The sequence below is a fragment of the Meridianimaribacter sp. CL38 genome, from assembly GCF_004328055.1.
GTDB classification, from domain to species: domain Bacteria; phylum Bacteroidota; class Bacteroidia; order Flavobacteriales; family Flavobacteriaceae; genus Gaetbulibacter_B; species Gaetbulibacter_B jejuensis.
Genome location: NZ_QKWS01000002.1, coordinates 1 through 115,343, shown reverse-complemented (window position 1 = coordinate 115,343; position 115,343 = coordinate 1). Strand labels below are relative to the sequence as shown.

Genomic DNA, 115,343 nt, shown 5'->3' with positions numbered 1-115,343 from the left:
CTGAACATTTTGTAGAGTTTGTAAAACGCACCAGAGACCAATATCCTGATAAAGTTATTATTGCTGGTAACGTGGTTACTGGTGAAATGGTTGAAGAACTGTTGCTCTCTGGAGCTGATGTTGTAAAAGTTGGTATTGGACCAGGAAGCGTTTGTACCACAAGAGTAAAAACAGGTGTTGGTTATCCACAGTTATCTGCAATTATTGAATGTGCTGATGCTGCTCATGGTTTAGGTGGACAAATTATTAGTGATGGTGGTTGTACCATTCCTGGTGATATAGCTAAAGCTTTTGGTGCTGCTGCAGATTTTGTGATGCTTGGAGGTATGCTTGCAGGACACAATGAAAGTGGTGGCGAACTTATAGAACGCAATGGTAAACCTTATAAACAGTTTTACGGAATGAGTTCTTCTACTGCTATGGAAAAACATGTTGGTGGTGTTGCCGAATACAGAGCTAGTGAAGGTAAAACTGTTGAAGTTCCTTACAGAGGTAATGTAGAAAACACGCTACAAGATATTTTAGGAGGTTTACGAAGCACATGTACTTATGTTGGTGCTGAACGCTTAAAGGAACTTACTAAACGTACTACATTTATTAGAGTTGCCGAACAGGAAAATCAAGTCTATAATCCTTAATTTCTATACATAAAAAAGCACTTTATTAATTTAAAGTGCTTTCATTAAAAGTTCTGCTGTTGCTGGATTGGTTGCTAATGGTACATCATGTACATCGCATAAACGCATTAACATAAGCACATCAGGTTCGTGAGGATGTTTTTCAAGAGGATCTCTAAAAAATAATACCATATTACATTGTCCTTCTGCTACTCTAGCAGCAATTTGAGCATCTCCACCTAAAGGACCAGATAGCAGTCTTGTAACTTCAAAACCTGCTTTTTTTACTTTTTTTCCAGTGGTTCCTGTAGAGATTAAATTTATTTTCTTGCTTAATAATATGTCTTTATGCTGATTTAAAAACTGAACCATTTCAGCTTTCTTACCATCATGAGCAATTATTGCTATTTCCATTGTATTACTAAATTATGAAGCGTTTGTGTGAAAGTTAACTAAACCTTCAATAGGTCTTCTTTCAAAATTTCCTACTTTAAAGTTTAACTCTTCAGCAACTTCTTTAATTTCATCTTGACAGAAAAATGCTATTGAACCTGCAAAATGTACAGGTGCAGTTTTCAACTCTTCTTTAAACTGAAGAATCATGTTTTTTGCAAATCTCCTAACACCTTTTTTTATTAGTTCTTTTATGTATTCAGAATCTTTATTAAGAATCATAAACTCAGCAAAATTAGCTAAGTACGCGTTAGGGTTTGGTTGCTTATATAAATTGTATTTGATATAATCGGCTTCTAAATTATACTTGTCTCCAAAAGCCACTTTTATTTGCTCTGGCATATGATTATAATAATAATCTCGTATTAATTCTTTACCATAATAATTACCAGAAGCATCATCCATTAAGGTGTAACCTAATGATTTAACACGTTGATGTAATTCTTTACCATCGTAATAACTACAATTAGAACCAGTACCCATAATGCAAACAACGGCAGCTTCATCTGGAGTATTAATAGTAGCTCTTACAGCAGCCATGGTATCTTCTTTTACCTCTACATTTGCCTTTAAAAACAAAGAGCGTAATACTTGGGTAAGTAGTAATCTTGGGTTTTCTGTACCACAACCAGCTCCATAAAAATAAATGTCTGTTACTTGATCTTTAACAGTCATTAATTCTTCGCTAGCTTTAATAATCTTAAAAAGCTTTTTTTCTTTTAATATTGCTGGGTTGAGCCCTTTGGTTCTTATCTTTTCGAGTAATTGGTTACCATTGTTATCTACTGCTATCCAATCACATTTGGTAGAACCACTATCAACAATTAATATCATAAATTTTATGTAAAAAAAATTCCGTAAAGCACTATAAACTCTACGGAATTAAATTATTATTATAACGAGTGTACTTTTTGAGCTAAGTCAACAAGTTTGTTGGAATACCCAAATTCGTTATCATACCAAGATACAACTTTAAAGAATTTTGAATTTAATTCAATAGCTGCATCAGCATCAAATATACTTGTACGAGCATCACTTACAAAGTCTTGAGATACTACTAATTCATCAGTGTAACCTAACACACCTTTCATGTCTCCTTCAGATGCTTTTTTGAAAACAGCTTTAATTTCTTCTAAAGAGGTTTCTTTTTGAGTACGAACAGTTAAGTCTACTACTGAAACATCTGCAGTAGGTACTCTAAATGCCATACCTGTAAGTTTTCCGTTTAGTTTAGGAATTACTTTACCAACAGCTTTAGCTGCTCCAGTAGATGCAGGAATAATGTTTAATAAAGCACTTCTTCCGCCTCTATAATCCTTACGTGAAGGTCCATCAACAGTTAATTGAGTTGCTGTTGTTGCATGAACAGTTGTCATTAAAGCTTCTTCAATACCAAAGTTGTCGTCTAATACTTTAGCTAAAGGTGCTAAACAGTTTGTAGTACAAGATGCATTTGAAACAATCTTGTGGTCAGCAGTTAATTCGTTATCATTAACTCCCATTACAAACATTGGAGCGTCTTTACTTGGTGCAGAAATTACTACTTTTTTAGCTCCAGCTTCAATGTGATAGTTAGCTGTTTCTAAAGTTGTGAAAATACCTGTACACTCAGCAACGATATCTACTCCTGCTTCGTCCCATTTTAAGCTTTTAGGGTCTCTTTCAGCAGTAATTCTTACTGTTTTTCCATCTACAACTAAGTTTCCATCTTTAACTTCAATTGTACCATCAAATCTACCATGAACAGAGTCATACTCCAATAAGTATGCTAAGTGTTCTACGTCTAGTAAATCGTTGATTGCTACAACATCTACATCTGGTCTTTTAATAGTTGCTCTAAAAACTATTCTTCCTATTCTTCCGAATCCGTTGATTCCTAATTTTAAATTTGACATATTCTTATTTTAAGGTTTAAGTGGTCATGATATCTGACACACGTAGTAATTCTAAATTAATTTTTGATTGTCCTTTTATAGCTTGGTCTAATGGTGTAAGCGCCATTTTATCATTGAGTAAACCAACCATGTAGTTTGATTTTCCTTCTAAAAGGCTTTCTACAGCTTTTACTCCCATTCTACTTGCTAATACTCTATCAAAGCAAGAAGGCGAACCACCTCTTTGCATATGACCTAAAACAGATACACGCACTTCATATTCGGCTAAGTTTTCATCAACGTAGTCTTTAAGCTCAAATACGTTTTTACCTATTTTATCACCTTCGGCAACCACAACGATACTTGAAGATTTTCCTGAGCGCTTACTACGACGTAAAGACTCTAGTAAACGTTCTAACCCTAAATCTTCTTCAGGTATTAAAATTTCTTCTGCTCCTGCACCAACTCCAGCGTTTAGTGCTATATGTCCAACATCGCGTCCCATTACTTCAATAAAGAATAAACGGTTGTGCGAACTTGCAGTATCTCTAATTTTATCAATGACATCTACTACAGTGTTTAAAGCAGTGTCATAGCCTAAAGTGTGTGAAGTACCAAAGATATCGTTATCAATAGTTCCTGGAATTCCCATTACTGGAAAATCATATTCACTACTAAAAATCATTGCTCCTGTAAACGTTCCGTCACCTCCAACAGCAACTAGCGCATCAACATTAGCTTCTTTAAGTTTTTCGTAAGCTTTTTTACGACCTTCTACAGTTCTAAATTCGTTTGATCTTGCAGATTTTAATATGGTACCTCCTTTGTTAATAATGCCTTTTACACTACGAGCATCCATTTCTTTAAAATCGCCTTCAATCATACCTTGATATCCTCTATAAATTCCTACACAATTTATATTATGATATGCACAAGTTCTAACTACAGATCGAATTGCTGCATTCATTCCTGGAGAGTCTCCACCTGATGTTAAAACAGCAATTTTTTTTATGTTTTTATTCATTAAATTCGACATTATAAAAAGTAAACTTAACAAAGATATAGCAATAAAAATAAGGTTTCTGCAAATTTTTATCGGTATGTTAAAATTCAAACGATTTCGTTAACAAAAAAATTAAAAATGTGAAAAAGTGAGTTGAAAAATCAGTCGTTATTTTGCGAATCTGACTTCAAATTGATGTAATCTGGGAAGTTGTCATCTTTCTTTTTTGGGCCATTATCAGATGTCTTTTTTGCATTCTTTTTCTTTTTATTCTTTCCAGAAAAAATAATGTTGATTAACTCTTTAAATGTATCAAATTCGACATTGTATGATAAACCTGCTCCTTGTGTGTATCCAATTTCTTCTCCAAAGTTTCTAATGCTATTTTCTCTATTGAAAAACGTTGCCGAAAGCGTACCATCATCATTTAATAGTACTTCTATCTCAGCATCACCAGCAATTACTGTTTGGTTAACACCTCCTATTGGCACACCAACCTTACCATTAAAGAATACTTTATCATTAATTTTAGTGCTTAATGTAAAGCCTAATCTATCATCAGTTTGATAATCTGGAGTTTGCTCTCCAGGTTGAAGATTGACACCTATTTGTAATTTGCCATCTTCGTCTTCAAATAAACTATTGAATAAACTGTTTACTCTATCTGCAATGGTACCATAGGCTTGCTGACCTAAACTTATTTCACTAGCAAATGCACCAAAAGACAATAAATTTAACGCTTGAAATTCTCTACTTTCTCTTGTTTCTAATCTATATTCTAACTCTGATTTAATTGTAGAGTCTACATTAGGAAAACTAAATGCAAAATTAGGTTCAGGTTGTTCCAATTGTCCTGTTAGGCTTATTTCGACATTTACATCAATACTTCTGTTAATTGGGTTGTCTAATAATACTGAAGGATTAGCAGATGTACTATAAATTGCTTTTAGGTCTATTTGCGCTTTCATTGGGTCGCCTTCCCAACGAATACTTCCGTTTGGTTCAACAACAAGTTCTTTTTGTATTAAACCACCATAAGCAAAATTGTAAACCCCTTTGTTTACTACAAAGTCTCCCCACATATTAAACTTACCATTGGTGTTTATTTCAAAAAGTAAGTTTCCGTTTCCTGAACCTTGAATGGTACTACCAGAATTACGGTCTATAACAATTTCAATATCAGCATCAGGAGTTACAAAAAGGTCAAAATTAAGTTCCAGTCCTTTTATTTCGGTTTCAACATACTCCTCTCCTTTTCTGCGTGCTTCCTTTTCTTCAGGACTTAAAAAGTGAATGTATGAGTTGTCTCCATAAGTTTCTAGGTCGTTAAGTGGTACTTTAAAGACGGTTCCTTTTTCGGTACTTCCATCAAAGTCAATTACCAATTGGTCTGTTGGCCCAGAAATGCTTGCAACACCTCTTGCAAATGCTGTTCCATAGTAAAGTGCTTCTTCGTCATCATCAGTATTTAAAACTAAGAAACGATTGGTTTCTAAATCTAACCCTAGAGTCCAATCAGAAAAACTATTATGACCAATAAATCCATTAAGTGTTGCTTTAGAGAAATATTCAGAATCAGTTAAAACCACATCATTGAATATAAACTTTTGCTCTTTGAGCTCCACTTCAGAGTCAAAATCAAAACTGTAATCTACATTTAAATAAGGAATACTCAATCCTGCATTATCTAATAATAAACGTCCATTTATATCTGGATTTTTGAGATTACCAGTTACAGTTGCTCGTCCTGTAGCTAAACCACGAATATTAGTAATAACACCTTCTCCAAAAGGATCTAGTGGATTAAGTAAAAACTCATCAAAACTTAAGTTTAAATCTATATATGATGAGTCGCCAACATCAATATTACCATTAGCCAAAAAGGATTTTACATTATCATTAATAAGTTTTACATCAACCTTGTAATTGGTTAGAGATTGATTTCCTGTAATGTTAGCACTTAAAGACCCTAAATCATAATCATTTGCCTTGAGGTTAGTGATATCGAGGTTTGATGTTGGTAAGTACACACCATCTTCTTGTAGAATATTTACCTTTCCATTTACTAAACCTTCAAGGTTTAAACTATCAATTCTTGGTGTTATTTTTAAAAGGTCAACATCAGTAAATCCTAGGTTTATATTTTTGTAGGTAGAATCTCTAACCACACCTGACAACTCAATTTGCTCATTGTAATTATTCATTACTAGCTTTTCAATATCAAACTCTTTAAAGTCTCTATCAAAAACTATTTTATGCAGATTATCTTTTTCGTCATTAATATTCCAAGTATTGCCTTTAAAAACGACATCTGATTTTCTAAATCCTATAACCGATTTGTTATTCTCATCAACAGTATAATACATATTAAGGTCAAACTCATCTGTATTATCCTTACCTCCTTTAAATTCAGATTTTACAAAAAGCGTATCACGTTGTGTAACGTTAATTAAACTGAATTTAGACACATTATAGTACTTTGTGTTGAGTGAATCTATTTCTACATAAGTATTGAATAAAGGATTGCTATTATCAATACTTAACGATATGTCGTTAGCAAAATAATCAAACAAACGTATTTGAGGCGACTTGAATGTTAGCTTAAAGCCTTTTTCATCACTCTCTACTCTACCTTTTACAAAAGTGTTTTTACCAAGTTCTAAATCGTGATAAAAGGCTTCAACTACTTTATTGTATATTTTAAAATTAAAGTCCATATACTGGTTACCTTCAATTTTATTAGGAACGTAGTTGGTATAAATACTTCCCACTGAATTTTCAACTAGCTTACCAATATCCTTAAACTTGAAATCTCCACTGATAGTACCTTCAATAATATCAGGAGAATTTATAGCTATTGTTCGTTTTTTATTTTGAAATGTAGATGAGATGTCAAAATCTTCAAAATAGTATTCGTCATTTTGATTGATGTAGGTGGTGTTTTTAAAATTTAAACTACCATAAGCATCATCAATCCCTGAACCTTTCATTGACATTTCAACATTTCCTTTAAATACTGAAATACTGTCGGACTTAATAAAGTTTAATGCATTAAGGTTTGCATATTCAACATTAGCCTTAAAATCTAAAGCTTTAATCTCATTAGATAAATCGGCTAAACCATCAAACGTGAATTTGAAATTTTTGTCGGTTGACTTTAAAAGACCATTATAAATATTATTACCCAACTCTCCTGAAACGGTTATGTGTTGGTAATTGTAGTCGTTAAAATCCAATTCGTAAATCTGACCTTCAATGTTGGTATATAAGTTTTTTAATGTAAACCCTTTTCCGTCCACATCAAGGTTAAATGAGGTGGTTTTTATTTCAGGATTATCTAATAATTTACCCAAATCAAAATCATTAAACACTACATTACCTTTATAACTCGCGTTGTCAATATCATTAACACGAGTCATTTCTAGATTGGAACTTATTTCACCCAAATCTGTATAAATATCTAAATCGGCATCAATAGTTGTAGATGTTATGTGAGATGTACCATTGATATTAAAATCTCCAAGCTTAGAAAATATTGAAGGAATAGACTCACCTAGTATATTTGGTAATAATGCTCTTAAATCGTAGTAATTTGATGAAAGGTTATCAAACTTTCCGTCCATTGAAAAGTTATCATCTTCGCTATTAAACAAGTTTTTAAAATTGATGTTTCCGTAAATTCTAGTACGTGAACTTGTATTAAGCTTTAGCTCTTCAGCATAAAGATCATTAAGTGTTCCTGACAAATCAACAGTAAAATTCGCTTTTTGAGAAACACCAAACTCATTATAAAATGTATTAAGGTCGTTTAAGAAAATATCAGAATCTTCAAAATTTGCAGTAACATTAACCTTATCGGTAAACTCCTTAAAATCTTCACGCTTATAATCAAATCGTACATTTCCTTTAAGGTTTGAGTTTTCAGTTTTTATACTCAAATCGTTAAACGACATATGGTCTAATGTGTACTCAAAATTTGTAACCATATTTTGAATTGACAATCCTCTACTATCTCTAAACGACAAAGTATTGATTCGAGCACTTACATCACTAGCATCAATTAAAAAATCAGTTGCATTAATGTTAAGGTTATCGAATTCAAGTATTTTTTGGTTTTCCTTGTTTTCATCTAGCATTCTAAACGTACTATTGTAAATAGATACATCACTGGATGAAAGTAAAAATCCACTTTTCTCATTACTTGGGTTTTCTTCGTCAAACCTTGCAACAAACACATCTAAATTAGTTTGGTCTTCGCCTTTGTAAGTTTTTATATTGAAGGTAAGGTCAATAATATCAATATCTCCAAAAGCAAGTTTGCCATTGTAAAGATTTCTAAAATTAATGATTGATGTGTTTAATTCGGCAATATTAATAAGCGTATCTTTTTTGTAGTCTTCAACATAAATATGCTTTAACTCTACATCTCCATTAAACTGTAATCCTACTTTTTCAATATTGATATTTGTACCAAATTCTTCATTAACCAGTTTTGTTGCATGTTTCCCTAAACGCGTTTGTACAGCAGGAATAGAAAGTATCAACACCAAAATGATGAACAATAGCAAAAGAATTGCCAAGAGCTTTGATACTATTTTTAAAAATTTTTTGATACGTTTTAAAGTTATAACTTTGAAGCCAAAATTAACAATTATTGTGCCTAATTTATATTAATGGCTTCACAAAATATTTACATACTAGCAATTGAGTCATCTTGTGATGATACAGCAGCTTCGGTTATGCTTAACGGAAGGATTTTAAGCAATGTTGTTGCAAACCAAAAAATTCATGAAGAATATGGAGGTGTTGTACCAGAATTAGCCTCGAGAGCACATCAACAAAATATAGTTCCTGTTGTACAACAAGCACTAAAAAAAGCAGGTGTTGAAAAATCTCAACTTAATGCCATTGCTTTTACTCGTGGTCCTGGTTTAATGGGTTCGTTACTTGTAGGAACCTCTTTTGCAAAGTCATTGGCTTATGGTTTAAACATTCCTTTAATAGATGTTAACCACATGCAAGCACATATTTTAGCTCATTTTATTGATGAAGAAGATTTTAATAAACCTGAATTTCCGTTTTTAGCAATGACCATTTCTGGTGGACATACACAAATTGTAAAAGTGTCTGACTACTTTGACATGGAAGTTATTGGAGAAACTATTGATGATGCAGTTGGTGAAGCTTATGATAAAAGCGGAAAAATATTAGGCTTGGGCTATCCTGCTGGTCCTGAAATTGACAAAAGAGCACAACAAGGAAACCCAAAAGCCTTTAAGTTTACCAAACCTAAAGTTGACGGATTAAACTTTAGTTTTTCTGGTCTTAAAACTGCAATTCTTTATTTTATTCAAAAAGAAACAAAAGCAAACCCAAATTTTATTGAAGAAAATCTCAATGATATTTGTGCGTCTATACAATATACTATTATTGGTATTTTAATTGATAAACTGAAATTAGCCACTAAAGAAACTGGTATCAAACACATTGCTATTGGTGGTGGTGTGTCTGCAAATTCTGGCATACGAAAAGCACTAAAAGATGGTGAGAAGAAATTTGGTTGGACTACCTATATTCCAAAATTTGAATATACAACAGACAATGCTGCAATGATTGCTATTGTTGGGCATTTAAAGTTTTTAGAGGGTGAATTTTCACAAAACAATGTTGTTGCCTCTGCTCGATTGAAACTATAAATCATGCAAGCTACTTTTAGGATTATTGAGCTTTTTAGTTTTGATTAGTTTAAAATAAAAAGTGGCTCAAAATCAAGTTATAAACAATCAATTCTTAAAAACTTAAAACCTAAGACCTTTTATGTTTCAACAATAGGCTTAATTTTGAACTGAAACCTTAAAATCCTACATTATGACAAAAAACTTACTGTGTATTGCATTTGGCTTTTTTACAATGATTGCTGTTGGGCAAAATAGCATCGAAAAGAAATTAGATTCTATTGAAGATGAAACGCTTGCTACCAAATTTATTGAAAGCAATAAAGCGCTTAAAGGAAAAATTATAACCTTCAATAAAGAAAAACATAATACTAGGTTAGCCAAAGATCTTTTTAAACTAAAAAAAGGAGGAAAAAAAGTCTATAAAAACGAAATGGATAAAACCCATTATAAGGTTATTGAAAAACAAGAAATTCCGTATTATAGAGTGAGTTATATTTTTCTTGATGGCAATAAAAAATCGATGGAAGATATTGATGATTTGAGAGCTGATATTATCTCAAAATACAATGAAGGCTACCGTTTTAAAGACCTTGCAAAACACTACTCAATGGATGATAGTGCAAAACGTGGAGGTGATTTAGGGTGGTTTACACAAGGTGATATGTTTCCAGAATTTGAAGATCAAGTTATCAATGGAAAGCATAGTGTAAATGATATTTTTTCAGTTGATGTGCCAACTCAAAACGCTTATTACGTAGTCGTAAAAACGCATGACACTAAGCTTATTGAAGAAATTAAAGTGCTTAAAATTACCGAACCAACATACTAATAATGCAGTTATTTTATAATCCTGAATTAACTGAAGACGCTGTTCAAATTACGTTTCCAAAAGATGAAAGTCGCCATATTATAAAGGTATTGCGAAAATCGGTTGGAGATGAACTGCATATTACCAACGGAAACGGTTATATATTCACTGCCAAAATACAGGTTGCAGATATAAAAAACTGTATGGCAGAAATTACATCTAAAACCCTACAGCTAAAGCGCAACTACAATTTACATTTAGCGGTTGCTCCAACAAAAATGAATGATAGGTACGAGTGGTTTTTAGAAAAAGCCACCGAAATAGGAATAGACACCATCACTCCTATTATTTGCGACCATAGCGAACGTAAAGTCATAAAATCAGAGCGTTTTGAAAAGATTATTCAATCTGCTACAAAACAGTCGTTAAGTGCTTTTATGCCAAAATTAAATGACGCTATATCGTTTAAAAGCTTCATTTCTCAAGAGTTTAACGGACAAAAATTTATTGCACATTGTGAGGAGCTTGATAAAAAATCTTTAAAAGACCTTTTAAAACCAACTCAAGACATCATTATACTTATTGGGCCAGAAGGTGATTTTAGTGTTAAAGAAATTGAAATGGCACTTCAAAATAATTTTATTCCTGTAACTTTGGGAGACACAAGATTGCGTACAGAAACCGCTGCAATTGTAGCTTGCCATTCTGTAGCTTTTGTAAATCAATAATATGAAGCACCTAATTTTAATCATCGCTTTTCTATACTCTACTTTGGGTTTATCTCAGGAATTAGCTGTTTTAAAATATAAAGGTGGTGGCGATTGGTATAGTAACCCAACAGCATTACCTAATCTTATTAACTTTTGCAATAACAACATTAATACTAGAATAAATCCAAATCCGCAAACTGTTGAAGTCGGTAGCATTGATATTTTTCAATATCCATTACTGCACATGACAGGACATGGAAATGTGTTTTTTAGTGATGAAGATGCCGAAAACCTTAGAAACTATCTTATTTCTGGAGGTTTTTTACATATTGATGATAACTACGGAATGCGACCTTATGTTACTGAAGAACTTAAAAAGGTGTTTCCTAATGCAGAATTGATTGAATTGCCAAAAACGCACGATATATTCAATATTGCTTATAAATTTCCTGACGGTTTACCAAAAATTCATGAACACGATGGTAAACGTCCGCAAGCTTTTGGTATTTTTTATGAAAGCAGATTGGTTTTACTGTTCACTTTTGAAAGCGATTTAGGCGATGGTTGGGAAGACCCAGAAGTTCATAACGACCCACCAGAGGTAAGAGAAAAATCTTTAAAAATGGGAGCAAACATTGTAAAGTATGCTTTTGAAAACTAATTTAATTTAATTTATGAATGATATTCTGAAAATAATATTTTCAATATTTGATTTTTATTCAGAATATTCTTTAAATAAAGATTCGCATAGTAAATTAACAAAGAAGCAAAAGAAGATTGCTTATTTAGTTGCTACATTATGCATTGTAATACCTATAATTATTATATTTATTATTGAAATTAATTAGTATTTTTGATATTATGCATTTTAATTCGCAAAATCCATTTAATTTTGAAATACCTGAAGAAAAATCTACATCACTAATTTTAAGATTTACTTTTTTTCTATTAGGAATCTTTTTTATCATCCTTCCTCTTTATTCTATAAATAATCATGTTTTTAAAACAAATGAAGTAACCATAATTTTAGATTGTGATCATGATTTTTGTAAAACGGATTCAGGTTGCTTACTAATTTCGTATTAATTTTTATCCATTGCAATTAGATTATTACTCAAGCAACTTTGCAAAACGTACGTTCCCAATAACAATTGTTTGCGATAACATTAACAATGCACCAAATATTGGCAGCTTGTTTAGAACAGCTGATGCTTTTGGAATAGAAAATATTGTGTTTTGTGGTGAAGGCATTACCATTGGCAGAAAAGTCACTAAAACTTCACGCTCAACCGAAAAGTTTGTAAACTACGAGTTTGCAAAAAACACGCTTGAGGTAATAACTTCCTTAAAAGCCAAAGGTTACCAAATAATTGCTTTAGAGATTACATCTAGTAGTAAACCAATACATAACCATCAATTTGTGCAAAATCAACCTATCGCTCTAATCATTGGAGATGAAAATTTTGGTGTTTCAGAGTCACTTTTAAAACAATGTGACCACGTATTGCATATTAATATGTTTGGACAAAACAGCAGTATGAATGTGGTACAAGCAACAACAATTGCTTTATATGAAATCACCAAGCAATTAATGTAGTAGATTTTATATCTTTACTTTATGAATTCAAAAACTATTTCCAACGGAATTTTACGCGCATTAGCTATTGTTTTAGGCATAGCGCTAACATTGTTTTTTTTGTATAAAATTCAAGCCGTAATAGTTTACATTGCTATTGCAGCTGTTATTTCATTAATCGGTAGACCTATAGTATTATTTTTAAGAAAGAAATTAAAATTCAATAATACTGTAGCTGTTATTACTACAATGGCTATTTTTTTAGGACTTTTAATTGGACTCATAGGATTGTTTATTCCTTTAATTACTAAGCAAAGTCATAATTTGTCATTATTAGATATTGATCAGTTACAGAGTAACATTCAAGATTTATACCATCAGGCACTCACCTATTTTGAAATTAATAATATTGATGTTGAAAAATCTATAAAAGAATCTAATCTTTTAAATAAGATTGATTACGCACTAATTCCTAATTTTTTAAACTCGCTAGCTAGCGGATTAGGTAGTTTTGGCATTGGACTGTTTTCGGTTTTATTCATTTCGTTTTTCTTCTTAAAGGATAGTCGTCTTTTTGAAAACGGAATTATGACCTTTATTCCTGACGATAAGGAAACCAGATGGAGCAATTCTTCAACCAAAATTAAAGACTTGCTTTCGCGTTATTTTGTTGGACTTATATTTCAAATTTTAATTCTGTTTATAATTTATACCATTGGATTATTAATAATTGGTGTTGAAAACGCTGTAGTTATTGCGTTTTTATGTGCATTACTTAACCTTATCCCTTATGTTGGTCCTTTAGTTGGAGCTGCTTTAATGGTTACGCTAACAATGACAAGTAATCTTGGAGCAAGCTTTAGCGAAGTGATTATGCCAAAAACGTTTTGGGTACTTCTAGTTTTTATTATAGGACAACTGATTGATAACTTTGGAAGTCAGCCAATAATTTTCTCAAAAAGTGTAAAATCACATCCGTTGGAAATTTTCTTGGTTATTCTAATAGCTGGAATCCTTTTTGGTGTTGTGGGTCTTATCATTGCAGTACCTGCTTACACTGCTATAAAAGTGATTTTAAAAGAGTTTCTTTCAGAAAATAAAGTCGTAAAAAAACTTACTAAAGACTTATAGTTTTACTTTGAATAAAAATATTTTAAATACTATAAATCAAGAATTTATAAATGAAAACATAAATTCTAACACTGCCGATTTATTATTAAAAAAGAATCATCATTCTGATGTTGACATAAAACTACTAGTAGAGCAAATAGAAGCAAAAAAACGCTGTAAAACAAAGCTTCCAACATGGTTTAATACCGAAAAAATATACTATCCAAACAAGCTGAATATTGAGCAAACTTCTTCTGAAGTGACTGCTAAATATAAATCGAGTTTAATAACTGGTAATTCAATCATAGACCTTACAGGAGGTTTTGGAATTGACTGTTATTATTTTTCAAAAAAATTCAAAGAAGTTACTCACTGCGAAATTAACAGTGAGCTTTCTGAAATTGTCTCGCATAACTATAAAGAACTAGGAGTTAATACTATTGAAACCATAACTAATGATGGAGTTTCTCAATTATTAAACAATAATAAACAATACGACTGGGTTTATATTGATCCGTCCAGAAGACACGACACAAAGGGTAAGGTGTTTTTTTTAAAAGATTGCCTACCTGATGTACCAAAGCAACTTAACACTATTTTCAACCATACTAATAATGTAATGATAAAAACCTCTCCATTATTAGATATATCAGTTGGAATTAGTGAACTCAATTACGTGAAAACCATACATGTTATTACTGTTAACAACGAGGTTAAAGAGCTACTTTGGATTTTAGAAAAAGGGGTTGAAGCAGAAACCTCTATTAAAACAGTAAACATTAATAAAACTGTTGAAGAAACATTTGATTTTAAATTAAATGAAGAACAAGCAATAACAACCAACTTTAGTGAGCCACTAACCTATTTGTACGAGCCCAATGCAGCAGTATTAAAATCTGGTGGTTTCAAATCTGTTTCAAAACAATTAAATGTTTTAAAGCTTCATCAACATACTCATTTATACACTTTACAAGACTTGGTTGAATTTCCAGGAAGACGCTTTAAAATTGAACGTGTATTACCATATAACAAGCAGCTCCTAAAAAAGGAGCTGCATGAAAAAGCTAATATCAGTACTCGAAACTTTCCTGAAGCGGTTCAGCAAATTCGAAAAAAATTCAAAATTAAAGATGGAGGCGATACTTATGTCTTTTTTACAACAAACCTTCACAATGAAAAAATTGTGATTATTTGTAAAAAAGTATCTTAAAGTGATTCAGGTGTTGCTGTTGTTAGCAAGTTATCTGGTCCAATCTCCATATCAAATTCCATACAAGCGCTCATGTTATAAGCAACTTTTAAATCGTTTATGTTTGGGTCTTCATTGGTAATTGAAAAAATAATATCTCCTTGATCAAAAGTTTTCCATGAAGAACTTTCTCCTGGAGCTAAACTATACTCACTGTCCAATAATGTTCCATCAATTGTAAGTATTTCAAAATCGACAATAACAGTTCCATTATTTGTTATTCTAGCTGTTGGATTAGAACCACTACATGTAGTAGATTCTGTTGCAGTTTGAATCTCTTCTTGAACTATCAATGATTCTGATTGTGAATTGTCTATAGATTCTATAGAACAATTAAAAAATGTAGTACATACTATTGCAAAAGCAATAGCTTTGTTGGTTAAGTTAGGTTTCATTCGATTTGGGGTTTAAATGAAAATATTTGCAGCAAATATATGTTAAAAAAGTTTTCATTTGATCAAAATATTCGATAAAGTGTTTAATTTATTCGATAAATAACCATTTTTTAAGCATTTGATTACCATTTTTTAACATAAATAAGTAGTTTAGCGTTCTCTTTTTCAATTAATTATAAGTCATAATTAACACAAGAACTTAGATTAAATGAGTTTGATTGATGACTAAAGCTATAATCATCATTATATTCGCACAAAAATTGACAACATGTTAAAAGCTGTATTATTTGATATGGATGGTGTAATTGTAGACACCGAACCTTTACACCATAAAGCTTACCATTCTATGTTTTCAGACTTTGGTTTAAATGTTACCACTGAACACTACGAATCTTTCACAGGACAATCCACAAAAAATGTATGTAAAGCTTTATGTACTCATTTTGGTTTAGATGAAGACCCTGTTGACTTAGAACTTACTAAACGTAAACATTTTAACAGCTTATTTGACACTGACAATAGCTTACAATTGTTAGATGGCGTTTATGAGCTTATTAAGGATTATCATGACAATGAGATCACTTTAGTTTTAGCCTCTTCAGCATCTAGAAGCACTATAAACAAGGTATTTGATAAATTTGACCTTGATAAATATTTTAAAGCAAAAATTAGTGGTGCAGAACTAAAAGCTTCCAAACCACATCCTGAAATATTTTTGAGAGCCGCAGAACTTTCTGGTCATGATAAAAAGAACTGTATTGTTATTGAAGATTCGACAAACGGTATTTTAGCAGCAAATGCAGCTGATATTTTTTGTGTTGGATACGATAGCAAACATTCAAAAAATCAGGACTACTCTAAAGCTAATAAAGTGATTAGCAGTTTTAATGAGATAAACTATGAGGTTTCGAAATATTTTTTTGAATAAAAAGTTTAAAAAATAGTTGCGTTCTTTATAATGAAAAGTTACATTTGCATCCGCATTTAAGGAACGTTCTTTATATAATGCATTGGAGAGGTGCCAGAGTGGTAATGGAGCAGATTGCTAATCTGTCAACGCGTAAGTGTTGCCGGGGTTCGAATCCCCGTCTCTCCGCAATTTTCGGGGTGTAGCGTAGCCCGGTTATCGCGCCGCGTTTGGGACGCGGAGGTCGCAGGTTCGAATCCTGCCACCCCGACTTTATTCAGAATCGATTAGATTCTTGAAGGGTCGCGTAGCTCAGCTGGATAGAGCATCTGCCTTCTAAGCAGACGGTCACAGGTTCGAATCCTGTCGCGATCACAAAATAACCTTCTGATTTTCAGGAGGTTATTTTTGTTTTAGCTCGTTTCTATTTTTCCAGAGAACAACAAATTTTGACTACTTTCTGACGCTAAACGTGCACAAAACAGCGCACACTTTGACCATAATACTTCCAAATTATGGCAACAGTAAAAATTAAGCTCGATACACGAAGAGCTAAGTCTAATGGTACTTACAGCATTATTTACAAAATCAGACATCTTAAAAAAGTCTACACCATCAATGCTGGAGTTTCTGTATTAAAGGAGCACTGGAATAGCTCTACTTCTAATGTGAATAATTCCAATTCAAATGCAAAAAGTATTAATCTAAAGCTACTTAATGATTACTTAGCAATAGAAAGAGCAATTTTGGCCTTAGATGATAAGGTAACTATCGAAAAGTTAAGGCTACTTATAAAAGGCAAAACCGAAGCTAAAACATGCTCATTTAAAGTATTCACTCAACAGCTAGTTGACGAAATGTTTAAAACAAAAAATACTGGAAATGCCATTGTTTATAGAACAGCTATGAACAGATTTCTAGATTTTTGTAAAAGAGATATTATGTTCTCTGAAATTGATTATGTACTACTGCAAAAGTTCGAACTTCATCTAAAACTTAAAGGTCTCAAACAAAATAGTATTTCTAACTATTTTAGAACAATAAGAGCTATCTACAATAAAGCTATAAAACATCAACTTGTAGATAGATCTAATTATCCATTTTATGACATTACTATTAAGTCTGAACAAACAGCTAAAAGAGCTATTTCCAGAGAAGAGATAAAACGGTTACTGTCTATTAAACTAGATGAAAATTCTACAGCGAGTAAATCATTAAATTTCTTTATGTTAAGCTTTTATTTACGTGGAATTTCATTTACAGATATGGCTTATTTAAAGAAGTCTAATTTAATTGATGGTAGAATATTTTATAAACGTAGAAAAACACATAAAAACTATAGTATAAAACTTTTTAAGCCTGCAGAAGACATTATTAAAAGCTTAAAGTATGAAAATAGTAGCTATTTGCTACCAATAATTAATGAAACTATGCAAGAAGACAGTTTAGAAGCTAAGAAAGTAATTAAACAATGGATAAAAACTACTAACAAATATTTAAAGCGACTTTCTCTGGAATTAAAAATTGATAGTAAAATTACTACTTACACTTCTAGACACAGTTTTGCTACTATAGCAAAGCGTTTAGGGTATTCTAATGAATTAATTGCAGAAGCTTTAGGTCATGAATACGGTAATAGAACCACAGCTATTTATTTAGATGCTTTTGATGACAATAAAGTTGATGACATGCATTATAAAGTAATTACATATAATAAGAGTTAATTTATGCTATTGTTAAATCTTGTTATGTCATCTCTGGAATATTAATGTAAAGTGATAAATAATTATGATTACGAGAAAAAAAAAGACATAAAAATCCCCTTCCCAATTTCCTCTTGGGCTACAAAAACAGTAAGTTTTTAGCTTACTTTTCTGTTTTCAAAATTAACTTATACAATACTGTACGTCATAGATTTTTAAATCTATTTACACCCACCTTGGATACCGACAACTTCTGTTAATTCAGAACACTTATTACTTTTGTGTTATGTCCCAAGCTATTGCTTTCGTTAATTCTTTGTGTACCTATCGGAGAAAATCTCATCGCTATGTTATACCTATTATTCCAAGGTGGCAATTACCAATCCAACTTCTAAACTGCTTGTTATCCTTTTTCTTCAGATTCTTTCCACAGCTGGTCTCTTTAAGTTTAAAGAGGGTACATACCAAATGTATAACTAATAGTTCTTTTTTACAAGTAAAAAATGCTTCAAACATCAGTTTTTATAAGGTTTAATCGAATTTTAACATTTTAGTTTTTATTACTATTAAATAGATAAAAATAGAGTGCTTATTTATCGTATTTCAGTTGTTTTTTTGACAAAAACGTCAAATTTCTAAAAATTACATCCAAACTTTGTTATTTTTAGAGCAACTTAAACCAAACCTTAACTACATAATTTTTAATGATTACTGGAGAACTCAAATCACAAGTAGATAAAATATGGGATACATTCTGGTCAGGAGGTATTTCCAACCCACTTACAGTTATTGAGCAATTTACATACTTACTCTTTATCAGACGTTTAGATGAACGTCAGCTATTAGAAGAAAAGAAAGCAAATACCGTTGGTATTCCACTAACAAATACACTGTTCACACCAGAACAAAAGGAACTTCGCTGGAGCTCATTCAAAAATAAAGATCCAGAGAGCATGTTTGAGTTGTTTACAACAGTTACAGAAGATAGGACTTTGACTGTTTTCGATCATATGAAACAAGTTGGTAACAAAGGAGGCATTTTTGCAGACTTTATGAAGAATGCCAACTTTATTATAGCAACACCAAAGCTTTTAGATCAGGTTGTTCAGCTAATAGATGGTATTGATATGAAAGATAGAGACACTAAAGGCGATCTCTATGAGTATATGCTTTCTAAAATTGCTTCTGCTGGTACTAACGGACAGTTTAGAACACCAAGACACATCATTAGAATGATGGTAGATATAGTACAACCTAAAAAAGACGATATTATCTGTGATCCATCTGCTGGAAGTGCTGGGTTTCTAGTAACTGCAAGTGAATATTACAGAGACAACCATAAAGATTGGTTCTTAGATAAAGATTTTAGAGACCATTTTAACACTAAAATGTTTAATGGTATTGAGATAGATGATACTATGGTACGTATTGGTGCTATGAATTTACAGTTACATGGTATTGATAGACCAAATCTTGTTAAAGGTAACGCTCTTGGTGAAAGTATGGCAGATATTAGAGAGCAATACACACTCATATTGGCTAATCCGCCATTTAAAGGAGCTTTAGACTATGATGAGGTAGAAAGTTCTGTACTTAAAACAGTAAAGTCTAAAAAGACAGAACTACTGTTCTTAGCACTAATGCTAAGAATGTTAAAAAAAGGCGGTAGATGTGCTGTAATTGTACCAGATGGTGTGTTATTTGGTAGCTCTAAGGCACATAAGCAGATACGACAAGAAATTATTGAAAACCATAAGCTAGATGCAGTAGTCTCTATGCCTAGTGGAGTATTTAAACCTTATGCTGGTGTAAGTACCGCAATACTGTTTTTTACCAAAACAGGTACAGGTGGCACAGACAAAGTGTGGTTTTATGATATGCAAGCAGATGGTTACAGTTTAGATGATAAGCGTACACAGATTAAGGACAATGATATTCCAGAGATACTATCTAGATACCATTCCATGGAGAATGAACTTGAACGAGCTAGAACTGAAAAAAGCTTTTTAGTTCCATTTGATGAGATTAAGGATAACGACTGGGACTTATCTATAAATCGCTATAAAGAGATCGTTTATGAGGAAATTGAGTATGATGCACCTGCAACTATCATCAGTGATATTGAAACGTTAGGCAAACAGCGTAATGAAGCTCTAACTGCCTTAAAAGAAATGCTGAAATGAGTTGGGAAATTGTCAAAATAGAGGAAATATTTGATGTAGCGAGAGGTGGTTCACCTCGTCCGATAAATGATTTTTTAACTGATGAACAGGATGGAGTTAATTGGATAATGATCGGAGATACTAAAGATGGTGGTAAATACATAAAACAAACGGCTAAAAAGATTAAACCCGAAGGTGTCATGAAATCTAGAATAGTAAATGAAGGAGATTTTCTATTAACTAATTCAATGAGTTTTGGACGACCTTATATTTTGAAAACATCAGGTTGTATCCATGATGGTTGGCTAGTTCTAAGCCCAATTAATGAAAATATTCATACCGATTACTTTTATTACTATTTAGGTTCAGAAGAAATTAAGATAAAGTTGGCTTTAAAGGCTTCAGGTGCAGTTGTAAAGAATTTAAATAAAGATATAGTTAAAAAGCTAAAAATCCCACTTCCACCACTAGACCAACAAAAACAAATAGCCCACGTCTTAGATACAGCAGATGCATACAGGCAAAAAACAAAAGCACTTATAGAAAAATACGATGAGCTTACACAATCGTTGTTTTTGGATATGTTTGGGGATCCTGTTACTAATCCAAAGGGTTGGAGCACCAAAACCATAGTTGATATAGCTAGTAGCGATAAGTACGCTATTAAAAGAGGTCCATTTGGAGGAGCACTTAAAAAAGAAATATTTGTAGAGGATGGTTATCTCGTTTATGAGCAATATCATGCTTTGAACAATGATTTCACATTTGCCAGATACTTCATAGATGAATCAAAATTTCAAGAGCTTAAAGGGTTTGAGGTTAAACCTGATGACATAATAATTAGCTGTTCTGGAGTTTATTTAGGTAAACTTGCAATTGTGCCAAAAGAAGCAAGACCTGGTATAATAAATCAAGCATTACTTAAAGTGACTGTCAACCAAAATGTTATGACCAATAGATTCTTTACATTTCATTTTCGACAAAAGAATTTTAGAGACACGTTTTTTGGGGCAAATCGTGGTGCAGGTATTCCAAACTTCCCACCAATGAAGGATTTCAAAAAGTTTCCATTTATAGTACCGCCTCTTAATTTGCAGAAACAATTTGAAGAACGTATTCAAGCAATAGAAGCTCAAAAAGCGCTAGCACAACAAGAGCTAGATAAAGCTAATTATTTGTTTAACAGCTTATTACGAAAGGCGTTTAAAGGAGAATTAGTAAGTTAATATGGAGACTGGTCTTACACATACCGTAACGGAAGAAGACTTAGCAATAATAAGAAAGGCTAAGCATGATATGGTAAATTTAAGTTGGGCTATTAAAGGCGTTAACAAACTAGGTGGTGCTATAGAATCTGGTTCAAAGTTAATACCAGATAAGATGATATCACTTATTCAAAGGTCTACTGAAAACATACTACTGAAAATTTTAAAAACAAATCTTCTTACTCTCAAAAAAAATAAGGAGTTTAAAAAACCTTCAAAAAGAACATACAAAGCAATAGTAACTGCTTCTGGTGCTGGTGCTGGTTTCTTTGGTTCAACAACAGGAGTAGGAACCGCTATTTTCATATCTGAAATGACGGTTACTACAAAGTTCTTAATGCGAACAATTCTTGATATAGCAAGGAGCCAAGGTGAAAATATTTACACAGCTGAAGCACAAATGGAATGTTTAAAGGTGTTTGCATTAGGAGGGAGTTCTGAAAGTGATGATGGTCTAGAGACTAGCTATTATTTAACCAGAGCAGGATTAACATCTGCTTTAGGTAATGTTTCAGCTTCAAGCATTAAAGCCATCATTAACTCTACTGTTGCTGGTGCAAGTGCGATGGGATCGAATGTAATTACCAAATTCATTACCCAAATTGCATCTAGACTTAGTATTTTAATAACTGAAAAGGCAATAGCACAAGCTGTACCTATTGCAGGTGCAGTTGGTGGTGGTAGTATCAATTTTATCTTTATTAACCATTTTCAAAAAATGGCCACAGCACATTTTAGTATAAGACGTCTGGAGCGTAAATATGGTGAAGAATTGGTGCGTAAAGCATACGAAAAAACTAGTATCTGAATATTATGGAAATAATTAAAGTAATACGTATTACCTATCTTTTAAATAAGAAAAAAGAGGAGTCTCTGGTCGCACATTTTGTTTATGGTCGAGAAGTCAATCAAACTTATGATGTTAAATCAGGCGATATTTTTGATAGGAAGTTACTGGAATTTTTAAGTGAAAATCCAACACTTGAAATAACAACAGGGCCGGAAATTGTCTATGAACAAGAATTTGATGAAGATGATTTTATTCAAAGGTTTGATAAATTGATTCGACGCACTACCACAATATTCGTTGTACCAAGAATTTTTACCTCGGATGCTCAAACAAATTTAATGTTCAATCAAGTTGATACTAGTAGGAGAACGTTTACAGCGTATTGGTTGTTGAGTAAAAATCAGGTGGATTCATATTTTAGTTTCTTACCACGAATTGATTTCGATATGGAGTTTAGAGAGCTTCAAAGAATACAAGAAACCATTATTCCAATTCTTTCAAATTAATGTCAAACTTCCAGTTTCTACATAACGAATGGCCAGCAATTTGCAAGGAAGCTAAAGAAGCAGAACTGTTGACTTTAACGTCACCTAAGGCAAGTGTGCTTATTGCTCGTAGTGCTTTAGAGAAAACAATGCACTGGCTCTATGATAATGATGTAGATCTGGAATGGCCTTATGACACAAAACTAACTAGTTTAATACACACACAATGCTTTAGGGACATCATAAAACCTTCAATGTTTAGGGAAATAAACCTTATTCGTTTAACAGGTAATGCTGGTGCTCATGGTAAATCCATAACACACGATCAGTCTATAGCTAGTATTAAAAATCTATTTCGCTTTTTAAGTTTTCTAGGATTGTATTACAGTGAGGAAAATGTTGAGATTCCAATCTTTAATATGGGCTTGATACCAGATGGTAAAGAGCATAAAGCAACGCTAAAGGAGTTACAAAGCTTAGAGCAACAGTTATACCAGAGAAGAGAAAATGAGCTATTAGAGCGTAAAAAACTAGAAGAACAGGCTAATGAAATAGAACTACTTAAAAAGCAGTTAGAAGCTCAGCAAATAGCTAACAAAGAACGTAGAGTTAAACGTGAAAAGGTCAAAGACCCTGAAAAGGTAATACCTATTTTAATTCCAGAGTCTGTAACACGTAAACTTTACATTGATGTTTTATTAAAAGAAGCTGGTTGGGAAAACTTAAAAGATGGCAAGGATTTAGAATATGAAGTTTCAGGCATGCCTATTAGTACCAATCCATCAGGTATTGGTTTTGTGGATTATGTACTATGGGGAAAAGATGGTAAGCCTTTAGCAGTTGTAGAAGCTAAAAAAACTATGGCGGATGCTAGAAAAGGGAGACATCAAGCTGAACTTTATGCAGATTGCTTAGAGAAATTGCATACTCAAAGACCTGTAATATTTTACACTAATGGGTTTGAGACCTTTCTCTGGGATGATACGTTCTACACTGATAGAGAATTACAGGGCTTTTACACACAAGATGAGTTACAATTACTAGTTGATAGAAGAACCACACGTAAAGACCCTCGTAAATTTAAAGTAAACACAAATATTGCAGGGCGTGATTATCAGCTTGAAGCAATTCAAAGAGTAGCAGAAAATTTAGTTGTAGATACTACTGATGGTAAGCTAAGAGGTGCAAGAAGAGAAAGCTTATTAGTTATGGCTACTGGTTCTGGTAAAACGAGAACCGCTACAGCTATTGTTGATATGCTTACCAAAAGTAATTGGGCTAAACGCATACTATTCTTAGCAGACAGAAATGCATTGGTTACACAAGCTAAAAACGCTTTTAAAGAACACCTGCCAGAGCTTTCTACTATTGATTTAACTAAAGAAAAAGAAGATAGTAAGACACGATTAGTGTTTTCAACATATCCAACAATCATCAATAAAATTGATAAAGTAAAAACAGACGACCAACGTTTTTATGGTGTAGGTCATTTCGATTTAATAATCATAGATGAAGCACACCGTTCTGTTTATAAGAAATACGGTGCAATATTTGATTATTTTGATGCTATGTTATTAGGTTTAACTGCCACACCTAAAAAAGACATAGATCGTAATACATACGGATTATTTGGTATTGAGGATGATAACCCAACCTTTGCCTATGAATTAGACAGAGCTGTAAATGACGGCTACTTAGTGCCACCAAAATCTATCAGTGTACCATTAAAATTCCAGAGAGAAGGCATTAAATACCATGAGTTATCAGAAGCTGAAAAGCAAGAATATGAAGAAAAGTTTGGTGATCCAACAAATGATGAAGCACCAGACACTATTAGTAGCAGTGCACTAAACAAGTGGTTATTTAACACAGATACAGTTGATAAAGTATTAGACCACTTAATGACAAATGGTATTAAAGTAAATGGTGGTGATAAGCTTGGTAAGACTATCATTTTTGCAAAAAACCATCCACATGCTGTTTTTATCGAAGAACGCTTTAATAAAAACTATCCAGAATATGGTGGTAAGTTTTTAAGAGTCATAGATAACTACGAAACCAAAGCACAAGATTTATTAGAAAAATTTGCTGACCCTTACCAAGAGCAAGATCCACAAATAGCTGTGTCTGTTGATATGATGGATACAGGTGTAGATGCACCTAGAGTAGTTAATTTGGTATTCTTTAAGCTTGTAAGAAGCGCTTCTAAATTTTGGCAAATGATTGGTCGTGGTACAAGATTGTGTCCAGATCTATTTGCACCAAATGAAGATAAACAAGAGTTTTTAATTTTTGATTATTGTCAAAACTTCGAGTTTTTTGATGAGTTTCCAGATGGTGCTAATGCTACCAACACAAAACCATTACTACAACAGATTTTTGAATCTAAACTAAAGGTTTCACAGCTTATTTCAGATATTCCAGAGAAAACAGATGAACAGATTGAAATAAGAGATAAGTATTTAGATGAGTTACATGCTACAATTAAAAATTTAGATCATAACAGGTTTGTTGTTCGCAAGCAATTAAGGTATGTTACAGAATATAGCAATAAATCAAAATGGCAAAACTTATCTAAAGGTGATGTGCAAGAGATAAATGACCATTTATCTCACTTACAACCAGCAAATAGAGATGATGATGAGTTAGCAAGGCGATTTGATATGTTAGTACTCATCTATCAGATTTTATTGCTTAGTGAATCTGGAAATACAGGAAAGTACATGAGCAAAATTTTTAGGACTGCTACAGCACTTCAAAAAAAGGACAACATACCACAAATAGCTCTGCATTTACATTTAATTAAAGCAGTTCAGACAGAACAATATTGGGAAACCATAAATATTAAAAAGTTAGAAGAACTAAGAGTTTCACTGAGAGACCTTATAAAATATCTAGAAGTAGAAAAGCAAGATCCTGTTTACACGCATTTTGAAGATGAAATAGATTTAGAAAATATTACTTCCAGAGAACCAGTAAATACTTATGTGAGTCTACAATCTTATAAGGACAGAGTTGAAAAGTATGTTAGACAGAACAAAAACCATCTTACAATCCATAAACTTTGTAATAACATACAAATAACAAAACCTGAACTCGAAGAGCTAGAGAAAATAATGTTCACAGAGAGTGTTGCTGGTACAAAAGATGAGTTTATTAAGCAATATGGCGAAAAACCATTAGGAGCTTTTATAAGAAGTATTACAGGTCTAAACGAGCAATCAGTTAACGAAGCTTTTGCAGAGTTTCTACAAATAGGTAATCTGAGAGCAGATCAGATAACATTTGTTAGAACTATAATGTCTTATCTTACTAAAAATGGCACAATAAACAAGCAAATGCTATTTGAGCCACCATTTACAGATCTTAACGATCAAGGTTTAATCGGTGTTTTTGAAGATGAAGCAGATGTAGTTAAGATTGTTAAAATCATAGACTTAATCAATGGTAATGCAACTGTAGCCTAGAAAATAACTTATTATGTTATTAACACACGCATCCCTGACCTTTGTAATTAGGTCGGATGCTTGTTAAGGTTAGAGTTAATTTTAAAAATTAACAACTAGTTTAAAACTTAATTTTAAAAGTTATTTTCTGGCTGCTTACATTTGTTGTAAAAATAAGATGTAGTCTAAAAAGGCTAAATTTTAGTATTTAGTTCAACAACTAACATTAAGGGTTAGAGTATTAATATAGCTTTAATTAAAAATTTAAAACAATATGAATATAGAAAAGACTGAGCAAGAAGCTCTCAAGTTACAAGAGCATCTTAACACAAAATATCCTGACTTAGTAGCACATATAGATACTGTAGAGGGAACAGATGATATAGTTATTTCTTTTTTCTGGAATAGAATTAGTACTGTAAAATGGAATGATGCTAAAACATTTAAATGTAAATCGAGTGATTTTCATAAAGTTGTCAACTCTGAAATTCTTCCATTTTTTGAAGAATAGACATTAGGCTACTACCAACTTATACCCCGCCTGTTGAAAACAACATTCGGGCTACCCCACCTACTTACTATTTTAAAATACCAAAGCTAAGTTACATAACGCATAGTTATAGTAGCATTCATTTAATTTCTGTACTATAACTGCATTATGTAAAATATCCGCTACCCTACGCACAAATAGCACTTTACAATTTTCATAAAAATCATAAAGAGCTATTTTATTAGCCAGCATGAGTAACTTAATCATAAGCTTTACACTGTAAAACATTATAATTAAGCTACACATGCTCTTTCGCTTGCCTAGCTTTTACTCATCAATACAAGAAAATTACTAACTTTATAATAATAATAATCAGGTTAAAGTGATGCACAAAACGGAGCACATTGCTTCACTAGGAGTCACAAAGGCTAGAAAAAATCGTAGCTCAGCTGGATAGAGCATCTGCCTTCTAAGCAGACGGTCACAGGTTCGAATCCTGTCGCGATCACAAAAAAGCCATATCAAACGATATGGCTTTTTTTTATTCAGGATATTCTATTCTTAAATGATATATGTTAGCGAGTTTACTTTTAAGGATTTTTTTGATAGATTGAATTTCCTTGAAAGTAATGTTAGCATTTAAAAACTGACCACTTTCCATTTGCTTACTTATAATGTTTTCAACAAACTTATCTATTTTAGTAGATGTAGGTTCTTTTAAGCTCTTTGAAGCAGCTTCAACACTATCACACATCATAAGTATAGCTGTTTCTTTGCTGAATGGTTTTGGTCCAGGGTATCTAAAATCATCTTTTTCTAAATCTTCATTTAACTCTCTTTCTTTTAAATAAAAATAGTACACTAAGCTTGAACCATGATGTGTTCTAATAAAATCAATAACTCTATCAGGAAGATTATTTTTTTTAGCAATTTCTATTCCATCAATTACATGGTCAATGATAATTTTAGCACTTTCTTTAGGCGATAATTCGTCATGAGGATTAATTCCTGTTGATTGGTTTTCTGTAAAGTAAGTAGGATTTTTCATTTTTCCTATATCGTGATATAATGCACCTACCCTTACCAACATTGCGTTGGCTCCTATCTCGTTTGCACACGCTTCGGCTAGATTTGCAACGTTTAAGGAATGATGAAACGTTCCTGGTGCTTTATTTGAAAGCTCTTTCAGTAATTTTGTATTTGTATCAGATAATTCCAATAGCGATACGTCAGAAACTAAACCAAATACTTTTTCATAAATATATATTAACGGTTGCACAAACAAGGTTGCTAGTCCGCATAAAATGAATAAACCAAATGTTTCTGGTTGAATATTGGTTATACTTCCTTCATGAATTACAAAAAACGCAAAATATGCAATAATATATATGAGTGTAATTTGACCAACAGATATGAATAGATTTGCTCTTTTATACAATTCAGAAACTGTAAGTATAGTTACAATTCCTGCAATAATTTGCAAAAACATATATTCATAACTATTAGGAACTATAAAACCTAATAATAAAACTGTTAGTACATGTGCAAATAAACCTAGACGTGCATCAAAAAATGCTTTTAAAACCAGTGGTAAAACACATAACGGAACTACATAAACATATTTAGCATTGTAATTAATTATCAATGTTGTAAGCAATACCATTAAAATAATATTGAAGAAAATAAATGTCACCTTAGTGTTATCTAAAAACACCTTCATTCTATATTTTCTTAAAAACAGTAACAGCATCAATAACGCTAAAGCAACTAGTAAAGCATAGGCAAAAACTACCCAATTATAGTTAGACTCACTCCAAACTTGAGATTCATATTCGGACTCTAAAGATTTTAAAACATCGTATTTTTTACCTTCAACAAGTTCTCCTTTTGATATTAACAGAGTTCCTTTTTCAACACTTCCTCTTGTTGGTGATATTCTATTTAGTTCTTCTTGAAGCGCATTATCAGTTATAGAACTATTTAAAGTTAAATTTGGCTTTACGATATCAAAAAACAAGGACACAAAATTTGTTGTATAACTTGCGTTATTAGAGTTTTGTAAAGCCTTTTCTAATATAGACCTAAATGCATCAGTTTTTGTGAGTTCAGAATAAAAAGTGGTAGCAACTTGTTTTTGATTATTAAGTAAAACTACTTTTTTATTAGAGTCATAATTATATTCTTCATCTAAAACACCAAATGAGTAAATTTGATTTAAAACAGACTCTCCTATTGAGTATAATGAAGTATTTGCCATAGAAATACTGTCGGAAAAAACCTTGTCAAACTCTTCATTATAAGCTTTATAAACATCTTTTTTAGTAGTTTCATTTATATTAAAATAAACAGTACTATTATTTTCAATTGTAGCTTTTTCTTCATTTAATTCTTCTGCAGTTTTTTTAATTGCAAAATTGAAAGGAGCGTATAAATTTTCTGACTGCCAAGGTTTTCCTTTATCAAAATTGTATTTAAACTTTCCACTTTTAGGAAACAAATACACTATTAAAAATGTAGTACTTAAAAATAAAAGCACCTTATAGATAAGTGCGTGATTTCTATACCATTTGTTTATCAATTCCTTCATAAAGCCTTTTTACTATGCTACCAAATGTAATAAAATTTGAAAGTAATATTAGTTTTATAATAGTGTTTTCATTCTTAACTCTACAAAAAAATGATTAATTTTACACCTATAAAAAACAAACGTATATAATAATGAGTAAAGAGGTAGTAATTGTATCTGCAGCAAGAACTCCAATAGGTAGTTTCTTAGGTAGTTTATCTACAATACCAGCTCCAAAATTAGGAGCTGTAGCAATAAAAGGCGCACTAGATAAAATAAATTTAAAACCTGAATTAGTTGATGAAGTTTTAATGGGAAATGTTGTACAGGCAGGAACTGGTCAAGCACCAGCAAGACAAGCCGCAATTTTTGCTGGAATTCCTGATTCTGTTCCATGTACTACCGTAAACAAAGTTTGTGCTTCAGGTATGAAAGCTGTTATGCAAGCTGCTCAATCTATAGCTCTAGGTGATGCCGATATTGTTGTTGCTGGTGGAATGGAGAACATGAGCTTAATACCTCACTATTTACATGCAAGAACTGGTACTAAATTTGGACCTACCTCATTAGTAGATGGTATGCAAAAAGATGGTTTAGTAGATGCATACGACCAAAATGCAATGGGAGTTTGTGCTGATGCATGTGCTACTGAATACGGTTTCTCACGTGAAGACCAAGATGCTTATGCAATTCAATCTTACACACGTTCTGCTGCTGCTTGGGAAGCAGGAAAATTTGATAATGAAGTTGTTCCTGTTGAAGTGCCTCAACGTCGTGGAGATGCAATAGTTATTAGTAAAGATGAAGAATTTACTAATGTAAAAATGGAAAAAATACCTGCATTACGTCCTGCTTTTACAAAAGATGGAACTGTAACAGCTGCTAACGCATCAACCATTAATGATGGTGCTGGAGCAATGGTATTAATGAGTAAAGAAAAAGCTGATGCTTTAGGTATAAAACCTTTAGCGATTATTAAAGGTTACGCTGATGCTGCGCAAGAACCAAAATGGTTTACTACAGCTCCTGCAAAAGCTTTACCAAAAGCTTTAGATAAAGCTGGTATTGCTATTGACGATGTTGACTTTTTTGAATTTAACGAAGCATTTTCGGTTGTTGGTTTAGCTAACATTAAACTGCTTGGATTGAATGATAGTAACGTAAATGTAAATGGTGGAGCTGTTTCTTTAGGTCATCCATTAGGATGCTCTGGTGTTAGAATTATAATTACACTTTTAAACGTATTAGAACAAAACAATGCAAAAATTGGTGCTGCAGCTATATGTAATGGTGGTGGTGGTGCATCGGCAATTGTAGTTGAACGCAACTAAATACATTTAATGCAATACGGAATTTGTAATTTAAGCATTATCCCTCTTAGACTTGAGCCATCAGATAGAAGTGAGTTGGTCTCTCAAGTGTTGTATGGAGAATTCTTTAAAGTTTTAGAACAACGTAAGTTTTGGAGTAGAATTCGTCTAGCTCATGATAAATATGAAGGATGGATTGACAATAAACAATATGTTGAGATTGATAGTGAATCTTACTCAACATTAGAAAGTCAAATCCCTATCCTTTCTTCTGATTTAGTTGAATTCGTAGAAGATGATGCTAAAAACCTTTTTACTATTCCTATAGGTTCTTGCTTAAACGGACTATCCATTCTTAATCATTCGCATGACGGAAATGTTATTGACAAAGTAATTCCTAAGGAAAATTTAATTTCAACAGCATTTACATATTTAAACTCTCCTTATTTATGGGGAGGAAAAACACCCTTTGGTATTGATTGTTCTGGATTTACTCAAATGGTTTATAAGCTAAATGGTTATAAACTATTAAGAGACGCTTCTCAACAGGCAACACAAGGTCAAGCTTTAAGCTTCATTGAAGAAAGTGAACCAGGAGATTTAGCTTTTTTTGATAATGATGAAGGCAACATTGTACACGTAGGTATTATTATGGAAAACAACTACATTATCCATGCTCATGGAAAAGTAAGAATTGACAGGTTAGACCATAGTGGTATTTATAATACTGATAGACGCATTCACACACATAAACTAAGAGTTATTAAAAAGATTATATAAAAAAAGCCGCTAATTAATTAGCGGCTTTTTTATGTTTATTACTGATGTTTAGTTTCCACTTTCAAGTTTTTCAACTAAAGCTTTCATTTCTTTAAACTTCACAGTATTATCAATTGCGCTGTAAATTTGCATTAATGTTTTAGCAGCATCAATATTTTTTGGTTTAAGTTTTAAAGTAGCCTCTAAATAAGGAACAGCTTCTTTGTAAATGCTTAAACGTGCTTCTTTAAGCTCATCATATCTTTTATTATCAGCAGCAGAACTACCTAAAGAGTTCATCTCTTCAATAATTGATTGCTCCTCACCTAATATTGCCACAGCCATGTTATTATTAGCGTCAACATAACCTGGATTTAATGCTAAAGCTTTAGAGTAATATTTTTTAGCAGCATCTATATCTCCAGCATCAGCAGCGATAACCCCTAAATTATACTGTAACTCAGCATTATCAGGATCTTTTAAAGTTGCTTCTTCTATCAGTTTTTTAAATTCTTCCTTGTTTCCCATTTTTAACTGAACGTTTGCTGCAGTTAACAAAAGACTTAAATCATCTGGGTTTTCTTTTCTTGCATCTTTTATTGCAGTAGCAGCTTTTTCATTATCACCATTGTTTACATAAATTAATGCAATGTTTTTAATGATCTCAGCAGATTTTGATTCAGTTTTTTTAACTCCAGGCTTAATATGAGAACCTGCTCTTACAGAAATATCTCTTAACGTAGCTGTGTCAAAAGTTTCTTCTTCATTGGTCTCTTTGTTAACTGCAACATATCTTGTTTCAACACCAGAATACCCTAAATCTCTTAGCTCTTCATAATACTTTAAAGATGTTTCATAATCGTTTGCAGTTACAGCTGTAGATGCAGCGTAATACAAATAAAGCGTGTCTTTTGGAGACATTTTGTATGCTTTTTCAAAACCTTTAGATGAGCTGATATAATCTTTCTTTTCTAAGGCACTGTTAGCTGCACTTAAAAATTTTGATAACATAGATTGCTTAATTTCATCTACATCGCCTGAGTATTTTGATTTTCCAGATTGTTCTTCAATGGTTTTAACCATATCAAAACTCTCAATTGCAGCATCCATATCAGCATCTGAACTATTACCATTAGCATACAATGCTTGACCTTTTATAAAGTAAAATTTAGCCTTGGTCTTATCATCTGCATTTGCTATTAAAGCTTCTGCAGAATTAATAGCCGATTTAGCATCAGCATAATTACCAGATTTAATTGCCTTTTCAGCTGCTTTTATTTCATCCTTTTGTGCATATGTAAAAGAACCTAGTAAAAGTGCTAAAGCAACTACTATTTGTTTTTTCATTTTTAGTTAATGTTTAGTGTTATTAATTGTTTTCGTCTTGTGAATTATCAAGAGTTGTGCCATCTTCAGTTTGAGCTTCTGAATTCTCAACTTCAGAGTCAATTTCTTCTTCGTTTTCATCTTTCATTACTTTGGCAACAGCAGCAATAGAATCGTTTCCTTTTAAGTTAATTAACCTAACACCTTGAGTTGCTCTACCCATAGTTCTTAAGTTAGAAACACTTAACCTAATTGCTATTCCTGACTTGTTGATAATCATTAAGTCATCATCGTCAGTAACTGTTTTAATTGCTACTAAATGACCTGTCTTTTCAGTAATAGAAATTGTTTTAACCCCTTTACCTCCTCTATTGGTGATTCGGTAAACTGCTTCTCCATCTTCAGGATCATCAATGTAAGTACGTTTTCCGTAACCGTTTTCAGAAACAACTAGAACTGTTTCTTCCATAGGGTTTTCAATAGCAACCATACCTATTACTTCATCTTTATCGTTAGCCAAAGTAATACCACGAACTCCAGATGCATTTCTACCCATTGGTCTTGTTTTAGCTTCTTCAAAACGAATTGCTTTACCAGATTTTAAGGCTAGCATAACTTGACTGTTTCCTGTAGTTAATTTTGCTTCTAGCAATTCATCATCCTCTTTAATAGTAATGGCATTGATACCATTAGTACGAGGTCTAGAATATTGTTCTAAAGCTGTCTTTTTAACCTGACCATTTTTAGTCGCCATTATTACATAATGACTATTGATGTAATCTTCATCTTTTAAATCTTGAGTACAAATGAAAGCCATTACTTTATCATCTTGCTCAATATTTATTAGGTTTTGAATTGCTCTACCTTTAGATGTTTTACTGCCTTCTGGAATTTCGTAAACGCGCATCCAGAAACATTTTCCTTTTTGGGTAAAGAACAACATGTATTGGTGGTTAGTACCAACAAAAAGGTGTTCTAAGAAATCTTCATTACGAGTGGTTGAAGCTTTTTGACCAACTCCTCCTCTATTTTGAGTTTTGTATTCAGTAAGCGATGTACGCTTAATGTAACCAGCATGAGAAATAGTTATTACTACTTGCTCATCAGGAATCATATCTTCGATACTTAAATCTCCTCCTGCATATTCAATTATTGAACGACGTTCATCACCATACTTTTCTTTAACAACAAGAAGCTCTTCTTTAATGATATCCATACGACGCTCTTTTTTGTCAAGAATATCTTTTAAATCTTCAATGGTTTTCATCAATTCATCATACTCAGAGCGTAACTTGTCTTGCTCCAGTCCTGTTAATTGACGTAAACGCATTTCTACGATTGCTTTAGCTTGTATTTCAGAAAGCTTAAAGCGTTCAATTAACTTTTCACGAGCTTCATCAGCATTTGAAGATGCACGAATTAATGCAATAACTTCATCAATATTATCAGAAGCTATAATTAACCCTTCTAAGATATGAGCACGCTCTTCTGCCTTACGCAATTCATAAGTAGTACGACGTACAACTACATCGTGTCTGTGCTCCACAAAATGATGGATTAACTCTTTTAAGTTTAGTAATTGCGGTCTACCATTTACTAGTGCAATATTATTTACACTGAAAGAAGACTGCAACGCAGTGTATTTATAAAGCTTATTTAATACAATGTTAGGAATAGCGTCACGCTTAAGTACATAAACGATACGCATACCATTTCTGTCGGACTCATCACGAATGGTTGAAATACCATCAAGCTTTTTATCATTTACAAGATCAGCAGTTTTTTTTATCATATCTGCTTTATTCACTTGATAAGGAATTTCAGATACAATGATACATTCTCTACCTTGAACTTCTTCAATATTGGCTTTACCACGCATTACTATACGCCCACGACCAGTTTTAAAAGCTTCACGAACACCATCATAACCATAAATAGTTCCTCCTGTAGGGAAATCTGGTGCTTTAATATGAGTAATTAGTTCATCAATTTCTATATCATTATTATCTATATAAGCTACAGTACCATCTACAACTTCACTTAAGTTGTGTGGAGGCATGTTTGTAGCCATACCAACTGCAATACCAGATGCTCCATTAACTAAAAGTCCTGGTATTCTTGTTGGAAGAACCGTTGGTTCTTGTAGAGTATCATCAAAATTTAATTTATGATCTACAGTTTCTTTGTCAATATCTGCCAACATGTCCTCAGATATTTTACGCATACGTGCTTCAGTATAACGCATTGCTGCAGGACTATCTCCATCTATAGAACCAAAGTTTCCTTGACCATCAACAAGCATATAACGCAAACTCCACTCTTGAGCCATACGTACCATAGTGTCATAAACAGAGGTATCACCATGAGGATGGTACTTACCTAAAACTTCACCAACTATTCTTGCCGATTTTTTATGTGCGGTATTAGATCTAACACCTAGTTCATGCATTCCATATAAAACACGTCTGTGTACAGGCTTTAAACCATCTCTTACATCAGGTAATGCACGTGACACAATGACTGACATTGAATAATCAATGTAAGCCGACTTCATTTCATCTTCAATATTAATTGGAATGAGTTTTTCTCCTTCTGCCATATATAAAAATTATTAGAATTTTGTAGGTTTTCAAATCGTGCTAATATAAGTATTTTGATAGTGTTTGAGCCACCTTTAAGCACCTTTTTTGACATTTTTTATTAACAATATTACCTACTATTTTAGTTAATAAGTATGCTGTTAAATGTTTTGAACTTTTGAAGTTTTTTCACTCTATTAGCTACTATAAAAACATTTAAGGTATAGTTTTTGACATTATCTATTTGTTTTTATTATTTTTAATGCAGAAAGGATTTTAAACATGGATGATAATTTTTCCCCAAGAGTCAAAGATGTAATTGCTTACAGCAAAGAAGAAGCATTACGCCTTGGCCATGATTTTATAGGTACCGAACATTTAATGTTGGGACTACTTCGTGATGGTAACGGAAAAGCGATAGATATACTTGGAGCTTTAGAAATTGATTTAAATCATCTAAGGCGCAAGGTAGAAATATTAAGCCCTGCAAATTCAAATATATCATCTGCTTCTAACGAAAAGAAAAACCTACACTTAACTAGGCAAGCTGAACGTGCCTTAAAGACTACTTTTTTAGAAGCTAAACTATTTCAAAGTACATCAATTAATACTGCACATTTATTATTGTGCATTTTAAGAAACGAAAATGACCCTACTACTAAGCTTTTAAATAAGCTTAAAGTAGATTATGATAACGTAAAAGAACAATTTAAATTTATGATTACAAACGAGGATGATTTTATAGAATCGCCAAAAGCTGAGTCTTTTTCAGACGATGATATTAACGACGAGGATGATTCTAAACAAAACCCTTTTGGACAATCTTCATCAAAAACAACAAAAAAATCTAAGACACCTGTTTTAGATAATTTTGGAAGAGACCTTACTGAACTTGCTGAAGATGGTAAACTTGACCCTGTTGTTGGAAGAGAAAAAGAAATACAACGTGTATCTCAAATATTAAGCAGACGTAAAAAGAACAACCCGCTTTTAATAGGAGAACCAGGAGTTGGTAAATCCGCAATTGCTGAAGGGTTAGCTTTACGTATTGTAAAACGTAAAGTGTCTCGCATACTTTTTAACAAACGTGTTGTAACGCTTGACTTAGCTAGCTTAGTTGCTGGCACGAAATACCGTGGGCAATTTGAAGAGCGTATGAAAGCTGTGATGAATGAGTTGGAAAAAAACGACGACATCATACTTTTTATTGACGAGATTCATACCATAGTTGGAGCTGGAGGAGCTACTGGAAGTTTAGATGCTTCAAATATGTTTAAACCTGCTTTAGCAAGAGGTGAAATTCAATGTATTGGTGCTACAACACTAGATGAGTACAGACAATACATCGAGAAAGATGGTGCCTTAGAGCGTCGTTTTCAAAAGGTAATTGTTGAGCCTACTAGCGTTGAAGAAACCATTGAGATTTTAAACAATATTAAAGAAAAATACGAAGACCATCATAATGTTGATTATACACCAGAAGCTATTGAAGCTTGTGTAAAATTAACTAATAGATATATGACTGAACGCTTCCTTCCAGATAAAGCTATAGATGCTTTAGATGAAGCTGGTTCTAGAGTTCATATTACCAATATTGATGTACCTAAGCAAATTCTTGAATTAGAAAAAAAGCTAGAAGAAGTTAAAGCTACTAAAAATTCTGTGGTTAAAAAGCAGAAATATGAAGAAGCTGCAAAACTTAGAGATGACGAGAAGCGTTTGGAAAAAGACCTTGCCATTGCACAAGAAAAATGGGAAGAAGAAACCAAACAGCATAGAGAAATTGTAACTGAAGATAACGTTGCAGATGTAATATCTATGATGACAGGAATTCCTGTTAATAGAATTGCTCAAACTGAAAGTAACAAATTAGCTAAACTGCCTGAACTTATAAAAGGTAAGGTTATTGGTCAGGATGAAGCTGTTTCAAAAGTTGTTAAAGCTATTCAGCGTAATCGTGCTGGACTTAAAGATCCTAACAAGCCTATTGGGTCATTTATATTTTTAGGTCAAACAGGTGTAGGAAAAACGCAGTTAGCTAAAGTATTGGCTAGAGAGTTATTTGATAGCGAAGAAGCACTTGTAAGAATTGACATGAGTGAATACATGGAAAAATTCGCTATTTCTAGATTAATTGGAGCACCTCCTGGTTATGTTGGATACGAAGAAGGTGGACAACTAACTGAAAAAGTAAGACGCAAACCTTATGCTGTAGTGCTTCTTGATGAAATTGAAAAAGCGCATCCAGATGTATTTAATATGTTGCTACAAGTATTGGATGATGGCTATTTAACTGATAGTCTGGGTAGAAAAATCGATTTTAGAAATACCATTATTATAATGACTTCTAACATTGGTGCTCGTAAACTTAAAGACTTTGGTCAAGGTGTAGGTTTTGGTACATCAGCAAAGGAATCTCAAGCTAAAGATAACTCTAGAAGCATTATAGAAAATGCACTTAAAAAAGCTTTTGCTCCTGAATTCTTAAATAGAATTGATGATGTAATGGTATTTAATGTTCTTGAAAAAGAAGATATAGATAAGATTATTGATATTGAGCTAGTAAAACTAATAGCTAGAATTAAAGATCTTGGTTACGATCTTAAATTAAGTAATAAAGCTAAAGACTATATTGCTGAAAAAGGTTTTGATAAAGATTATGGCGCAAGACCATTAAAGCGTGCCATTCAAAAATACATTGAAGATGCATTAGCTGAAGAAATTATCAATTCTCAATTACATGAAGGCGACACAATTTTAATGGATTTAGACTCTAAAACAAATGAACTAACCATAACTATTGAAAAGTCCGAACAACACTCTGAGGAATCTTAATTCTTTAATATATAAAACTAAAAGCTCATTATAATAAATGAGCTTTTTTTATGTCTTATAGTGAAACTATCTTAAAGCAATAAACCTTAAATAGGTTTATGTACAGACATCTATTAGTACATACTTTAATAATCATTAATACACTATTGCTTTGAAAGGGCATTTAAATAAAGTGTAACTACCAATACAGCTACCATACAGTTTAATATATTGAATATACACAAATAAAAAAGGCAGCTATTTCTAGCTGCCTTTTTCTATCAACATTTATTTGGCTATTGCCTAATAATTAGTGTCTCTTAACTGATGAAGATACAATCTTCTTAGTTACTGAACCTTGACTAGTTGTTAACTTAACATAGAACATTTGGTTAGACGTTCTAGATAAATCAAATCTAGTATTTCCTTTTGAACCAGCAACGTATCTGTTATTAGTATCACTTAAGATTAGTAATCCTTTAGTGTCAAATAACTCAATAGTTACATTAGTTTCAAAGTCAAATGTGTATGAAATATTAACTTCTTTGTCAAATGGTACTGGATAAGCTGTAAAGTCTAGAGCTTCACTTACCCTTTCCTCTGATACTTCACCTGCATAGATTTGTGCACCATTAGATGTAGTAGAGTAAGTTGTCTCATTACTTTGTCTGTTTTCAGCTTCTGTACCTTCAACCCAAGTATAGGTTACTGAACATTCTCCTTCATTTCCACATGAATCCGTTTGAGTGAAAGTTCTAGTTAATGTATACTCTGTATAGTCAAGATAGTAGTAACCGCAATCAACATAAATTCCGTCACATACACTACCATCAATATCCCAGTCTGATGGATTACATGAAGGAGCAGTATCTTCAGTAACATTATACCAAACTAGACCTAAAAGATAACCATTATCATATTCATATACTTCCCATCTATTAGTTGAATGATTGTAGTATAAATCATAAGTATATTGTGGATAATCTTCTCTATAACCATCAGCATATATTGCGTAACCATCTTCAGCATATCCAGTTCTTTCGAAATGAACAAGCGCAAACAGTGAACCATTTTGTATACATGAGATATCAAAATTAGTAGACTCTCCATAGTACTCTTCAGATGATAATTCATCAGTATATGTAGTAGTTACTCCATCTTCATCCATGTTATCAGTATAGTTAGCTGTTGTAGCTACACCATAAGGAACACCATTATTATCTAAATCTGGATTTTCACCAAAGTTAGCATCGTCTGGACACTCAATAACAGGAGCTTCTTCATCACAACCTACTTCAATTGTCCATGTGTAAGTTACACTACACTCATCTTCGTTACCACAATCATCTGCAGCAGTAAATGTACGAGTAAATGTGTAAGTTACAGAACTTGAATATACTGGGCACTCTAAAGTAAATGCTTTGTTATGTCCAGTGTTAGATGTAAACGACCAAGCTGTAGCATCGCATCCGTCAAATGCATCTGCATCTGCACTTCCTGCTGGCTGAATATCATTTCCTCCAAAGTCTTGAAGAATGTCATACTCACCACTATTTGAATTGTATACTACTAAGATAGTTCCATAATTAGGTAATACATCTCCGTTTAGGCTTGTAATAACACCTGAGTAATATGGCTGACCATCAGAAGTAGTTCCTGCAGGAGCATTTCCTAAGTTAAGCATATATCCTTCTTCAAAAGTGAAGATATACTCACCTTCTACTGAAGAACTATTAACTGTTTCAGTTATCTCACTATCAGTGTAATCATGAGTTGCACCATCAGCTATACAGTTGTCTGTATAGAATGCTTTATCAGCAAACCCTGTTGGAGTTTCAGTTACTACACCAAAATCAACATCTTCAGGACACTCTAATACTGGAGCAGTAACATCATTCACTGTAATAACATGAGTAGTTACAGAAACATTTCCACATCCATCATCATATGTCCATGTACGAGTGATTGTTTCAGGACAAGTTTGCCCATCACTAGTTTCACTAAACACACCTTCTATTTCACCTTGACAAGTATCGATAGCTTTTAAGTCAATAGCTTCTGGTACATCATCTGTACACTCATAAGTAAATTCTTCATCTGCAGGTGCTTCAGGAGCTTCATCATCAATTACTTTGTAAGTACAAGTAAATGGCTCAGAAATTTTACCACAAGCATCCTCAGCTTCAAATGAAATTGATAACATATTGATACAATTGTCATCTGTAGAAGTTTTACCTATAACACGTATAATTATATCTCCAAGATCAGTACAGTTATCACTTACACAGCTTCCAATAGGTAATATTTCAACACCACCAACAGTCCATGATGTGAATGCATCTATTTCATCTCCAATATTAAGAGATATTCCAGCTTCAGCAGGACAATCAGCTCCATTAGATGTAAATATTTCGAAACTTTCTAATTGACATTCTAAGTCAAATACTGGAGGTGACTGATCACCACCTTGATAGTTAACTTTGATGATATCAGACTCATTTCCGCATTCATCCATAGCTATGTACTCAAATACTCTAATCCACTCACAGTCTGTACCGTAAACTTTTTCTATTTTGTTTACAGTGATTACCTCTGAACAGTTATCAGAATATAACGCAGCGATATCTTCCTCAGAAGGCTCTCCTAAATCAGAATCTATACATAAGTCTAATGAATTTTGACCCATTGGAACATCTCCTTCAAGTACTGGTGGTGTAGTATCACCTCCTTGGTAGTAAATTACAATGTTCTCAGCTTTATTTCCACAAGCATCTTCTACTGTGTAAGTATAAGTTGCTGTCCAGTAGCAATTATCTCCAGTAATAACTGGCTCTAATTCAGTTACGATAACTTCACTACAGTTTTCAGTATATAACTCAGCTAAGTTGCTTGATTTTGGTGCTTCTGGAATTTCATCAAAACATAATTCCATTCCTGTTTCACCAGTTGGTAACGTTCCTGTTAACTCAGGAGCAGTTTTGTCTCCTCCGTTATAGTAAACTTTAACTGGAGCTGCAAAATTACCACAATCATCTTGAACTTCGTATCTGAACATAACTGCCCAATCACAATCATCACCAAGACTTACAACTGTTTTAGTAACATTTACATTACCACAATTGTCTTCAAATAATGCAGCAATCTCTTCTTCAGTTGGTTCAGTTGGGTGATCAGCATAACATGCATCAATATTAGAAATACCTTCAGGTAATTCACCTACTAATACTGGAGCTGTTTCATCGATAACTGTTACAGTACGATTAGCTGTAATCGTTCTTCCACATTCATCAGTGAATGACCAATTAACTTCAAACATTCCACAGCTTCCATCAAAAGGCTCTGCAACACCTTGAACTTCACCACTAATTTCACAAGAAACAGTACCTCCATTTGAGTATGATAAATAAGCTGGCTCATATGTTGCTAAATCTTCACAAGCAATAGTTATGTCATCTACTTGATCAAACTCAGCTACTGGAGCTGGTAATACAGTTACTGTTTTGCTAGTTGTGATTTCACGCTCACAATCATCTTTATAGAACCATGTTACTGTTAATGTTCCTCCACACTCAGAGTAAGTTCCTGTAATTTCTCCTAAAACTTCACCTTCAATTAAACAAGCTTCAGTTCCAGCATCATTAGTGTAAGATAAATATGTAGCTTCGTATACATTTGCTTCTTCACATGTAATCTCTTCATCCTCTACTGGTGCAAACTCTGCTGCTGGTGCTGGTAATACAGTTACTGTTTTGGTAGCTGTAATCTCTCTTTGACAATCATCCATAAATGTCCAAGTTACCATTAACTCTCCACCACACTCTGTGTAAGTTCCACTTAATTCTCCTTCAACCTCTCCTGCTATTAAACAAGCGTCAGTCTCAGCATTATTACTATATGATAAGTAACCTGCAACATAAGATGCTGCTTCATCACATGTAATCTCTTCATCCTCTACTGGTGCAAATTCTGCAGCTGGTGCTGGTAATACAGTTACTGTTTTGGTAGCTGTAATTTCACGCTCACAATCATCTTTGTAGAACCATGTTACTGTTAATGTTCCTCCACACTCAGAGTAAGTTCCTGTAATTTCTCCTTCAACTTCTCCTGAAATAGAACAAGCTTTAGTTTCTGCATTGTTGTTGTATGATAAATACCCAGCTGTATAAGTTGCAGCTTCATCACAAGTGATTTCTTCATCTGTTACTGACTCGAAAGATGCCATTGGTGCTGGCTCAACTGTTACTGTTTTACTAGTTGTTATCTCTCTTTGACAGTCATCAACATATGTCCAAGTTACTTCTAACTCTCCACCACACTCTGTGTAGCTTCCTGTAATTACTCCTTCTACTTTTCCTGAAATGTAGCATGACTTTGTTTCTGCTCCATTATTATAGGTTAAGAATCCTGCTGAGTAAGATCCTGCTTCATCACAAGAAATTACTTCATCTTCTACTGGTGCAAATTCTGCAACTGGTGCTGGTAATACTGTTATTGTTTTACTAGCTGTGATTTGACGATTACAATCATCAGTATATGTCCAAGTTGCTATTAACTCTCCACCACATTCTGTGTAGCTTCCACTTAATGATCCTTTTACTTTTCCTGAAATATAGCAAGCGTCTGTTTCTGCTCCATTGTTATATGTTAAGAATCCAGCTGAATAAGTTGCTGCTTCATCACAAGTGATTTCTTCGTCCTCTACTGGTGCAAATTCTGCAACTGGTGCTGGAGAAATAGTAACAATTTTTGTAGCTGTAATTTCTCTCTGACAATCGTCAATAAACGTCCAAGTTACCACAAACTCTCCACCACATTCTGTATAGCTTCCTGTAATTTCTCCTTCTACTTCACCTGCTATTAAACAAGCGTCAGTCTCAGCATTATTTGTGTACTCTAAGTTAGCCGATTGATAAACAGCAGCCTGATCACAAGTAATAGTAATGTTTTGAGGAACATTTACAAATTCAGCTTTAGGTGCAGGTAATACAGTTACTATTTTTGTAGCCGTAATCTCTCTTTGACAATCATCCATAAATGTCCAAGTTACTTGCAACTCTCCACCACATTCAGTATAGCTTCCACTTAATTCTCCTTCTACTTGTCCTTCAATTAAACAAGACTCAGTCTCAGCATTATTACTATATGATAAGTAGCCTGCAACATAAGATGCAGCTTCATCACATGTAATCTCTTCATTTTCCACTGGAGCAAACTCTGCAGCTGGTGCTGGATTTACTTTAATTTGTTGAGTTTGAGTTATAGTTCTCTCACACTCATCAGTAAAAGTCCAATTAGCAAATAAAAGCCCTCCACATTCAGTGTAACTTCCAGTAATTTCTCCTTCAACTTCACCTGCTATTAAACAAGCATCAGTTCCAGCTCCATTACTATATGCTAAGTAACCTGCCTCATAAGATGCAGCTTCATCACAATCAATTACAATAACCTCAACTGAATCAAATTCTGCAACAGGAGCTGGTAATACAGTTACTGTTTTACTAGCTGTAATCTCACGCTCACAGTTATCTTTGTAGAACCATGTTACTGTTAATGTTCCACCACACTCAGAGTATTCACCAGAGATTTCTCCTTCAACTTCTCCTTCTATTAAACAAGCATCAGTCTCAGCATTATTACTATATGATAAGTAGCCCGCAACATAAGATGCTGCTTCATCACATGTAATCTCTTCATCTTCTACTGGTGCAAATTCTGCAGCTGGTGCTGGTAATACAGTTACTGTTTTTGTAGCTGTAATTTCTCTTTGACAATCGTCAACATATGTCCAAGTTACTTCTAACTCTCCACCACATTCTGTATAGCTTCCACTTAACTCACCTTCTACTTCTCCTGAAATAGAACACGCTTTAGTTTCTGCATTGTTGTTGTATGATAAATATCCTGCTGTATAAGTTGCAGCTTCATCACATGTAATTTCTTCATCTGTTACTGACTCGAAAGATGCCATTGGTGCTGGCTCAACTGTTACTGTTTTAGTAGCTGTAATCTCTCTTTGACAGTCGTCAACATATGTCCAAGTTACTTCTAACTCTCCACCACACTCTGTGTAGCTTCCTGTAATTACTCCTTCTACTTTTCCTGAAATGTAGCATGACTTTGTTTCTGCGCCATTATTATAGGTTAAGAATCCTGCTGAGTAAGATCCTGCTTCATCACAAGAAATTACTTCATCTTCTACTGGTGCAAATTCTGCAACTGGTGCTGGTAATACTGTTATTGTTTTACTAGCTGTGATTTGACGATTACAATCATCAGTATATGTCCAAGTTGCTATTAACTCTCCACCACATTCTGTGTAGCTTCCTGTAATTACTCCTTTTACTTTTCCTGAAATGTAGCAAGCGTCTGTTTCTGCTCCATTGTTATATGTTAAAAATCCAGCTGAATAAGTTGCTGCTTCATCACAAGTGATTTCTTCGTCCTCTACTGGTGCAAATTCTGCAACTGGTGCTGGTAATACTGTTATTGTTTTTGTAGCTGTAATTTCTCTTTGGCAATCGTCCATAAACGTCCAAGTTACCAATAACTCTCCACCACATTCTGTATAGCTTCCACTTAATTCTCCTGCAACTTCACCTGCTATTAAGCATGCTTCAGTCTCAGCATCATTAGTATAAGCTAAGTATCCTGCTTCATAAGATGCCGCTTCATCACAAGTAATTTCTTCATCTGACACTGACTCAAAAGCTGCCATTGGTGCAGGCTCAACAGTGATATCTTGAACATAGGTAATCTCTCTTTCACATTCATCTGTATATGACCAAGTTACTTTAAGGTATCCACCACACTCTGTATAGTTTCCACTTAATTCTCCTGCAACTTCACCATTTATAGCACAAGCTCCTGAGTCAACACCATTTGTATAAGCTAAACTTGAAGGTTGGTAACTACCAGCCTCATCACAACTTATACTTATGTTATCAGGAGTGTTTAAGAAATATGTTTCAGGTGTTGGCTCAACAGTTATTGTTTGAGACATACTTACAGTATGATCACACTCATCTGTTACAGTCCAAGTTCTAACTAATGTTCCACCATCACAAAAAGTTCCAAGGTTTGAATCGTCTTCCTCTAATGTTACTACCAAGTTGTCTGCACAATTATCTGTAGCAGTTACTTGTGGAGCATCCGGAATTTCATCAATACAACTTACAGTTTCATCTTCAGGAACTCCAACTAACACAGGGTCTTCTGTGTCGCCTCCACTATATGAAATATCAATAGGGCTAGCAGTATTTCCACATTCATCAGTGATTTCGTACTTATAAGTTACACTCCAAGCACAATCACTACCTGTTGGCTCTCCAGACTTTACAACAATTACATCTCCACAGTTATCAGAAAAAAGATCTCTAATATCTGACTCAGATGGTCCTTCTGGAATTTCGTCAAAACAAACGTTTAAGTCTGATCCACCTGAAGGAATAACAGCATCTTCATTTAAAGTTGGAGCTGTTTGATCTCCTCCTGTGTAGTGAATTTTAAACTGCTCTTCAAAATCTCCACAAACAATATCATAAGTGTGGATGATTTCCCAATCACAGTCTGTTGACGGTTGAACCCAAGCTGAAGATTTAGTTACAGTTGGCGTAATTCCGTCACATATTTCGACGTACATTCCACCTACTTCTGCAGCGGTTGGTCCTACAGGAGCTTCATCCATACATCTATTTAAGTATGTACTTCGCTCCATCAGTTCGTTAGATTGCCCTAACATTGAGCCTGAACTAAACACAAAAAGCATGATAAAAGCCAAAGCCTTCATGCTCTTAAAATGCCTAGTAAAAAAGTCAATGCTACAACACCATAAATTTGTAGTAGGTCGCCATTTTATAGCTGAACCTCTACTACGGGTAAAATTGCTCATAAACATAACATTTGGTATTAAAATTAAAATTATCTATACATTTATTTCTTGGCAAAATTGCCAACATAACATAGATGGAGGTTAATACTTAAAATGTTAGGTTTGGGACCTAAATGATTAAGCTATTCAGTATTGCATAAATGAAATACAGAGTAACTTTTCCTTGAATGTAAACATTCAAAAAATCAATAAATGTGCTAATAATCAATTGTTCTGCTATTAAACAATTTTAGGTAAGATGCGTAAAAATTTTCTTGTAAAAAGGGCTTTTATTACGCTAAATAAACGATATGAAATACCATCTATTTACTTTCAAAAGTATATTTTATAATAGTGACTCACAAATAAAATTTGTTTTTTTTTAACAAATAAACAGTTAAACATTTCTTTTTTGCAGTTAATCGAAAAGCAGTTCATTTTCAATGCAAAAATCATCGATAAAATGCACAGACTTTTTTATCATTTCATGAAAAATTTGATCATGATCAACAAAATCCACTTCCTTTCTATAGGCTTTTAGGAATGCCTCAATTAAGCTAGATGATTTTTTAGGTTTTCTAAAAAACAGTGCTTGTGAAGCGTTGAAAAGTTCAATTGCCAAAATCCTTCCTACATTATCAACCAATGTATATGCTTGAGTTGCTGCGTTTGCTCCCATGCTTACATGATCTTCTTGACCATTACTAGAAACTATACTATCAATACTAGCTGGTGTTGCTAATTGCTTGTTTGCACTAACAATACTAGCTGCTGTATATTGTGGAATCATAAAACCAGAATTTAATCCAGGATTGTCAACTAAAAATGTTGGTAAACCTCTTAAACCAGATACAAGTTGAAATGTTCTTCGCTCTGAGATATTTCCTAACTCTGACATTGCTATTTTTAGGTTATCAAAAGCTAATGCTAGTGGTTGACCATGAAAATTTCCTCCTGATATAATTTGATCTTCACCAATAAAAATATTTGGGTTATCTGTTACTGAGTTTATTTCAGTCTTAAATACTTTATGTACATACTCCAATGCATCTTTAGTTGCACCATGAACTTGCGGTATACACCTAAATGAATATGGATCTTGTACATGTTGCTTCTTTTGTTTTATCAGCTCACTATCCTCAAGAAATTCTCTAACTCTCTCAGCAGTTTTTAACTGTCCATTATGAGGTCTTATTAAATGAACCAATTCGCTAAATGGTTCTATTCTACCATCAAAAGCGTCAATTGAGATACTACCTATTAAATCGGCTAAATATGAAATTTTATAGGATTTAATAAGGACATGTATTCCATAAGCACTCATAAATTGTGTGCCATTTAAAAGCGCTAAACCTTCCTTTGATTGTAATTGAATTGGTTTCCAATTAAAATCTGCAAGCACTTTTTCAGAAGCTACTATGGTACCTTTATAATAAACCTCACCTTTTCCAAGTAAAGGCAATGCCAAATGTGCTAAAGGTGCTAAATCGCCCGAAGCTCCTAACGAGCCTTGAGTATATACTATTGGTAAAATATCATTATTATAAAAGTCTACCAATCGGTTTACAGTTTCCAATTGCACACCACTAAAACCGTAACTTAAAGATTGAATTTTCAAAAAGAGCATAAGTTTTACAACTTCATTTGGTACTTGTTCTCCAATACCACAAGCATGAGACATCACAAGGTTTTCTTGTAATTGCGTTAACTTATCTTTAGAAATTTTTACATTATATAGAGAACCAAATCCTGTATTAATACCATAAATAGGTTCGTCTTGTAAAGACATTCTATCATTTAAGTAGGTTCTGCATTTAGAAATTTTATCGATTGCTTCTTTAGAGAGTTCAATCTTTTTATGTAATTGTATTATATCATTAATATCTGATAATTGTAAAATATCAGAAGATATATAATGAATGGAGTCCATAATGAAATTTTAGTGCCTCAAAATTCAACATTCCTTAAATATTATGCAACTAATGTTAATAATTAATAAAATATCATGAATTGTAGCTATATTCTGTTATTTTTGAGTAAACTAAAACAAACTCCCATGAAAAAAACACTAATTTTATTAAGTTCTGTTACTTTGCTTATGGCTTGTAATGAAGAACCTAAAGTTGACTATGCTCTGTTTTCTGGAAAAATTGAAAACAAGAATAGCGACAAACTAATTGTGCGTAGTGGAGATTTCACTAAAACTATTGCCGTTGCTGAAGATGGAACTTTTGCCGACACATTACGTGTAGATACAGGCGTATATATGTTTAATGACGGTAAAGAAATCTCTAACGTTTATTTAGCTCCTGGTTATGATTTAAATCTAACACTAAACACTAAAGAATTTGATGAAACGATAGCCTATACAGGTGTTGGTGCCGAAGTCAATAACTACTTAGCAAGCAAATCGTTACATGACGAAAAACTATCAGGCGAAATAGGAACACCAGAATTATATGCTTTAGAAGAAGAAGAATTTTTAAACAAAATCAATGAGTTCAATACTTCTAAAACTGAATTACTTAAAAACTCTGGAGTGTTAGATGAAGATTTTATTGCTATGGAAACTAAAAACCTGAAGTACGATCATTTATCTAACATACAAAGATATCCAACATACCACGAGTATTTTGCTAAGAAAGAAGGTTTCAAAGCTTCTGACGACTTTATGAAACCATTAGAAGGTATAGTCTTTACTAATGAAGAAGATTATAACAACATAGCAGCATACAAAGCTATGGTTCAAAACCACTATAGCACTAAATTAAATAGTGGTGAAAATGTTGAAGCTACTTTTAAAGAGCTAAGCGCTTTAAACGCACCTTCAATAAAAAAAGACCTTGCTAAAATGTTAGCTTATGAAGTTTCTCCTGGTAACGAAAATCTTGAAGCTTACTACAATGGAGTTTCTTCATTATCTGAAGACCAAGAGTTTAAAGACAAGCTTACAGAAAAGTACAACAAAGTTAAGCTATTAGCAAAAGGAAACCCTTCTCCAGAATTTACTAAATATGAAAACCATAAAGGAGGTACGACATCTTTATCTGACTTAAAAGGAAAGTATGTATACATTGACGTTTGGGCTACATGGTGTGGACCTTGCAAACGCGAAATTCCTTTCTTAAAAGAAGTTGAAGCACAATTTCATGGTAAAAATATTGAATTTGTGAGCACATCAATTGACGTTGCAAAAGACCATGATGCTTGGGTTGAAATGGTTAAAGAAAAAGAGTTAGGTGGTATTCAGTTATTTGCTGATAACGATTGGAAATCTCAATTCGTACAAGATTATGCTATTGAAGGAATTCCAAGATTTATTCTTGTTGATCCTGATGGCAACATTGTAAGTGCAGATGCTCCAAGACCATCTAGTCCTAAACTAGTTGAGTTATTTGAAGAATTAAGTATTTAATACTATTATATAAAATGAAAAAGCCACTGTATCAGTGGCTTTTTTTTTATGCGTTTTGGTCTTCTTCATTTTCTGCTTGTTGTGGTTGTTCAGGCTGCTTAAACAAATCAATATAAGCTTCACCTAAACCTTCAATGACATGACTTGCAATTAAACTTTGATAGCCATAATCCTGCAGAATAATATCAGCAGATTTACCGTGTAAATACACTCCAAAAATAGAAGCAACCAACGGTTGATACCCTTGAGTTATTAATCCTGTTATAACACCTGTAAGCACATCTCCTGTTCCTGCTGTAGCTAACCCAGGATTTCCAGTAGTATTTACATAGTATTTATCCTGAAAAACGGTTATTGTATTTGCTCCTTTTATGATTATAATTACGTTGTACTTTTTAGAGAATGCTTTGGTTTTTTCTAGTTTGTCAAAATCGTCTTTCCAAGTTCCTACAAGTCTTTCTAATTCTTTTGGATGTGGTGTTAAAACGGTTTGCTCTGGCAGTAATTTCAATAAAGCTTTCTTCTTTGAAAGTATGTTTAATCCATCAGCATCAATAACCAATGGTTTTGTATTTGCTTTTAAAAATGCCTCAAAAGCAGTAACAGTTTTATCATGTGCTCCTATGCCTACTCCTATTCCAATTGCTGTTGGCTCAATTTCAAAAGAGATATCAGAAATAAACTCTTCCTCTTTATCAGTAATCACCATAGCTTCAGGAAACGAAGACTGTAATGGCACATAACCACATTTAGGTACAAAAGCAGTTACTAAACCAACACCAGAAGACAAGGCAGCTCTACTTGCCAAATTTACAGCTCCAATTTTACCATAACTTCCACCAATAATCAAAGCGTGACCAAAACTTCCCTTATGAGAAAATTTCTCTCTAGGTTGATAAAGTGGTAAAACTTCTTGTTTACCTATAAGCTCAGTTTCTGTATTTAAATTATAAATGTATTCTAAATCAATACCTATATCTAATACTTCCCATTGTACTGTATATTTTGAAGTTTGCGGTAAGAAGAAAACCAGTTTTGGTGTTTGAAAACTCAAGGTAAAACCAGCCCAAACCACATCGTTTTCATTTTCAGGAACTTTATCTGTAAGTAATCCTGACGGAATGTCTATAGACAAGGTAAACGCTTTTGACGCTCTAAAATGCTGAAACAAGTGTTTAACCCAGTCATCAATTGGTCTGTTTAAACCAATACCAAAAACAGCATCAACTATAATAGCTTCTGGAGTTATTGATGGAAAGTCTTTTTCAGAAGTTAATAATGTAGGCCACTCTTTAGTGGTTTGTTTTATTCTGTCATAGTTAATCAAAAAGTCTTTTGAACGCTTATCACTATAGTTTACAACATAAGTATAAACATTATAACCATGATTTATTAAATGTCTTGCCAATACCAAACCATCTCCACCATTATTCCCTATACCGCAAAATACATGAATAGGAACAGGAGCTCCTTGCATACGCATGTGTATCCAGTTAAAAATTTGGGTTCCAGCACGCTCCATCAACTCGGTTGAGGATATGTTTTGACGTTGTGCTGTTAGTTTATCTCCTTCGTATATCTGTTCTTTGGATAATATTTTCATTATTTGTTAAAAAGTCTTTATGTTTTTTGTTAATTCCGTAAAAAGAATTAATTAGTTTTTTTATTAGAGTAAAAATAATACATTTGAAAGCTATATGAACACTAAGACAGTATTAAATACCAACTTTATATCATCAGCAATTTTTGTTGCTGGCACTTCTGTGTTCACATCTATTATTACAACCCGTTTGGGTTGCTATTAATATATTCTCTCCGGTCCAATGTGTTTTTTTAAACACAACAAATAAACAATATTATTTTTACTAAAGTCATTATAAAATGCACGTATTAAAATTTGGAGGAACTTCTGTAGGTTCTGTTGAAAATATAACAAAGGTTATTCAAATATTAGAAGACTATAAAAAAAGTCAACCTGTAATTTGTGTTGTATCAGCTGTTGGCGGAATAACTGATAAATTACTAAAAGCTGGTCACTTAGCTCAAACAAAAGATGAAAGTTATTTGTCTGAATATAAAACCATTAAAGATATTCATTTAAATATATTATCTAGATTAATTCGAAATGTTGACAAAGCGGTTTCAGATAAACTAAACACTAAATTAGACAACCTAAAAAGCTTACTAGATGGTATTTATTTGATAAATGAGTTGTCACCAAAAACGTCTGATAAACTAGTAAGTTTTGGAGAATTATTGTCATCTTACATCATCACTGAAACCATGAAATCTAAAGGTATTGATGTTGTTAGAAAAAATACACAAGAGTTGATTGTAACTAACGATAACTTTACTAAAGCCGAAGTTAATTATAATACAACTTATAAGAATATTCAGGAGTATTTTAGTAACGCAACACAAGGTGTAACGATACTTCCTGGTTTTGTGTCAAAATCTCAACAAGGTGAAATCACAACCTTGGGTCGTGGAGGTTCCGATTTTACTGCTGCTTTGGTAGCTTCAGCTTTAGAAGCTGATACTTTAGAAATATGGACTGATGTAAGCGGTATGTATACTGCAAACCCTAAACTTGTAAAGCAAGCCTACCCTATCAAAAAGCTGTCCTACCAAGAGGCTATGGAACTTTCCCATTTTGGTGCAAAAGTACTTTATCCTCCAACTGTTCAGCCTGTGTTGGATAAAAACATCCCAATAGTGATTAAAAATACAATGAAACCTGATGCTGATGGTACTTACATTGCCCATGAACAAACCAATAATCTTACTGTAAGAGGAATAAGTAATATCAACGACATCTCATTATTAACTCTTGAAGGTAGCGGAATGGTAGGTATTCCTGGGTTTTCAAAACGCTTGTTTGAAGTGTTGGCTAATCATAAAATAAATGTGGTTTTTATTACGCAAGCGTCATCAGAACATTCTATTTGTTTTGGTGTAAATAAAGCCGATGCTAATCAAGCTAAAGAAAAGATTGACCAAGCTTTTGAGTACGAAATCACTCAGCATAAAATTAACCCAATTGTTATTGAAACTGACCTTTCTATAGTTGCACTTATTGGTGATAATATGAAAAGTCATCAAGGTATTAGTGGTAAAATGTTTAGTACTTTGGGTAAAAACAACATCAATGTTAGAGCAATAGCGCAAGGTGCTTCAGAAAAAAACATCTCTGCAGTAATTTCTGAGCATGATGTTAAAAAAGCTCTGAATACATTACACGAAGTGTTTTTTGAAGTAAAAACCAAACAGCTTAATGTATTTATTACAGGAGTTGGTAATGTTGGAGAACGTTTGGTGGAGCAGATCAAACAACAGAAAAAATACCTTAAAGACAATTTGAAAATCAATTTAAGAGTTATTGGATTATCAAACTCAAGACAAATGGTTTTTGACGAAGATGGTATTTCCCTTAAAAACTGGAAAGCGGTTTTAAACACTGGCGAAACAGCCTCTTTAGAAGGCTTTTTCAAAACTGCAAAAGCATTAAATTTGCGCAACAGCATTTTTGTAGATGTTACTGCAAACAAAGACGTTGCAAATTTATACGCTAACTATTTAAAAGAAAGTATTGCTGTTGTAGCTTGTAATAAAATTGCCTGTTCGGATACTTTTGACAAATACAATCAGCTTAAATATCTATCAAGAAAATACAACGCACCATTTTTATTTGAAACTAATGTTGGTGCAGGTTTACCAGTTATTGACACACTCAATAATCTTATCGCTTCTGGTGATAAAGTCACATCTATTCAAGCTGTATTATCTGGAAGTTTAAACTTCGTTTTTAATAATTTTAATGATACAACCAAGTTTCATGATGTGGTTAAACAAGCACAAGCTGAAGGTTATACCGAACCTGATCCTAGAATTGACTTAAGTGGTGTTGATGTTGCTAGAAAAATATTGATTTTAGCCAGAGAAAGTGGAACGGTTATGGAATTTGAAGACATTACAAACGATTCTTTTTTAACTAAAGCCAATTTAGAAAGCGATTCTGTTGATGACTTTTATAAGACTTTAATTGATGACGAAGCACATTTTCAAAAGCTATTTGCGCAAGCCAATGAAAAAGGTTCTAAATTGAAATATGTAGCCGAATTTAATGAAGGTAAAGCCAAAGTTGGTTTAAAGGAAATTCCGCAAGGTCATCCCTTTTATAACCTAGAAGGAAAAGATAATATTGTAATGTTTTACACCCAACGTTACAAAGAGCAACCAATGATTATCAAAGGTGCTGGAGCTGGAGCAGATGTAACTGCTTCTGGTTTATTTGCTGATATTATAAGAATCGGAAATGACTAATATGGATTCAATAAAGATATTTTCACCAGCAACTGTTGCTAACGTGTCTTGCGGATTTGATGTTCTTGGGTTTTGCCTCGACAGTGTTGGTGATGAAATGGTAATTAAAAAAACAAGTTCCAAAGGAATAACCATTAGTAAAATTGAAGGTTATGATTTGCCTTTAGAAACCAAAAAAAATGTTGCTGGTGTTGCTGGTTTAGCCATTTTAGAAGCAGCCAATGTAAACTTTGGCTTCGATGTTGAAATTTACAAACATATAAAACCAGGAAGTGGTGTTGGTAGCAGTTCAGCAAGTGCTTCTGGAGTTGTGTATGCTATAAATGAATTACTAGGAAAACCTTTCAATAAAACGCAATTAACAGCATTTGCCATGAAAGGTGAAGCTGTAGCTAGTGGCAATGAACATGCTGATAATATTGCTCCAGGATTATTTGGCGGATTTACTTTGGTAAAAAGTTTAGAGCCTCTAGAAATTTTAGAACTCCCTACTCCTACTGATTTATATGCAACCATTGTGCATCCTCAAATTGAAGTAAAAACTTCTGAAGCAAGGGCTATTTTACCTAAACACATTCAATTTAAAGACGGAATTACACAATGGGCAAATGTTGGTAGTTTGGTCCATGGACTGCATACTTCAGATTACGGTTTAATCAGTCGTTCATTGCAAGATGTTATTGTAGAGCCTCACAGAAAACAGCTTATACCACAGTTTGATGTTGCTAAAACTACTGCAATGCAATCTGGTGCATTAGGTGTTGGTATTTCTGGTTCTGGTCCTTCAATATTTGCTTTAAACAAAGGAGAAACAACAGCAAACCAAGTTGCCGAAGCCTTTGAAAATGTGTATAAAAACACAACAATAGATTTTAAAGTTTACGTTTCAAAAATTAATCCTAACGGAATAAAAACACTATCATGAACTACTTTTCACTAAATAAAAAAGCACCAAACACTACTTTTAAGGATGCAGTAATTAAAGGGCTAGCTCCAGACAAAGGTTTGTACTTTCCAGAGAGCATCACTCCTTTACCAGACTCTTTTTTTAAGTCTATTGATTCGCTTTCATATTCTGAAATTGCCTTTGAAGCCATCAAACAGTTTGTGACTCCTGATATTCCTGAAGCAATTTTAAAAGACATTATAGAAGATACATTGTCGTTTGATTTTCCTGTTGAAAAAATAACCGATTCTATTTCAACTTTAGAATTATTTCATGGTCCAACAATGGCTTTTAAAGACGTTGGTGCGCGTTTTATGGCTAGATGTTTGGGTTATTTCAATCAGAATAACACCAACGAGGTTACAGTTTTGGTAGCGACATCAGGAGATACTGGAGGTGCTGTAGCTAATGGTTTTTTAGGTGTTGAAGGTGTAAATGTGGTGATTTTATATCCTAGCGGAAAAGTGAGCGATATCCAAGAAAAACAATTAACTACGCTTAAAAAAAACATTAAAGCATTAGAAGTTCATGGTACGTTTGACGATTGTCAAGCTATGGTAAAACGAGCGTTTTTAGACGACACTTTAACCAGTAAAATGCAACTCACGTCAGCCAACTCTATTAATGTAGCACGATGGTTACCGCAGTTATTTTACTTTATGTTTGCTTACAAACAACTTCACAAGAATTATGACAATATTGTGTTTTCAGTACCAAGTGGCAACTTCGGAAATATTTGTGCTGGTATGATGGCACAACGTTTAGGCTTACCAGTTAAACATTTTATTGCTGCAAACAACGCTAATGCCATTGTATATAACTATTTACAAACGCAGCAGTACGAGCCAAAACCTTCAGTACAAACCATAAGCAACGCTATGGATGTTGGTGACCCAAGTAATTTTGTACGTATTCAGGAATTACATAATAACGATTTTGAAACCTTATCAAAGCAATTAAGCGGTTATAGTTTTACTGATAAAGAAACCATTAAAGCCATTGAAGAGTTATACAATGAGTATAATTACATTGCAGATCCTCACGGAGCTGTTGGATATTTAGCATGTAAATCGCATTTAAAAAACAATCCAAATGACCACTGCGTGTTTTTAGAAACTGCTCATCCTACTAAGTTTTTAGATGTTGTAGAAGATACTATAAAAGAAAATATAGATTTACCTGAGCAAATCTTAAAAGTGATGAAAAAGAAAAAACGTTCAGTAGAAATTTCAACTTACGAAGATTTAAAGACGTTTTTATTGTAGAAGTTAACTACCTCAATGCAAGCACAGAAAGCTTTAATAGAAAACTGTTTTGATTTCTAAGCAAGCCTTGGCGCATTTAAATCTCGATTATCGAGTAAATAGTGCTATCTTTAAATCATGAAAGAACAGCTTGCACTAAAAACAACTGACACTCTTGCGCTTGAACGCACTAGATTAGCAAATGAACGTACATTTTTAGCCTATTTTAGAACCTTTGTCGTTTTTGTGAGCTCTGGTGTTGCTATATTAAAGCTTACCATTTTACAAGAAATTACTCCTATTGGATATTCCTTGTTGATTATTGCTCCTGTGTTATTACTCATTGGAGCGTTACGTTTCTTTTATGTAAAGCGGAAACTAAAAAAAATACTTTTACAAAGCTTAATCTAGTTTAGGTAATTGTAAACCAGATAATACACTTTCTTCTTTCATCAAAGCTTCAATTTCATCAGATTTTCTTGGAGCTTCAGCTGATAAGTTGATTGGACCATTTTCAGTAATTATAATATCATCTTCAATACGAACAGCAATTCCCCACCATTTTTCATCGCAATCACTACCTTCGGGAATATAAATACCTGGTTCTACAGTAATCACCATATTTGGTACAAAAGCACCTCTCAAATTAGTATCATGAACATCAAGTCCAATATGATGTGAAGTCCCATGCGGAAAATATTGTCTCGCATCAGCTTCATTTTTAGCGATACCTAATTTCACCAAACCTTTATTAATTATCTCTCTAGAAGCAGCATCAGTATCTCTCATTGAGTTTCCTACTATAGTAGCATTAATTCCAGCTTCTTGAGCTTCGTATACTAAATCGTAAATTTGTTTTTGTTCTTTAGAAAACTTACCGTTTGCAGGTATGGTTCTGGTAACATCTGCAGTATAACCATGATACTCTGCACCAAGATCCATAAGCACTAAATCATTACCGAGTTTCGTCTTATTGTTTTCAATATAATGCAGTACACAACCGTTATGACCAGCACCAACAATACTAGGATAACCTTCATACTCGCTACCATACTTTTTATACACATATTCATGCACACCTTGTACTTCAGTCTCAGACATATTAGGATGCATTGCTTTCATAACCTCACGCTGTCCCATTGCCGAAATTCGCACAGCTTTCTTTAACAACACCATTTCTTCGTCAGTTTTAACTTCTCGCAAACCTGCCATTAATCTTCCTAAGGTTCGTGTATCTGTTTTTACTTTAGATTGCACTACTTGCGTGTCTTGCTCCTCTTCGATTTGATCTTTCTTGTTATCAATATCAAAAGCTTCTAGCACATGAATTTGCTGTTTAAACGACTGTATTAAACTGTACAAATCTGCTGTGTTTCGTTTAGAATCTCTATAATCATCTTTAAAATCGAAATACAACACCGAATTAAAACTAGTAAAATCAATTCCTGACTCTAAAAACTCCTTTCCATTAAAAGCCATTTCAAACCCTAACTGCTCTTTTGCACCTTCTACTCCTAGCCTATAACCAGTCCATTGTTCTGCTCTAGCATTACGCTCTTGAACATATAGTATTTCGTTGTAGCGTTTGCCTTCGGAATTGGTTTGATACTCTGAGAATACCACCAAAACTGCATGAGGCTCTTTGTAACCTGTGAGGTAGTAAAAATTAGGATCCTGATGGTATACATAATCTACATCGTTAGCTCTGTTTCTAACAGGATTTGAAAAGAAAACAGCCACACTATTCTCTGGCATTTGTGTGCGTAAAGCTTCTCTTCTATTTTTATGAAATTCTGAACTTAAAAAATCTTCAGGCAACCCTTTTTGTGCTGTTACAGTTAAGGTTAACAACATCATACATACGGAAAATAAAATTCTCATGAGTTTGTTTAATTAGTCTTTAAAACTAAAAATAAATAATAATGTATTGCTAATATAATTATCGCTTTACATTAACATTTTTTTGTAAAACTTTTTAAGTGTTAAGGCGTTTAAATAAACAGATAATTTTATATACTTTTGCGAATAGATGAAGGAGTTTTTACTACTAATAATCGAGTTTTTAGGTGATAGTGTTGAAATACTACCCAATAGTAAAAATCCAAAAAAAGCAATAGTTTCAGTTATTTTGGTTTTAGCTGTTGTTTTTCTAATAATTTATTTACTAACCAAAGATTTTTAAAATGAAAGATACCGCCTTAACAGCAACACATCAAGCTCTTGGAGCAAAAATGGTTCCTTTTGCAGGATACAATATGCCAGTACAATATGAAGGTGTAAACATTGAGCATGAAACCGTAAGAAATGGTGTTGGTGTTTTTGATGTGAGCCATATGGGAGAATTTTTAATTGAAGGACCTCATGCGCTTGAGCTTATTCAAAAAACATGTAGCAATGATGCTTCAAAACTTACTGTTGGAAAAGCGCAATACAGCTGCATGCCTAATGATGATGGTGGTATTGTTGATGATTTAATTATCTATCGTATTAAGGAAGACACGTATTTATTGGTAGTAAATGCGAGCAATATTGAAAAAGACTGGAACTGGTTACAATCTAAAAATGATGTAGGTGCAGAACTACGTGATTTAAGCGAAGATTATTCGTTATTAGCCATTCAAGGACCAAAAGCTGTTGAAGCTATGCAATCCTTATCTAGTCATGATTTGTCAGACATTAAATTTTACAATTTTGTAGTTGGTGATTTTGCAGGTATTGAGCATGTTATTATTTCAGCAACAGGATATACAGGAAGTGGTGGATTTGAAATTTACTGCAAAAACAGTGAAGTTAAACAAGTTTGGGACAAAGTGTTTGAAGCTGGAGCTGATTATGGCATTAAGCCAATTGGTTTAGCAGCAAGAGATACGCTACGCCTAGAAATGGGTTATTGCCTTTACGGAAATGATATAGACGATACAACCTCTCCTATTGAAGCTGGTTTAGGCTGGATTACAAAATTCACTAAAACTTTCACAAACTCCGAAGCTTTAGAAGATCAAAAGCGTCGTGGTGCTGAACGTAAACTAGTTGCTTTTGAGCTAGACGAAAGAGGAATTCCGCGTCAAGGATACGACATTGTAGATTCTCAAGGAAAAATAATAGGCAATGTAACATCTGGGACTATGTCGCCTTCATTAAATAAAGGTATTGGATTAGGATATGTACCAACTGTATTTGCAGATGCTGGTAGTAAAATTAATATTCAAATTAGAAAAAATGCTGTTCCTGCAACAGTTGTAAAACTTCCGTTTTATAAAGGTTAGCATGTAAGAAATGAGGGATTGAATGAAGATAGACAAAAGCAGCAAACATAAAGTATTAATTTTAGGTGCAAGTGGTTTTTTAGGTAATGCTATCTATAAAGAACTTTGCGCCTATTTTAAAACCTTTGGCACCTACAGAACACCCAAAAAAGAGTTTGAAAAAAACAAACAGTTTTTTCAGTATGATGTTGAAGAAGACGATGTTGTTGAAATTATTGAAGCTGTAAAACCTACCATTATTGTTTCAGCACTTAGAGGCGATTTTCATACGCAAGTAACAGCGCACAAACACATTGCTGAGTATCTTCAAACTAACAAAAACTGTAAAATCATATTCATTTCTTCTGCAAATGCATTTGATGCTTATAGCAAATTTCCAAGTTACGAGCTCGATAAAACCTTTAGTAACAGTATTTACGGACACTTTAAAATTAAAGTTGAAAACATGCTTTTGCGACTTCCTAAACAGCAAGTAGTAATCTTAAGACTTCCAATAGTATTAGGCGTACAATGTCCTAGAATAAAGGAAATTCAACAGCATATTTTAGAAGGGACTTCAGTAGAAATTTTCCCTAATGTTATCATGAATGTGACTACTGATAGTAAAATTACTCAGCAAGTACATTATATTATTAACCGTAATAAATATGGCATCTTTCATTTAGGAAGTACCGATTTGGTGCATCATGATGAATTCATAAAAGACATTGTAAAACTTCACACCCAAAAACGTGTTAACTACAAGCATGTATTTACCACCAACGAAGATAGATATTTAGCAGTATTACCTAAATACAATTTGCTACCAAAGCACTTACAAATATCTAGCACACAGGTTTTACAAGAGTTGGAAAAACAACACAATAGTTAACGTGAATAACGGATAAGAAATTTTCGTCAATTAGAGTGAATTTCACTATTAAAATGAGTGGAATTTGTATCGAAAACAAGAAAATTTCTATCAAAAATACACTTCTTGATACAAAATTCTTGCAGAATTTTACTCGAAGTGACTCATATTATTCACGTTAATTAACCAATAATTTATTACCTTTAAGGGTAACCAAATTATTTAACTTTTATGACACTCCTTACCCAAGATGCTATAGAAAAAAAACTATTGCGTTTCCCTGACTGGGAATATTACGAAAACGCTATTCATGTAGAGTTTGAATTCGATAATTTTAAAGACTGCTTTAGTGCCATGAGTCGAATAGCTTTTGAATGCGAAGCGCAAAACCACCATCCAAACTGGACCAATGTGTACAACATACTTACCATTTCGCTTTCAACACATAGTGCCAATGGCGTTACCGAAAAAGATTTTAAACTAGCCGAAGCTATTGAAACAATTGTAGAAGTTCAAGAATAGTTGTTTTTACAACGCTACATTTTTATTACATTTGGTCAAAATTTTAAATTAAGTAACAATTTATGGGAAGAGCTTTTGAATTTCGTAAAGCGCGAAAAATGAAACGTTGGTCTGCAATGAGTAAAGCCTTTACACGTATTGGAAAAGATATTGTAATGGCTGTTAAAGAAGGTGGTCCTGATCCAGACAGTAACTCCAGGTTAAGAGCAGTAATACAAAATGCCAAATCGGTAAACATGCCTAAAGACAATATTGAACGTGCCATAAAACGTGCGTCCGATAAAAACCAAGGCGATTATAAAGAAGTATTATTTGAAGGCTACGCACCACATGGTATTGCTATTTTGGTTGAAACTGCAACTGATAATAATACACGTACAGTAGCAAACGTAAGAAGTTATTTTAATAAATGCGATGGTAGTTTAGGCACATCAGGTTCGGTAGTGTTTATGTTTGACCATACCTGTAACTTTAAAGTAAAAAGTGACGGAATAGATCTTGAAGAACTAGAATTGGAGCTCATTGATTTTGGTGTAGAAGAAGTATTTGAAGACACTGACCAAGATGCTGATGGAAACGAGCAAACCAGCGTAATGATTTATGCTCCATTTGAAAGTTTTGGAAAAATACAAGCCTATTTAGAAACCAATAACATTGAAATTTTATCTTCTGGGTTTGAGCGTATACCACAAGTTACCAAAGCAATTACTGCAGAACAAGCTGAAGATGTAGAAAAACTTTTAGAAAAACTTGAAGAAGATGATGATGTACAAAACGTATATCACACTATGGAAGAAACTGCTGAGTAAATAAAAACTTATTAATAATTATTTAAAAAGTTCCGGTGAGACTATTACAGATAGCTTATTGGAACTTTTTTTATTCACCAAACGCTACAACTCTCTAAAAATCATTAACTTTATCCCGTAACTGACGGTTATACGAGACCGTTGTAAAACATTTAAAACAAACCGATAATGGGATTAGATTCAGTCGAATTAGTGATGTCAATTGAGGACAAATTTGGAATACGAATTGAGGATTCCGAAGCGGAAAAAATTTATACGGTTCAAGATTTTGCTGATATTGTTTTCAGCAGAATTAGTAAAAATCCGACAGATAAATGTCTAACCCAAATAGTGTTTTATCGAATCAGAAAAGCTTTAAGAAATTTGACTTCGACTGAAAAGGAAATAAGACCTGATATGAAAATTTCGGAATTATTTACTCAATCAGAATTGAAAGAAAAGTGGAATCAATTAAAAATGGAAGTTGGACTGGAATTACCTGATTTAGTAGCCTTAGACTTTAATCCAGAATTAAGTTCTCACGTAAAAATTTTCGGAATAAAAACTATCAAACGAACAACACCTGTTTCAAAAGGAACACTAAGACAATTAGTTGATTGGACTATATCTTTAAACCGAGATAAACTAATCGATATTGAAAAAATATCAAGCAAATATGAAGTTGAGCGAATTATTTGTGGAATAACAGAAGATAGAATTGGAGTACCAATAAGCGAAATCGAATTACATCATTCTTTCACAAATGATTTAGGAATTGACTAAAAAACGAGTTACAACAATGTATAACCGCAATTACGGCGGATTCGACTACGTCCGACACGAGCACAAAGTGCGAACTGGCGAAGCAATCCACTCGGAATTGCTAACGCCAGTTCTAAAACGAAAATCATTAACTTTAATTCCGTAACTGACGGTTATACGAGACCGTTGTGTATAATTTGTAAAAATAGAAATCAAAACTGAAATTTGAATAAAACTGCAATAAATATCAAAACTGAAAAGTGGAATGAAATAATCTCTGTATTAAGAAAAAGAGGTTGGGTTGTAACCGCAAAATATTACGGATTTGACGCAGGAATTGATAATGATTTTTTGATTTTAAGAAAGGGATTCAAAAAAATATTGTTTGGTTGGACTAATTGGTTTGAGGGAGAAATAAAATGTAATGACCGAATTTTTGACTATTTAGAATCTGAATTTAAACTGGAATTTGAATATGGAAAACCGACAAGTCTGAAACCAGTTGTGGTTGCTACTTACAGGATTCAATCTCTACCATTATTTCTTGTAAAAAAACTGAATTTATTAAAAAGTTGAAAAATAGAAGCTGTACACAACAATGTATAACCGCAATTACGGCGGATTCGACTACGTCCGACACGAGCACAAAGTGCGAACTGGCGAAGCAATCCACTCGAATTGCTAACGCCAGTTATTAACCGAAAAACATTAACTTTAATCCCGTAACTGACGGTTATACGAGACCGTTGTACAGCATTATGAAAAACATTTTTGCAATCATATTATTTTTAATTCCAATTTTGACTTTCTCACAGAATTTTAAAATTGCGGAACCGAACGTTGACGAATTAAAAGCGGAAATGAAACGGACAAACTACTCTGAGGATGTAATCTATATATTTCTAACTCGAAACTATGACTCAATTGCGAATAAACGTGAAAGAATTTATTATGATTATCCAGACTATAGTATTTGCTCTTTCAATCAAGATTTTGAAAACGGAATTAATTATTCGATAGAACAATGCAGAGAAGCAGGCGGAGTATCAATTTCCCTAGTTTTACCAAAAACTGACAGACAAAGTTTGGTAAAATGGATAGAAGGAATATTTAAAAGTTCACCAATGGATATTGAACACGGTTGGAATTCGGACAAATCAAAATACGGACCGACTGATAATGGAGCAGGTTGTTACTTTGAAATAAAAGAAACTGATAAAAACACTATAATAGAAAACTATTGTGGATGCTGAAAAATAACGCTGTACAACAATGTATAACCACAATTACGGCGGATTCGACTGCGTCCGACACGAGCACAAAGTGCGAACTGGCGAAGCAATCCACTCGGAATTGCTAACGTCTGTGCTAAACCGAAAAATTTACGTACTTTAACACGTAACTGACGGTTATACGAAACCGTTGTAAACAATGCTGAAAAAACTACTTCAAATCATATTAACACTTTCAATTTTAAATTCTTACAGTCAAGAAATGGAGAACACATATTTTACTTGGGATGATTTCGTCAACAATTTTGGAAAGGAAATGGTTTCTGCCGAAGACGTTTATGAAAATATGAAAAAAAGTGAATTAACTGATTTTGCATACACAAAACTCGATTTTCACTTTCTATCTGACAAAAAAGAAAAACTTGAAAAGCTGAATGAATATCTGAAAAGTAATTATGGATATTCTTTCGAGGAATATACTACTTGGGAAGGTAGTTTTGAATTGAGAGGTAAAACAGACTTGTTTCCAATCACAAAGGAAAATTTAATGTATTGGGCTTTAGATATGGCAAAAAGAGGATATGAATTTGATTGTAAATTCGATGCTTACGGAGCTGAAGTTGATAAAGAACCGATACTTCCAGAATTTATAGAATCAAAAGAGGATTATTATTTCAACAAAGCAATAGATTTATATAATTCAAATAATTTGAGTGGTGCAATTGCAAATTGGACTATTGTTTTAGAAATTAATCCAAAAGAACCGAATTCTTACTATTCAAGAGCAATAGTAAAAAATGAACTTTATACTTGGAAATCAGCAATAGCTGATTACGACAAAGCAATCGAATTAGCACCTGATTTTATTTCTGCTATCACAAACAGAGGAACTGTAAAAGACGAAAATGGAGATTACGAAGGAGCACTTGAAGATTATAAAAAAGCATTGGAATTAGAACCTGATGACGCAATGACATATTTCAACATTGGAAACACGAAATATAATCAAGAGAAAAAAACAGAGGCTTGTGCTAATTGGAAAAAAGCAAAAGAATTAGGAGCTGATTATGCACAAGAAAGAATTGAAAAGTATTGTGAATAAAGTAAAAGCACAGTTTACAACAATGTATAACCGCAATTACGGCGGATTCGACTACGTCCGACACGAGCACAAAGTGCGAACTGGCGAAGCAATCCACTCGGAATTGCTAACGTATGTGCTTAACCGAAAAATTTGCGTACTTTAACCCGTAACTGACGGTTATACGAGACCGTTACCCAACATTATGAAAAACCTAGTAACGACATTACTCATAGTCCTATTTATATTTTTTCAAAGCTGTAATAATAGCCAAACTATAGATTTGAAAAACTATCGAATTGACAAGGAAATTAGATTTGATTCTAGAAACAAACTAAAAGGATTATTATCAGGAAAAGAAGTTGAAAAAAATTGGATTCAAGAAGTTTTTGAAAATACAGTTATCACTTCAAAAAATGGAGAATTTTGGGAAGGAATGGAATCAAAAATATACTCAATCGGAAAAATAAACTCTGAAAATGAAACGAATTGGATTATTGCTAAACAAATATTTTTAGTAGATGGAGAATTAACTGAATTTTATCTTATACGCTTGAACAGTGAAATGAATTTAGAAGAAATAATATATTTAGGAAATGCAGGTGAATATGTGCAATGCAATGATTATATAAATTTGACTTTTAATTCCGAAAAAGGTAAAGTCGATTATTTCAATAGTTGCTTTAGTGGATTTGACGAAAAAAAAGATGTAACTCTTTTTGCAATTAAAAATATAAAAACGGAAATGGAATTAAAAGAAAGATTAATAGTGAAAAGAGATACTCTGAATTATATAATTGAGGAAAATTAACGTTGGGTAACAACGTGTATAATTCATTGCTTCTGATTTTCCTTTCGGAAAATCCTCGCGCTGAATTATTGCCTGTTATTTTTTACTAAATTAGTTGCTGAAACACGCAACGAAATCATACACAAAACCGTTGTGGTGCATTTGAGAAATGACGTATAAATTTGAAAATAAAGAACTTAAAATTGGCGGAAAATCGCTCAAATTCGACGACGAAATAAAAGAGGTTGTTGAGTTTGATGAATTTTTAGTCGTGCGAACTGATTATTACGAATCAACTACTAATGAAAATGTTTTTGGAGTAAATGCGGACGGAAAAATAGAATGGCAGATTGAAAAACTGACCAAACTCACTCATAATGGAATTGAATACGACGGAATAAAAGAACCATACACGGCTATAAAAAAATTGACAGACAAAACTTTGAGATTAATAAATTGGGACAGTACGAATTTTGAAATTTATGCATATTCTGGAAAGTTGAAAACTGACCCAATGGAATCCCGAATTGGAAAAAGACCGTGGTAAAAAAACGCACCACAACAATGTATAACCGCAATTACGGCGGATTCGACTACGTCCGAATCCACTCGGAATTGCTAACGTCAGTGTTTAATCTGAAAATTAGTTAACTTTAAACCGTAACTGACGGTTATACTAGACCGTTGTAGGTAATTTAAGAAAACGAGAAAATCTTGAGTAAACAAGTAATATTTTCACTTATAGTTTTAATCTTATTTCTGACCATAAATACAAGTTACTTGTGGGAAGATAATAGTGGGGTTTTTGCATTTGTTTGGGGAGCTTTTTTAATGATTTCATTCTTAATAATTGGAATTATCCAACTAATAAACATTGGAATAATCATTTTCAAGAAAAAGTTTGAAATAAAAAGAATTCTTCTGAATATTTTTAATATTGGACTTTTGACAATCTTATTCTTTAATCCAAATGGAATTATTAAACCGAAAGAAACTCGAGAAATATTTTTAGAAGCATTTGCAGAGGGAGCAGCAAATTGCACAACAACTCTAAAATTGTTTAAAAATAATGAGTTTAAGGAATTGAATATTTGTTTTGGAATTACAAGTGCCAAAGGAACATATCGAATTGAAAACGATACTGTGTTTTTTGACACCAAAATAATCCCAAAACACTCTGACAGATATTTTGACTTTGCTGTGATTAAAAAAACGGAAAAAGAATCTGAAATTATTAGGTTCTATGAAAATGACAGTATCGGAAAAAAATTAAGAATAAAATTAAAATAAAAACTACCTACAACATTGTGTATAATTCATTGCTAGTAAAGGCTTACTTACGAAAATTCCTCTGGAATTTTATATCTGTGATTATTTGCTAACTTTAGTGCTTAAACACGCAACGAAATCATACACTTTACCGTTGCCAGTAATATGAAAAAAAATAGTGACTAATAGACAAACTTTAGGGTGATAGTGTAATGGAAACACAGTCAACGAAGTGGATTTATCTGCTGAATTGGAAGTCTAGTTGGGTTCGATTCCCGACTGCCAGGGCAAATTATGGTTTTCTCTGGCAGTCGAAGTCACTTAAAATATAAATATGTATTCAAAACATTGCGAGAATTTAAGAGAAATTGAAGGAGCTATTAAATTAGTTGAAAGTGATCTGCGTAGATATATTTCAATGGAACAAGAAAGTAAAGTCTATAAATACACAAAAATATTATCGTATTTAGTTACTTGTTGGTCAGAAGTAAGGATATTGAAACTTACTTATGAAGACAATGCTTTTAGTCAAAGTGAAATCGGAATTATTATTAACTCTGGAACTTTAGCTGATAAATGGAAAAATGCTTTAAAAATAGCCGTTTGTAAAGCTTACAATTTAAATCCAACAGTAGATTTTGTTTCTCTTTTACCATTTACACCAAAAAGTAGATATTTAGAAATTCATCATCTTATTGAAAGTGACTTACTTCCTTCAATAGAAATTAGGAATAGAATTGCACACGGACAATGGAAGTATGCATTTACGAATGATTTGAGGAATACAAATACTCAATTAACAGGACATTTAAGACAAGAAAACATCGTTAAACTTCAACTTAAAAGGAAATTGTTGACAGGACTTTCTTTCCTAATTCACGACTTAATAATATCAGAAGCGACATTTGACAGAGACTTTGACAAAAATTATAGATTGATTGAAGAAAATAAGAGAAATTTACACAAAAGAGATTATGCTTCATACAAATTAAAAATGGTTGAAAAATATCAGCGAGGAAAATTGAAAAGAAAGGAAAATTTAGAAACTGAATAAAAAATACTACTGGCAACAATGTATAAAATTAATTGCTTTGTTTTAGCCTACTTACGAAAATCCTCGCGGATTTTCTATTCGGTTTTTATTTGCTAAATTACTTACTAAAACACAACACAAATCATACACAAAACGGTTTAGTACATTATGAAACACCTCATACTAATCATTTTAATACAATTCTCATTTATTTGCTTCGGTCAAGAATCAATTGAAAACAATGATGAAATGTGTCGATTGTTGAATGAAATGATTAATAATGATCAATTATATAGAAGTGGAGAAATCTTAGGTGGTTCTTTTGGTACTGAAAATAATAGTTCAAAAAAAGAAATTGATTCGGTTTGGTCTTTACAAATTGAAATTGATAACAGAAACACTGAAAAACTAATTGAACTGACCAAAAAATACGGATGGATATCTGATGAACGAATTGACTGTCCTAAACTTAACATTTGGCTTATATTTAGACATTCTCAAAAAAAATATTTTCCAGAGATTTTGGAACTAATTACAAAGGAACATGAAGCTAAAAGACTGAATGATTTTCATTACAGACTTATAAAAAATCATTTGGAAGGAAGACCAAAAATGTAATTTGCTATTAATAAATGTGACAAAACAACGTATATATTTCATTGCATTTTTGCAACACACAAACACTCAACTATGAAAAAAATACTACTACTAATTGTAACTGTTATATTATTTAACTGTACTAATGACAATTCTGACTCAATAGACACCAACAATAGTATTGAAATGGTTTCTGAATTTAACAAGTGGTATCATAGAGGCGAATATGAATATTTTAATGGTGCAACAGCAACAATTGAATCAACCAAAATATATTTAACCTATTTTTTTGATGGAGATACGCTTATTAACAATGTTGAGTACAAAAAAATGTATACAAATCAGTTAGATTCCATTTTTCATTTACCTTCTTCTTCTAGTGCTTATCAATTTATATCTACAAGTACAAGTTTAAATTATAGATGCGCAATGCGTCAAGATGCAAGTATGGTGTACTTTGTTAATAAAAATCAAAATAACGAAGAGTTATATGCTGATTTTAACATTACCCTTGGAGATGTTTTAAACTATAAATGGAGCTCAAATAATGAAGTGGTTACCGAAATTGATTCAATACCTATAGGAAGCAGCTATTTAAAAAAATATAAACTAAGTAATAATCAATATTTTTATGAAGCTATAGGTGGATCATATGGGCTGTTTAAAGACTGGAGTATTGGTTTTGAAGGAGGTCATTATTTAAACTGTTTTAGGCATAGCAATGATAAAATAAGTGTTGATGAGAGTTTAAGTCCTACAAGCAACTACTGTCCTGAATATTAATTTTTTACCCATAAAAAGTTAAAAAAGCTGCTATATAATGATAAGGCATCGAAAAATAAGAGGTGGTAATCGTATTTTAAAATCTATTGAAGAATGGAAAAACTACAATATAGAGTTAGACTTAGATTATCTTAAATCTAGTAAGCGAAATTACTGTAAAATATGGGTAAGTCCTTTTGCCAACATCTCTATTACAGGTTCCAATATACCTTCACCTAAACTCAAACACAGACAAGAAATTATAAAAGGTTTATTGGATATTTATAACCATTGGGAACAGCAGCTAAACACATTAAACAAGCCTTACTATTTGGCAATTTGGTTGTTTGAACCTCGATTAAAAAAGTCTCAAGTTGTTTGTGCTATTGATGAAATGATAAATTTTTATGACATCACATTTTATAAACCAAAAGACCAGCACAATTTTCCGTCTCGAAATTACGGTAAACTTCAAGAAGAATTAAACACTTTTAATTGGGCTTATGCGTTGGATGAAGATCATTTTTTTCAGTCTGATATCGATTTAGAAGAAGATAGTTATGCTGGCAAGCAAGACTATATTGGCATGCAAAAATGGTATAATAGAAAACTAAAACAAGGTTTGCGAACCGATACTTCTTCAAAAGACACCTTTTATGCTATAAAAATGGGTGCTACTTGGATTGGTACTAAAAATTAAATAATAAGTCCTGCAACGGTACAATAAAAAGTACCTTCTGAAAAGTATAATGCTAATACAAATCCTAAATTATCTAATTTATAATCTCTCCCATTAAAAAGAGTAACCCAATAACAATCTAAATCTATCTTGAATAATTAGGAGCTTCTTTAGTAATAGTGACATCATGCGGATGACTTTCGTTGATTCCACTAGCTGTGATTTTTACAAACTGTCCAGTTTCTTTAAGTGATTCAATATCTTTGGCACCACAATAACCCATTCCAGCACGTAATCCGCCAATAAACTGATGGATACTTTCTACCAATTCGCCTTTGTATGGCACACGACCTACAATACCTTCTGGTACTAGCTTCTTGATGTCATCTTCTACATCTTGGAAATAACGGTCTTTACTACCTTGTTTCATGGCTTCAACCGATCCCATTCCACGATACGATTTAAATTTTCTTCCTTCGTAAATAATGGTTTCACCTGGAGATTCTTTAGTTCCTGCTAAAAGCGATCCTAACATTACACTATCAGCTCCTGCTGCAATGGCTTTAGGGATATCACCTGTGTAACGAATACCACCATCAGCAATTACTGGTACTCCACTACCCTTTATTGCTGCAGCAACTTCTAATACTGCTGAAAATTGAGGAAAACCTACACCTGCAACTACACGTGTTGTACATATTGACCCTGGACCAATACCTACTTTTACAGCATCAGCTCCTGCCTCTACTAAGTACTTTGCAGCTGCAGCAGTAGCTATATTACCTACTACTACATCCAATTCAGGGTATTTAGTTTTTACTTCTTTTAGCACTGAAACCACACCTTTGGTATGTCCATGAGCTGTATCAATAATAACAGCATCAACACCTGCACTTACTAGAGCAGATACTCTATCTAGAGCATCTCCTGTAACACCAACAGCAGCAGCAACACGTAATCTTCCGTATTTATCTTTATTAGCAATAGGTTTTTGGGTGAGTTTAGTAATATCTCTAAATGTTATTAACCCAATAAGTTTATAGTTATCATCAACTACAGGTAATTTTTCAATTTTATTGTCTTGTAAAATAACTTCAGCATCCATTAAAGATGTGCCTTCACCAGCAGTTACCAAGTTTTCAGAAGTCATTACTTCAACAATGGCTCTGTCATTGTCTTTTTCAAATCTTAAATCACGATTGGTAACAATTCCTTTTAATGTTCCGTTTTCATCAACAATAGGAATTCCGCCAATACTGTGCTCTGCCATATTTTGCTTAGCATCAATTACTTTGGCAGTAAGCGGTAAAGTTACAGGGTCTATAATCATACCACTTTCGGCACGTTTTACACGCCTTACCTTTATAGCCTGCTCCTCAATGGTCATGTTTTTATGCAATACACCAATACCTCCTTCTCTAGCAATGGCAATAGCCATTCTACTTTCGGTAACGGTATCCATAGCTGCAGAAACTATAGGAACGTTAAGTGTAATGTTACGCGTGAATTTCGTTTGGATGTTAACCTCTCTTGGTAATACTTCGGAATAGGCTGGGACTAAAAGTACGTCGTCATAAGTTAATCCTTCTCCTAGTATCTTATTTTGATGTGCTGTCATGTTGCAATTAAAATTAATTGCGCGTAAAGGTACGATTTATATATGAAATTACACTTAAATTTTAATATTAAAAGTATTATTTCTGATATAATTTACGAGCTATTTCATAAGCTAACTCTAGAAGAGTATTCAATTGAAATTTATTTTTAATTATTCTAAATAAAATTTGATAAACTAAAAATGAGTAGTAATTTTGCAGGCTGAAAACCAAATTATACTTAATCAGTCTAAATAAGTGAAAACTAAGTTATTATTACTTTTATTAATAGTTACAAGCAGTTTAACTGCACAAAATGCTATTGATAGTACAAAAACTAACCTAGATTCTATTCAAAGTCTAGAAGAAATTTTAATTAAAACTAATGTTATTTTTGGGAATAAATATTTAGCTAAAAACCGTACAGGTTCTGCTTATTATATTTCCCCATCTGAATTAAAAAAACTGGGTTATACAGATATTAACCGTGTTTTAAAAACCGTTCCTGGTGTTACTATTGTAGAAGAAGATGGTTTTGGACTACGTCCAAATATTAGTTTAAGAGGAACTTCTGCAGAGCGCAGTGCTAAAATTAGTTTAATGGAAGACGGAGTACTAATAGCTCCTGCTCCTTACAGCGCATCAGCTGCTTATTACTTTCCTTCTGTAGGACGTATGGAAGCTGTTGAAATTTTAAAAGGTAGTAGTCAAGTACAATATGGTCCATTTACAACTGGTGGTGCTATAAACATGGTCTCTACACAAATACCTGATAGTTTTTCTGGACGAATAAAAGCCTCTTATGGTAGTTTTAATAGTGGTCAAATATATGCAACTGTAGGAGATAGCCATGAAAACTTTGGGTACAATATTGAGTATTTAAATTTTAATTCTGATGGTTTTAAAAACTTATTAAACGACCTTAACACAGGATTCGATAAAAACGATGTTGTTGCAAAATTCCGACTAAACACAGACAAAGAAGCAAAGATCCAACAAAGCTTTGAAACTAAATTTCAGTTTGCTGATGAAGTATCAAATGAAACCTATTTAGGGTTAACAGATGCTGATTTTAATAATAATCCTTTTGATAGATACGCAAGTTCTCAAGAGGATAAAATGACCAATGAGCATATTCAACTGTTATTAACTCACAATATTGAATTTTCTAAAAAATTTGCTATAACCACCAATGGGTATTTTAATAGATTTGAAAGAAACTGGTATAAATTAAACGATATTACCGCTAATGGTGATAATGTAAGTATTGCTAACATTGTATCTAACCCTGAATTATATCCTACACATTTTAATTACATGACAGGTTTAGAAAATGCACCAGAAGATGCATTAACAGTCAAAGCTAACAATCGTAAATATATTTCAAAAGGTGTACAAACTAAATTAGATTATCATTTTTATGGAGAAAACACTTTTCATGATATTGAGTTAGGATTAAGATACCACTACGATGAAGAAGATCGTTTTCAATGGAAAGATTACTATAACATTGTAGACAATACTATGCAATTAACTACTAAAGGTATACCAGGAACAGATGCAAACAGAATTAGTAGTGCTAAAGCTTTTGCCTCTTACGTTATGTATAAATTTAAGTATAAAAACTTAACATTAACACCAGGTTTGCGTTATGAAAACATTGTACTTAAGCGTGAAAACTATGGTACAAACGACGTAAACAGAACAGGAAGTGATTTATCAATTAGAGAAAATAAGGTAGATATTTTTATTCCTGGGATTGGTTTTAACTATAAATTCAATAATAACTATTCTGTTTTTGGTGGTGTACATAAAGGGTTTTCACCTCCTGGAAATGAAGACGGACAAAAACCTGAAGAAAGTATCAACTATGAGTTAGGAACCAGATTTAACTATAATGGTATACAAGGAGAAGTTGTTGCGTTTTACAACGATTACAGTAACTTATTAGGAAGTGATCTTGCTGCAAGTGGTGGCACTGGAAGTCTAGATGTATTTAATGCAGGAAAAGTGGCTGTAAAAGGTATTGAAGTGCTGCTAAACTATGATGTTTTAAAAAGCAATACAGCCTTTGATTTACCAATTACTATAGGTTACACTTTTACAGATACTGAATTTTTAAATAGCTTCGGTAGTGATGATGGTATTTGGGGAACAGTTACTGAAGGCGACGAAATACCTTACATAGCAAAACACCAATTAAATGCAAGTGTTGGTTTTGATCATAAAAAATACTCAATTAACTTAAACGGTAGATATAATGGAGAGTTTAGAACAGTTTCTGGTAGCGGATTTATACCTGAAAACCAAAAGGTTGACTCTGCTATTGTTTTAGATCTTGCTGGTCGCTATAATATTACTTCTAAGTTAAGTACAACATTAAACATTATTAACCTATTAGATAACGAGTATGCAGTATCAAGAGTACCTGCAGGATTAAGACCTGGTCATCCTTTTGGAGTGTATGCTGGTTTAGAATTTCAGTTTTAATCTAGACAAAACAATAAATAAAGAAAAGAGTTTGTATTATTTACAAACTCTTTTTTATTAATGATAAAAATTAAAAATTTTACTCGCTTCGTTATAAGCACTTTCAAAACTCATAGCGTTAAGGTCGCTACTTTTTTGAGATGTAAAGTAAGATAATAGCTTTTCAGTAGGCATATTACCCGTAAGTTCATCTTTAGCCATAGGACAACCACCAAAACCTTGTATAGCTCCATCAAAACGTCTGCAACCTGCTTTATATGCTGCATCTACTTTTTCGAACCATGTAGTTGGTGTAGTATGTAAATGTGCCCCAAACTCTACATGAGGATATTTAGGAATAAGGTTGGAAAATAAATAATCAATACTTTCAGGATTAGAGGTTCCTACAGTATCACTTAACGAAAGAATCTTCACTCCCATTGCTGCAAGTTTTTCGGTCCATTCACCAACAATATCCACATTCCAAGGGTCTCCATAAGGGTTACCAAATCCCATAGAAATATAGACAACCACTTCTTTGTTTGACTTATCTGCTATTTCTAGTATTTCATTTAAGGTCACTACAGATTCTGCAATGGTTTTATGCGTGTTTCGCATTTGGAAGTTTTCAGAGATTGAAAACGGATAGCCTAAATAGTTAATTTCCTTGTGCTGTGAAGCATCATTTGCACCTCTTGTATTTGCAATAATTGCCAACAACTTGCTAGTCGTTTTACTTAAATCTAATTGCGAAAGGACTTCGGCAGTATCCACCATTTGCGGAATAGCTTTAGGTGACACAAAGCTTCCAAAATCAATAGTATCAAAACCTACACGTAGTAAAGACTGAATGTACTGTACTTTCTTTTCGGTAGGAATAAATGCCTTAATACCTTGCATGGCATCTCTAGGGCATTCAATGATTTTTACTGGATTACTCATTAGCTTCAAAGATAGAAAAGAATATTGTCATCGAAAACGATTTCATAAAAATCTATTTTCAACAAACAGCTAATACTTTGTAAGTTATTAATATAAGTTTTCGACTTAACAAAAAATTATCATTTGCACGCTATGAAAAACTTTACTTTACTATTTCTTTTCCTCTGTTTTAACCCTCTTCTATTTTCGCAAACTACTGCTGTTTACGATGTTGTATTTAATAGTATATGGAATGAAGCCGATCATGGTACGTTTCCTAACAATCCACATTGGTCAAAACTTGTAGGTGTTAATCACAATGCTAACATTACATTTTTAGAACTTGGTGGTATTGCTTCACAAGGTATTGAAGACGTTGCTGAACTAGGTATTAATGATGCTTTTGAAGCAGAAGTACAAACAAGCATTACTAATGGTAATGCTCAACAGTATATTGATGGTGACCAACTTGCTACAGCTACAGGTAGTATTGAACTTTTAGGCTTACAGATAAGTGAAGATTATCCGTTGCTTACTTTGGTTTCAATGATTGCTCCTAGTCCTGATTGGATGATTGCAGTAAATGGTGTTAACTTAAGAGCAAGTGGTACTTGGGAAGAGTCAATAATTATAGACTTATACGTTTATGATGCTGGTACTGATAGCGGAATGAATTATTCATCACCAAATGCCGATATTACTCCTCATGTTCCTATAACAAGTCTATCTGGTGTAGCGCCTTTTAATACCGAAAAAGTAGGCACTTTAACCATTACGCTTCAACAAGTACTTGGCGTAAATGATATTGAAACGACTAATCACATCCAGCTCTTTCCTAATCCAGCAACTTCGGTAGTGCAAATCTCAACAGAAACAACTAGTCTATCAAAAGTAGTGTTTTATGACGTTCTTGGAAAAAAGGTTAAATCTTACAAAAACACCTCAAACAGTAAACAACTATATATTGATATCAATAGCTTAAAAACTGGTGTGTATCTTGTAAAATCGATTGCTAATGATGGCTCTAGCAACATCCAGCGACTACTTGTTAAGTAATGCTTTATTGATGTCTTTAATAAGTTTTGGTCCTTCGTAAATAAACCCTGTATAAAGCTGAACTAAATCTGCTCCAGCCTCTAGTTTATCAAGCGCATCTTGAGCTGTATGAATGCCTCCTACTCCAATTATTGGAAATGCTTTTTGGCTTTTTTCTGATAAGAAACGAATCACATCAGTAGAACGTTGCGTTAATGGCTTACCACTTAATCCGCCAACTTCTGTTTTATTATCAGACTGTAAACCTTCTCTAGAAATGGTTGTGTTGGTAGCAATAACACCATCTATTTTAGTTACTTTAACAATATCAATGATATCTAATAATTGCTCATCGGTTAAATCTGGAGCAATTTTTAATAAAATAGGTTTAGGATTTGCCTTTTTAGCATTTTGCAGTTTTAACTCTTGTAAAAGCTTAGTTAGAGGTTCTTTGTCTTGTAACGCTCTTAAATTAGGCGTGTTGGGAGAACTTACATTTACCACAAAATAATCGACATAATCATATAAAGCGTTAAAGCAGTATACGTAATCATCAGTTGCATTTTCGTTAGGTGTTACTTTATTTTTACCAATATTACCACCAATAAGCACACCTTTGTTTTTCTTTAATCGTGTTACAGCCTCTTCTACACCTCCATTATTAAAACCCATTCGGTTAATAATAGCGTTATCTTCTTTTAATCTGAATAATCGCTTTTTAGGGTTTCCTGGTTGCGGCTTAGGAGTTAGCGTTCCTATTTCAATAAACCCAAACCCTAAGTTACCCAATTCGTTAAACAGTTTAGCATCCTTATCAAAACCAGCAGCAAGACCAACGGGATTTTTAAATGTTAATCCAAATAATTGTCGCTCTAGCGATTTGTCTTTCACCAAGTATAAGCTTTTAAACAACGAAGGAACCAAAGGTATTTTGTTTAAAAATCGAATTAATGAAAACGTAAAGTGATGGATGCGTTCTGGGTCGAAACAGAATAGTAATGGACGAACAATGATCTTGTACATGAAATTATGTTTGCGCAAAAGTAATTTTAAATAAAAAAACCTACAATTCAAAAACCAAAAAAATTATAAATGTTATTTTTGAATAAAATAAAAAACATGATCGAAAAACAACATATTATTGACCGCTTTATAAGCTATGTAACCGTAGATACTGAGTCTGACCCAAACTCTGATACAACTCCAAGTACAGCTAAACAATGGGATTTAGCACATGCACTTGTAAAAGAACTTATAGCTATTGGACTTAAAGATGTTACCATAGACAACAACGCTTACATTATGGCAACCTTACCTAGCAATGTTGAACACGATGTACCAACAATTGGGTTTATATCGCATTTTGATACTTCACCAGATTTTACAGGAGCCAATGTAAAACCTCGTATTATTGAAAACTACGATGGTAAGGACATTGCTTTAAATGCAGAAGAAAACATTATTCTATCTCCTAGTTATTTTGAAGATCTGTTGCTTTACAAAGGTCAAACCCTAATCACTACTGATGGTACTACACTTTTAGGTGCTGATGATAAAGCAGGTATTACCGAAATTGTTTCGGCAATGGAATACCTTATTCAGCATCCTGAAATAAAACATGGCACGATTAAAATTGGGTTTACACCAGATGAAGAAATTGGTCGTGGTGCGCATAAGTTTGACGTTGAAAAATTTGGAGCAGATTGGGCTTACACTATGGATGGAAGTCAAATAGGTGAATTAGAGTATGAAAACTTTAATGCTGCAGGAGCAACTGTAAAAGTAAAAGGTAAAATTGTACATCCTGGTTATGCCAAAGGAAAAATGGTAAACTCCATGTATATCGCTACCGAATTTATTAATGCCTTACCACGATTAGAAACACCTGAACACACCGAAGGTTACCAAGGCTTTTTTCATTTACACTCTATACAAGGTGAAGTTGAAGATACTGTTTTAAAATACATTATTAGAGACCATGACAAAGCACACTTTGAAGCACGTAAAGAAGTGATGCAAAAACTTGCTTTTGATATCAATACCGAATATGGTAGAGAAGTTATTGACATTGACATTAAAGACCAATATTTCAACATGAAAGAAAAGGTTGAACCCGTAATGCATATTGTTGATATTGCTGAGGAAGCCATGAAACAACTTAACATTGAACCTTTGATAAAACCAATACGAGGTGGTACTGATGGGTCGCAGTTGAGTTATATGGGATTGCCTTGTCCAAACATTTTTGCTGGTGGACATAACTTTCATGGACGTTATGAGTATGTACCAGTTGAAAGCATGATAAAAGCAACCGAAGTAATTTGCAAGATTGCTGAATTGACTGCTGAAAAGTATAAGTAATTATTAGTTGTGAGCAATATGACTGACTCAAATAAATCAAAATTGACTAAAGAAGAGAAAATCAGAAAAATTCTTGATGAATAAAAAACAGCTAACAACAACATGTATAGTTCATTACCGGTTTTTTATTTGTTAAATAATTGCTAACCAACATTACGTATCCTTTACAAAAATTTGAGAAATGAAGGAAACCATTTCAAATAATAAGAAATCTTTAAATATTCTGAATAAATTAATTCTGAATGGATTTTATGACGGAAATATAAGTCCAAACAGAATAGAGTTTGAACGAAAAAAATTTCCTTCTATTCTATCTGTAAACCAATACAGAATAATTGGATTTCTGAACGATGAAAACAAATTTGAGTTGGGTTTTGACTTCAAATTTCCACTAAACATAGTTGTGAAAGTAGCACTTGGAATCGGAATTATTTTTTCAATAATATCTTTAATGTATGGAAATTGGGTTACACCAATACCATTGTTTGTTTTACCGTTTCTGATTATATATATTAATTTTAATTTAAAAAAGAGAAAAGAAATAAGTCTCTTAACTTCTAAGTTCTTGGAATTGTATAAATCTGAATATGAAACTTAATTAAACCATACACAAACTGTTATTACATACCCTACACTATGAAATTTAGTCGAATAATAGTTGTCTTTTTTATATGTTTATTTTTGTTTACTAGCTGTAAAAGTAAAATTATTCCGCTTTCAAAAACCTATTATGATAACACCAACAAAGTTGGAGTACTCTTTATAGCTGACTCTATTAGAGCAGAAATTATTGGAGACCAAAGTTTATTAGAAATGGCGTTAACTGGTACTAAACGGTTTAGAGCACCATTAGAACTAGTCGACAAAACAATTAACCCTATTAGCGACATTAAAAACATTTACTTTAACACTTACCAAGAAAAAGGAAAACCGATTAAAAAAATTGATTACGAGTTTAACACTGAAGATTTAGTTGAGTTTGAAAAACCAAAAAAATCTAAGAAGCAGTATTTTAATTATGATTTAAGATTTTTACAAAGTAAAGACATTGATGAACTTTTAATTGTAACTATTGAGTATGGACTTTTGGTAAACTACGATGGTATTTTTGAAGAAGAGAAACTAGGAAATTGTAGAATAGAATCTAAAATCATAAACCTAAAAGACAATTCTATTTTGTATAACAACTTTACGGTTTTTAATGTTGAAGTTATTGGTAATTGGAAAACACCACCCAACTATCCTAATTTAAAACATGCCATTCAATTAGCTATTAAACAAGCTATTGAAGAAGAGAAGAGAAAGTTTAACAACTAGATTAATAAAGTTATCGGCAACTAAACAACTAGGGTTAGTTATCACTAAATTTAAATTTTAGTATTATTAAAGTAAATTTAAACCTCTTTGAACATTAAACTAGTGAACAAAAAATTCAACATACCAGATTTTGCTAAATATCTAAATATAGACAACTCTAAAGATGAGGATGTTTTAATAATACTCTATGACGATAAAAGTAAAGTTCCTCTTAAGTCACAACCAGTAAAAATTGACTTTTACCTCTTGGCATTAAAACTGGACTTTGATAAAAACATGAACTATGGACAAACTGATTTTGATAATGCAGAGTCACTACTTTATTTTGATGCACCAAACAATTCTATAGAATGGGATTTAGAAAAACCTATGACAGGTTATAACATCTTAATCAGTTCTAATTATTTTGACAACTATGCAAAACGATATAGTTTTATGAATTATAACAGTCATGAAGCATTGTTTGTTAAAGACGAAGAAAAAGTAATTTTGTTAGACTTGTTTGAGAAAGCTTATACAGAATACAGTTCTGCACAATTTTCAAAAGAAATTATAACATCCTACGCTAATTTAATATTAACCTACATTGAAAAATATTACAAAAGACAGTTTGATACTCGAAGCTTACTTTATAATAATGTAGTTGAAGATTTTCGCGAAAATTTAGAGTCTTATTTTAACGATACCACAGATATTAAAAAACTACCAACAGTAAGTTATTTTGCGAAAAAAGCAAACCTTTCTTCAAACTATTTTGGAGATGTTATAAAGCATTTTACAGGTGAATCTGCACAAAATTATATTCAACACTATATTTTACAAATTGCTAAAACAAAATTAAAACAATCTTCATTATCTGTTAGCGAAATAGCTTATAGCCTAGGCTTTGATTACCCAACATATTTCACCCGATTTTTTAAAAAAGAAGTAGGAGTTACACCAACTGTTTTTCGTAAACAGTAATTTGTTTCAGTCTTCAAGTAATCTGTTTAAGTGTCTGGAGGGCATGTGGCTATATCTTTGTTGTATTGTTAATCTAAAAATATAATACAATGGAAAATCAAGTAAATTTAGCAGGAAGCGAAAGAGCTTCTACACATACATCTAGAATGTCTAAAGAGCGAATGGAGAATGCTGTGAGACAGTTGAATGAAATTTCAGAAGCAGATTACGAAAAAGTATTAGGTTTAGCTAATGTTTGTAAACCTTTTAGAAGTGTTATTCATAAAACACCTGATGATTACGGAATGACAGATTGGGAAGACGTTTTTCTTCACGGTATTGATGGTGTACCATTAGATGGTTGGTACATTCCTGCAAAAGGAGGTGAAAGTGATAAACTAGTAATATTTAATCACGCGTTACCTATGTGTCGTTCTGGGTTTCAAGGTCATTTTGGATTGCCTTTTAGCGGATATGATAATGTTGAAATTGATTTTGTAATACAAATGAAACATTTAACTGATGCAGGATATAATGTTTTAGCTTATGATATTAGAAACCACGGAAGAAGTGGCTCATCAAACAATGGAGTAAGTGGTATTGGTCAATTAGAATGGAGAGATTGTGCAGGTGTGAAGCAATATGTAGATAATCATCCTAGATTAAGCAAAATGAAAGTGGCTTTATATAGCCAATGTATGGGTGGAAATTCGCAATACGAAGCCATTAGTCGTCGTCCAGATTTGTTTGAAAATGTAAAATGCATGGTAAGTCCTATGGTTGTTTCTATGAGAGCCATTTATGAAGCGTTTTCTGGATTGCAAGGTGTAAGTCAATATTTAGATTTAGTAGATTTTGAATTACTAAAAATGGGCGGATGGTTAATGGATGAAATGACACCACATACAGCAGCACCAAATGTAAAAATGCCAGTATTTATGATTCAAGTAAAAGACGACGCTTGGACTAAAAACCCTGAAGATGGCCAAAAAACATTTGACCTTTTAGGAAGTGAAGAAAAAGAACTTCACTGGATAGAGAATACACCTTTTAGATTTAAAGACGGTTATAACTATTTTGGTAGACATCCAGAGAAAGTTCTTGCTTTTTTAGATAAATACATGGGCTAAACAAATAGACAAAAACCCATTGTCTATAATGCAGATAAAAAGCGATTTGAGGATTAACTCAAGTCGCTTTTTCTTTAAAAAAAAGTTATATTGTTGTCAGAAAAATAGATTATAGTAATCTATTGCATTTCACACATAAAACATTTAAACCAAACTCATGAAAAAAACCATACTGTTTCTAGCTTTAATCATCAGTTTTTCAAGTTTTTCACAAAGCATGTGGAAAAAAGAAGCTGATAGATATAAACAAAATGGAATAAAAGAAGTTAAAATCTACTTGTTAGATCTTGAGCATCAAAATGAAAAAAGATTATGGGATTGGGAGCTTTATGACAAAAATGGACGTATGATTGAGAAAAAGCGATTTCAACCCAATGGATCCTTAGAATCTCATTTCAAGTTTGAATATCCTAATGATACATCACGAATTTTAATTTCATATAATTCCAAGGGAAAAGAAATTAAGCGAGTAGACCAAGAATTTGACTTATCTGGTGATAAAATCCCACAGAATCAATACAGTAAAAATGGTGCTTTTGAGTACGAATACAACAAAGCAGGTGACGTTACTAAAGTTTGGAGAGTTAAAGACAATCCTAAACGACTTCAAACTGAAAACATATATGATGAAAAAGGATTTTTAATTGAAAGCAAAAGCTTAGTGTTTACAGATAATCAAAAAAGCAATTACATATCCACAAGTACCTACTGTGTGGATAACACTGGAAATATTTCAAAAATAACTACCGAAGCCAATGGAACAATAACAAGTGTCGCTATTTATGAATATGTAAAACATAATAACTAAACTATGAAAAAAGTATCCTCAGTAGAAGAATATATAGAAGTCAATAGCCATTTTAGTGATGCCTTAACCTTATTGCGTGACCTTATAAATTCCACCCAACTCAATGAAAGTTTAAAATGGAGTGCTCCTGTGTATTCCCTAAACGGTAAAAATGTTGTGGGTTTAGGTGCTTTTAAACAGCACTTTGGTATTTGGTTTTTTAATGGTGTGTTTCTTAAAGATGAACAACAACTACTAGTTAATGCTCAAGAAAAAACAAAAGCTTTACGACAAATGCGTTTTGAGTCTATTGAAGATATTGACAAAGCTGCTGTATTAGCCTATGTAAAAGAAGCTATAGAAAACCAAAAGCTTGGTAAAGAATTAAAACCTGAACGTAAAGGTAAAACTGTGGTTATCCCAAAAGAACTAAGTACAGTTTTAAAAGCCAATGGTGAGCTTAACACTAGTTTTAAAGCTTTAACTCCTGGTAAACAACGAGAATACTGTGAGTATATTGAAAGTGCTAAAAGAGAAACTACCAAACAAACCCGATTAGACAAAATTACACCAATGATTTTAAAAGGTGTTGGCTTACATGATAAATATAAGAATTGCTAATTGGTGTTTGGTGTTTGGTGTTTAGTGTTTAGTGTTTAGTGTTTAGTGTTTATAATAAATACATAAAAAAACTCCGAAGGATTACTTCGGAGTTTTTTATTTTATACTGTTTAAGCAAGTTACTTAGTAGTTGCAGGAGTATTTAACTTTTTGCTCATTTCCATTGAAATGGCAGAACGTTCAAACTTTATTTTTCCTGCTAAGGTTTCAATGACACAGCTATTGTCTTTGTCGTTTAATTCAACAACTTTACCGTGCATACCACTTTTGGTAATAACCTTATCTCCTCTTTTTAATTCGCTTGCAAACTTTTTTTCCTGTTTAGCTCGTTTCATTTGAGGTGCAATCATAAAGAAATACACCACAACAAACATGGCTATAAAAGGTAAAAAACCAGAAATTCCTTCCATTAATTATTAGTTTACTTGCTTAATACTTGCACTACCTGCTGCTTTTTGAGGAGCGTTTGGATCTGGCTCAATAAAAGCTTTAATTTTAACTTGCTCTGAACCTTTTTCAGTATTTGTAGTTAAAGTAATAGTTTTAGTGATTTGGTTTTTTCCTTTACCATTGAATTTTACAGTAAATTCAGATGACTCACCTGGAGCTAAAGGTTCTCTACTCCAATCTTGAGGTACAGTACATCCACAAGTACTTTTAATGTTACTAACTACTAATGGTGCTTTACCTGTATTAGTATATTTAAATTTTGTTTCAACTGGAGTTCCATCAACTATGGTTCCAAAATCGTGTTCTGCTTCTTCAAAAGAAATCACTGGAAGTTCACCAGCAACTGCATCTCTTTCAGCAGCTTGAGCTACATTTTCAGATTTCACTTTGCTTGCTGCATCTTCCTTACATGAAGTAAAAGCTACCATACATAATGCGCTTAAACTTAAGATCACTTTTTTCATAGGGTTAAATTTTTAAGAATTATTATTTAAATGTTTTACATTTTTCAGCAGATAAAGGTACTAATAATTTCTTATTACATCAATCCTCTGCCTATTTTATTTAGTTTCCCGTCGGTTTTGTATTCTTTAACAATTTTGTCTAAAACACCATTTATAAAGATGCTACTCTTAGGTGTTGAGTACTCTTTAGCAATCTCTAAATACTCATTTATAGTTACTTTAACTGGAATAGATGGAAACTTTTGAAACTCACAAATTGCCATTCTTAACAATACCGAATCTAAACTCGCGATACGCTCAGCATCCCAGTTTTTGGTTTTGTTTGCTATTTCATCGTTATAAACAGTAGTATTTAAAACGGTTTTTTTGTACAACTCTGTAGCAAAATCTTTATCGTCTAAATCTTTGTACAAGCTTGGTGTAAAGAATGCTTCTGGAGCATCTGGCTTACATTTTTTAAGCAACTTTAATATGCTAGTGTTTACTATTGGTAAATCATCTACCCAAGTTAACTTTTTGTCTTCAAAGTAATCAAATAGCTTTTCGTTAGGCGCTATGATTTCAGTAAACAAATCAACTATTACAGCTTTATCTTCATTAAAACTAGAAGTTTTAGTAGCCATATAGTCTTTGTAGATTTTACTTTCTAAAATAGCTTTAAAAATGATTTCGATGTACTCAAAATCTAAATACCAATAGTTCAGTTTACGATTTTCTAGTTCGTCCTTTAGGGTTTCGTTGTCTCTTAAAGCACAAAGTATACTATTGTTTACAAACTTTGAATTAGGATTTTTTTCTTCATGTGTAGCTAAAAACTTCTTTTGTGTTTTGTCTAAGTGGTCTTCAGCTCTTTTTTGAACTTCAATGAGTAATGATAGAATAGCTAAGTACAAATCGTACATACTATCTAAACTTTGAAGCAGGAATTTTTCATCTTTTTTGAGGTCAGAGTTTTCTGAACCATTAAATGCATAAATGGTTTGCATGACCTTGATACGAATATGTCTTCTGTTAAGCATATTATAAAGAACGTTAAAATTAAGAGGCGAAAAGCTTTACCTTTTCGCCTCACAAAAATAGTATTATTTATTCATTACCGAAACTAAATGCTGGTAACTGTTAAATTATTTTGCGTTTTCTCTTTTTCTAGTCTCGATACGCTCTTGAGCGATATCTAAAGCAGCTCTGTTGGTTGTGATACCATCGTGTTCTGCTTTTTTAAGAATCTCTAAAGTAGTATTGTAGATATTCTCTGTTTTACGCATAATTTCTGGTTTTCCGTAGTTTTCCAATTCTGCGTAAACATTAATAATTCCACCAGCATTAATTAAGAAATCAGGAGCGTACACAATACCTCTTTCTTGAAGTATTTTACCATGAACCTCTTCAATCTCTAATTGGTTGTTTGCTGCTCCTGCAATTACTTTAGCTTGTAATTTATGAATAGTATCATTGTTTATAGTAGCTCCTAAAGCACAAGGTGCATAAATATCCATAGCTTCACTATACAAATCGTTACCGTTGTAAATAGTTACACCATATCTGTCTCTAATACTTTCTAAACGCTCTTTACTAATATCACTAATAGTTACGTTAGCTCCTTCGTTAACCAAATGCTCTACTAAAGCTTCACCAACATTCCCAATTCCTTGTACAAAGATGGTTTTGTCTTCTAAAACATCTGAACCAAACTTAAACTTGGCAGCTGCTTTCATTCCCATAAATACACCATAAGCTGTAATTGGTGATGGGTTACCTGCTCCTCCAATACTTTCAGAAATTCCAGTTACGTAAGGTGTTACTTCTCTTACTGTATCCATGTCTGAAGTTTCCATACCTACATCTTCAGCAGTAATATAACGACCACTTAAAGAGTGAACAAACTCACCAAACTTTTTCATAAGTTCAGGAGTTTTTTGGGTTTTAGCATCTCCAATAATTACTGCTTTTCCACCACCTAGGTTTAAACCTGTAATTGCCGATTTAAAGGTCATACCTCTAGACAATCTCAACACATCGTTAAGTGCTTCCCACTCGTTGTTATAATTCCACATTCTAGTTCCACCAAGTGCTGGACCTAAAACTGTGTTATGAATTCCAATTATTGCTTTTAAACCAGTATCTTTGTCGTTGCAAAACACAACTTGCTCGTGATTGTCAAAAGATACTTGACCAAAAACAGGATCAACCTTTGAAAGTTCTTTAGAACTTATGACGTCTGATATCATTATATTTTTATTAATTTTATAGCTTTTTTAGTTTGTCTAAAAACAGCGTGCAAAAATAACTTAATATTAAAGTATTCGCAAAATTATCCGACTAAAATTACATGGTAACGATTATTAAATCTTTGCAATCCTTAAATGAAAGAATTACAACATCTCAATAAATACTTTTACAAATACAGATACAAACTTCTATCAGGAGTTATAATTACTATAGTTGCTCGTATCTTTCTATTGTTTACACCAGAGCTTGTAGGTTCATCGGTTGATGTTATTGATGAATACCGAAAAGGTATTATTACTGATATGGCTGTTGTAAAACGAGAACTTCTCATCAACATTCTTTACATTGTTGGTGCTGCGGTTATTGGAGGCATTTTTACGTTTTTAATGCGACAAACCATTATCAATGTATCAAGATATATTGAGTTTGATTTAAAAAACGAAGTTTATCAACAATATCAACGTCTGTCGTTAGACTTTTATAAATCCAACAGAACAGGCGACCTTATGAGTCGCATAAGTGAAGATGTTGGTAAAGCTCGCGAATATGCTGGACCAGCAATTATGTATAGCATCAACACGCTAACATTATTTGTTATTGCATTGTTTTTAATGTTTAAGTCTGCACCATTACTAACACTATATACTATTATTCCACTACCAGTTTTATCCTACCTCATTTATGTTTTAAGTAAAACCATACATAAACGTAGTACAATTGTACAAGTATGGCTTTCAAAATTATCAACCTTTACACAGGAATCGTTTAGTGGTGTTAGTGTTATAAAGTCGTATGGTATTGAAGAGCAAGTAAATGCTGATTTTGACACCTTATCTACCGAAAGTAGAGAGAAAAACATAAACCTTACCAAGGTACAAGCGTTGTTTTTTCCTTTAATGATTTTTTTAATTGGATTAAGTAACATCATTGTAATTTATATTGGAGGTAAACAATATATCGATGGAGAAATTGAAAGTTTAGGTGTCATCGCTAAATTTATTATATATGTAAACCTTCTTACTTGGCCTGTTGCAACTGTAGGTTGGGTAACTTCGGTAGTACAACGTGCTGAAGCTTCTCAAAAACGTATAAATGAGTTTTTAAAGCAAGAACCAACCATAAAAAACAAAACACAAGAGCATACTACTGTTGAAGGTAATATTGAATTCAGTAATGTATCTTTCACGTATCCTGACACTAATATTGAAGCATTAAAAGGCATTAGTTTTTCGCTCAAAAAAGGTGAAACTCTTGCTATACTTGGTAAAACAGGATCAGGAAAATCAACTGTTTTAGACCTTATTGGTCGTTTGTATGACATCAATCAAGGTAGTATTACTATTGATGACAAACCTATTGATATGCTCAATCTTAATGATTTAAGAAATAGTATAGGTTACGTGCCACAAGATGCTTTTTTATTTTCTGATACCATTAAAAACAATATTATGTTTGGTAAAGAAAATGCTACTGACGAAGACGTTATTAATGCTGCAAAAAATGCTGATGTACACAAAAACATTAAAAAGTTTAGCAAAGGATACGATACAGTTTTAGGCGAAAGAGGTATAACGCTTTCTGGTGGTCAAAAACAACGTGTTTCTATTGCTAGAGCTATTATAAAATCTCCAAAAATATTATTGTTTGATGATTGCTTATCTGCTGTAGATACTGAAACTGAAGAGAAAATACTTAAAAATCTTAGTAAAGTTTCAGAAGGTAAAACCACAATTATAGTAAGCCATAGAATTTCTTCAGCTAAAAACGCTGATAAAGTTATTGTCTTAGACGATGGTAAAATTATTCAATCTGGCTCACATGAAACACTCTTAAACTCTGACGGTTACTACAAAGAGCTCTATTTAAAGCAGCTTACAGAAAAAGAAATATCATAATTTGTTGGTTACTATTCTTTTTTTTTAGATTTTTGAAACGTTAACATAACTAATTTATTAATTTAAAATCTATGAGTGACCACGGAATGATGGAAAAAGAAGAAATTTTTTCTAAAGTATTAAGAGCAGGAAGACGTACTTATTTTTTTGATGTGAGAGCTACTAAAGCAGGAGATTACTACTTAACAATAACTGAGAGTAAAAAATTCACTAATGACGACGGTTCTTTTCACTACAAAAAACACAAAATCTATTTATACAAAGAAGATTTTGCTGAGTTCAATGAAATATTAAATGAAATGACCTCATACATCATCGACGAAAAAGGGGATGAAGTTATAAGCGAGCGTCATCAAAAAGATTTCAAAAAAGACGATTACAGCAATGCTGATATTGAAGAAGGTGGAGAAACTATAAATGTTTCTAAATCTACAGAAAGCTTTACAGATGTAAACTTTGAAGATATATAAACACAACATCTTTTGTTAAAATACATTAAACCGTTACTAATACAGTAGCGGTTTTTTTATATTTATACACTAACACAATCCTTATGAAATTTTTATACTCACTACTCTTTTTTGTTTTAGCATTTAACCTACAAGCACAAACCAATTTAGACTATTATTTACCACAAAACACAACTTATAATCCTGATATACCTACACCACAATCAGTAATTGGACACGAGGTTGGCGAATGGCATGTAACACATGATAAACTTGTGCAGTACATGTATGCTTTAGCAGAAGCTTCAAATAGAGTAAGTGTAGAAAATAGAGGTTCGACTTATGAAGACAGACCTTTACTCCTACTTACTATAACTTCTCCTGAAAATCATAGTAATCTTTCAGAAATACAGAACGCTCATATTGCAGCTACTGAAAGTAACACTGTAAGTACTGCAAACAGACCAATAGTAGTATATCAAGGGTTTTCAATACATGGTAACGAACCAAGTGGTTCTAACGCAGCACTTTTGGTTGCTTACTATCTTGCTGCTGCTGAAAGTGATGCTGTAAAACAGTTTTTAGATGAAAGTGTTATTTTGCTTGATCCTGCTTTTAATCCTGATGGTTTACAACGTTTTGCCTATTGGGCAAATACCAATAGAGGTAAAAACTTAAATCCAGACCCAAACGACAGAGAGTATCGCGAAGTATGGCCTGGTGGAAGAACCAACCACTATTGGTTTGACATGAACAGAGATTGGTTACCAGTTCAGTTACCAGAATCGAGAGCGCGAATTACTACATTTCATAAGTGGTTACCAAATATTTTAACTGACCATCATGAAATGGGAACTAACTCTACCTTCTTCTTTCAACCAGGAATCCCTTCGAGAACACATCCTTTAACACCTAAATTAAATCAAGAGCTTACCAAAAAAATTGGAAATTATCATGCTAAAGCTTTAGATAAAATAGGCTCATTATACTATACCGAAGAAAATTTTGATGATTTTTACTATGGAAAAGGATCAACTTTTCCTGATATAAATGGAGGAATTGGTATTTTGTTTGAACAAGCCAGTTCGCGAGGACATATACAAGAAAGTGCTAACGGATTGTTGACCTTTCCGTTTACTATAAGAAATCAATTTACTGCTGCTTTATCTACTCTAGAAGCTGCTGAAAGTATGCGAGAAGAATTATTGACCTATCAGCATAATTTTTATAAAAACGCACGAGAAGAAGCTGCTAAAGAAAATGGTAAAGCCATTGTGTTTGGTGACGAAAAAGACGCTGCAAAAACTTATCATTTAGCTGAAATTTTAAAACGCCAAAACATAACTTTTTACGATATAAAATCTGATTTTAAAGCAGATGGAAAATCGTTTAAAAAAGGCTACAGTTATATTGTTCCTAAAAATCAAAAAAACACACGTTTGATTAATGCAATGTTTGAAAAGCGAACTACATTTACCGATAGCTTGTTTTATGATATTTCGGCATGGACATTTTCTTTAGCTTTTAATGTAGATTATGCTGAAAATGTTTCAACCTCACACTTAGGAGAAGAAGTTACTCAACTCACTATGAAACCAGGAAAGGTTACAGCTAAAAGCAGCTATGCTTATCTGATGCAATGGCATGAATACTATGCTCCAAAAGCACTTAACGCTATTTTAAAGTCTGGTATTAGAGCCAAAGTAGCTATGCAACCTTTTACATTACAAAACACTGATTATGATTATGGAACCATACTTATTCCTGTTCAAAATCAATCAAAAAATGCAAATGAGTTGTATTCGCTTTTAAATGAAATTGCCAAAGAAAGTCATATAACTATTGATGCTGTTTCAACAGGACTTACCGAGGGAATTGATTTAGGTAGTGGTAAATTTAGAACTTTGGAACAACCTAAAATAGCACTAATCGTTGGAGATGGTATCACTTCTTATGATGCTGGAGAATTGTGGCACTTATTTGACCAACGCTTTGATATGACTGTAACAAAACTAGACACAAGGTCTTTACAACGTACCAATCTTGATCGTTACAATACTATAATTTTACCAAGTGGATCTTTAAGTGGTGCTGATGCTAAAGCTTTAAAAACTTGGGTGGAAAATGGAGGAACTTTAATTGGTTACAGATATGCTTTACGTTGGTTGAACAACAACGAATTTTTAAAACTAAACTTTAAAACTGTAGAACGTACTGCAACAAACATTTCATTTGAAGAACGTAGTGATTATAATGGTGCTCAGGTTATTGGAGGAGCCATTTTTGAAACAAAACTAGATCGTTCGCATCCAGTGAATTTTGGTTATAAAAATGATAAGCTAGCTATGTTTAGAAATACGACGTTGTTTGTTTCAGCTGATAAACAGAGTTACAACAATCCTATTCAATACACAAAAAACCCTTTGTTGAGTGGTTATATTTCACAATCTAACCTAGATAGTTTATCGTTAACAGTTCCTTTTAAAGTACAGCGTTTAAGACGTGGCAATGTAGCTGTTTTTACAGACAACACTAATTTTAGAGCGTTTTGGTATGGTACAAATAAGCTGTTGTTAAATACCATCTTTTTTAGAGAGCAACTATAGTTTAACTGAAAAAAGGGCTATTCCTAAAACAAAGAGAAACCAAGATATTGCTAGTTTAAAACTCAACATTGATAATAAAACAACAACTATTACCATGTAAATTGGCACTAAAGTTATAGCAATAGCAAAACGAAAGGTGTCTATAAATTCTGCTTCTTTGATTTTTGGTTCTATTAAGAACTTCCAAATGAGGTAAGGTGGAAATAGATGAATAATTAAAAGCAGTTTAAAAAACGATTTAAATATTGAAAATCGGTTAGGTTTTGCTGGTTTACAATTTTCAAAATGACTAGCTATACAAGCATTAATGCTTGTAGGTTGCAAAAAGTCAACTTGCAAATCATTTAATGTCTTTATGTCGTTTTCGTAGTTTGCTTCTGGGATATGAGTGGTAAGCTCACAAAGCTGATTAAACACTTTGGCTTTTAGAGCTTTAGTGCTTTCATCTACACTTTTTATAACTTCAGAAGTCACTAAAATTGGAGTTCCAAAGTTTAATGATACACTGCTACCAAAACGTGTTGGATTGGAGTAATTAAAACCTACAGGCAGCATTTTAACTTGTAACTCAGGATTATGCTGTAACGCTTCAAAAACCATTCTAGTAAATCCTTTGCTCAAAGGTCTAACACGTCGTTTTAAGCTATGATTTCCTTCAGGAAAAACAGTAATGGCTTCTCCTTTATTCAATAAATTAGCACACATTGAAAAAACCGAATTGTTTTTAGAAATATTGCTCCAGCCATCTCTAACTCTATACACAGGAAGCATCAATAAGCTCTTTAAAATACTTGCAATCACTTTCCTTTTAAATACACTTGCTCGCGTTAAAAAGTATGAGAAACGTCCACTTTTTACAGCAATCAATAGTGCATCCAATAAGGCATTTTGATGGTTTCCCAAAAATAAAACAGCTCCATTTTTAGGCACATTTTCAGCATGTACAACTTTAATGGTCTTGAAATAAAAGAACAAGCCCAAACTTAAATAAGCTCTAACAATATGCAACCATAACGTTTTCAAACTGCTGTTGCTTTAGAAGGTTTGTAAGACCAAAAGAAGGCCAATAATAACCCTGAAACAATATGCCAAATTCCCCAGAAGGCTGCCATTATAGCCATACCTCCTAACCCACTAAAAAAAGTAAAGATGAGTAACAACCCTAACCCTGAGTTTTGGATTCCTGTTTCAATAGCAATTGTTTTTTGGTCTCTAAATGTTAGTCTAAACCCCTTGGCTATGAAAAATCCTAAAAGTATTGCTAGTAAATTATGTGCAATCCCAATGAGAAGCACGTAATGTATATAGTTATTAAAGACTTCTAGATTATTTGTAAAGGCAATAACCACAATTGCAGCAAATACAAGTATTGATATAGGTTTTAACAGTTTTGATAATCTATCAGCTAAGGCTTTATTCTTGTGCCTTAAAAACATTCCTAAGACTAAAGGTATTCCAAGAATTAACAAGACTAGTTTTACCAACTGAAATGGTTGTAGCTGAACACTTTTTAGTATTTCGGCAGTTGGCTGATATAAGTTTCCGTAGAGTTGAAAATTAATAGGTGTAATCAAAATAGCCATCAATGTTCCAAAAGCTGTTAAACTCACTGATAATGCAGTATTCCCATTAGCCAAATGCGTCATAAAGTTTGATATATTTCCTCCAGGACATGCAGCAACCATCATCATTCCTAAGGCAATACTGGGTTGTGGTTTTATGCAAATAATAATCAAAAATGTTAGTAATGGTAAAGCTACAAATTGTGACAATAGCCCAACCAATACTATTTTTGGCTGTTTTAACAAACGCTTAAAATCACTTACTGAAATGCCTAAAGCCACACCAAACATTACCACAGCTAAAGCTAGGTTTAAAACCCAAAGCTCATTACTATTAAATTGTATTTGTACGTCGTCTAGCTGCTTTATCATATTAGGCTACTGTTTCGCCATTTTTAACCTTTTGTTCTGGGTTTAACAAAATGACATCCTTTCCATTAACAGCTCCCAACAACAAACATTCACTCATAAAGTTTGCGATTTGCTTTTTTGGAAAGTTAACTACGGCTAGAATTTGTCGGTTAAGCAATTCCGATTTTGTATATAATGTTGTAATTTGTGCGGAAGACTTTTTAATACCCAAATCACCAAAATCAATGGTTAATTGGTATGCTGGTCGTCGTGCTTTAGGAAAATCATTAACCTCAATTATGGTTCCCACACGAATATCCACTTTGGAAAAGTCTTCAAAAGTTATTATAGTATTATCCATAGGTTAAAAATACGTTATAAAACTAAAATCACAAATAAATGGCAAGAACTCCATCAAATATGTTACCCTTAGGAACCAAAGCTCCAAATTTTAAATTACAAGATAGTGTAAGTGGTTTGCAAATGTCACTAGATGAATTAAAAGGTGTTAATGCTACTTTGATAATGTTTATATGCAACCACTGCCCTTTTGTAAAGCATGTAAATCCGCAATTATCTCAATTGGCAAAAGATTACATTTCTAAAGGTGTAAACTGTGTTGCCATTTCCAGTAATGATATTGAAAACTATCCACAAGACAGACCTGAACTTATGAGAAGTAATGCCATTGAGCAAGACTTTATTTTTCCATATTTATTTGACCAAACCCAAGCAGTCGCCAAAGCTTATGATGCTGCATGCACTCCAGATTTTTATGTATTTGACAAAGATTTAAAATTAGTTTACAGAGGACAACTAGACGACTCTAGACCAGGAAATGACATTGAAGTTACAGGAAGTGACATTAGAGCTGCTCTAGATGCGCTTTTAGCTCAAAAACCTATTAATGAGCTGCAAAAGCCAAGTATAGGCTGTAATATTAAGTGGAAGTAGTAGATAAAAAAACATAACAAAAAAAAGGCTATCAAAATATTGATAGCCTTTCGTCTTTCTCATAGCAATTTTAACCAAAAGTTAATCAAAGAAAGATTTAGTTTTTATATAGATATACTGAAGATGCAGCAGCCAAACTATTGTTTAAAACAGGAGCTATATTTCCTCCTGTACCAATATTATTAAATGCTAAAATACGTCCACCATTATTACCAGCTTCAGCAATATAAACTGTTTCTGTTTCACTATCATAAGCTACATCAACAGGGTTACCTAGCATTGTAGCACTTCCAGCAACTCTAATTTGTTGACTCATAGCCAATGTTCCTCCATTAGACACACCATTAAACTTAGATGTAAAGTTTTCAATAATATGAAACCCTCCATCATCTTGACCATTCATAGCCGAAGCAATATCAGTCATTACCATAGTATCTGTAGTAGCATCATAAGTTAAACCGTGTGTTCTTACAATACCTTCAATAACTACTCGCTTTGATGCTGATAACATAGCATCAGTAGTGTTAGATAAAAAGTTTGTAAATACTGCTAACTCACCTGTAGCATCAACTACAGCATATAAATCGTTGTTGTAAAATGTAATTCCCCAAAGTTTAAAATCGGTTGTAATTACATTTCTTAAAGTAAAACTACTTCCGTTTTTAGAATAGATATACAATCTACCATCAGGAGTGTTGGTGTCACCATCAACATCAGCATTATCAGCCACAACATAAAAATTTCCATTTACAGCAACCTCTCTAGGACTAGACATATCTTGAGTTCCCATAATATCTATACCTACTGAGGTTCCACTTGTAATAGTTGAAATATTAGTCACACCTTCTAATCCTAAATTAGAACGTGAAGCTTGAATAACTGCATCATCAGATTGGTCATAATAAATACCATCAGCCGCTACAGAAGTTGTAATAAGTGTTTTTGTAGTAACGTTGCTTCCATCGGTAACATCGTAAATGTTTATGTTTCCATCAGAATTATTTGAAGCCAATAAATATACTGACGTTTCCATTGGTGGATTACTATTGTCATCGTCATCACTACATGAGAAAACAAAAGTTGACAAAGCAGTGATTAAGACTACTAATTTTAATGAATTAAATCGTTTCATGTGTTTAAAATTTTATTGTTATTAGTATACCTACGTAATTTTATAAAGAGCGGTTTTAAAATTTTTAAAAAATTAAAGATTACATTTACTAAAGCTTAAAACTGATTGTATGCAACACACGATAGAAACATTTTATAAGGCATTCAATAACCTAGATGCAGAAACCATGGTGTCTTGTTACCACGACGATATTACTTTTGAAGATCCTGCTTTTGGAGTGTTACAAAAAAACAGAGCAAAAAACATGTGGCGAATGCTTTGTGCTTCACAAAAAGGGAAAGACTTTAAAATTGAATTTTCAAACATTGAAGCTAATGAGCAAACTGGTAAAGCGCATTGGGAAGCCTATTACACTTTTAGTAAAACAGGTAGAAAAGTACATAATAAAATTGATGCTGAGTTTGAATTTAAAGATGGAAAAATCATACGCCATATTGACACATTTAATCTTCATAAATGGTCACAGCAAGCTATGGGTTTTAAAGGCTTTTTACTGGGTGGTACTGGGTTTTTCAAAAAGAAACTACAACTGCAAACCAATAAATTGTTAGATAAATTTGAAAGTAATGTTAATTAAAAAAAAAGCTACTCCATTTACTGTGAAGTAGCTTTGAATTAATAGCAAAAACTGTTTCTTTTTAGGGACTTGAATAGTTTACTTTATGTTTCAGCTTGACTATTGCTTAGTTACATTCAAATTTTATGCCAAAACTAAGAGTATTCAGGCTTCTTACCTACTACACCTTTGTAAAAATTATGCATAAAATCAAAGTCAGCTTCCATATCATCAGAAGGATAAAACGGTTCTGAAATTCTATTCTCTTTCTTTCCAAAATCTAGTGTAAACATAATAATAGGTACTTTGGCTTCTTTAGCTATATAGTAAAAACCTGTTTTCCATTTATCTACTTTTTTTCTGGTACCTTCTGGAGCAAGAGTCATTCTAAACTCTTCTTTTTGAGCAAAAAGTTTTGCAATAGCTTCAACTTTATTTTCTTTAGTTTGTCTATCAATTGGAGCACCACCAATGGCTTTTAAGTACCAACCAACAGGACCAACAAACAATTCTTTTTTAGCTATAAAATTGGTTTTTATATTTAAAACCTTACGAAGTAAAACACCTATATAAAAATCATGCCAACTGGTATGAGGTACAGCAATAATAATTGCCTTTTTTACTGTATCTCTAGACATATTAACATTACCAACTACTTTCCAGCCAAGGAGTTTAAAATATATAAATTTGGCTAGCCAACGCATATTACATCTTTTCGTATAGAGCCCTTAGTTTTTCTCTGGTAATGGTTTGTTTCCAGTTTTTTCCTAAAGCATTTTCCCATAAAGGTTCTAGGCTAATTGCAACGTCTATCATAGTATCAAATTGCTGTTCGTCAAGATCAGCACAAAGGCCTTGAGGAAGTTTTATATCAAACTTCTTTTTCATTTTTTTAAACAACGCAACACCTTCTGGATAAAATTCTTCTAAATGGTCAAAAACAATACAATTTCCTATACCATGTTTTGTTCCTAATAAGAAAGATAATCCATAACTCATAGCATGAGCTACACCTACTTGAGAATAGGCAATACTCATTCCTCCATGCCATGACGCCATCATAAGTTTATCTTGCGATTCTTCTTCAGATAAATCATTATCTAAAAATATTTCTTTACAAAGCTCAAAAGCCTTTTCTCCATAACTTTGACTAAACGCATTTAAGTATGTACCGTTAAGCGATTCAATACAATGAATATAGCAATCCATACCTGTGTAAAACCACTGTTCTTTAGGAACATCTTTAGTAAGTTCGGGATCAAGAATAACTTGGTCAAAAGGTGTATAATCAGAGTTTATCCCTAGTTTTTTTTCTGGTCCTGTAAGAACAGTCGTTCTAGAAACTTCGGCTCCTGTACCTGAAATTGTTGGCACACCTACATGATATATTGCTGGATTTTTAACTAAATCCCAACCTTGGTAATCTCTAGATTCTCCCTCGTTTGTAAGCATAACAGCTACTGCTTTAGCAAGATCTAGCAAAGTTCCTCCTCCAATACCAATAATCCCTGAAGGTCTATCTTTGTGGGTTAGTATAATTTGTTCTACAAGCTCATCAACTTGGGACGTTTTTGGTTCTTCTTCTGCAGAAATATAAATCAACTGATCGTCATATGCTAAAGGAATACGAGAGTTTAACCATGCATCTCCTTTAAACACATCATCTACCAAAAATATAAATGGTGCTCTAGTGTTCAACCGCTTAGGCGAAATAATATCTGCCAACTGATTAAAACAGCCTCGTCCAAAAACTACTCTGGACACCATTGGATAATTTTTATAACTCATTTATTTTTATGTCTTTAACAAAAGTAATAACAAACTTTGTATTACCTAAGTATTTAAATTATTTTGAAACTTTTCAGCAAATAAACCTACATGATAACCGTCTATCAATGCATGATTTACATGTACTGAAACATTCATTATCAACTTACCATTAGTTTCTTCGACTTTTGAAAAAGCCAATTCAGGAATTGATTCTAATTGACCTGATGAAGGCTCTTTATGGCCTGAAAAACTAAACCATGGCAACGCAGAACAATGTATACAATCCTGACCATTTACAGGTGGATACAATTCGTCTGAGTTTTGAATGCGCTCTTTTTCTTTATTGAAATTAATTACAAATTGTTCTAAATTTTCATTAAAAGTGATGTATGAAAACCCATAAGTATTATCTTCTCTAGCTATAGTTGCAGAAGCGTGAATAACATCAAAATCTACTACTTTATCATCGATAATACGATAACGAAAATTATCTACCGCATTTATAGCTTTCATACAATCGTGTAAATATTTCACAAAAAAACTTACATTTTGTGCTTTAGAAAATTTATATGCTTTGGTAACATCAAAAGGTATTACAACACCAAAATAAGGGTCTTTAAGTTGCCTAAAATGTGTGTAAAGTCTTTTTCTATTCCAAGATTCTATATTAATTTCTTTCATCTAAAGTTCTTCTAAAATGTGAATTAGACTTTCCACTGTTTTATACCCTTTACCATTAGCCTCTTTACTAGAAACAGTTTCATGTTGCCAAGTCGTGTGAAATGGTACATGAATAGCTTGAGCTTTAATATTTACCAGTGGTAAAATATCGGATTTTAACGAATTACCAACCATTAAAAACTCTGAAGGTTTAATATCTAAATGGTTTAATAATTTAGAATAGTTGGCTTCCTGTTTATCACTCAAAACTTCTATATGATGAAAATATTTTGTCAATCTTGATTTTTCTAGCTTTCGTTCTTGATCTAGAAGATCGCCTTTTGTTACTAAAATCAATCGGTAATTTTTTGATAACTCAACTAAGGTTTCTTCAACACCGTCCAATAATTCTACAGGTTTGTTGAGCATATCTTTACCTATTTTTAGTATGGCATCAATTGTAGCGTTAGACACATCATTATTAGATAACTCTAAAGCCATTTCAACCATAGAAAGCACAAACCCTTTAACTCCATAACCGTATAATGGAAGGTTTTTCATCTCCATTTTAAACAGTTCTTGGTCAATTTTATTAACAGTTTCGTACTGAGATAGCAGTTTTGCGAATTCCATTTCGGCATCTCTAAAATAGGTTTCGTTTACCCAAAGTGTATCATCAGCATCAAAGCCAATAACTTTTATGTTACTATAGTTTACTTCCATAAGCGCTTAGCTCTTTCAAGGTCTTCAGGTGTATCAATTTCTACACCTTCCACAGTGGTTTCAACCATTTTTATTTTTTTACCATATTCCAAATACCTGATACATTCAATCTTCTCTGTAGCTTCAATAAATTGCATTGGTAATTTTTCAAAATCTAAAAGTGCTTGTTTTCTAAATGCATAAATACCTTTATGTTTAAAATACCTAGCTCCAGCTTCTTTATCTCTTGGATAAGGAATTGGGCTTCGCGAAAAGTATAATGCAAAATTATTTTGATCTACAATAACCTTAACTGTATTTGGGTTGTTTATCTCATCCCAATCGTGTATTTCAACCATTAATGAGGCTAAATCAATTTCCTTTTTATCGTCGTGCTTAAAAACCTCAATAACTTTTTGCAAGCTTTCGCGTTCAGTAAACGGTTCATCTCCTTGAACATTTACAACAATATCCACATCTAAGTCAGCAACTGCTTCAGCAATCCTATCACTTCCTGATTGATGCTCGCGTTTACTCATTATGGCTTTTCCTCCATTATTGACGATTTCATCAAAAATAATTTCGCTATCGGTTACTACATAAACATCATCAAAGAGATGTGTAGCTACTGTAGCTTCGTATGTTCTAAGTATTACTGACTTACCTGCTAAATTTTGCATAAGCTTAGCAGGAAAACGTGATGCACTGTAACGTGCTGGAATCATTGAAATTATTTTCATAAATGGAAAGTCGAATTTCTTTTCAAAAATAAAACTTTTAAGGGATAATTAAGGTCTACTTGGTTTAATCTTTTTGTAAACTTTAAATATTACATACATTACCACAATAACAAGAATAAAACCTATAATTGGTAAAAATACAGACAAAATTGACATTACTACTGATGTACCTGTTTCTACAGTTGATACTACAGGATTAGCAAAACCAGCTGTGGATACTGTTGAGGTTAACCGTGTTGCTCCTGCTGTACTTTTTATGGCTGCAGCAGTTCCTCCACCAGCAATAATTGCTAAAGCCCAAGTTATTACTGGACTTAAATCGGCTACTGTTGATACCATAACTGCTGTTCCTGCTACAGTTGCCAACGGAATTGCGATAGAGTCTAATAAATTATCTACATAAGGAATGTAATACGCAGTAATTTCTACCAAAGTTGCAACACCCAATGTAATTACTGCTGCTAAACTACCTATCCATTGCCACGACTCATTGAGTTCCCAAAGATTAAAATAAGCTGCTAAGCTAAGTACAAATAAGGGTACAAACACTCTAAAACCAACTGATGCGGCAAGCCCAATCCCTAAGAAAATACTAATAATTGTTTCTACTGTCATTTAGTGTTTTTATATTGATGAAAGCATAAAGCTTGCCAAACTTAATTTTGAAAAAATTCGTCCTTAAAGCCAATAAGATACAACTTTTCTTTGGCTCTTGTAACAGCTGTATACAACCAACGTAAATACTCTTTATCTATTCCGTTTGGAAGATAAGGTTGCTCCACAAATATTGTATTCCATTGTCCTCCTTGAGATTTATGACAGGTAATAGCATAGGAGAATTTAACCTGTAATGCATTAAAATGTTTGTTTCCTTTAATCTTTAAAAACTTTCGGTAGTTAGAGGTTTCGTTTTCATAGTCTTTTTGAACCTCTTGATACAGTCTATTGGAATCTTCATAAGGTAACGAAGGTGACTCAGCATCAATAGTATCTAACAGCAAAACCGTTTCAAAAGGTCGCATTTTTGGGTAATCAACCATTTTTACTTTTACTTCGGCAAAACGAAATCCGTATAATTCTTGAATATTGAAAATTTCCAAAACTTGAATAATGTCACCATTTGCAATAAAACCTGCTTCACTAGTAGGTTTAATCCAAAAGTAATTGTTCTTAACAACCATTAAAAAATCACCAGTTGTTAATTCGTTTTCATTAAATAAAATTCTACTTCTTATTTGCTGATTATAAAGATTTGCACGCTTATTACTTCTAACTATAATTGCTGTTTCTTCATGACCATTAGCAGTGTATGAATCATTGATAGCGTCCATAATTTCATGTCCATCAACAAGCCTTACAATATCCTTATAGTTTCCTAAATTAAATGTAAAACTCTCATAAAAGCCATCTTGCAACACTTCTCTTAGCTGTGTAGCATTCTCAAGTATTCCTGAATCTTGTTCTTGTCTTACAACTTCGTCCAATTCAATTGAAGTCACTTTCTTATTGTAGTTTAAATCTAACTGTTCGCCATCTAAAGCAGGACTTAACTCTGATTTTACAGGAGGCAACTGTGCTTTGTCTCCTATAAGTAATAGTTTACACTTATGTCCTGAATACACATATTGCATTAAATCGTCTAGCAACGAGCCATTTTCAAACAGTTTAGAATCTGCAGGAGCATCAGGAATCATCGAAGCTTCATCCACAATAAAAATAGTATTACGATGCTTATTAGGCTGCATTACAAACTTAACACCTCCTGCTTTATCCTTTTTAGGGAAATATATCTTTTTATGAATAGTAAACGCTTCTTTACCTGAGTAATTTGAAATCACCTTTGCTGCTCTACCTGTTGGTGCCATTAATACAGCACTTTTTTTAGTTTGCCAAAGGTTAGACACTAAAGTTCCAATAATGCTAGTTTTACCTGTTCCTGCAAAACCTTTTAGTAAGTAAAGAGCATTAGGAGTATCGTCAAAAACAAACTCAGAAAGCTGTAATAAGACAATTTCTTGCTTACTAGTTGGTTGAAAAGGGAATTTTTGTTTTAAAAGTTTATAAAATTCTGAAGCAGTCATTTTTTTATTTAAGAGTGGCAATATAATACTTATATAACATAGCCTTAAAACATTAATACTAAATTTAAGACTTAATTATGTGAAACAATTTTTATATCTTTCTTTTTTTTAGTCTAATTTTATTTGCATTGGTTTTTGTGAATAAAAAAAAATTGTAGATTTGCGTATCACCTTTAATAAAAAATAAAAATAACTAACTATGTTAACAATAATTATTGCTGCTATAATTGTTATTCTTCTTACGATAGGAATCGTATGGTTGATTGATAAATTTGTACCTAAAAAATTAAAACCTGTAATCAACATTGTACTTTGGGCTGTAATTGCTTATCTAGCCTACTCTACATTTATGTCTGTTTACGGAGAGATTCAATTCAATCAACTAAAAGAAAAACGCTATGCGGTTGTTATTGAAAAACTAAAAGATATTAGAGATGCTGAGTTAGCTCACAGAACTGTAACTGGAAAATTCACTGATAACTTTGATGATTTAGTGAAGTTTATTGACACTGCTCAATATACTATTACTCAACGTAGAGATTCTACTGTTATTGATGAAGAATTAACAAGACGTTATGGTGGAGTAGAAACTACCAAGGATATTGTTATCATTGACACTTTAGGTTTTGTTCCTGTAAAAGATTCTCTTTTTGGAGCTGATACAAGATATAAAACAATGATGAACGTACCAGTTGGTCAAGAAGGCGCTAAGTTTGAACTTAAAGCAGGAATGTTGGACGAAATTCCAGTATTTGAAGCTAAAGTTGACAAATCAGTAATCTTATTTGACCAAGATAAAAACTTGGTTAAGAAAGAAAAACAAGTTATTTCGGTTGATGGTGTAAATGGACCATCTCTGAAAGTAGGTTCAATGGACGAAGTAAAAACCATTGGAAACTGGCCTATTAACTATTCAAAAGAGCAATAATCGTTTGAACCAAAATAACATCAAAGAACTGTCCATTCAAATTAGTTTGAGTGGACTTTCTTTTTGTATACTAAACAGAACTTCAAATACTATTGAGCTTTTACAGCATCAAAACTTCAATAAAAAGCTAACACCTTTTGATGTTTTAGAGCGACTTAAAACGCAATTAGAACACAATTCTGATTTTAACTACGCTTTTAAATCTGTATTGATTATCTATCAAAACGAACTTTCTACTTTAGTTCCTAAAGCATTATTTAATGAAGATAATTGCGCTGACTATTTAAAGTTCAATGCCAAAATACTTAAAACTGATTTTATTTCGCATGAAGTTATAGCTGTTAATGACAGTGTAAATGTATATGTACCATTGGTTAATATTAACAATTATATTTTCGAGAAATTTGGTGCTTTTGAGTACAAGCATTCATCAACACTATTAATTGATACATTGCTTCAAAAAACCACACAAGAAGGTGCCTCTTATTATATAAATGTTTGTCAAAACCATTTTGAAATTATTGTAGTTGAAAATGGTAAACTACTACTCTACAATACCTTTGAGTATAAGACAAAAGAAGATTTCATATACTTTGTACTTTTTACAGTAGAGCAATTAAAATCTGACCCTGAAACTTTGCAACTCTATTTTAGCGGACAAATTACTGAAGACTCTGAACTCTATACAATAGCATATACTTACATTAGGCATATTCAATTTATAGATCCAAAACATACTTTTAAATTTGCTGCTCAAAGCAAACCAAACCATAATTACAATCACTTTATAATTTTAAACAGTTTTAGTTAATGCGAATTATATCTGGAAAATTTAAAGGAAGACGAATTTCAGCTCCCAAAAAGCTACCTGTACGTCCAACTACAGATATGGCAAAGGAGTCGTTGTTTAACATACTTAACAATCATTATTACTTTGACGAAGTTTCAGTGCTAGACTTGTTTTCTGGCACAGGAAATATTAGCTATGAATTTGCCTCAAGAGGCACTGAGCGCATTACTGCTGTTGATGAAAATTTTGGCTGTATTAAATTTATTAATGAAACTGCTGATACTTTTGAAATGAACATCACTACCATAAAAAGTGATGTATTCAAGTTTTTAGAAAAAAACGTTCAAAAGTTTACTATCATTTTTGCAGATCCTCCTTATGATTTTCCTGTTGAAGAATTTGCTAAAATTCCGCAGTTAGTGTTTCAAAACCAACAATTAGAGACTGATGGTTTGTTGGTAGTAGAGCATTCAAAACATACTGATTTATCACAAATGGAACACTACAGTTATTCCAAAAGTTATGGTGGTAACACTTTTAGTTTTTTCGAAATTCTATCAGACGAAGAAGAATAAAAAACAAAGCCTTTTGACATTTCAAAAGGCTTGTTTATATAAGTAAATTTATAAGCCGAATTCTGTTACTAACAATGATAATCATGTTAGTATCCCTATCATTTATCTGAGTGTACTGTTACCAACACACTTTAGCTGCCTACCCTCCAACAATCGAGCGTGCAGCCCTCAAACGTTGGTATACATGGCATTGCACCACATAGAGTTTACCTGATTTCACTACAGCATAACCTGTACATTCTTTCTGTTGCACTTTTCCTAACCTCACGGTTGGTGGCTGTTAACCACTATGTTTGCACTATGGTGTTCGGACTTTCCTCCACCTTGACTTTACATCAAGACAGCGATAAGGCAATTTACTTGCAGGCAAAAGTACACAAATTGTTAATAACTACTCTTAAATTCTGAACACAGGATTTAAATTTTTGAATTGAATTTTTAACTTTGTTATTCTAAGTTTTTTCAATGGAACACTTTGTAGTATCAGCACGAAAATATAGACCACAAACCTTTAAGGATGTTGTAGGACAGTCTGCTATTACAAACACTTTACTTAATGCCATTGAAAACAATCACTTAGCGCAAGCCTTGTTATTTACAGGACCTAGAGGTGTTGGCAAAACCACATGTGCTCGTATTTTAGCTAAGATGATTAATAGTGATGGTACTGAAACTGAAGAAGAAGATTTTGCTTTTAATATTTTTGAACTAGATGCAGCTTCAAACAACTCGGTTGATGATATTAGAAATCTTACCGATCAGGTTCGTATACCACCACAAGTAGGAAAATATAAAGTATATATTATTGATGAGGTACACATGTTATCTCAAGCGGCATTTAATGCGTTTCTTAAAACACTAGAAGAGCCACCAAAACACTGTATCTTTATACTAGCAACTACTGAAAAACACAAAATAATACCTACTATTCTTTCGCGTTGTCAAATTTTTGATTTTAAGCGCATTACTGTTAGAGATGCTAAAGACTACTTAAAGTACATCGCTGAAGAACAAGGTATAAGTGCTGAAGATGATGCATTACATATTATTGCTCAAAAAGCTGATGGAGCAATGCGTGATGCCTTATCTATTTTTGACCGAGTAGTAAGTTTTTCTGGTAAAAATCTAACCAGACAAGCTGTTACTGAAAACTTAAACGTACTAGATTATGAAACGTACTTTGAAAGTACCAACTTAATCCTAGACAATAATATACCCGAATTGTTAATTCAATTTAATGCTACTCTTGCCAAAGGTTTTGATGGTCATCATTACATTGCTGGTTTAGCTTCTCATTTTAGAGATTTACTAGTTTGTAAAAATCCAGAAACTTTAAGTTTACTTGAGGTTGGTGAAGACACTACCCAAAAGTATATGGACCAATCTAAAAGAGCGTCGCAAGAGTTTCTGCTAAAAGGCATTGAGTTAGCCAACGACTGTGATTTAAAATATAAAAACAGTAAAAACCAACGTTTACTTGTTGAACTTTGTTTAATGCAATTGGCCTCTATCACTTTTGATGGAGAAAAAAAAAATAGCAGTCGGTTCATAATACCTGCTTCTTATTTTAAAGCTAAAGGCATTACTCCTATTCCTGTTCAAAAGGAAAAACCTACTCAACAAGCAACAATTCCTGAGCCACAACAACAGCCAAAGCAAGAAGAACCTGTTACTAGCGTTAAAGAAGAAACGGTTACAACTTTCGAACCTCCAAAGCCAAAAATTGCTTTAAAACGAGATGCAACTACAACTTCTGGCTTATCGCTAAAAAGTATACGTGCTAAAAAAGAACATCAAATTCGTCAAATGGAAGTTGTTATTGACGAAAATGATTTACCAAGAGAAGCATTTACCGAAGAAGAATTCATTTCGGTTTGGAACGATTATATCAAAACACTTCATACCAAAGGCGAAAAGATTATGGCTTCCATACTAGAAATGGACAAGCCTAAATTAAATGAAACCAGCATTGAATTAGAATTCCCTAATGAAACATTAAAACTAGAGTTAGAAAAAGCGCAATATCCTTTAATGGAATACATGCGCAGAACTCTAAAAAACTACGATTTAAAGCTTGAGATTTCAGTAAATGAAGAAGTGGCAAAACAGTATGTATTTACTGCAAAAGATAAATTTGAAAAACTTAAAGAAAAAAATCCTAATATAGAATTGCTGAAGACCACCTTTGGCTTAGACCTATAAACCATGAAATATTATTATCTATTTGCTGTCCTATTATGCGTTGCTTTTTCTAGTTGTGATGGCAGAAAAAGTCATAAAGAGTCGTTGGAAGAGTCTGTATCAAAATTCAAATTAAAAGATTCCAATCTTGACATTATAACCTATTATCCTAAGCAATATACTGAAGTAGCTACTGATACAATTTTATCTAACACATTTCAAATTAAGATAAAAAACTACTCACTCATGGATAACAACGTTATTATAACTACATCAAGCCAAGAGAACAGAAAAAAAATTGAATACCATAGAGTTTTTGAGTCAGAAATTGTAGTTTTTAATAAGTCTGAAAAAATACTTGAAACCACTATAAATGCTGAGATTTTCAAGCAACAATCAACTATTAATTCTTTTTGGGATAACGCAACATTGGAGCATGTTTGGGTTAATCAAGAATCATCTGATGAAGATACGGTTAATTTAGAAATTTCATTCATCAACCCAAAAGACAAAGCTCGTAAACTATACCAAATGTCTATTGATAAACTTGGTAAGTACAATACATTTTTAAGAGACGAACACATATAGATATGCTAGGACTAAAACTACCTACAGATCCACGTTGGGTAAACATTGTTGAAAAAAATATAGAAGAAATTCTTACTGATCATGCGTACTGTGAACAAAAAGCAGCTAGTACAGCAATTTCATTAATAGTTAGTTTTCCTGAGTATACCGATTTGGTTCAGGAAATGATAGCTTTGGTCAAAGAAGAAATAAGCCATTTTAAAATGGTACATGATAAAATTCTTGAACGTGGTTGGACACTTGGTAGAGACCGAAAAGACGAGTATGTTATTGACCTTGTTAAGTTCTTTCCTAAAGGCGGAAGTAGAACTACACAATTAGTACATAGATTACTTTATGCAGCTTTAATAGAAGCTAGAAGTTGTGAACGTTTTAGGCTACTTTCTGAAGAATTAGAAGATAAAGAATTAGCAGAGTTTTACCGAAAACTTATGGTAAGCGAAGCAAACCACTACACTATGTTTTTAGGTTTTGCAAGACAATATGGTGAGCGAAAAGAAGTTGACCAAAAATGGCAACAACTACTTGATTACGAAGCTGATTTGATGAAAAATTTAAGTAAAAACGAAACTATACATGGTTAAACAAAAAAGCTCTAGTAAAATCACTAGAGCTTTTTTTATATTTTGAATTAATAGCTTAAAATACTTTGTAGTTTAGTCCTATTTGGATAACACCTGTAGTTGCTTCAGGTACTAACTCTTCATCAAAAACATTTGAGAAACCGTAGTTATAACGCGCGTCTACATAAAAATCTCCTGATAGTTTAAACTCTATAATTCCTACTCCAGAAAACACAAAGTTTTTAAATCCGTCATTATCCTTGTGTACTTTTACGCCTACTTGTGGACCAACACCAAATGCAATAGCATCATCAAACAGTTTATACTTTAAAAGCACAGGAACATTAATATAGTCATTAGCAAAATCTTCATGATTTGCACCTTCAGGTGAAAACTGAATTTCTGGTGCTACACTAAGGCTAGCAGCTAAAGGGATTTCGGCATAAACGCCAAACAAGAAACCGTTTCTGTGTTGATTTTCATTGATAGGACCATCTTTATAATCCATATTAGAAATAGTCAAACCTGCTCTTACTCCGTAACTAACAGATTGAGAACTATTGCTTTGTGAAAATCCTATGGTGGTGCAAAACGCAAGAACTAAAGTAGTAATTAATGTCTTCATAATTTATAATGATTTGAGACGTCGAATATAAAATGAAAAATATGAATTACCCTTAATTATTAGATATGTAACAAGAAAATTAAGACGAAATGCTTATTTTTCTAATTTAATGCTACTTACGGTTTTATAGTACATACTTTTTATTATTCCGTCGGAAAGTCCAATTTTAGGAACATAAATGTCTTTGGCTCCACTCCATTTCATAGCTGATAAATAAATGCGTGTTGCAGGAATAATTACGTCAGCTCTATCTTGATTTAAGTCTAGCTCTGTAATTCGTTCTTCATAAGAATATGTCTGTAATTTATTATAGTAACTAGTTAAATAAAAGTAAGTTAAAGGTTTACCAAGTGCTTTTCCTGAAATCTTGAAAATTTTATTGATGTTACCTCCAGAGCCTATTAAATCTATTTTATCATAACTCTTGGTTTGTTCCTTAATCCATAATTCTAACTCATTCCAAGTTTCATTGGTAACAATATCATTAAGTAATCGTACTGTACCTATTTTAAAGGACTTAGAAACAATTTTTTCACCATTATAAATTACAGAAAACTCTGTACTACCACCACCAACATCAACATACAAATAGGTTTTACTAGGGTCGATATAGCTATCAAGGTCAGTAGCTGCAATTATTGTTGCTTCCTCTTCTCCATCAATAATATCTATGTCAATTTTAGCTTTTTCAGAAATGAGTTTTGATATTTCTTTTCCGTTTGAAGCTTCTCGCATTGCAGAAGTTGCGCAAGCTTTATAGCTAACCACTTTATGCGATTTCATTATCAACTTAAAGGCAGTCATGGTGTCTAACATACGTTGCTCGTTTTCTTTAGATATTTTGCCTTTTACAAAAACATCTGCTCCCAAACGGATAGGAACACGAACTAATGAGTTTTTTTTAAACCTAGTCGACTTTCCTTTTTGTTCTATAATATTTGAGATTAATAAACGAACCGCATTTGAACCTATATCAATTGCAGCGTATTTTTTTATGGTTAACATTAACTTTCTAACTTTTTTAAATAATAATCATAAGTAGCGAATTGGGTTCTAACTTTTGGTAGATTATTACGCTTATATCTATTATTTTGATTTTTGTTCAAAATACGAGATTTTACATTATCACTCCAACAAATATCAAAAATATCTAATAGTTCTTGCTTGATATCTTCATCATAAATTGGACAGGTTACTTCTACTCTATTTTCAATATTACGTGTCATCCAATCTGCTGAAGAAATATACACTTTTTCGTCATTATCATTACAGAATATATACAACCTAGTATGCTCTAAAAATTTATCGATGATACTAATAACTTCAATATTCTCACTCATACCTTCTACTCCAGGAATTAAGCAACATAAACCTCTCACAATCATTTGAATTTTTACTCCTGCTCTACTTGCTTCATAAAGTTTGTCAACCATTGCATAGCTAGAAATACTATTGAGCTTTAGCTTTATGTAAGCAGGTTTACCCTGTTTTACATTTTCTATTTCCTTGTCAATGAGTTTAAAGAGTTTAGCTTTGGTATAATGTGGTGACGTAATAATGTGTTTATAGCGATAGATTCTATAATTTATCTCAAAGAAATTAAACACCTTATTAAGGTCTTTCAATATTTTTTGGTTGCAAGTAAAGAGTGTAAAATCGGTATAAATTTTAGCTGTTGACTCGTTAAAGTTCCCAGTACTTATAAATCCGTAACGCTTTAGTTTTGTACCTTCTTCACGTTCAATCACACACATTTTACTATGTACTTTTAAACCAGAAACACCAAACAAAAGGTTTACACCTTCATCTTGCATTTGCTCAGCATAATCAATATTTGCTTGCTCATCAAATCGTGCTTGTAATTCAATTGAAACGGTTACTTTTTTTCCATTTTTGGCTGCATTAATTAATGAACTTGCAACGTGGGATATTTGAGCTAATCTATATATTGTGATTTTTATAGTTTTAACCTTTGGATCTAAAGCTGCTTCTCTAAGAAACTTAACCACATAAGAAAAAGTATGATAAGGCGTGTAAAGCAAATAGTCTTTTTTTGCAATTGTATTAAAAATACTTTCCTCTAAACTTAAACCTTTTACTGGCAATGCTTTTATCTTGTCATACAACAAATCTGTTCTGCCTAAACTAGGAAAACCCATGTAGTCTCTCCTATTATGGTAACGACCTCCAGGTATAACACTATCATTTGAATCGATACCCATTTTAGCCATTAAATACCCTAAGGTTTCCTTGTCAATGGTTTTATCATAAACAAACCTAACAGGTTCTCCTACTTGTCTATGCTTAACACTATCAGAAATCTTCTCAATAAAACTTTTACTTAAATCACTGTCAAAATCCAATTCTCCATCTCTAGTGATTTTAATCATGTGAGCTGTAATACTTTTATAATCGAAAATGTTAAAAATATCATTTAAACAATACCTTAGTAAATCATCTAATATTATGATATAGTCTTTATCATCCTTTTTGGGTAAAACAACAAACCTATCCATTGATCTTGGTATTTCAATTAAGGCAAATTGCTTTTCATTATTTTCAAGATTCATTCTTACAGCTAAATAGGCTGCACTATCTTTTAAAATAGGTAAATCTACCAGGTCATTGAGTATTATTGTTACTAGTGCTGGACTAACATTTTGGATAAAATAATTCTTAATAAAATCGTGTTGAGAATCGTCAATTTGTGACTCATTAATGATATAAATACCTTCATCTTCAAGGTTTTTTTGAATATCATTAAGTATTCCTAAACTTTCACTTTGCTGTTTAATAACAACTTGTGTAATTTTTTCTAATAACTCACTAGCCTTAATACCTCCTAACTCACTCTTACCTGCTTTTCCTGCCTCGTCAATTCGCTTAACAGTTGCATATCTTACTTTAAAAAACTCATCTAGATTATTAGAGAAAATCCCTAAAAAACGAAGTCGTTCTATTAAAGGAACTGATTTGTCTGCCGCTTCTTGTAGAACTCTAGCATTAAATTGTAACCAGCTTAATTCTCTATTGATGTAACTGTTTTTATCTTTGGTCATTAAGTTTCTATTTAGTTAAGCACAAATATATTCTATTTAGAAAATATAAGCGCTGTTGGTAGATTTAATAAATTGTAAACCTATTTAAAGATTTATAAATATTTCTCATCTAAATGAATTAGTATAAAATACTTGTTTTATGATTTTAATTCCTTAGGAAATAGCAACATATCAGTATGCCCTTTATTAATTTTTGACCATTGGTCAGTATCAAAATCAATTTTTGCTAATCCACAAGTTGGCAAGTTGCCAATAAATTGATCTCCAAGTTCATTTACCAATGTAGTAAATGCATGGTTATGTCCAAATACCATAATACAACTATGGGTGTCATCAACCGATTTTATAAAATCCATAACCATTTGACCTCCAAAATCATATAAATTAGTGTCTATAACTAGCCTATTTTCGTCAATATTTAGAGTTTTAAGAAATATCTTACAAGTTGTTAAGGCCCTATTTGCAGGGCTTGAAAAGACTATATCTGGTCGTATTTTATAGCTTTTAAAGTGGTTTGACATCAAATCAGCATCATTTAAACCTCTAGAGTTCAATGGTCTATCAATGTCGCTTACATCGTACTCCCACGACGATTTTGCGTGTCTTATAAATAATATCTGTTTCATTTAAATATCGACTAAATGCGTTTTTTTTCGATAAAGTGTTGCATAATTCCGTTTTAACGATTATTTTCGTCCCTTTAACATTTATTTTTGTGCAACATCTTTTTATTAAGTTGATTTGTTCCTGTAAAATTAATGTAAATGACCCCAAATCAAAAACATATTAATCAATCCATTCGTACCGCAATATTATGCGATACACTTCCCTCTAGACATAATTTAAGAATTTTAACTAGTATTCAATGTAATTGGAATGACTATTTAAATTAATATATGCAATAATATTTGCACACTTTGGGATGCTCTAATTTTAACATAGCAACTCAAATATAAATTTAGAAAAATCTAATTAAAGAAATTATGAATATTAAAATTAATCCTTTGGTAATAGCATTGTTCACTTTGTGCACAATTATTTCTACTAAAACTTCTGCTCAGGAAAATGACGTAAAGTTGTTTAACAATGATGCCCAAACAAATGCCAGATCAAAAAGCTTACCTGACAACGATGCACAAATGCTTAAAAAGTTAGTGTATAAAAAAGTTGAAACTGCTTATTTATCGAATAATGAGTCAAAACCAATTATGCTAAATACAGAACGTGTAGTTGTTGATGTTACTTCTTTGAATACAATTAACAGAAAGCCATCTAACATGGTCAAAGTTCTTGTTATAAAAGTGCTTAACCAAAATGACCTAAGTAAAACTATTGACTACGATGCATTTTCTGTTTTTCCTAACCTAGAGTGCATATATATAAGTTGTGAAGTTGAAGCTTCTCAATCACAAATAATAAGAATGATTAAAAAAAGAGAAGATATTAAATACCCTCCAACTTTTTTAGGTATTAATATTCCTATTTAATGATATAACGCTATTATCAAATTACAAAGAATAAAACTCAGGCAAAAATGAAAAACTATACTATAAAACCTGTTATCTTCAATAAAAAAGCTCTAAGCATGCTAATGCTTATTTTTGCTATTGTAGGTTCGTCATTTGCTCAAGTACAAGTGCCTTTTACGCAACGTACATCGCAATACACGCCAAGTAAAGTTATTTATAACGTAAAAGGTGATTTTACCCTTATAGGAAATTCAAACTTAACGTTAGACTCATACAATGTTAACTATAATAATAGTAACAGAACTATGGAGTTCGTTGACGTTGATAACGACTCTTCTACTGAAAATTCATCTTCTGCAACGTTAACCTTTTCAACAGAAAATGGTGCTAACCCAGACTGTTCCAATATTATTTATGCAGGTTTGTATTGGACTGGTAGAGGTGATGATGATGATTTAACTAATTTACAAAAACGTACAATTAAGCTAAAAGGACCTAACGACTCTAGTTACCAAACACTTGTAGCTAACCAAAATGATATTAGGTATCCTGGAAATAATGGCATGTATGCAGGTTATATAGAAGTAACTGACCAAGTTAGAGCTAACGGACTTGGTGAATACTTTGTTGCTGATATAGCTGTTTCTGAAGGTAATGGAGGTAGCACAGGATATTATGGTGGTTGGGGAATGATTGTAGTTTATGAAAACTCAAAAATGAACTGGAGAGATGTAACTGTTTTTGATGGTTATGCTTACGTTCAAGGAAACACTACAACAAATTATGAGCTACCTGTATCAGGATTTAATGCTGTTCAATCTGGTCCAGTAAATATTAAATTAGGTTTAATGGCTGGTGAAGGTGATAGAGGTATTTCTGGCGATTATTTTGAAATTATTGAAGCCGATGAAGTTAATAACCCTAACCCAAACAATAATGATTGGGTAGATTTAAGTCACTCTGGTAATAGTACTAGTAACTTTTTTAACTCCTCTATACAAACAGGAGGTAATGCAAGAAATCCGAACTTAGTAAACAATACTGGTTTAGATATTAGCATGTTTGATTTAGACAACTCTGATAAATCTTTAATTGATAACAGCCAAACATCAACTAAATTTAGATACGGATCAACACAAGATACTTATATCATTTTTAGTATGGCAATGTCTGTTGATGCTTACATTCCTGAATCTGAAGGTGTATTATCAAATACTACAATTAATGGTAGTGCTCCAACTCCAGGTATGCAAGTATTGCCAGGAGATGAAATAGAATATAAAGTTGAAATTAAAAATAAAGGTACAGAGCCAATTGTTGATGCAAGATTAGTTATTCCTATTCCTTTTACTTCTGAATTTATTCCTGGAAGTATTGTAAGCAACGCATATTTACCAGCATTTGCAGCAGGAACTCCGTATTATGATCCAAATGAAGGGGCTACTGGTTCTATTGTTTGGGATGTAAACTTTTTACCTCTATTTCCATCAGATATTGATCTATTATTGGCTGATTTATCTTTTAAACTCAAAGCAACTGAAGACTGTTCGGTACTTGTAAATGCCAATTGTGAGCCAAAAATTGTAATTCTTGGTGGTTATATTAGTGGTACAGGTATGATTTCAGGAACAGATTATTCTCTTCCTTTAATACAAGGTTATCAACAAGAAGGAAATTGTCAAGGAGAACCAAATACTGATCCAATTGAAATTAATATTGACGCTCAAGATTATATTAATGATAATTGTACAGGTGTTACAGTAGAAAGAGATTTCTTCTATTGTAGTTTTGAAGGAAATTCAATACCTGTTTCTGAAATTGAAGCTGAATTTCCTCCTGGATCTAGATTTTATGATTCTTACCCTGTAACTGGTTCAACAACTGAATATACTAGTACAAATCCGTTCCCTGCAACATTAGGAACTACAACATACTATGCTATTCCTCCTGGAGACCCAAGTTGTCATTATATATTTACAATTGCAACTAGTAGTGTAACAACAACGCCTTCAACTAATGATGAAGTGTATTGTTTAAATGAAACAGCTACTCCACTTACAGCTCAAACTACTGACCCTAATTATATATTATTATTTTACCCAGATAATAATCCTAATACTGTAGGTCAAACGTCATTAATACCTGATACAAGTGTAGCAGGTACATTTACCTACTACGTTTCTGAAGGTCCTAATGAAATGTGTGTAAACAGTGAAAGAACTCCTTTAACTGTTACAGTATACAATGCTATTTCAATAACATTAGAAGAGTTAATCCATAGCTCATGTAGCGATAGTAATGACGGAAGTATTAATATCTCTGTTAGTGGTGGAACCGGAAACTATACCTATGATTGGGATAACAACGGATCTGAAGACCCTGATACTGACTCACAAGACTTAACCAATTTAGATAATGGAACTTATACTGTAATTGTTAGTGATGAAAACTCTAACTGTTCAGCTACTGCTACTTTTAATGTAAATTTAATAGATACTACAGCTCCAACCATATCAGCTCCAGACGATATAGTTGTTGAAGGTTGTTCTACAAGTGATATTCAAAATGGTAATCTTACTGCTTTACCTTTTAGTTCTAGTACTGCAACTATAACTGAAGCTCAATTCTTAGCTGAAGGTGGAACTTTTACAGAAGACAATGTTGACTCTATCACTTATATAGATGTTGCAACAGGCTCTTGCCCAATAAAAGTTAGTAGAACTTATACTATTACAGATATTTGTGGTCAACAAGCAACTGATGTTCAAGTTATAGACATCAATGACACTACTGATCCTGTGATTACTGTTCCTGCTACTGCTAATGTAGAGTGTGGTGACAGCATAGATCCTTCTCAAACTGGTAACGCAACTGCTACTGATTCTTGTGGATCGGTAACTGTAACTTATTCTGATAGTATTGCAGCTGGTTCTTGTGGTAATACTCAAACTATTACTAGAACTTGGACTGCTACTGACGATTGTGGTAACGATGTATCGCAAGATCAAATCATAAACGTAATTGACACTACTGATCCTGTGCTTACTGTTCCTGCTACTGCTAATGTAGAGTGTGGTGACAGCATAGACCCATCACAAACTGGTAACGCAACTGCTACTGATTCTTGTGGATCGGTAACAGTAACTTACTCTGATAGTGTTGCAACTGGTACTTGTGGTAATACTCAAACTATTACTAGAACTTGGACTGCTACTGACGATTGTGGTAACGATATATCTCAAGATCAAATCATAAACGTAATTGACACTACTGATCCTGTGCTTA

Annotated in this window: 96 protein-coding genes, 3 tRNA genes and 1 other RNA gene (1 of these 100 running past the window's edge); 64 read left to right on the top strand and 36 right to left on the bottom strand. The window is 32.8% G+C overall.

All coding sequences use genetic code 11. The features are described 5' to 3' along the window. Positions 1 to 638: the 3' portion of a GMP reductase gene (guaC, locus tag DMZ43_RS05700; protein ID WP_129760011.1), read on the top strand. 403 nt of this gene lie to the left of the window's left edge; only the last 638 of its 1,041 coding nucleotides appear in the window; its start codon lies off the left edge, out of view; its stop codon occupies positions 636 to 638. Positions 639 to 668: 30 nt separating this feature from the next. Here guaC and DMZ43_RS05695 read toward each other — a convergent pair whose 3' ends face one another. The 5 genes from DMZ43_RS05695 to DMZ43_RS05675 all read right to left on the bottom strand — a co-directional run bounded on the left by DMZ43_RS05695 (position 669) and on the right by DMZ43_RS05675 (position 8,527). Continuing rightward, positions 669 to 1,031 (bottom strand): methylglyoxal synthase, encoded by a 363-nt coding sequence (locus tag DMZ43_RS05695; protein WP_131506624.1) that lies wholly within the window; start codon positions 1,029 to 1,031, stop codon positions 669 to 671. Between the two features lie 12 nt (positions 1,032 to 1,043). Further along, entirely contained in the window at positions 1,044 to 1,904 is an 861-nt protein-coding gene (locus DMZ43_RS05690) for an N-acetylglucosamine kinase (protein WP_129760009.1), read from the bottom strand. A gap of 59 nt (positions 1,905 to 1,963) precedes the next feature. Next, positions 1,964 to 2,965: a type I glyceraldehyde-3-phosphate dehydrogenase gene (gap, locus tag DMZ43_RS05685; RefSeq protein ID WP_131506623.1), complete on the bottom strand. Its 1,002-nt coding sequence runs from the start codon at positions 2,963 to 2,965 to the stop codon at positions 1,964 to 1,966. A gap of 16 nt (positions 2,966 to 2,981) precedes the next feature. Next, positions 2,982 to 3,968 (bottom strand): 6-phosphofructokinase, encoded by a 987-nt coding sequence (pfkA, locus tag DMZ43_RS05680; RefSeq protein WP_131506622.1) that lies wholly within the window; start codon positions 3,966 to 3,968, stop codon positions 2,982 to 2,984. 140 nt (positions 3,969 to 4,108) lie between these two features. Beyond that, positions 4,109 to 8,527, bottom strand: coding sequence for a translocation/assembly module TamB domain-containing protein (locus tag DMZ43_RS05675; protein ID WP_238155783.1), 4,419 nt, complete (start codon positions 8,525 to 8,527; stop codon positions 4,109 to 4,111). Positions 8,528 to 8,620: 93 nt separating this feature from the next. Between DMZ43_RS05675 and tsaD the strand changes: the two genes are divergently transcribed. The 7 genes from tsaD (at position 8,621) to DMZ43_RS05640 (ending at position 15,039) form a co-directional block, all read left to right on the top strand. Further along, entirely contained in the window at positions 8,621 to 9,643 is a 1,023-nt protein-coding gene (gene tsaD / locus DMZ43_RS05670; protein ID WP_131506621.1) for a tRNA (adenosine(37)-N6)-threonylcarbamoyltransferase complex transferase subunit TsaD, read from the top strand. Positions 9,644 to 9,815: 172 nt separating this feature from the next. Next, positions 9,816 to 10,454, top strand: coding sequence for a peptidylprolyl isomerase (locus tag DMZ43_RS05665; protein ID WP_131506620.1), 639 nt, complete (start codon positions 9,816 to 9,818; stop codon positions 10,452 to 10,454). A gap of 2 nt (positions 10,455 to 10,456) precedes the next feature. Next, the gene (locus tag DMZ43_RS05660; RefSeq protein WP_131506619.1) at positions 10,457 to 11,161 is read left to right on the top strand and encodes a 16S rRNA (uracil(1498)-N(3))-methyltransferase; all 705 of its coding nucleotides are present in this window, start codon (positions 10,457 to 10,459) and stop codon (positions 11,159 to 11,161) included. 1 nt (position 11,162) lies between these two features. Further along, entirely contained in the window at positions 11,163 to 11,804 is a 642-nt protein-coding gene (locus DMZ43_RS05655; protein WP_131506618.1) for a DUF4159 domain-containing protein, read from the top strand. A 435-nt stretch (positions 11,805 to 12,239) separates the two neighbouring features. Next, the gene (locus DMZ43_RS05650; protein WP_131506617.1) at positions 12,240 to 12,740 is read left to right on the top strand and encodes a TrmH family RNA methyltransferase; all 501 of its coding nucleotides are present in this window, start codon (positions 12,240 to 12,242) and stop codon (positions 12,738 to 12,740) included. A 21-nt stretch (positions 12,741 to 12,761) separates the two neighbouring features. Further along, positions 12,762 to 13,850, top strand: coding sequence for an AI-2E family transporter (locus DMZ43_RS05645; protein WP_131506616.1), 1,089 nt, complete (start codon positions 12,762 to 12,764; stop codon positions 13,848 to 13,850). A gap of 7 nt (positions 13,851 to 13,857) precedes the next feature. Next, complete coding sequence (locus DMZ43_RS05640; protein ID WP_131506615.1) at positions 13,858 to 15,039, top strand: RsmD family RNA methyltransferase; 1,182 nt, start codon at positions 13,858 to 13,860, stop codon at positions 15,037 to 15,039. Here the strand turns inward: DMZ43_RS05640 and DMZ43_RS05635 are convergent. Beyond that, entirely contained in the window at positions 15,036 to 15,473 is a 438-nt protein-coding gene (locus DMZ43_RS05635) for a hypothetical protein (protein ID WP_131506614.1), read from the bottom strand. The two genes, DMZ43_RS05640 and DMZ43_RS05635, sit on opposite strands and share 4 nt — an antisense overlap. Positions 15,474 to 15,741: 268 nt before the next feature. On the opposite strand from DMZ43_RS05635, the gene DMZ43_RS05630 reads away from it, so the two are divergent. From DMZ43_RS05630 to DMZ43_RS05580, 11 genes are all read left to right on the top strand, one after another. Then, positions 15,742 to 16,401, top strand: coding sequence for an HAD family phosphatase (locus DMZ43_RS05630; protein WP_131506613.1), 660 nt, complete (start codon positions 15,742 to 15,744; stop codon positions 16,399 to 16,401). Positions 16,402 to 16,485: 84 nt separating this feature from the next. Further along, positions 16,486 to 16,569: transfer RNA gene (locus DMZ43_RS05625), tRNA-Ser, on the top strand. 7 nt (positions 16,570 to 16,576) lie between these two features. Further along, positions 16,577 to 16,651, top strand: a tRNA-Pro gene (locus DMZ43_RS05620). Positions 16,652 to 16,681: 30 nt separating this feature from the next. Beyond that, positions 16,682 to 16,755 (top strand) — tRNA-Arg (locus DMZ43_RS05615). A 140-nt stretch (positions 16,756 to 16,895) separates the two neighbouring features. Further along, positions 16,896 to 18,104 (top strand): site-specific integrase, encoded by a 1,209-nt coding sequence (locus DMZ43_RS05610; protein WP_131506612.1) that lies wholly within the window; start codon positions 16,896 to 16,898, stop codon positions 18,102 to 18,104. A gap of 683 nt (positions 18,105 to 18,787) precedes the next feature. After that, on the top strand, positions 18,788 to 20,266 hold the full coding sequence (locus DMZ43_RS05605; RefSeq protein ID WP_131506611.1) for a class I SAM-dependent DNA methyltransferase: 1,479 nt from the start codon (positions 18,788 to 18,790) through the stop codon (positions 20,264 to 20,266). Next, positions 20,263 to 21,471, top strand: a complete 1,209-nt coding sequence (locus DMZ43_RS05600; RefSeq protein WP_131506610.1) for a restriction endonuclease subunit S — start codon at positions 20,263 to 20,265, stop codon at positions 21,469 to 21,471. The genes DMZ43_RS05605 and DMZ43_RS05600 overlap by 4 nt, the downstream gene beginning before the upstream one ends. Position 21,472: 1 nt before the next feature. Beyond that, the gene (locus DMZ43_RS05595) at positions 21,473 to 22,318 is read left to right on the top strand and encodes an EcsC family protein (RefSeq protein ID WP_131506609.1); all 846 of its coding nucleotides are present in this window, start codon (positions 21,473 to 21,475) and stop codon (positions 22,316 to 22,318) included. A 5-nt stretch (positions 22,319 to 22,323) separates the two neighbouring features. Further along, positions 22,324 to 22,806: a hypothetical protein gene (locus DMZ43_RS05590; RefSeq protein WP_131506608.1), complete on the top strand. Its 483-nt coding sequence runs from the start codon at positions 22,324 to 22,326 to the stop codon at positions 22,804 to 22,806. Next, positions 22,806 to 26,252 (top strand): DEAD/DEAH box helicase family protein, encoded by a 3,447-nt coding sequence (locus DMZ43_RS05585; protein ID WP_131506607.1) that lies wholly within the window; start codon positions 22,806 to 22,808, stop codon positions 26,250 to 26,252. The genes DMZ43_RS05590 and DMZ43_RS05585 overlap by 1 nt, the downstream gene beginning before the upstream one ends. 253 nt (positions 26,253 to 26,505) lie before the next feature. Continuing rightward, complete coding sequence (locus DMZ43_RS05580) at positions 26,506 to 26,742, top strand: hypothetical protein (RefSeq protein ID WP_131506606.1); 237 nt, start codon at positions 26,506 to 26,508, stop codon at positions 26,740 to 26,742. 520 nt (positions 26,743 to 27,262) lie between these two features. On the opposite strand, the gene DMZ43_RS05570 is transcribed toward DMZ43_RS05580, so the two are convergent. Then, positions 27,263 to 29,308 carry an HD family phosphohydrolase gene (locus DMZ43_RS05570; RefSeq protein ID WP_131506605.1) on the bottom strand — a complete coding sequence of 682 codons (2,046 nt, stop codon included), beginning with the start codon at positions 29,306 to 29,308 and terminating at the stop codon, positions 27,263 to 27,265. A gap of 131 nt (positions 29,309 to 29,439) precedes the next feature. Here DMZ43_RS05570 and DMZ43_RS05565 point away from each other — a divergent pair, with 131 nt between their 5' ends. Both DMZ43_RS05565 and DMZ43_RS05560 read left to right on the top strand, forming a co-directional pair. Then, complete coding sequence (locus DMZ43_RS05565; protein ID WP_131506604.1) at positions 29,440 to 30,618, top strand: acetyl-CoA C-acyltransferase; 1,179 nt, start codon at positions 29,440 to 29,442, stop codon at positions 30,616 to 30,618. 9 nt (positions 30,619 to 30,627) lie between these two features. Beyond that, on the top strand, positions 30,628 to 31,377 hold the full coding sequence (locus DMZ43_RS05560; RefSeq protein WP_131506603.1) for a C40 family peptidase: 750 nt from the start codon (positions 30,628 to 30,630) through the stop codon (positions 31,375 to 31,377). Positions 31,378 to 31,425: 48 nt separating this feature from the next. Here the strand turns inward: DMZ43_RS05560 and DMZ43_RS05555 are convergent, their stop codons facing one another. Both DMZ43_RS05555 and gyrA read right to left on the bottom strand, forming a co-directional pair. Beyond that, positions 31,426 to 32,703, bottom strand: coding sequence for a tetratricopeptide repeat protein (locus tag DMZ43_RS05555; protein WP_131506602.1), 1,278 nt, complete (start codon positions 32,701 to 32,703; stop codon positions 31,426 to 31,428). Between the two features lie 22 nt (positions 32,704 to 32,725). Next, positions 32,726 to 35,281, bottom strand: a complete 2,556-nt coding sequence (gyrA, locus tag DMZ43_RS05550; RefSeq protein ID WP_129759972.1) for a DNA gyrase subunit A — start codon at positions 35,279 to 35,281, stop codon at positions 32,726 to 32,728. Between the two features lie 262 nt (positions 35,282 to 35,543). On the opposite strand from gyrA, the gene DMZ43_RS05545 reads away from it, so the two are divergent. Further along, positions 35,544 to 38,096 (top strand): ATP-dependent Clp protease ATP-binding subunit, encoded by a 2,553-nt coding sequence (locus DMZ43_RS05545; protein ID WP_131506601.1) that lies wholly within the window; start codon positions 35,544 to 35,546, stop codon positions 38,094 to 38,096. A 289-nt stretch (positions 38,097 to 38,385) separates the two neighbouring features. Here DMZ43_RS05545 and DMZ43_RS05540 read toward each other — a convergent pair whose 3' ends face one another. Both DMZ43_RS05540 and hutH read right to left on the bottom strand, forming a co-directional pair. Continuing rightward, positions 38,386 to 45,963 (bottom strand): T9SS type A sorting domain-containing protein, encoded by a 7,578-nt coding sequence (locus DMZ43_RS05540; protein ID WP_131506600.1) that lies wholly within the window; start codon positions 45,961 to 45,963, stop codon positions 38,386 to 38,388. A 397-nt stretch (positions 45,964 to 46,360) separates the two neighbouring features. Continuing rightward, the gene (hutH, locus tag DMZ43_RS05535; RefSeq protein ID WP_131506599.1) at positions 46,361 to 47,872 is read right to left on the bottom strand and encodes a histidine ammonia-lyase; all 1,512 of its coding nucleotides are present in this window, start codon (positions 47,870 to 47,872) and stop codon (positions 46,361 to 46,363) included. A gap of 126 nt (positions 47,873 to 47,998) precedes the next feature. Here hutH and DMZ43_RS05530 point away from each other — a divergent pair, with 126 nt between their 5' ends. Further along, complete coding sequence (locus tag DMZ43_RS05530; protein WP_131506598.1) at positions 47,999 to 49,357, top strand: TlpA disulfide reductase family protein; 1,359 nt, start codon at positions 47,999 to 48,001, stop codon at positions 49,355 to 49,357. Between the two features lie 46 nt (positions 49,358 to 49,403). Here the strand turns inward: DMZ43_RS05530 and DMZ43_RS05525 are convergent, their stop codons facing one another. Beyond that, entirely contained in the window at positions 49,404 to 50,960 is a 1,557-nt protein-coding gene (locus tag DMZ43_RS05525) for an NAD(P)H-hydrate dehydratase (RefSeq protein ID WP_131506597.1), read from the bottom strand. A gap of 278 nt (positions 50,961 to 51,238) precedes the next feature. On the opposite strand from DMZ43_RS05525, the gene thrA reads away from it, so the two are divergent. The 4 genes from thrA to DMZ43_RS05505 all read left to right on the top strand — a co-directional run bounded on the left by thrA (position 51,239) and on the right by DMZ43_RS05505 (position 56,281). Beyond that, positions 51,239 to 53,680, top strand: a complete 2,442-nt coding sequence (gene thrA, locus DMZ43_RS05520; protein WP_131506596.1) for a bifunctional aspartate kinase/homoserine dehydrogenase I — start codon at positions 51,239 to 51,241, stop codon at positions 53,678 to 53,680. A 1-nt stretch (position 53,681) separates the two neighbouring features. Then, on the top strand, positions 53,682 to 54,605 hold the full coding sequence (locus DMZ43_RS05515; RefSeq protein WP_131506595.1) for a homoserine kinase: 924 nt from the start codon (positions 53,682 to 53,684) through the stop codon (positions 54,603 to 54,605). Further along, entirely contained in the window at positions 54,602 to 55,891 is a 1,290-nt protein-coding gene (gene thrC / locus DMZ43_RS05510; RefSeq protein ID WP_131506594.1) for a threonine synthase, read from the top strand. Before DMZ43_RS05515 ends, thrC begins: the two co-directional genes overlap by 4 nt. A gap of 117 nt (positions 55,892 to 56,008) precedes the next feature. Continuing rightward, a complete protein-coding gene (locus tag DMZ43_RS05505) occupies positions 56,009 to 56,281 on the top strand; it encodes a DUF202 domain-containing protein (protein ID WP_131506593.1) in 273 nt (90 codons plus the stop codon). Here the strand turns inward: DMZ43_RS05505 and DMZ43_RS05500 are convergent. Next, positions 56,273 to 57,751 (bottom strand): aminopeptidase P N-terminal domain-containing protein, encoded by a 1,479-nt coding sequence (locus tag DMZ43_RS05500; RefSeq protein ID WP_131506592.1) that lies wholly within the window; start codon positions 57,749 to 57,751, stop codon positions 56,273 to 56,275. The two genes, DMZ43_RS05505 and DMZ43_RS05500, sit on opposite strands and share 9 nt — an antisense overlap. A gap of 302 nt (positions 57,752 to 58,053) precedes the next feature. On the opposite strand from DMZ43_RS05500, the gene gcvT reads away from it, so the two are divergent. The 15 genes from gcvT to DMZ43_RS05425 all read left to right on the top strand — a co-directional run bounded on the left by gcvT (position 58,054) and on the right by DMZ43_RS05425 (position 69,522). Next, positions 58,054 to 59,136 (top strand): glycine cleavage system aminomethyltransferase GcvT, encoded by a 1,083-nt coding sequence (gcvT, locus tag DMZ43_RS05495; RefSeq protein ID WP_131506591.1) that lies wholly within the window; start codon positions 58,054 to 58,056, stop codon positions 59,134 to 59,136. Positions 59,137 to 59,158: 22 nt separating this feature from the next. Continuing rightward, positions 59,159 to 60,007 (top strand): sugar nucleotide-binding protein, encoded by an 849-nt coding sequence (locus DMZ43_RS05490; RefSeq protein ID WP_131506590.1) that lies wholly within the window; start codon positions 59,159 to 59,161, stop codon positions 60,005 to 60,007. Positions 60,008 to 60,217: 210 nt separating this feature from the next. Next, the gene (locus DMZ43_RS05485) at positions 60,218 to 60,508 is read left to right on the top strand and encodes a 4a-hydroxytetrahydrobiopterin dehydratase (RefSeq protein WP_129761864.1); all 291 of its coding nucleotides are present in this window, start codon (positions 60,218 to 60,220) and stop codon (positions 60,506 to 60,508) included. A 62-nt stretch (positions 60,509 to 60,570) separates the two neighbouring features. Then, entirely contained in the window at positions 60,571 to 61,317 is a 747-nt protein-coding gene (locus DMZ43_RS05480; RefSeq protein ID WP_129761865.1) for a YebC/PmpR family DNA-binding transcriptional regulator, read from the top strand. Positions 61,318 to 61,485: 168 nt separating this feature from the next. Then, on the top strand, positions 61,486 to 62,079 hold the full coding sequence (locus tag DMZ43_RS15125) for a phosphopantetheine-binding protein (protein ID WP_131506589.1): 594 nt from the start codon (positions 61,486 to 61,488) through the stop codon (positions 62,077 to 62,079). Positions 62,080 to 62,283: 204 nt separating this feature from the next. After that, positions 62,284 to 62,634: a hypothetical protein gene (locus tag DMZ43_RS05470; protein ID WP_131506588.1), complete on the top strand. Its 351-nt coding sequence runs from the start codon at positions 62,284 to 62,286 to the stop codon at positions 62,632 to 62,634. A 284-nt stretch (positions 62,635 to 62,918) separates the two neighbouring features. Further along, the gene (locus DMZ43_RS05465) at positions 62,919 to 63,311 is read left to right on the top strand and encodes a hypothetical protein (RefSeq protein WP_131506587.1); all 393 of its coding nucleotides are present in this window, start codon (positions 62,919 to 62,921) and stop codon (positions 63,309 to 63,311) included. Positions 63,312 to 63,489: 178 nt separating this feature from the next. Then, positions 63,490 to 64,392 (top strand): tetratricopeptide repeat protein, encoded by a 903-nt coding sequence (locus DMZ43_RS05460; protein WP_238155782.1) that lies wholly within the window; start codon positions 63,490 to 63,492, stop codon positions 64,390 to 64,392. Positions 64,393 to 64,576: 184 nt separating this feature from the next. Then, positions 64,577 to 65,182 (top strand): hypothetical protein, encoded by a 606-nt coding sequence (locus tag DMZ43_RS05455; protein ID WP_131506586.1) that lies wholly within the window; start codon positions 64,577 to 64,579, stop codon positions 65,180 to 65,182. 148 nt (positions 65,183 to 65,330) lie between these two features. Continuing rightward, a complete protein-coding gene (locus DMZ43_RS05450) occupies positions 65,331 to 65,708 on the top strand; it encodes a hypothetical protein (protein WP_131506585.1) in 378 nt (125 codons plus the stop codon). A gap of 167 nt (positions 65,709 to 65,875) precedes the next feature. Continuing rightward, positions 65,876 to 66,451 (top strand): hypothetical protein, encoded by a 576-nt coding sequence (locus tag DMZ43_RS05445; protein WP_131506584.1) that lies wholly within the window; start codon positions 65,876 to 65,878, stop codon positions 66,449 to 66,451. A 313-nt stretch (positions 66,452 to 66,764) separates the two neighbouring features. Continuing rightward, entirely contained in the window at positions 66,765 to 67,484 is a 720-nt protein-coding gene (locus tag DMZ43_RS05440; RefSeq protein ID WP_131506583.1) for a hypothetical protein, read from the top strand. Positions 67,485 to 67,631: 147 nt separating this feature from the next. Continuing rightward, the gene (locus tag DMZ43_RS05435; RefSeq protein WP_131506582.1) at positions 67,632 to 68,081 is read left to right on the top strand and encodes a hypothetical protein; all 450 of its coding nucleotides are present in this window, start codon (positions 67,632 to 67,634) and stop codon (positions 68,079 to 68,081) included. A gap of 72 nt (positions 68,082 to 68,153) precedes the next feature. Next, a complete protein-coding gene (locus DMZ43_RS05430; RefSeq protein ID WP_131506581.1) occupies positions 68,154 to 68,843 on the top strand; it encodes a hypothetical protein in 690 nt (229 codons plus the stop codon). A gap of 37 nt (positions 68,844 to 68,880) precedes the next feature. Continuing rightward, a complete protein-coding gene (locus DMZ43_RS05425) occupies positions 68,881 to 69,522 on the top strand; it encodes a hypothetical protein (RefSeq protein ID WP_131506580.1) in 642 nt (213 codons plus the stop codon). A 124-nt stretch (positions 69,523 to 69,646) separates the two neighbouring features. On the opposite strand, the gene guaB is transcribed toward DMZ43_RS05425, so the two are convergent. After that, positions 69,647 to 71,119: an IMP dehydrogenase gene (guaB, locus tag DMZ43_RS05420; RefSeq protein WP_131506579.1), complete on the bottom strand. Its 1,473-nt coding sequence runs from the start codon at positions 71,117 to 71,119 to the stop codon at positions 69,647 to 69,649. Positions 71,120 to 71,354: 235 nt separating this feature from the next. Between guaB and DMZ43_RS05415 the strand changes: the two genes are divergently transcribed. Further along, positions 71,355 to 73,586, top strand: coding sequence for a TonB-dependent receptor domain-containing protein (locus DMZ43_RS05415; RefSeq protein ID WP_131506578.1), 2,232 nt, complete (start codon positions 71,355 to 71,357; stop codon positions 73,584 to 73,586). A 57-nt stretch (positions 73,587 to 73,643) separates the two neighbouring features. On the opposite strand, the gene DMZ43_RS05410 is transcribed toward DMZ43_RS05415, so the two are convergent. Next, on the bottom strand, positions 73,644 to 74,507 hold the full coding sequence (locus DMZ43_RS05410; RefSeq protein ID WP_131506577.1) for a hydroxymethylglutaryl-CoA lyase: 864 nt from the start codon (positions 74,505 to 74,507) through the stop codon (positions 73,644 to 73,646). A 132-nt stretch (positions 74,508 to 74,639) separates the two neighbouring features. Between DMZ43_RS05410 and DMZ43_RS05405 the strand changes: the two genes are divergently transcribed. Further along, positions 74,640 to 75,542 carry a spondin domain-containing protein gene (locus DMZ43_RS05405; protein WP_131506576.1) on the top strand — a complete coding sequence of 301 codons (903 nt, stop codon included), beginning with the start codon at positions 74,640 to 74,642 and terminating at the stop codon, positions 75,540 to 75,542. On the opposite strand, the gene DMZ43_RS05400 is transcribed toward DMZ43_RS05405, so the two are convergent. Beyond that, positions 75,528 to 76,544, bottom strand: coding sequence for a quinone-dependent dihydroorotate dehydrogenase (locus tag DMZ43_RS05400; protein ID WP_131506575.1), 1,017 nt, complete (start codon positions 76,542 to 76,544; stop codon positions 75,528 to 75,530). The two genes, DMZ43_RS05405 and DMZ43_RS05400, sit on opposite strands and share 15 nt — an antisense overlap. A gap of 96 nt (positions 76,545 to 76,640) precedes the next feature. Here DMZ43_RS05400 and pepT point away from each other — a divergent pair, with 96 nt between their 5' ends. The 7 genes from pepT to DMZ43_RS05365 all read left to right on the top strand — a co-directional run bounded on the left by pepT (position 76,641) and on the right by DMZ43_RS05365 (position 82,679). Next, complete coding sequence (pepT, locus tag DMZ43_RS05395) at positions 76,641 to 77,882, top strand: peptidase T (protein WP_131506574.1); 1,242 nt, start codon at positions 76,641 to 76,643, stop codon at positions 77,880 to 77,882. Between the two features lie 181 nt (positions 77,883 to 78,063). Beyond that, positions 78,064 to 78,480: a hypothetical protein gene (locus tag DMZ43_RS05390; protein ID WP_131506573.1), complete on the top strand. Its 417-nt coding sequence runs from the start codon at positions 78,064 to 78,066 to the stop codon at positions 78,478 to 78,480. A gap of 38 nt (positions 78,481 to 78,518) precedes the next feature. Continuing rightward, a complete protein-coding gene (locus DMZ43_RS05385) occupies positions 78,519 to 79,199 on the top strand; it encodes a hypothetical protein (protein WP_131506572.1) in 681 nt (226 codons plus the stop codon). A gap of 102 nt (positions 79,200 to 79,301) precedes the next feature. Further along, positions 79,302 to 80,162 carry an AraC family transcriptional regulator gene (locus DMZ43_RS05380; protein ID WP_131506571.1) on the top strand — a complete coding sequence of 287 codons (861 nt, stop codon included), beginning with the start codon at positions 79,302 to 79,304 and terminating at the stop codon, positions 80,160 to 80,162. 89 nt (positions 80,163 to 80,251) lie between these two features. Continuing rightward, a complete protein-coding gene (locus DMZ43_RS05375; protein WP_131506570.1) occupies positions 80,252 to 81,271 on the top strand; it encodes a S9 family peptidase in 1,020 nt (339 codons plus the stop codon). Between the two features lie 157 nt (positions 81,272 to 81,428). Then, a complete protein-coding gene (locus DMZ43_RS05370; protein ID WP_131506569.1) occupies positions 81,429 to 82,079 on the top strand; it encodes a hypothetical protein in 651 nt (216 codons plus the stop codon). 3 nt (positions 82,080 to 82,082) lie between these two features. After that, entirely contained in the window at positions 82,083 to 82,679 is a 597-nt protein-coding gene (locus DMZ43_RS05365) for a YdeI family protein (protein WP_131506568.1), read from the top strand. Positions 82,680 to 82,798: 119 nt separating this feature from the next. Here the strand turns inward: DMZ43_RS05365 and yajC are convergent, their stop codons facing one another. The 4 genes from yajC to DMZ43_RS05345 form a co-directional block, all read right to left on the bottom strand. After that, positions 82,799 to 83,089 (bottom strand): preprotein translocase subunit YajC, encoded by a 291-nt coding sequence (yajC, locus tag DMZ43_RS05360; RefSeq protein ID WP_131506567.1) that lies wholly within the window; start codon positions 83,087 to 83,089, stop codon positions 82,799 to 82,801. A gap of 6 nt (positions 83,090 to 83,095) precedes the next feature. Then, complete coding sequence (locus DMZ43_RS05355; RefSeq protein ID WP_129761826.1) at positions 83,096 to 83,593, bottom strand: DUF1573 domain-containing protein; 498 nt, start codon at positions 83,591 to 83,593, stop codon at positions 83,096 to 83,098. 74 nt (positions 83,594 to 83,667) lie between these two features. Continuing rightward, complete coding sequence (gene nusB, locus DMZ43_RS05350) at positions 83,668 to 84,612, bottom strand: transcription antitermination factor NusB (RefSeq protein ID WP_238155781.1); 945 nt, start codon at positions 84,610 to 84,612, stop codon at positions 83,668 to 83,670. A gap of 105 nt (positions 84,613 to 84,717) precedes the next feature. Next, positions 84,718 to 85,821: a Glu/Leu/Phe/Val dehydrogenase gene (locus tag DMZ43_RS05345; RefSeq protein WP_131506566.1), complete on the bottom strand. Its 1,104-nt coding sequence runs from the start codon at positions 85,819 to 85,821 to the stop codon at positions 84,718 to 84,720. A gap of 135 nt (positions 85,822 to 85,956) precedes the next feature. On the opposite strand from DMZ43_RS05345, the gene DMZ43_RS05340 reads away from it, so the two are divergent. The 3 genes from DMZ43_RS05340 to DMZ43_RS05330 all read left to right on the top strand — a co-directional run bounded on the left by DMZ43_RS05340 (position 85,957) and on the right by DMZ43_RS05330 (position 90,772). Continuing rightward, the gene (locus DMZ43_RS05340; RefSeq protein ID WP_131506565.1) at positions 85,957 to 87,717 is read left to right on the top strand and encodes an ABC transporter ATP-binding protein; all 1,761 of its coding nucleotides are present in this window, start codon (positions 85,957 to 85,959) and stop codon (positions 87,715 to 87,717) included. A 71-nt stretch (positions 87,718 to 87,788) separates the two neighbouring features. Further along, positions 87,789 to 88,187, top strand: coding sequence for a PUR family DNA/RNA-binding protein (locus DMZ43_RS05335; protein WP_131506564.1), 399 nt, complete (start codon positions 87,789 to 87,791; stop codon positions 88,185 to 88,187). A gap of 83 nt (positions 88,188 to 88,270) precedes the next feature. After that, a complete protein-coding gene (locus tag DMZ43_RS05330) occupies positions 88,271 to 90,772 on the top strand; it encodes a M14 family metallopeptidase (RefSeq protein ID WP_131506563.1) in 2,502 nt (833 codons plus the stop codon). On the opposite strand, the gene DMZ43_RS05325 is transcribed toward DMZ43_RS05330, so the two are convergent. Genes DMZ43_RS05325 through DMZ43_RS05315 form a run of 3 tightly spaced genes read right to left on the bottom strand, consistent with a single transcriptional unit; the run spans position 90,767 to position 93,046 of the window. Continuing rightward, positions 90,767 to 91,795, bottom strand: a complete 1,029-nt coding sequence (locus tag DMZ43_RS05325) for a lysophospholipid acyltransferase family protein (protein ID WP_238155780.1) — start codon at positions 91,793 to 91,795, stop codon at positions 90,767 to 90,769. The genes DMZ43_RS05330 and DMZ43_RS05325 overlap by 6 nt on opposite strands. Beyond that, complete coding sequence (locus DMZ43_RS05320; protein WP_131506562.1) at positions 91,792 to 92,706, bottom strand: bile acid:sodium symporter family protein; 915 nt, start codon at positions 92,704 to 92,706, stop codon at positions 91,792 to 91,794. The genes DMZ43_RS05325 and DMZ43_RS05320 overlap by 4 nt, the downstream gene beginning before the upstream one ends. Position 92,707: 1 nt before the next feature. Further along, positions 92,708 to 93,046, bottom strand: a complete 339-nt coding sequence (locus tag DMZ43_RS05315; protein WP_129761820.1) for a tRNA-binding protein — start codon at positions 93,044 to 93,046, stop codon at positions 92,708 to 92,710. A gap of 38 nt (positions 93,047 to 93,084) precedes the next feature. Between DMZ43_RS05315 and DMZ43_RS05310 the strand changes: the two genes are divergently transcribed. Continuing rightward, positions 93,085 to 93,639 carry a thioredoxin family protein gene (locus tag DMZ43_RS05310; protein WP_131506561.1) on the top strand — a complete coding sequence of 185 codons (555 nt, stop codon included), beginning with the start codon at positions 93,085 to 93,087 and terminating at the stop codon, positions 93,637 to 93,639. A gap of 97 nt (positions 93,640 to 93,736) precedes the next feature. On the opposite strand, the gene DMZ43_RS05305 is transcribed toward DMZ43_RS05310, so the two are convergent. Then, positions 93,737 to 94,771 (bottom strand): hypothetical protein, encoded by a 1,035-nt coding sequence (locus DMZ43_RS05305; protein WP_129761818.1) that lies wholly within the window; start codon positions 94,769 to 94,771, stop codon positions 93,737 to 93,739. A 109-nt stretch (positions 94,772 to 94,880) separates the two neighbouring features. Here DMZ43_RS05305 and DMZ43_RS05300 point away from each other — a divergent pair, with 109 nt between their 5' ends. After that, positions 94,881 to 95,348 carry a nuclear transport factor 2 family protein gene (locus DMZ43_RS05300; protein ID WP_131506560.1) on the top strand — a complete coding sequence of 156 codons (468 nt, stop codon included), beginning with the start codon at positions 94,881 to 94,883 and terminating at the stop codon, positions 95,346 to 95,348. A 134-nt stretch (positions 95,349 to 95,482) separates the two neighbouring features. Here the strand turns inward: DMZ43_RS05300 and DMZ43_RS05295 are convergent, their stop codons facing one another. Genes DMZ43_RS05295 through DMZ43_RS05265 form a run of 7 tightly spaced genes read right to left on the bottom strand, consistent with a single transcriptional unit; the run spans position 95,483 to position 101,280 of the window. Further along, a complete protein-coding gene (locus DMZ43_RS05295; RefSeq protein ID WP_131506559.1) occupies positions 95,483 to 96,031 on the bottom strand; it encodes a 1-acyl-sn-glycerol-3-phosphate acyltransferase in 549 nt (182 codons plus the stop codon). Between the two features lies 1 nt (position 96,032). Further along, the gene (locus tag DMZ43_RS05290; RefSeq protein ID WP_238155779.1) at positions 96,033 to 97,115 is read right to left on the bottom strand and encodes an iron-containing alcohol dehydrogenase family protein; all 1,083 of its coding nucleotides are present in this window, start codon (positions 97,113 to 97,115) and stop codon (positions 96,033 to 96,035) included. Between the two features lie 45 nt (positions 97,116 to 97,160). Further along, positions 97,161 to 97,778 (bottom strand): CatA-like O-acetyltransferase, encoded by a 618-nt coding sequence (locus tag DMZ43_RS05285; protein WP_131506558.1) that lies wholly within the window; start codon positions 97,776 to 97,778, stop codon positions 97,161 to 97,163. Next, a complete protein-coding gene (locus DMZ43_RS05280; protein ID WP_131506557.1) occupies positions 97,779 to 98,480 on the bottom strand; it encodes an HAD family hydrolase in 702 nt (233 codons plus the stop codon). Further along, positions 98,471 to 99,199, bottom strand: a complete 729-nt coding sequence (kdsB, locus tag DMZ43_RS05275; RefSeq protein WP_129761813.1) for a 3-deoxy-manno-octulosonate cytidylyltransferase — start codon at positions 99,197 to 99,199, stop codon at positions 98,471 to 98,473. The genes DMZ43_RS05280 and kdsB overlap by 10 nt, the downstream gene beginning before the upstream one ends. Before the next feature lie 48 nt (positions 99,200 to 99,247). Beyond that, complete coding sequence (locus tag DMZ43_RS05270) at positions 99,248 to 99,814, bottom strand: DUF4126 domain-containing protein (protein ID WP_131506556.1); 567 nt, start codon at positions 99,812 to 99,814, stop codon at positions 99,248 to 99,250. A gap of 41 nt (positions 99,815 to 99,855) precedes the next feature. Then, positions 99,856 to 101,280: an ATP-dependent RecD-like DNA helicase gene (locus DMZ43_RS05265; RefSeq protein WP_131506555.1), complete on the bottom strand. Its 1,425-nt coding sequence runs from the start codon at positions 101,278 to 101,280 to the stop codon at positions 99,856 to 99,858. A 199-nt stretch (positions 101,281 to 101,479) separates the two neighbouring features. Between DMZ43_RS05265 and DMZ43_RS05260 the strand changes: the two genes are divergently transcribed. The 3 genes from DMZ43_RS05260 to rsmD are packed head-to-tail and all read left to right on the top strand — an operon-like array spanning position 101,480 to position 103,573. Beyond that, on the top strand, positions 101,480 to 102,208 hold the full coding sequence (locus DMZ43_RS05260) for a hypothetical protein (protein ID WP_238155778.1): 729 nt from the start codon (positions 101,480 to 101,482) through the stop codon (positions 102,206 to 102,208). 4 nt (positions 102,209 to 102,212) lie between these two features. Continuing rightward, the gene (locus DMZ43_RS05255) at positions 102,213 to 103,019 is read left to right on the top strand and encodes a DUF3822 family protein (protein ID WP_131506554.1); all 807 of its coding nucleotides are present in this window, start codon (positions 102,213 to 102,215) and stop codon (positions 103,017 to 103,019) included. Continuing rightward, complete coding sequence (gene rsmD, locus DMZ43_RS05250; protein WP_131506553.1) at positions 103,019 to 103,573, top strand: 16S rRNA (guanine(966)-N(2))-methyltransferase RsmD; 555 nt, start codon at positions 103,019 to 103,021, stop codon at positions 103,571 to 103,573. Before DMZ43_RS05255 ends, rsmD begins: the two co-directional genes overlap by 1 nt. 35 nt (positions 103,574 to 103,608) lie before the next feature. Here rsmD and rnpB read toward each other — a convergent pair. Next, positions 103,609 to 103,936, bottom strand: an RNA gene (gene rnpB / locus DMZ43_RS05245) — RNase P RNA component class A. Positions 103,937 to 104,038: 102 nt separating this feature from the next. On the opposite strand from rnpB, the gene DMZ43_RS05240 reads away from it, so the two are divergent. From DMZ43_RS05240 to DMZ43_RS05230, 3 genes are read left to right on the top strand one after another with little or no spacing between them, the layout of a single operon-like run. Then, positions 104,039 to 105,775, top strand: coding sequence for a DNA polymerase III subunit gamma/tau (locus DMZ43_RS05240; protein WP_131506552.1), 1,737 nt, complete (start codon positions 104,039 to 104,041; stop codon positions 105,773 to 105,775). A gap of 3 nt (positions 105,776 to 105,778) precedes the next feature. Continuing rightward, the gene (locus tag DMZ43_RS05235) at positions 105,779 to 106,342 is read left to right on the top strand and encodes a hypothetical protein (RefSeq protein ID WP_131506551.1); all 564 of its coding nucleotides are present in this window, start codon (positions 105,779 to 105,781) and stop codon (positions 106,340 to 106,342) included. 2 nt (positions 106,343 to 106,344) lie between these two features. Next, positions 106,345 to 106,926: a tRNA-(ms[2]io[6]A)-hydroxylase gene (locus tag DMZ43_RS05230; RefSeq protein WP_131506550.1), complete on the top strand. Its 582-nt coding sequence runs from the start codon at positions 106,345 to 106,347 to the stop codon at positions 106,924 to 106,926. Positions 106,927 to 106,981: 55 nt separating this feature from the next. Here the strand turns inward: DMZ43_RS05230 and DMZ43_RS05225 are convergent, their stop codons facing one another. From DMZ43_RS05225 to DMZ43_RS05210, 4 genes are all read right to left on the bottom strand, one after another. Further along, positions 106,982 to 107,530, bottom strand: coding sequence for a porin family protein (locus DMZ43_RS05225; RefSeq protein ID WP_131506549.1), 549 nt, complete (start codon positions 107,528 to 107,530; stop codon positions 106,982 to 106,984). 93 nt (positions 107,531 to 107,623) lie between these two features. Then, on the bottom strand, positions 107,624 to 108,535 hold the full coding sequence (locus DMZ43_RS05220) for a Ppx/GppA phosphatase family protein (protein WP_129761803.1): 912 nt from the start codon (positions 108,533 to 108,535) through the stop codon (positions 107,624 to 107,626). After that, positions 108,535 to 110,589: a polyphosphate kinase 1 gene (ppk1, locus tag DMZ43_RS05215; RefSeq protein ID WP_131506548.1), complete on the bottom strand. Its 2,055-nt coding sequence runs from the start codon at positions 110,587 to 110,589 to the stop codon at positions 108,535 to 108,537. The genes DMZ43_RS05220 and ppk1 overlap by 1 nt, the downstream gene beginning before the upstream one ends. Before the next feature lie 137 nt (positions 110,590 to 110,726). Beyond that, positions 110,727 to 111,215 carry a histidine phosphatase family protein gene (locus DMZ43_RS05210; protein ID WP_131506547.1) on the bottom strand — a complete coding sequence of 163 codons (489 nt, stop codon included), beginning with the start codon at positions 111,213 to 111,215 and terminating at the stop codon, positions 110,727 to 110,729. Between the two features lie 357 nt (positions 111,216 to 111,572). Between DMZ43_RS05210 and DMZ43_RS05205 the strand changes: the two genes are divergently transcribed. Together DMZ43_RS05205 and DMZ43_RS05200 are read left to right on the top strand one after the other, a co-directional pair. Further along, positions 111,573 to 112,076 carry a hypothetical protein gene (locus tag DMZ43_RS05205; protein WP_131506546.1) on the top strand — a complete coding sequence of 168 codons (504 nt, stop codon included), beginning with the start codon at positions 111,573 to 111,575 and terminating at the stop codon, positions 112,074 to 112,076. 47 nt (positions 112,077 to 112,123) lie between these two features. Next, a partial coding sequence (locus tag DMZ43_RS05200) for a SprB repeat-containing protein (RefSeq protein WP_131506545.1) occupies positions 112,124 to 115,343 on the top strand: 3,220 nt, incomplete at its 3' end.

Bases quoted from the DNA above. Each gene is read 5' to 3' on its own strand.
- DMZ43_RS05695 (WP_131506624.1), bottom strand. From the start codon at position 1,031: ATGGAAATAGCAATAATTGCTCATGATGGTAAGAAAGCTGAAATGGTT.
- DMZ43_RS05690 (WP_129760009.1), bottom strand. From the start codon at position 1,904: ATGATATTAATTGTTGATAGTGGTTCTACCAAATGTGATTGGATAGCA.
- gap (WP_131506623.1), bottom strand. From the start codon at position 2,965: ATGTCAAATTTAAAATTAGGAATCAACGGATTCGGAAGAATAGGAAGA.
- pfkA (WP_131506622.1), bottom strand. From the start codon at position 3,968: ATGAATAAAAACATAAAAAAAATTGCTGTTTTAACATCAGGTGGAGAC.
- tsaD (WP_131506621.1), top strand. From the start codon at position 8,621: ATGGCTTCACAAAATATTTACATACTAGCAATTGAGTCATCTTGTGAT.
- DMZ43_RS05665 (WP_131506620.1), top strand. From the start codon at position 9,816: ATGACAAAAAACTTACTGTGTATTGCATTTGGCTTTTTTACAATGATT.
- DMZ43_RS05660 (WP_131506619.1), top strand. From the start codon at position 10,457: ATGCAGTTATTTTATAATCCTGAATTAACTGAAGACGCTGTTCAAATT.
- DMZ43_RS05655 (WP_131506618.1), top strand. From the start codon at position 11,163: ATGAAGCACCTAATTTTAATCATCGCTTTTCTATACTCTACTTTGGGT.
- DMZ43_RS05645 (WP_131506616.1), top strand. From the start codon at position 12,762: ATGAATTCAAAAACTATTTCCAACGGAATTTTACGCGCATTAGCTATT.
- DMZ43_RS05635 (WP_131506614.1), bottom strand. From the start codon at position 15,473: ATGAAACCTAACTTAACCAACAAAGCTATTGCTTTTGCAATAGTATGT.
- DMZ43_RS05630 (WP_131506613.1), top strand. From the start codon at position 15,742: ATGTTAAAAGCTGTATTATTTGATATGGATGGTGTAATTGTAGACACC.
- DMZ43_RS05610 (WP_131506612.1), top strand. From the start codon at position 16,896: ATGGCAACAGTAAAAATTAAGCTCGATACACGAAGAGCTAAGTCTAAT.
- DMZ43_RS05605 (WP_131506611.1), top strand. From the start codon at position 18,788: ATGATTACTGGAGAACTCAAATCACAAGTAGATAAAATATGGGATACA.
- DMZ43_RS05600 (WP_131506610.1), top strand. From the start codon at position 20,263: ATGAGTTGGGAAATTGTCAAAATAGAGGAAATATTTGATGTAGCGAGA.
- DMZ43_RS05595 (WP_131506609.1), top strand. From the start codon at position 21,473: ATGGAGACTGGTCTTACACATACCGTAACGGAAGAAGACTTAGCAATA.
- DMZ43_RS05590 (WP_131506608.1), top strand. From the start codon at position 22,324: ATGGAAATAATTAAAGTAATACGTATTACCTATCTTTTAAATAAGAAA.
- DMZ43_RS05585 (WP_131506607.1), top strand. From the start codon at position 22,806: ATGTCAAACTTCCAGTTTCTACATAACGAATGGCCAGCAATTTGCAAG.
- DMZ43_RS05580 (WP_131506606.1), top strand. From the start codon at position 26,506: ATGAATATAGAAAAGACTGAGCAAGAAGCTCTCAAGTTACAAGAGCAT.
- DMZ43_RS05570 (WP_131506605.1), bottom strand. From the start codon at position 29,308: ATGAAGGAATTGATAAACAAATGGTATAGAAATCACGCACTTATCTAT.
- DMZ43_RS05565 (WP_131506604.1), top strand. From the start codon at position 29,440: ATGAGTAAAGAGGTAGTAATTGTATCTGCAGCAAGAACTCCAATAGGT.
- DMZ43_RS05560 (WP_131506603.1), top strand. From the start codon at position 30,628: ATGCAATACGGAATTTGTAATTTAAGCATTATCCCTCTTAGACTTGAG.
- DMZ43_RS05555 (WP_131506602.1), bottom strand. From the start codon at position 32,703: ATGAAAAAACAAATAGTAGTTGCTTTAGCACTTTTACTAGGTTCTTTT.
- gyrA (WP_129759972.1), bottom strand. From the start codon at position 35,281: ATGGCAGAAGGAGAAAAACTCATTCCAATTAATATTGAAGATGAAATG.
- DMZ43_RS05545 (WP_131506601.1), top strand. From the start codon at position 35,544: ATGGATGATAATTTTTCCCCAAGAGTCAAAGATGTAATTGCTTACAGC.
- DMZ43_RS05540 (WP_131506600.1), bottom strand. From the start codon at position 45,963: ATGAGCAATTTTACCCGTAGTAGAGGTTCAGCTATAAAATGGCGACCT.
- hutH (WP_131506599.1), bottom strand. From the start codon at position 47,872: ATGGACTCCATTCATTATATATCTTCTGATATTTTACAATTATCAGAT.
- DMZ43_RS05530 (WP_131506598.1), top strand. From the start codon at position 47,999: ATGAAAAAAACACTAATTTTATTAAGTTCTGTTACTTTGCTTATGGCT.
- DMZ43_RS05525 (WP_131506597.1), bottom strand. From the start codon at position 50,960: ATGAAAATATTATCCAAAGAACAGATATACGAAGGAGATAAACTAACA.
- thrA (WP_131506596.1), top strand. From the start codon at position 51,239: ATGCACGTATTAAAATTTGGAGGAACTTCTGTAGGTTCTGTTGAAAAT.
- DMZ43_RS05515 (WP_131506595.1), top strand. From the start codon at position 53,682: ATGGATTCAATAAAGATATTTTCACCAGCAACTGTTGCTAACGTGTCT.
- thrC (WP_131506594.1), top strand. From the start codon at position 54,602: ATGAACTACTTTTCACTAAATAAAAAAGCACCAAACACTACTTTTAAG.
- DMZ43_RS05505 (WP_131506593.1), top strand. From the start codon at position 56,009: ATGAAAGAACAGCTTGCACTAAAAACAACTGACACTCTTGCGCTTGAA.
- DMZ43_RS05500 (WP_131506592.1), bottom strand. From the start codon at position 57,751: ATGAGAATTTTATTTTCCGTATGTATGATGTTGTTAACCTTAACTGTA.
- gcvT (WP_131506591.1), top strand. From the start codon at position 58,054: ATGAAAGATACCGCCTTAACAGCAACACATCAAGCTCTTGGAGCAAAA.
- DMZ43_RS05490 (WP_131506590.1), top strand. From the start codon at position 59,159: ATGAAGATAGACAAAAGCAGCAAACATAAAGTATTAATTTTAGGTGCA.
- DMZ43_RS05485 (WP_129761864.1), top strand. From the start codon at position 60,218: ATGACACTCCTTACCCAAGATGCTATAGAAAAAAAACTATTGCGTTTC.
- DMZ43_RS05480 (WP_129761865.1), top strand. From the start codon at position 60,571: ATGGGAAGAGCTTTTGAATTTCGTAAAGCGCGAAAAATGAAACGTTGG.
- DMZ43_RS15125 (WP_131506589.1), top strand. From the start codon at position 61,486: ATGGGATTAGATTCAGTCGAATTAGTGATGTCAATTGAGGACAAATTT.
- DMZ43_RS05465 (WP_131506587.1), top strand. From the start codon at position 62,919: ATGAAACGGACAAACTACTCTGAGGATGTAATCTATATATTTCTAACT.
- DMZ43_RS05460 (WP_238155782.1), top strand. From the start codon at position 63,490: ATGCTGAAAAAACTACTTCAAATCATATTAACACTTTCAATTTTAAAT.
- DMZ43_RS05455 (WP_131506586.1), top strand. From the start codon at position 64,577: ATGAAAAACCTAGTAACGACATTACTCATAGTCCTATTTATATTTTTT.
- DMZ43_RS05450 (WP_131506585.1), top strand. From the start codon at position 65,331: ATGACGTATAAATTTGAAAATAAAGAACTTAAAATTGGCGGAAAATCG.
- DMZ43_RS05440 (WP_131506583.1), top strand. From the start codon at position 66,765: ATGTATTCAAAACATTGCGAGAATTTAAGAGAAATTGAAGGAGCTATT.
- DMZ43_RS05435 (WP_131506582.1), top strand. From the start codon at position 67,632: ATGAAACACCTCATACTAATCATTTTAATACAATTCTCATTTATTTGC.
- DMZ43_RS05430 (WP_131506581.1), top strand. From the start codon at position 68,154: ATGAAAAAAATACTACTACTAATTGTAACTGTTATATTATTTAACTGT.
- DMZ43_RS05425 (WP_131506580.1), top strand. From the start codon at position 68,881: ATGATAAGGCATCGAAAAATAAGAGGTGGTAATCGTATTTTAAAATCT.
- guaB (WP_131506579.1), bottom strand. From the start codon at position 71,119: ATGACAGCACATCAAAATAAGATACTAGGAGAAGGATTAACTTATGAC.
- DMZ43_RS05410 (WP_131506577.1), bottom strand. From the start codon at position 74,507: ATGAGTAATCCAGTAAAAATCATTGAATGCCCTAGAGATGCCATGCAA.
- DMZ43_RS05405 (WP_131506576.1), top strand. From the start codon at position 74,640: ATGAAAAACTTTACTTTACTATTTCTTTTCCTCTGTTTTAACCCTCTT.
- DMZ43_RS05400 (WP_131506575.1), bottom strand. From the start codon at position 76,544: ATGTACAAGATCATTGTTCGTCCATTACTATTCTGTTTCGACCCAGAA.
- pepT (WP_131506574.1), top strand. From the start codon at position 76,641: ATGATCGAAAAACAACATATTATTGACCGCTTTATAAGCTATGTAACC.
- DMZ43_RS05390 (WP_131506573.1), top strand. From the start codon at position 78,064: ATGAAGGAAACCATTTCAAATAATAAGAAATCTTTAAATATTCTGAAT.
- DMZ43_RS05385 (WP_131506572.1), top strand. From the start codon at position 78,519: ATGAAATTTAGTCGAATAATAGTTGTCTTTTTTATATGTTTATTTTTG.
- DMZ43_RS05375 (WP_131506570.1), top strand. From the start codon at position 80,252: ATGGAAAATCAAGTAAATTTAGCAGGAAGCGAAAGAGCTTCTACACAT.
- DMZ43_RS05370 (WP_131506569.1), top strand. From the start codon at position 81,429: ATGAAAAAAACCATACTGTTTCTAGCTTTAATCATCAGTTTTTCAAGT.
- DMZ43_RS05365 (WP_131506568.1), top strand. From the start codon at position 82,083: ATGAAAAAAGTATCCTCAGTAGAAGAATATATAGAAGTCAATAGCCAT.
- yajC (WP_131506567.1), bottom strand. From the start codon at position 83,089: ATGGAAGGAATTTCTGGTTTTTTACCTTTTATAGCCATGTTTGTTGTG.
- DMZ43_RS05355 (WP_129761826.1), bottom strand. From the start codon at position 83,593: ATGAAAAAAGTGATCTTAAGTTTAAGCGCATTATGTATGGTAGCTTTT.
- nusB (WP_238155781.1), bottom strand. From the start codon at position 84,612: ATGCTTAACAGAAGACATATTCGTATCAAGGTCATGCAAACCATTTAT.
- DMZ43_RS05345 (WP_131506566.1), bottom strand. From the start codon at position 85,821: ATGATATCAGACGTCATAAGTTCTAAAGAACTTTCAAAGGTTGATCCT.
- DMZ43_RS05340 (WP_131506565.1), top strand. From the start codon at position 85,957: ATGAAAGAATTACAACATCTCAATAAATACTTTTACAAATACAGATAC.
- DMZ43_RS05335 (WP_131506564.1), top strand. From the start codon at position 87,789: ATGAGTGACCACGGAATGATGGAAAAAGAAGAAATTTTTTCTAAAGTA.
- DMZ43_RS05330 (WP_131506563.1), top strand. From the start codon at position 88,271: ATGAAATTTTTATACTCACTACTCTTTTTTGTTTTAGCATTTAACCTA.
- DMZ43_RS05320 (WP_131506562.1), bottom strand. From the start codon at position 92,706: ATGATAAAGCAGCTAGACGACGTACAAATACAATTTAATAGTAATGAG.
- DMZ43_RS05315 (WP_129761820.1), bottom strand. From the start codon at position 93,046: ATGGATAATACTATAATAACTTTTGAAGACTTTTCCAAAGTGGATATT.
- DMZ43_RS05310 (WP_131506561.1), top strand. From the start codon at position 93,085: ATGGCAAGAACTCCATCAAATATGTTACCCTTAGGAACCAAAGCTCCA.
- DMZ43_RS05305 (WP_129761818.1), bottom strand. From the start codon at position 94,771: ATGAAACGATTTAATTCATTAAAATTAGTAGTCTTAATCACTGCTTTG.
- DMZ43_RS05300 (WP_131506560.1), top strand. From the start codon at position 94,881: ATGCAACACACGATAGAAACATTTTATAAGGCATTCAATAACCTAGAT.
- DMZ43_RS05295 (WP_131506559.1), bottom strand. From the start codon at position 96,031: ATGCGTTGGCTAGCCAAATTTATATATTTTAAACTCCTTGGCTGGAAA.
- DMZ43_RS05290 (WP_238155779.1), bottom strand. From the start codon at position 97,115: ATGAGTTATAAAAATTATCCAATGGTGTCCAGAGTAGTTTTTGGACGA.
- DMZ43_RS05285 (WP_131506558.1), bottom strand. From the start codon at position 97,778: ATGAAAGAAATTAATATAGAATCTTGGAATAGAAAAAGACTTTACACA.
- DMZ43_RS05280 (WP_131506557.1), bottom strand. From the start codon at position 98,480: ATGGAAGTAAACTATAGTAACATAAAAGTTATTGGCTTTGATGCTGAT.
- kdsB (WP_129761813.1), bottom strand. From the start codon at position 99,199: ATGAAAATAATTTCAATGATTCCAGCACGTTACAGTGCATCACGTTTT.
- DMZ43_RS05270 (WP_131506556.1), bottom strand. From the start codon at position 99,814: ATGACAGTAGAAACAATTATTAGTATTTTCTTAGGGATTGGGCTTGCC.
- DMZ43_RS05265 (WP_131506555.1), bottom strand. From the start codon at position 101,280: ATGACTGCTTCAGAATTTTATAAACTTTTAAAACAAAAATTCCCTTTT.
- DMZ43_RS05260 (WP_238155778.1), top strand. From the start codon at position 101,480: ATGTTAACAATAATTATTGCTGCTATAATTGTTATTCTTCTTACGATA.
- rsmD (WP_131506553.1), top strand. From the start codon at position 103,019: ATGCGAATTATATCTGGAAAATTTAAAGGAAGACGAATTTCAGCTCCC.
- DMZ43_RS05240 (WP_131506552.1), top strand. From the start codon at position 104,039: ATGGAACACTTTGTAGTATCAGCACGAAAATATAGACCACAAACCTTT.
- DMZ43_RS05235 (WP_131506551.1), top strand. From the start codon at position 105,779: ATGAAATATTATTATCTATTTGCTGTCCTATTATGCGTTGCTTTTTCT.
- DMZ43_RS05230 (WP_131506550.1), top strand. From the start codon at position 106,345: ATGCTAGGACTAAAACTACCTACAGATCCACGTTGGGTAAACATTGTT.
- DMZ43_RS05225 (WP_131506549.1), bottom strand. From the start codon at position 107,530: ATGAAGACATTAATTACTACTTTAGTTCTTGCGTTTTGCACCACCATA.
- DMZ43_RS05220 (WP_129761803.1), bottom strand. From the start codon at position 108,535: ATGTTAACCATAAAAAAATACGCTGCAATTGATATAGGTTCAAATGCG.
- ppk1 (WP_131506548.1), bottom strand. From the start codon at position 110,589: ATGACCAAAGATAAAAACAGTTACATCAATAGAGAATTAAGCTGGTTA.
- DMZ43_RS05210 (WP_131506547.1), bottom strand. From the start codon at position 111,215: ATGAAACAGATATTATTTATAAGACACGCAAAATCGTCGTGGGAGTAC.
- DMZ43_RS05205 (WP_131506546.1), top strand. From the start codon at position 111,573: ATGAATATTAAAATTAATCCTTTGGTAATAGCATTGTTCACTTTGTGC.